Below are 111571 nucleotides of genomic sequence, written 5' to 3' on the forward strand. Positions count from 1 at the left end.
AAGGACTTCGGTAAAGGTGGCCAGGCCGCCCGTACCTGTGCCGCTTCCGACCGCACCGGTCACGCACTGCTGCACACCCTGTACCAGGGCAACCTGAAGGCCGGCACCACTTTCCTCAACGAGTACTACGCAGTTGACCTGGTGAAGAACCAGGATGGCGCGTTCGTTGGTGTGATCGCGATCTGCATCGAAACCGGCGAAACCCTGTACATCAAGTCCAAGGCCACCGTTCTGGCCACTGGCGGTGCGGGTCGTATCTACGCCTCGACCACCAATGCCCTGATCAACACCGGCGACGGCGTGGGCATGGCCCTGCGGGCCGGCGTTCCGGTGCAGGACATCGAGATGTGGCAGTTCCACCCGACCGGTATCGCCGGCGCAGGTGTTCTGGTTACCGAGGGTTGCCGCGGCGAAGGTGGCTACCTGATCAACAAGCACGGCGAGCGCTTCATGGAGCGTTATGCTCCGAACGCCAAGGACCTGGCTGGCCGCGACGTAGTGGCGCGCTCCATGGTCAAGGAAATCATCGCTGGCAACGGTTGTGGTCCTAACGGCGACCACGTGATGCTCAAGCTGGACCACCTGGGCGAGGAAGTGCTGCACAGCCGCCTGCCAGGTATCTGCGAGCTGTCCAAGACCTTCGCCCACGTCGACCCTGTAGTCGCTCCGGTTCCGGTCGTGCCTACCTGCCACTACATGATGGGCGGCGTTGCCACCAACATCCATGGCCAGGCCATCACTCAGAACGCCGCTGGCGAAGACACCATCATCCCTGGCCTGTTCGCAGTGGGTGAAGTGGCTTGCGTATCGGTACACGGTGCCAACCGCCTGGGCGGCAACTCGCTGCTGGACCTGGTGGTATTCGGTCGTGCGGCTGGCCTGCACCTGGAAAAAGCGCTGACCGACGGTATCGAATACCGCGATGCCAGCGATACCGATGTGGACGTTGCCCTGAGCCGCCTGGCCAAGCTCAACGAGCGTACCACCGGCGAAGACGTCGCCAGCCTGCGTCGCGAACTGCAGAGCTGCATGCAGAACTACTTCGGTGTATTCCGTACCGGCGAGTACATGCAGAAGGGTATTGCCCAACTGGCCGACCTGCGTGAGCGCATCGCCAACGTCAAGATCAACGACAAATCCATGGCGTTCAATACTGCCCGTATCGAAGCTCTGGAACTGCAAAACCTGCTGGAAGTGGCTGAAGCCACCGCCATCGCCGCTGAAGTGCGTAAAGAGTCCCGCGGAGCTCACGCCCGTGAAGACTACGAAGATCGCGACGATGAAAACTGGCTGTGCCACACCCTGTACTTCCCGGGTGAGAAGCGCGTTGCCAAGCGTGGTGTTAACTTCTCGCCGAAAACCGTACCGGCTTTCGAGCCTAAAGTCCGGACTTACTAAGGGTGGCAGTCATGTTGCAAGTCGAAGTTTATCGTTACAACCCTGACACCGACTCTGCCCCGAAAACCCAGGTTTTCCAGGTCGATACCGGTGGCAAGGACCTGATGGTGCTGGACGTGCTGGCGCTGATCAAGGAGCAGGACGAGGGTTTCTCCTACCGTCGCTCCTGCCGTGAAGGCGTTTGCGGTTCCGACGGCATGAACATCAACGGCAAGAACGGCCTGGCGTGCATCACGCCGCTGTCCGCCGTGGTCAAGAAGAACAAGCTGGTCATCCGTCCTCTGCCAGGCCTGCCAGTTATCCGTGACCTGGTCGTCGATATGAGCATCTTCTACAAGCAATACGAGAAGGTGAAGCCATTCCTGCAGAACGATACTCCGGCTCCGGCCATCGAGCGTCTGCAGTCGCCGGAAGAACGTGAGAAGCTCGACGGTCTGTACGAGTGCATCCTGTGCGCCTGCTGCTCGACCTCTTGCCCATCCTTCTGGTGGAACCCGGACAAGTTCCTGGGCCCAGCCGCTCTGCTGCAAGCCTATCGCTTCCTGGCAGACAGCCGCGACACCAAGACTTCCGAGCGCCTGGCTTCGCTGGATGACCCGTTCAGCGTATTCCGCTGCCGTGGCATCATGAACTGCGTCAACGTTTGTCCGAAAGGCCTGAACCCGACTAAGGCCATCGGTCACATTCGTAACATGCTGCTGCAGAGCGGCGTGTGATTCAGCTGTTGTACCCGTAGGACCGCTGTACCGTAAAAGCCGAGGCGCGGGCTTCAACCCGCGTCCTGGCTCTAACCTGAGCAGCAGCTCACGAAGTGGCTGCTCTATATTTTGAAGAAATGAGACAAGCAGGGGCATCCGGGCTGGTACCCGGACTATCAGCGTGATCCTAAGTGGCTTGTTTTGGTCGCTGCATTCGGACTTCTGCAAGCTTGCTCGGTGTCGTCGCCGGTGGTGTTCCCCTAACCGAGGGTGACCAAGCATGCAAGAAAGCGTGATGCAGCGCATGTGGAACAGCGCCTACCTATCCGGTAGCAACGCTGCATATGTGGAAGAGCTCTACGAGCTCTACCTGCACGACCCTAACGCTGTGCCAGAAGAGTGGCGCACTTACTTTGATAAGTTGCCTACCGACGGCAACACTGCCATCGATGTTTCGCACTCGACGATCCGCGATCATTTCGTCTTGCTGGCAAAGAACCAGCGCCGCGCCCAACCGGTTTCCGCCGGGAGCGTGAGCAGTGAGCACGAGAAGAAGCAAGTTGAAGTGCTGCGATTGATCCAGGCCTATCGGATGCGTGGCCACCAGGCATCCCAGCTGGACCCGCTGGGACTGTGGCAGCGTCCTGCACCTGCAGACCTGTCGATCAATCATTACGGCTTGACCAATGCCGATCTTGATACGACCTTCCGTGCCGGCGACCTGTTCATCGGCAAAGAGGAAGCGAGCCTACGCGAAATTCACGAAGCGTTGCAGCAGACATATTGCCGCACCATCGGCGCTGAATTTACGCACATCACCGATTCCGAGCAGCGCCACTGGTTCCAGCAACGTCTGGAAAGCGTACGTGGCCGCCCAGCCTATTCGGCTGATATCAAGAGCCACCTGCTCGAGCGCGTAACCGCGGCGGAAGGCCTGGAGAAGTACCTGGGCACCAAATACCCGGGCACCAAGCGCTTCGGCCTGGAAGGCGGCGAAAGCCTGATCCCGATGCTCGACGAGCTGATCCAGCGCTCCGGCTCCTACGGCACCAAGGAAGTCGTGATCGGCATGGCCCACCGTGGCCGCCTGAACGTGCTGGTCAACACCTTCGGCAAGAACCCGCGCGAGCTGTTCGACGAGTTCGAAGGCAAGAAGAAGGTCGAGTTGGGTTCCGGTGACGTGAAGTATCACCAGGGCTTCTCCTCCAACGTGATGACTTCCGGTGGCGAAGTGCACCTGGCCATGGCCTTCAACCCCTCCCACCTGGAAATCGTTTCCCCGGTGGTCGAGGGTTCGGTGCGTGCCCGTCAGGACCGCCGCAACGATTCGAGCGGCGACAAGGTCCTGCCGATCTCCATCCACGGTGACGCGGCATTCGCCGGTCAGGGCGTGGTCCTGGAAACTTTCCAGATGTCGCAGACCCGCGGTTTCAAGACCGGCGGTACCGTGCATATCGTGGTCAACAACCAGGTTGGCTTCACCATCAGCAACCCGCTGGATTCGCGTTCCACCGAGTACGCCACCGACGTTGCGAAGATGATCCAGGCGCCGATCCTCCATGTGAATGGCGATGATCCGGAAGCCGTGCTGTTTGTCACCCAGCTGGCCATCGACTACCGCATGCAGTTCAAGCGTGACGTGGTCATCGACCTGGTCTGCTACCGCCGCCGTGGCCACAACGAGGCCGACGAGCCAAGCGGCACCCAGCCGCTGATGTACCAGCAGATCACCAAGCAGCGCACCACTCGCGAGCTGTATGCCGAGCGCCTGACCCAGGGCGGCGTGCTCGATGCCGAGCGCGTCCAGGCCAAGGTCGACGAGTATCGCAATGCGCTGGACAACGGCCTGCATGTGGTCAAGAGCCTGGTCAAGGAACCGAACAAGGAATTGTTCGTCGACTGGCGTCCATACCTGGGCCACACCTGGACCGCGCGTCATGACACTCGCTTCGACCTGAAGACCCTGCAGGAACTGTCCGCCAAGCTGCTGGAAGTGCCTGATAGCTTCGTGGTCCAGCGTCAGGTCTCGAAGATCTACGAAGATCGCCAGAAGATGCAAGCCGGTGGCCTGCCGATCAACTGGGGTTACGCCGAGACCATGGCCTACGCCACCCTGTTGTTCGAAGGCCACCCGATCCGCATGACCGGCCAGGACATCGGCCGCGGTACGTTCTCGCACCGCCATGCGGTCCTGCACAACCAGAAAGATGCCAGCACCTACGTGCCGCTCAAGCATCTGTTCGAAGGTCAGCCGCGTTTCGACTTGTACGACTCGTTCCTGTCGGAAGAGGCCGTGCTGGCGTTCGAATACGGCTACTCGACCACCACGCCGAATGCGCTGGTGATCTGGGAGGCCCAGTTCGGCGACTTCGCCAACGGTGCCCAGGTGGTGATCGACCAGTTCATCACCAGTGGCGAGCACAAGTGGGGTCGCCTGTGCGGCCTGACCATGCTGCTGCCGCATGGCTATGAAGGGCAAGGTCCAGAGCACTCTTCGGCACGCCTCGAGCGTTACCTGCAGTTGTGCGCCGAGCACAACATCCAGGTGTGCATGCCGACCACGCCGGCACAGATCTACCATTTGCTGCGCCGTCAGGTGATCCGTCCGCTGCGCAAGCCGCTGGTGGTCCTGACTCCGAAGTCGCTGCTGCGCCACAAGCTGGCCATCTCGACCCTGGAAGATCTGGCTGAAGGTTCGTTCCAGACCGTTATCCCGGAAATCGATGCTCTGGATCCGAAGAAGGTCGAGCGCGTGGTTCTGTGCAGCGGCAAGGTCTACTACGACCTGCTGGAAAAACGCCGTGCCGAAGGCCGCGAAGATATCGCCATCGTGCGTATCGAGCAGCTGTACCCATTCCCTGAGGACGACTTGAAGGAAGTCCTGGCTCCTTACACCAATGCCAAAGCGGCCGTCTGGTGCCAGGAAGAGCCGATGAACCAGGGCGCCTGGTACTGCAGCCAGCACCACCTGCGTCGCAGCATCAGCAACCTCAACAAGTCTCTCGTACTCGAGTACGCGGGCCGTGAGGCTTCTGCTGCTCCAGCATGTGGTTACGCATCGATGCACGCCGAGCAGCAGGAAAAACTGCTGCAAGACGCGTTTACCGTTTAACGCCTTCGCGCACCTGAAACCGAATTTAAGGAACCACAGATAATGGCTATCGAGATCAAAGCCCCCACTTTCCCGGAATCGGTTGCCGATGGCACCGTTGCCACCTGGCACAAGCAACCGGGCGACGCCGTCAAGCGTGACGAGCTGATCGTCGACATCGAGACCGACAAAGTCGTACTGGAAGTGCTGGCTACCGCCGACGGCGTGCTGGGCGCTATCGTCAAGAACGAAGGCGACACCGTTCTGTCCGACGAAGTCCTGGGCTCCATCGTAGAGGGTAGTGCTGCTGCCGCAGCTCCAGCCGCCGCAGCTGCTCCGGCTGCCGCTGCCGCTGCCCCGGCTGCTGCCGAAGGCGAAGACGATCCAATCGCCGCACCTGCTGCACGCAAGCTGGCTGAAGAAAACGGCATCAACATCGCTTCCGTTGCCGGCACCGGCAAGGGCGGTCGTGTGACCAAGGAAGACGTAGTGGCTGCCATCGCCGCCAAGAAAGCCGCTCCGGCTGCCGCGCCTGCCAAGGCTCCGGCTCCGGCCGCTGCTGCTCCGGTCTTCGCTGCCGGCGATCGCGTCGAGAAGCGCGTGCCTATGACCCGCCTGCGTGCCAAGGTTGCCGAGCGTCTGGTCGAAGCCCAGTCGAACATGGCGATGCTGACCACCTTCAACGAAGTCGACATGACCGAAGTCATGGCCCTGCGTTCGAAGTACAAGGACCTGTTCGAGAAGACCCATAACGGCGTGCGCCTGGGCTTCATGTCCTTCTTCGTGAAAGCTGCCACCGAAGCCCTGAAACGCTTCCCGGCGGTCAACGCGTCGATCGACGGTGCGGACATCGTCTACCACGGTTACTCGGACATCGGCGTCGCCGTTTCCAGCGATCGTGGCCTGGTGGTACCGGTGCTGCGCAACGCCGAGCTGATGAGCCTGGCCGAGATCGAGAACGGCATCGCCACCTTCGGCAAGAAGGCTCGCGACGGCAAGCTGTCGATGGAAGAGATGACTGGCGGTACTTTCACCATCACCAACGGTGGTACCTTCGGTTCGATGATGTCGACCCCGATCGTCAACCCGCCGCAAGCGGCCATCCTGGGCATGCACAACATCATCCAGCGTCCTATGGCGATCAACGGCCAAGTGGTCATTCGTCCGATGATGTACCTGGCACTGTCCTACGATCACCGCCTGATCGACGGTAAAGAAGCCGTGTCGTTCCTGGTGACCATCAAGAACCTGCTGGAAGATCCGGCGCGTCTGCTCCTGGACATCTAAAAAGCAGTTGCAGGCTGCAAGCGCCAAGCCACTAGCCCCTGGGCGGTGGTTTGGAACTTGTGGCTTGCAGCTTCTAGCTTGCCGTTAAAAGGAACCTTTTATGACTCAGAAATTCGACGTGGTAGTGATTGGTGCGGGCCCAGGCGGTTATGTTGCCGCCATCAAGGCCGCACAGCTTGGTCTGACGACTGCCTGCATCGAGAAGTACACCGACAAGGAGGGCAAGCTGGCCCTCGGCGGTACTTGCCTGAACGTCGGTTGCATTCCTTCCAAGGCTCTGCTGGACAGTTCCTGGAAATTCCACGAAGCCCAGGACGGTTTTGCCATCCACGGTATCAGCCACTCCGGCGTGAGCATGGACGTACCGGCCATGGTCGGTCGCAAGGCCAACATCGTCAAAGGCTTGACCAGCGGTGTCGCCACCCTGTTCAAGGCCAACGGCGTCACTTCGATCCAGGGCCACGGCAAGCTGCTGGCCGGCAAGAAAGTCGAAGTCACCAAGCCTGACGGTTCGGTCGAAGTGATCGAAGCCGAAAACGTGATCCTGGCTCCAGGTTCGCGTCCGATCGACATTCCGCCGGCTCCGGTCGACCAGAACGTGATCGTGGACTCCACCGGCGCCCTGGAATTCCAGGCAGTGCCCAAGCGTCTGGGCGTGATCGGCGCTGGCGTCATCGGTCTGGAACTGGGTTCGGTCTGGTCGCGTCTGGGCGCGCAAGTGACCGTCCTGGAAGCCCTGGACACCTTCCTGATGGCCGCTGATACCGCGGTTTCCAAGGAAGCGCTGAAGACCCTGACCAAGCAAGGCCTGGACATCAAGCTGGGCGCTCGCGTGACCGGCTCCAAGGTCAATGGCGAAGAAGTCGCGGTGACCTACACCGACGCCAATGGTGAGCAGAACATCACCTTCGACAAGCTGATCGTTGCCGTTGGTCGTCGTCCGGTGACCACTGATCTGCTGGCTGCCGACTGCGGCGTGACCCTGGACGAGCGCGGTTTCGTGCACGTTGACGATCACTGCGCCACTACCGTACCGGGCGTGTACGCCATCGGTGACGTGGTTCGCGGCATGATGCTGGCGCACAAGGCCTCGGAAGAGGGCATCATGGTTGCCGAGCGCATCAAGGGCCACAAGGCTCAGATGAACTACGACCTGATCCCGTCGGTTATCTATACTCACCCGGAAATCGCGTGGGTCGGTAAAACCGAGCAGGCCTTGAAAGCTGAAGGCGTAGAAGTTAACGTCGGCACCTTCCCGTTTGCCGCCAGCGGCCGTGCCATGGCAGCCAACGACACCGGCGGTTTCGTCAAGGTCATCGCCGATGCCAAGACTGATCGCGTATTGGGCGTCCACGTGATTGGCCCAAGCGCTGCGGAACTGGTTCAGCAAGGTGCGATCGGCATGGAATTCGGCACCAGCGCCGAAGACCTGGGCATGATGGTTTTCTCCCATCCGACCCTGTCCGAAGCCCTGCACGAAGCAGCCCTGGCTGTGAATGGCACCGCCATCCACATTGCCAACCGCAAGAAACGCTAAGCAATAATAAGAAACCACGGCGGTTGGCCCGTCGTGAGCCTTGCGCGCAAGACTCACCGCGGAATATCCGCTGGACTCGACCTCTCAGGGTAGCGCCACACACTGGACCGGGGCCCAGGCTCCGGAACCCAGGTGTGGCGCTGGTTTGAGAGTAGCGGTCACAGGTGGTGCGGCACTCATCTGGAGTGCAGCGCCGAATGCGCAGTACCTAACGAAGACGGTAAAAAGCATGAATCTTCACGAGTATCAGGGTAAGCAGCTGTTCGCTGAATACGGCCTGCCAGTATCCAAAGGCTACGCGGTAGACACCCCGGAAGAAGCAGCAGAAGCTTGCGACAAGATTGGCGGCTCCGAGTGGGTTGTCAAAGCCCAGGTTCACGCCGGTGGTCGCGGTAAAGCGGGCGGCGTCAAGCTGGTTCGCAACAAGGAAGACGCCAAGGCATTCGCACAGCAATGGCTGGGCAAGCGTCTGGTGACCTATCAGACTGACGCCAATGGCCAGCCTGTCACCAAGATCCTGGTTGAATCGTGCACTGATATCGCTAAAGAGCTGTACCTGGGCGCTGTCGTTGACCGTTCCAGCCGTCGTATCGTGTTCATGGCTTCCACCGAAGGTGGCGTGGACATCGAGAAGATCGCTCACGACACCCCAGAAAAAATTCTCAAGGCCACTATCGATCCACTGGTTGGCGCTCAGCCATTCCAGGGTCGCGAGCTGGCATTCCAACTGGGTCTGGAAGGCAAGCAAGTTGCCCAGTTCGCCAAGATCTTCGTAGGTCTGGCCAAACTGTTCCAGGATCACGATCTGGCCCTGCTGGAAGTGAACCCACTGGTAATCAAGGCCGACGGCGATCTGCACTGCCTGGACGCGAAGATCAACATCGACGCCAACGCCATGTACCGCCAGCCTAAGCTGAAGACCTTCCACGATCCGTCCCAGGACGATCCGCGCGAAGCTCACGCTGCCAAGTTCGAACTGAACTACGTAGCCCTGGACGGCAACATCGGTTGCATGGTCAACGGTGCTGGCCTGGCCATGGGTACCATGGACATCGTCAACCTGCACGGCGGCAAGCCAGCCAACTTCCTCGACGTAGGTGGTGGTGCTACCAAAGAGCGCGTGACCGAAGCCTTCAAGATCATCCTGTCCGACGCCAACGTCGCTGCAGTACTGGTCAACATCTTCGGCGGCATCGTTCGCTGCGACATGATTGCCGAAGGCATCATCGGCGCCGTGAAAGAAGTCGGCGTGAAAATCCCGGTTGTTGTTCGCCTCGAAGGCAACAACGCTGAACTGGGCGCTAAAGTACTGGCAGAAAGCGGTCTGAACATCATCGCTGCTACCAGCCTGACCGACGCTGCTCAACAAGTTGTCAAAGCTGCGGAGGGCAAATAATGAGCGTCCTGATCAATAAAGACACCAAGGTTATCTGCCAAGGTATCACCGGTTCGCAGGGTAGCTTCCACACTCAGCAAGCCATCGAATACGGCACCCAGATGGTGGGTGGCGTAACTCCAGGCAAAGGCGGCACCGAGCACCTGGGCCTGCCAGTGTTCAACACCGTCAAAGACGCTGTAGCTGCCACTGGCGCCACCGCCAGCGTGATCTACGTTCCAGCTCCTTTCTGCAAGGACTCGATCCTGGAAGCGGCTTTCGGCGGCATCAAGCTGATCGTCTGCATCACCGAAGGCATTCCTACCCTGGACATGCTGGACGCTAAAGTTAAGTGCGACGAGCTGGGCGTGACCCTGATCGGCCCTAACTGCCCAGGCGTGATCACTCCGGGCGAATGCAAGATCGGCATCATGCCAGGTCACATTCACTTGCCAGGCAAAGTCGGTATCGTTTCCCGTTCCGGCACCCTGACCTATGAAGCCGTCAAGCAGACCACTGACGCCGGTTTCGGCCAGTCCACCTGCGTCGGCATCGGTGGTGACCCGATCCCAGGCTCCAACTTCATCGACATCCTGAAGCTGTTCCAGGAAGACCCGAAGACCGAGGCGATCGTGATGATCGGCGAGATCGGCGGTTCGGCTGAAGAAGAAGCAGCTGCCTACATCAAGGCCAACGTGACCAAGCCGGTTGTTTCCTACATCGCTGGTGTGACTGCTCCTCCGGGCAAGCGCATGGGCCACGCAGGTGCAATCATCTCCGGCGGCAAAGGTACTGCGGACGAGAAGTTCGCTGCCCTGCAAGACGCTGGCGTGAAAACCGTGCGTTCGCTGGCAGACATCGGCAAGGCCCTGGCCGAGCTGACTGGCTGGACTGTCAAGTAAGCCCCGCGCTTAGCTTGCAGCCCTGCTGACAAAGGCCACCTTCGGGTGGCCTTTGTCCTTTCTGCGAGCCGCAAGCAGCCCAGGGCCAGGGCTGGAGCGAGAAGGGGATTAATACCCGCGGAAATATAGTTTCAAAAAAGCGACATTTGACATGTCGCATATAAGAAAATTCGCACCGTGGCGGTGCGTTCGTCTTACAGATTCGTTACGCTAGCCGCCTCTTTGATGTGTCTGCTACCCACAAGGCTGCGGCACGCTAAACGGGTCAGTCTTATACGGATTGACAGCATTTCCCTCACCCCAAAGGGAAATCCCTCTCTAAATTCCGATTCAGTAGTGTGGTATTTCCTTAATGAAAGTGTTGAAAGGCCAGGACATCCTGGCGCTCGGATTCATGACCTTTGCCCTCTTCGTCGGGGCAGGCAACATCATCTTCCCGCCTATCGTCGGCTTGCAGTCCGGACCCCATGTCTGGATGGCGGCGCTGGGCTTTCTGATCACCGCGGTCGGCCTGCCAGTGATCACCGTGGTGGCCCTGGCCAAGGTCGGTGGCGCCATGGACTCCCTGAGCAGCCCCATCGGCAAGGTTGCCGGCGGCCTGTTGGCTGCAGTGAGCTACCTGGCAGTGGGCCCGCTGTTCGCCACCCCGCGCACGGCCACCGTATCCTTTGAAGTAGGCTTGGCCCCGCTGACTGGCGAAAGCCCGCTGGCGCTGGCGCTCTACAGCACCGCCTACTTCCTGCTGGTGTTCTTCATCTCCCTGTACCCTGGCCGCCTGCTGGATACCGTCGGGCGTTTCCTGGCTCCGCTGAAGATCATCGCCCTGGCGGTCCTGGGCATCGCAGCCTTCGCCCTGCCGGCTGGTGACATCGGCCAGGCCACTCCGGAATACGTGGCGGCGCCGTTCTCCCAAGGTTTCATCAATGGCTACCTGACCATGGATACCCTGGGCGCGCTGGTGTTCGGCATCGTCATCGTCAACGCCATCCGTTCCCGTGGGGTGGAGTCGCCGCAGTTGATCACCCGTTACGCGGTGATCGCCGGCCTGGTCGCCGGTGTCGGCCTGGCGCTGGTCTACGTCAGCCTGTTCCGCCTGGGCTCCGGTAGCCATGAAGTGGCTGTCGGTGCGACCAACGGCGCGGCAGTGCTGCATGCCTACGTGCAGCACACCTTCGGCTCCCTGGGCAGTGGTTTCCTCGCGGTACTGATCTCCCTGGCTTGCCTGGTGACCGCCGTAGGCCTGACCTGCGCCTGTGCGGAGTATTTCAGCCGGGTCTTGCCGCTGTCCTACAAGACCCTGGTAGTGATCCTCGCGGGCTTCTCGCTGGTGGTGTCGAACCTGGGCCTGACCAAGTTGATCGCGTTCTCGATCCCGGTACTGACCGCCATCTATCCACCATGCATCGTCCTGGTGGCCCTGAGCTTCTGCAAGGACTTCTGGCAGGATCAGCGCCGCATCGTTGGTCCGGTGATGCTGGTATCGTTCATCTTCGGCCTGATCGATGCGATCAAGGGCACCGCGTTTGCCGGTCTCATCCCCAGCCAGCTGTCCCACCTGCCACTCAGCGAGCAGGGCCTGGCCTGGCTGGTGCCTTCGGTGATCGTCCTGGCCCTGGCCGTGGTCTGCGATCGCCTGTTGGGCAAGCCCAGCGAAGCCCTGGCCTGATTTGACCTGTGTTCACCGGCCGTCACGAGCGGTCGGCCAGCGCTGTTGAAAATGCCCCGTATCCATCGATACGGGGCATTTTTTATGGGACTTGCGCGGTGTCTTTTTCTCTGGCGAGGCGTCGAAACATTGCTCCCAGCTTTCGCCAATGCCCACAGGAATTTGCATGTCGTTCATCCAAGCCAACCAGATCCACCTATTGGCCGCCCTCTGGTTCATCGTTTGTTGGGGCGGCTACACCCGCTATGCCACCTGGAAAGGCCGTGACACACCTTGCCTGGCCAGCGTCCTGCACCTGTATCGCGAAGACTGGATGCGCCGCATGCTGTTGCGGGACAACCGCATCGCCGATGCCAGTGTGATCGGTAACCTGGAGCGCAATGCTTCGTTCTTCGCCTCCAGTACCCTGATCATCCTGGCCGGCATCATCACTGTGCTGGGAGCATCGGAGCGCGCGGTCTCGCTGCTGGCCGACATCCCCATGGTCCAGCAGGCATCCCAGGGCATGTCGGAAATCAAGTTGCTGTGCCTGGCGCTGGTGTTCGTCTATGCCTTCTTCACCTTCAGTTGGTGCATGCGCCAATACAACTTCGCCGCGGTGCTGGTGGGTTCGGCGCCGATGATCGGTGAGCGGCATGTCTCCGAGCAGGAGCGCAAGGCCTTTGCCGCCCGCGCCGCGCGGGTGATTTCCATGGCGGCCAACCAGTTCAACTTTGGCCTGCGCTCGTATTACTTCGGCATGAGCATGCTGGCCTGGTTCGTCAGTCCCTGGTTGTTCATGTTGATGAGCAGTGGGGTGGTGCTGGTGCTCTATCGTCGCGAGTTCCATTCCGACGTTCTGGACGTCATGGTCTATACCCCTACAGAGGCGCCATTGCCCGAGGTGAACAAGGAGAGCAACTGATGACCATTCCGTTCTGGTGCGTGTTTATCAGTGCGTTGTTGATCTTCATTGCGCGGATGCCTGTGGCCAAGGCCATGAAGGAGCAGGGCGGCTACGACAACCATCTTCCGCGCCTGCAACAGGCCCGGTTGAGCGGGCGTGGTGCCCGAGCCCTGGCGGCGCACCAGAACAGTTTCGAAGCGTTCATCCTGTTCGCCGTGGGCGTGTTGATGGCACACACCACGCAGACCCAGGGTTGGTTGATCGATACGCTGGCGATCGTCTTCGTGGTTGCCCGTGTGCTTTACTTGGGGTGTTATCTGGCCGACCTGGCGTGGCAGCGGAGCCTGGCCTGGGGAGTTGGCCTGTCGTGTTCTTTGTTATTGATGCTTAGTCCAACTTTTCGTTGGTTGTTGGCATAGAAGTTACGCCGAAAAAATAAAGCCCGCACTTGGCGGGCTTTATTCTGTACTGCGCTAAAACCGACTTAGTTGGTTTTAGGTGCTGCTTCCTTAGCGGCTTCTTCGGCTGCAGCCTTGTTGGATTCAGCCTGATCTTTGGCAGCTTCGGCGTTTTCCTTGGCTGCGTCGTTCACCTTATCCTGAGCTTCGTTCATTTTCTGTTGGGCTTGCTCAGCATGTTGGTTGGCATCTTGAGCTTTGTCCTCGGATTTCTTGTCGCAGGCAGCCAGACCGAGGGAAGCGGTCAGCATCAGGGCAATAGCTAAAGTCTTACGCATGGGGTGTTTCTCCTGAGTGAAGATATCTACTGGCCTTTCGATCATGGCCTTGTGACTTAAGTTCCTTGGCTGCGCAGATATATTAAAGATTGATGTCACGGAACTTTTTTACTTTATCGAGCGCACATTCCAGACAATAACTAGAGGCATTCGCCATGGCGCAAGATCTAATCTTCGAACGAGCACAGCGCTTTATTTCCGCGCTGCGCCACTGCCAGGTGCTGGGTATCGGCGTCCATAGCGCCTCCCCGGAGGGGCTGACCCTGACCTTGCCCTATAGCCCGCAAATCGTGGGCGACCCCCAGAGCGGGGTCATCCATGGCGGGGCCCTGACCACGCTGATGGACACCGCCTGCGGCCTGGCCACCCTTTGTGTACTGCCGGAGTTCGAGGTGTGCCCGACCCTGGACCTACGCATAGACTATATGCACCCGGCGCAACCGCATCAGGCCGTGCACGGGTTTGCCCAGTGTTACAGGGTCACCACCGATGTGATTTTCACCCGAGGTTTTGCCTACCAGGACGATCCCGAGCATCCGGTGGCCCATGTGGTAGGAACCTTCATGCGCATGGGCAAGGGCTTGCCGGGCGCTTTCGCTGCCAGCAAGGGAGAGCGGGCATGAGCGAGAATCTCAAGACCCTGCTGGAGCAGGCCCACCGCCAGGGCGAGTACGCAGCCTTGCTGCAGGGGATTCCCTACGCCGCGTTGATCGGTATCGAGTGTTCGCGCCTGGGCGACGAGTTGCTGTTTCGCCTGCCGGCCAACAAGGACAACATCGGCAATCCCTTGTTGCCGGCGCTGCATGGCGGGGTGATCGCCGGCTTCATGGAATTGGCGGCAGCCCTGCACTTGTTGATCTTCACCGGTTCTCCCGAGGTGCCGAAGATCATCGACTTTTCCCTGGACTACCTGAGCGCCGGGCGCTTTCGCGACACCTTCGCCCGTTGCCAGGTATGCCGCCAGGGGCGGCGGGTGGCCAATGTCGCGATTACGGCGTGGCAGAGCACTGCCGACGAGCCGATCGCCACCGCTCGTGCACATTTCAAGATCCAGGATCGGACCGGCTCTTGAAATCTGCCGAGTGATCCCCACTTTCATGTCATCCCGCCGCTCACCGCTTCCGGAGTGCGGCCAATGCCATCTGATTGGAGTTTGATGACCATGAGTGTGGAAACTCAAAAGGAAACCCTGGGCTTCCAGACCGAGGTGAAGCAACTGCTGCACCTCATGATCCATTCGTTGTATTCCAACAAGGAAATCTTCCTGCGTGAGCTGATCTCGAACGCCTCCGACGCGGTCGACAAGTTGCGCTTCGAAGCCCTGTCCAAGCCCGAGTTGCTGGAAGGTGGCGCCGAGCTGAAAATCCGCGTGAGCTTCGACAAGGACGCCAAGACCGTCACTCTCGAAGACAACGGCATCGGCATGAGCCGTGAAGATGTGATCACCCACCTGGGGACCATCGCCAAGTCCGGCACCGCCGATTTCATGAAGAACCTCACCGGCGACCAGAAGAAGGATTCGCACCTGATCGGCCAGTTCGGCGTCGGGTTCTACTCCGCGTTCATCGTCGCCGACCAGGTCGAAGTGTTCAGCCGTCGTGCCGGCCTGGCCGCCAGCGAGGGCGTGCACTGGTCGTCCAAGGGTGAAGGCGAGTTCGAAGTCGCTACCATCGACAAGGCCGAGCGTGGCACCCGCATCGTCCTGCACCTGAAGTCCGGCGAAGACGAGTTCGCCGATGGCTGGCGCCTGCGCAACATCATCAAGAAGTACTCCGACCATATTGCCCTGCCGATCGAACTGCCCAAGGAAGCCGCGGCTGCCGAAGGCGAAGAGCAGCCGGCGCTGGAGTGGGAAACCGTCAACCGTGCCAGTGCCCTGTGGACCCGTCCGCGTACCGAGATCAAGGACGAGGAATACCAGGAGTTCTACAAGCACATCGCCCATGACTTCGAGAACCCGCTGAGCTGGAGCCACAACAAGGTCGAAGGCAAGCTGGAATACAGTTCGCTGCTGTACGTACCGGCCCGCGCGCCGTTCGACCTGTACCAGCGTGAAGCACCGAAGGGCCTCAAGCTCTACGTGCAGCGCGTGTTCGTCATGGACCAGGCCGAATCCTTCCTGCCGCTGTACCTGCGCTTCATCAAGGGCGTGGTGGATTCCAACGACCTGTCGCTGAACGTCTCCCGCGAGATCCTGCAGAAAGACCCGATCATCGATTCGATGAAGTCGGCGCTGACCAAACGCGTACTGGACATGCTGGAGAAGCTGGCCAAGAACGAGCCGGAGCAATACAAGGGCTTCTGGAAGAACTTCGGCCAGGTGATGAAGGAAGGCCCGGCCGAGGACTTCGCCAACAAGGAGAAGATCGCCGGCCTGCTGCGCTTCGCTTCTACCCAGGATGAAGACGGTGAGCAAAACGTTTCCCTGGCCGAATACCTGGCGCGTGCCAAGGAAGGCCAGGACAAGATCTACTTCCTCACTGGCGAATCCTACGCTCAGGTCAAGAACAGCCCGCACCTGGAAGTCTTCCGCAAGAAAGGCATCGAAGTGCTGCTGCTTACCGACCGGATCGACGAGTGGCTGATGAGCTACCTCAACGAGTTCGACGGCAAGAGCTTTGTCGACGTGGCACGTGGTGACCTGGACCTGGGCAACCTGGACTCCGAAGAGGACAAGAAGGCCGCCGAGGAAGTCGCCAAGAGCAAGGAAGGCCTGGTGGAGCGGATCAAGACCGCCCTGGGCGAGAACGTCAGCGAAGTGCGGGTTTCCCACCGCCTGACCGATTCGCCGGCGATCCTGGCCATCGGTGAACAGGACCTGGGCTTGCAGATGCGCCAGATCCTCGAAGCCAGCGGGCAGAAGGTGCCGGACTCCAAGCCGATCTTCGAGTTCAACCCGAGCCATCCGTTGATCGAGAAGCTCGACGGCGAGCAGAGCGAAGAGCGTTTTGGCGACCTGTCGCACATCCTCTTCGACCAGGCTGCCCTGGCGGCCGGTGATAGCTTGAAAGACCCAGCGGCTTATGTCCGCCGGTTGAACAAGCTCCTGGTCGAGCTGTCGGTTTAATCAAGTAGCAAGAAAAACCCGCCCTAACGGCGGGTTTTTTCATTCTGGTGTCCCTTTGCTGGAGGAGCTGAATCATGAGTCAAATCACCGTGCGTTCCGTGGTGTATCAGGTCGATGGACAACCCTATGAGGGCCGCCTGGCCTTCGATGCCGCCCACAAGGGGCCCCGCCCGGGCTTGCTGATGGCGCCGAACTGGATGGGGGTTACCGCCGGCGCGCAGAAGATCGCCGAGGATGTCGCTGCCAAGGGTTATGTGGTGCTGGTCGCCGACCTGTATGGCCAGGCGCTGAGGCCTCGTGACTTCAACGAAGCGGGGGCGGCGATGACTCCCTTGAAGGATGACCGCGCGCTGCTGCGCAAGCGTATGCAGGCCTCGTTCGCGGCCTTGCAGGCCCAAGGGGAGGCGCCAGTCGACACCTCGAAGCTGGCGACCTTCGGTTTCTGCTTTGGTGGCTGCTGTGCCCTGGAGCTGGCTCGCAGCGGCGCACCGGTGAAGGCGGCAGTGTCTTTCCACGGCACCCTGGATACTCCCGAGCCCGCCGATGCGCGCAATATCAAGGGCGCGGTGCTGGTACTGCATGGTGCGGCCGATCCGTTCGTGGCCAAGGAACAACTGCCGGCCTTCGAGGCGGAGATGGATGCCGCCGGGGTGGACTGGCAACTGGTGAGCTACGGTGGCGCGGTGCATTCCTTCACCGATACCCATGCCAATGTGCCGGGCAAGATGATGTACGACGCCAAGGTTTCCGGCCGGGCCTTCGCCACCATGCATCACCTGCTCGAGGAAGTGTTCCGGGGCTGACAACTGCTCCTGCGCCCGCCACGACCCATGCCACGGCCGTGGCGGGCGGGAGGGCTCAGCGTTTGCCCGCTGGCAGCTCTAGCCGCTCGCTTTCTCCCGGTACCTGCGGCCAGTCCCCGGCCGCCCAGCGCCGGCGGGCCTCGTCGATCAGGGCCGGATCGCTGGCGACGAAGTTCCAGTTGATCCGGCGTGGCCCGTCCAGGGGCGCGCCACCGATCAACACCGCATGGCAATCGCTTTCGGCGAACAGGGTCGCGGTTTCGCCTTCCGGCAGGATCACCAGCGTATTCAGCTCCACCGGCTGGCCATCCAGCTGGGCCTCGCCTGCCAGCACGTACAGTGCCCGTTCCTGATGCTCGGTAGGAATCAGCAGACTGGTGGCGGTTTGCAGCTGCAGTTCGGCGTACAGGGTCGGGGACAGCACCGGCACTGGCGACTCCAGGCAGAAGCCATGGCCGGCGATCATGCGGATGCTCACGCCGAGGTTGTCGTTCACCGGCAGGCTGGCAGCGGGGTGATGGCTGTAGTGCCCCGGTCCCTGTTCCTGGTCCCGGGGCGAAGCCAGCCATACCTGTAGACCATGCATGCGCCGCTCCCGGTCCAGTTGCGCCGATGGCGTGCGCTCGACGTGGGCGATGGCGCTGCCGGCGGTCATCCAGCTGACGTCCCCGGCCTCGACGACCTGGTCCGAACCCAGGCTGTCCTTGTGCTGGATCTGCCCGCTGAACAGGTAGGTCAGGGTGGACAGGCCGATATGCGGGTGTTGGCGGATGTTCATGCCCTTGCCCGCCGGATAGGTGGTTTCCAGCATGTGGTCGAAGAACACGAAAGGCCCGACGCTGCGACATTGCGCCGAGGGCAGGGGGCGGAGGATGGGCTGGCCTTCGACGTCCTCGGCACGGGGACGGATCACGAGGGGGGAATTCATGGCGGGCTCCAGGCTGGTCGGGTTATGCCTGGGAGCATAACCCGCTTGCCCAGGCCGCGCGCTACTGGCTGAAGGCGCCTTCGGAGAGGTGGGTCTCGATGCTCACTTCGCTGGTGGTCATCAGCTTGTGGATCGGGCAGCGATCGGCCACTCGATGCAGTTCTTCACGCTGGGCATCGGTGAGCACGCCCTTGAGGGTCAGCTTCACATGCAGGGCGTATTTGCCCTTGGTTTCCTCGCTGTTGTCATGCTTGATCTCCACCGTGACGCCGGTGAGCGGGATGTTCTTCTTCTGGGCATAGAGCTTGAGGGTCAGGGCCTTGCATGCCCCCAGCGCGGCGTCGAAGTAATCATGGGGCTCGGGAGCGGTACCTTCGCCACCTGCCGACTTGGGCAGGTCGGTGAAGAAGTGGTGGTCGTCCACCTGGATGCTGTGGCGGTAACCTTCGCTGGACTCGGTGTTGACGGTGATGGTCATGGCAAACCTCAGGCAGTGATTGATGGAATCAGGCATTAAAGGTGCTGAAGTTATAGAGCATCGCACGACTCGTGTGTTCCCCATTTTCTGAACCTGCGACCTGGCGCCACGGTCTATCCTGCTTCGATACTCGGGAGCCTGAGCGGTGCACTGGAGCCATTTTCACGCAAGCTGCCTGTCTTTGCTGCTGATGCTGCCCCTGGCGGCAGCCCAGGCACGGGACTACATCTACAGCGATGCACACCTGCACTATGTCGATTTTTTCCAGGAAACCCAGGGCATGCAGGCCTTGCTCAAGGCCATGGCCGACAACCGGGTCGAGCAGGCGATGATCTCCGGGATCCCGGTGGCCAAGAAATGGCACGAGGACGAACCCAAGCGTCCGCGCTACTACGCCGGGGACGATGCCGGTGCCTACTGGTACAGCGCCACCGATGTGTTGGTGGCCGCCGCGGTCAAGCAACTACCGGTCGAGCAACGCCGGCGCCTGCATCCGTTCCTTTCGGGGTTCAATCCCAACGACAAGAATTCCGCGGCCCATATCCAGCGCATGCTCGATCTCGATCCTGGGTTGTGGCAGGGCATCGGCGAGGTCTTCACTCGCCATGACGACCTCACCGCGTTGATCGACGGCGATACGCCACGGGCCAACAACGAGGCCATGGCCAAGGTCTATCGCCTGGCAGCGAAGCATGATCTGCCTGTGATGCTGCATTCGAATATCACCTCCAAGCGCGAGCGCAATCCCCTGTACCTGGCAGAGATAGAGGAGCCCTTGGGCCAGCATCCGCAGACCCGGTTCATCTGGGCCCACGCGGGTACCAGTGCCGAAATCCATCGTCACCAGGAGCGCCTGGAGTTCCTGCTGCCGACCCTGGAGCGGTTGCTGGAGCGCTACCCGAACCTCTACATAGACCTGTCCTGGAGCCTGCTCACTCCCTATCTGCTGGACGAGCAGGGCACCCCGCGCCGGGAATGGCTGCGCTTGGTGGAGCGCTATGCGGAGCGCTTCATGCTGGGCTCGGATGTGGTCGGGCGTTTCGACAAGCTGGGGCGGGAGTTGCACGGCTTCGATGGGTTCCTCGATGCCCTGCCGGCCGAGGTGGCCCGCAAGGTGGCCCATGACAATTTCCTGGCCGTGCTCCCGGCTTCTCGCTGAGCCGCTGTCCAGGCGGATTGTCATCAGCTTGTCACCCTTGGTTCATATGCTCGCGCCATCTCAATCAAGGAGCGCGATATGCATTTCACTCGTTCAAGCGTCCTGGCGGCGCTGATGATCGTCAGCGGCCTGGCCAGTGCCGAGGTCCGTGTCGAAGGCCCCGTGGAGTTCGGCGTGTTCGAAGGCCCCAAGGCCGAGCTGCAATCGGGGGAGCGGGTGCTGCGTCGCAGCAACGAGAAGATCCAGCAGACTGCCGTGGTACCGGCCCGATTGGGCACCAAGTTCGGCATGCGCTACCAACTGCTGGGCAAGGTCGCCGACGGACAGCCGCTGACCCTGTTGTACCTGACGCCGGGTATTCGCACTCCTGATGGCTTGCGCCATGACAAGCTGGAAGTGACCCAGAAGCTGGTGCCCAATGCCCCTCAGGATGTGATGGCCTACGAGTTCACCGAAAGCCACGAAGTGGTGCCGGGTGAATGGCACTTCATGGTGTTCCAGGGCGACCGTTTGTTGGCAGAACAGCGATTTTCGGTGCGCTGAATCGTTTTATGCCCAGGTATCGAAGTACTTGGGCGTTTTGATATCACTTTTTCGTCTTACGCAAATTCCATCTGGCCCGATACCGTCTAAGAGCACCCTGCTGCAAGTCTTGCAGCGCTCTAGGAAGGAGCCAAAGGAATGAGCCTCAGAAGTTTGAATATTGCGCCACGGGCAAGCCTGGGTTTTGGCTTGCTGGCGCTCATGATGTTTATCCTCGGGGCATTCGCCCTGATGCAAATGGCCAACATGCGCCAGCAATCCGATGAGGTAGAGAGCAATTGGTTGCCCAGCGTCATGTCCGTTGGTGACATGAGCCAGGACCTGCTGCGGGTCCGCGCCTTGACCTTGCGCCTGCTGATCAATCGCGATCCTCAGGCGATCGCCCAGAACGAAGCCAAGATCAACGACATAAAGAAGGGCCTGGGCATTGCCCAGGGACGTTATGAATCGCTGATCGTGCTGCCCCAGGAGCGTGTGCTGTTCGATCGCTTCAAGTCCATCGAGAAGCAGTACCTGGAGCGCCAGGCCCAGGTCATGCAGTACTCCAGCCAGAACCAGGTGGAGGCGGCGGCCAAGGTCGTCAACGGCGAGATGAACCAGTTGGCCGATGAAATGGCCGCCACCCTGCATGACCTGATCGACCTGAACAAGCAGAGCGCCACCCAGGCCACCGACCTGGCCCAGGAGGTGTTCAGCAAGTCGCGGATCTGGGTGGTGGTGATGATCGTGGCGGCGGCGCTGGTGACCGTTGGCCTGGCGTTGCTGCTGACCCGCAGCATCGTCCTGCCCCTGGCGCAATCGTTGAGCGTGGCCGAGGTGGTGGCCGGCGGCGACCTGACCGGCGATATCCGGGTGAGCGGCAAGGACGAGCCAGCGCGCTTGCTCCATGCGCTCAAGGCCATGCAGCACAGCCTGCGGGAAACCATCAAGCGGATCTCCGATTCTTCGAGCCAGCTGGCCTCGGCTTCTGAGGAGCTCAGTAGCGTCACCGAGGATGCGACCCGGGGCTTGTACCAGCAGAATCAGGAAATCGAACAGGCGGCCACGGCGGTGAACCAGATGACCGCGGCAGTGGAGGAGGTGGCCAGCAATGCCGTGGCCACGTCCCAGGCTTCCCGGGAGTCCGACCGGATCGCCAAGCACGGGCGCGAGCAGGTGCAGCAGACGGTGCTGTCCATCGAGTCGCTGGCGGAAGATGTGACGGCCAACGCCAACCAGGTGGAAGACCTGGCCCAGAAGGTCTACGGCATCAGCAAGGTGCTGGAGGTGATCCGCGCCATTGCCGAGCAGACCAACCTGCTGGCGCTGAATGCCGCCATCGAGGCGGCGCGGGCCGGGGATGCCGGGCGCGGTTTCGCGGTGGTGGCCGACGAGGTACGGGCCCTGGCCCATCGGACCCAGCAATCGACCCAGGAAATCGAACAGATGATCGGGGGCATCCAGCAAGGCACCGACCTGGCGGTCAACTCCATGCAGCAGAGCAACAGCCGCGCCCGCTCGACCCTGGAAGTGGCCAAGGCGGCCGGCCAGGCCCTGGAGGAAATCGCCTCGGCCTTCACCGAGATCAACGAGCGCAACACCGTCATCGCCAGCGCCTCCGAGCAGCAGGCAGCGGTGGCGCGGGAGGTGGATCGCAACCTGATGAATATCCGCGACCTGGCCCACCAGACTTCGGCGGGGGCCAACCAGACCAGCGCCGCCAGCCAGGAGCTGTCGCGCCTGGCGGTGGATCTCAACGCCATGGTGGCGCGTTTCTCGGTGTGAATCCCGGGCAAGAAAAAGCCCCGAACCAGTCGGGGCTTTTTTTCAGGCTACGGCGGGGCCTACTTGCCCTGCCAGCGCTTGAGGACCAGGGTGGCATTGGTGCCGCCGAAGCCGAAGCTGTTGCTCATCACGGTGTTGAAGGCAACGTCTTCGCGGGTCTTGGTCAGGATCGGCATATCGGCCACTTCCGGATCCAGCTCGTCGATGTTGGCCGAGCCGGCCATGAAGTTGCCTTCCATCATCAGCATGCAGTAGATCGCTTCGTGAACGCCGGCGGCGCCCAGGGAGTGACCCGACAGGCTCTTGGTGGAACTGATGGCCGGAGCCTTGGCGCCGAACACTTCACGCACGCCTTTCATTTCGGCGACGTCACCGACCGGAGTCGAAGTGCCGTGGGTGTTCAGGTAGTCGATCGGGGCGTCGACGGTGGACATGGCCATCTGCATGCAGCGGATGGCGCCTTCGCCGCTCGGAGCCACCATGTCGTAGCCATCGGAAGTGGCGCCGTAGCCGACGATTTCCGCGTAGATCTTGGCGCCACGGGCCAGGGCGTGTTCCAGCTCCTCGACCACCACCATGCCGCCACCGCCGGCGATGACGAAACCGTCACGCTGGGCGTCGTAGGCGCGGGAGGCTTTCTCCGGGGTTTCGTTGTACTGGGTGGACAGGGCGCCCATGGCGTCGAACAGGAACGACTGGGTCCAGTGCTCTTCTTCACCGCCGCCGGCGAACACGATGTCCTGCTTGCCCATCTGGATCTGCTCCATGGCGGTGCCGATGCAGTGGGCGCTGGTGGCGCAGGCCGAAGCGATGGAGTAGTTCAGGCCCTTGATCTTGAACGGCGTGGCCAGGCAGGCGGAAACGGTGCTGCTCATGGTCCGGGTGACGCGATACGGGCCAACGCGCTTGACGCCTTTTTCGCGCAGGATGTCCAGCGCTTCCATCTGGTTCAGGGTCGAGGCGCCGCCGGAGCCGGCGATCAGGCCGGTGCGCGGATTGGATACCTGCTCTTCGGTCAGGCCGGAGTCGGCAATGGCGTCCTTCATGGCCAGGTAGGCATAGGCCGCCGCGTGACCGACGAAACGGTAGATCTTGCGATCGATCAGTTCTTCGAGGTTCAGGTCAATGGAGCCGGAAACCTGGCTACGCAGACCCATTTCGGCATATTCCGGGTTGAAGCGGATGCCAGGGCGACTTGCACGCAGGTTAGCGGAGACGGTCTCTTTGTCATTGCCCAGGCACGAAACGATGCCCAGACCAGTGATAACGACGCGGCGCATGCGGATAACCCTTAAAAATTGTCAGTGGAGGTGAACACGCCGACCCGCAGGCCTTCGGCAGTGTAGATTTCCTTGCCGTCGACGCTGACCGAACCATCGGCGATGGCCAGGTTCAGCTTGCCCTTCAGGACGCGTTTGATATGGATGTTATAGGTGACCTTCTTGGCGCTTGGCAGCACCTGGCCGAAGAATTTGACTTCTCCCGAGCCCAGGGCGCGACCGCGGCCCGGGAGGCCTTGCCAGCCCAGGAAGAAACCCACCAGCTGCCACATGGCATCCAGGCCCAGGCAGCCTGGCATCACCGGGTCGCCTTCGAAATGGCAGGCGAAGAACCACAGGTCCGGAGTGATATCCAGCTCGGCGACCAACTCACCTTTGCCGTACTTGCCACCTTCGCCGCTGATGTGAGTGATGCGATCGATCATCAGCATGTTGCCGGCGGGCAGTTGCGCATTACCTGGGCCGAACAGCTCACCGCGACTGCAGCGCAGCAGATCTTCCCGAGTAAAGGCGTTTTGTTTGGTCATGCGAGCTCCTCAATAGTCCCGTGCGGCAGGGTTGGGCAAATCTTCCCGGCCGATCGAAGCGTTCATGCCTCGAGCCGGCAGCCTACTCATAGACTATTGCGTTGTAGTGAAAGTCACAGCGCAAAGGGCATGAATGTACACTTGTGCACTGAAATTTTTTTCGGAGGCCTTTTCAGGGCCCCATCGGGTGCCTAAGACTGCCGCACTTTCGCCCGCCACGCCAGTCGCAGATGTTTGAAAATAGCCCGCTATTGCACCCAACGTTGGAGAATTTGCTGTAGATCCGCCCGCTTGAAGGGCTTTGCCAGATAGTCGTTCATGCCGGCCGCGAGGCAGGCCTCACGGTCACCCTGGAGGGCATTGGCGGTCAGCGCGATGATGGGCAGATCGGCACAACCGGGCAGTTGCCGGATCTGCCGGGTGGCCTCGTAGCCGTCGACCAGCGGCAGCCGGCAATCCATCAGGATCGCCTCGAAAATCAGGCTTTCGGCACTGCGTACCGCCTGGGCGCCATCGGTGACGATGCTCACGCTGAAGCCCAGGCTGCGCAACATGGCCTGGATCACGGTCTGGTTCACCGGGTTGTCCTCCACCAGCAGCACGTTGCGGCCTGCGCCCTGGTCCGCCGCGGTGCTGGCCCGTGGGGCCGCTACCGGCAGTGTCTGCTGGAACAGCGCCAGGGGGATTTCCAGGGTGAACACCGAGCCCCGGCCTTCCTCGCTCTGGGCCCGCAGGGTGCCGCCCATGCGCTCGGCCAGGGTCCGGGCGATGGGCAGGCCCAGGCCGGTGCCGCCATAGCGCCGGGAGATCGAGCTGTCGGCCTGCTGGAAGGCGTCGAACATCGATTCCAGGCTGGCCGGGTTGATGCCGATGCCACTGTCGCGCACCGCACAGGTGAACCACAGGAGCTCGTGGTCCAGGGCCTGCCACTGGGCTTCGATGGTCACGCTGCCTTGTTCGGTGAACTTCAGCGCGTTGCCGACCAGGTTGACCAGGATCTGGCGGATCCGCGTCGGATCGCCCTTGACCTGCAACGCCTCCAGTCCCGGCGCCAGCCGCAACTTCAGGTCCAGGCCCCGTTGCAGGGCACTGTGCTGGAAGGCCTGGGCCGAACTGGCGATCAGTTCGGCCAGGTTGAACGGAATGTGTTCCAGCTCCAGGGCCGAGCGCTCGATACGCGAGAAGTCGAGAATGTCGTTGATCACCTTGAGCAAGTGCTCGGTGGATTCCGAGGCCAGTGCCGCGTACTCGCGTTGCTCGCGGGTCATTTCGGTGGTTTCAAGCAACTGCAGCATGCCCAGCACGCCATTCATCGGCGTGCGCAACTCATGGCTCATCATCGCCAGGAAGTCCGACTTGGCCCTGTTCGCCTGTTCCGCTTCTTCCCGGGTCTGGATCAACTGGGACATGGCCTGCTGCTGTTCGCGGCTGGCCAGTTCCAGGCCGGCCGCGAGGTTGTTGATGTGCCGCGCCAGGTTGCCCAGCTCGCCATCGTCGACGATCGGCAACGGGGTCTTGAAGTCGCCTTCCTGGATCGCCTTGACCGCGTTGCTCATGGCCCTGATCGGCTGGGCCAGGCCGGCGGCCAGGCGTCGGGCCAGCAGGAAGGTGAAGAGCAGGGCGAACAGGGCGAGGATCCCGGCCTTGAGGACGATTTCCTGTTGGCGCTGGCTGAAGGCGTCGTTGGACATGCCGACCAGCACGCGCCCCAGGTAGCCGTCGCCCTGGCTGGCCAGGCTGCCCGGATCCTCTTGCAGGAAGTCGTTGTGCACCTGGATCCGCTGCAGCCGCACGGGAGCCTGGAACACTTTGATCTGTTTCGCATGGTCATGGCTGGCCGAAGGCTGCTCGACATACACCAGGATGTTGTTGGCGCTGTCCTGGACCTCCAGGAATTGCACGTGGGGCGTGCTCAGGGTCGCTTGCAACAGGCTTTCCAGGCCCTCGTTGTTGCCGGAGATCACCCCGTACTCGGTGGCCGGGGCCAGTTGGTTGGCGATCAGCTGGCCGGTGTGGTCCAGCTCCTGGTGCAGGTCCTGGATGCGCACGAAAGTGAAGAAGCTGATCAGCAACAGTGTCAGGAGCAGCGCGGGGCCGAGGCTGATCAGCTGAGTACGGGCCTGGATATCCCAACGGCGACGCAATGTCATGGGCGTTTCTCTCCTTCGCTCAACTGGCGGGCGACGGCCTCAGGATCGATTTCCTCGATGCCCAGGGAGCGTGCCACCTGTGGGTTGCTCAATACCTTGAAGGCCGCCGGGTACTGCGAACGGGGCCATTGGGCTGGTGGCCGGTCCAGCAGCTGGTCCAGGGTTTGCAGCCAGTCCTGCTGGTCGCTGTAGGTGCTGGCCAGGCTGCCAGCCCTGACGAAACCGGCGTTGGGCCCGATCAGGGCCTGTTGTCGGGCATAGCTGCTGAGCAGCAGGTTCTTGACGGTCTTGGGGTTGTACAGGCTGGGGTCGTCCAGGCCCAGCAAGACTTCGCTGTTGCGCAGCACTTCCTGCAATGGACGACTGTCGCCGATGTCGTCCCAGGCCTCGGCGACGATCTCCAGCCCCTGGGCGCGCGCCGCCTGGCGCAGTTCCTCGAGCAGGAACCGGCTGTCCTGGCTGTACAGCACGCCCACCCGGCGGACCTGGGGCAGCACCTCGCGGATCAGGCGTAGCTGGCGGGCCCCGGGCGGGTCGCTCCACAGCAGGGTGAGCCTGGGCTGCGGCGTACCTGGCAGGCGTTGGGCGGCTTGTAGGCGACTGATGCGCAGCACCAGGGTCGCCGGGCCCTGCGCATCCTGCAGGCGCCAGTCGAGGCTTTGCGGGTCCAGCAGGATCAAGCGCGTGGCCGCCGGCAAGAGGCCCGGTGCGGGCAATTGCCCGAGCGGCTCGAAGCGCACCTGGTCCTGGGGGCGCAGCTCCGCCAGTTCCCGGGCGAAGCTGCGCACGCTGTCGCTGTCTTCACTGGCGGTCAGCAGCACTTCGGCGGCGCGCAACGGCGCGCACAGCAGCCAGCCCAGCAGCACCAGGCTCCAGCCGAGTCGAGGCAGGCCCTTGCGCGAGCGAGCCATACTAGAACTCCAGCTCCGCGCTGAAGTACAACGTGTGGCGGGAGTCGTAGCGGTTGTCGGCGAAGGTGACGGGCTGGTGGTCGAGCCGCTGTTGCAAGGTGCCGGCCAGTTCCAGGTCGGCCTTGCCCAGGGACAGGCGCTTGGCGACGCGGGTATCGACCCGCTGGAAACGGTAGCCGTTGAGGGCGCTGTCTCCATAATAGAAGAGCGCGCTGGACCAGCCCTGGCCCCAGTTGCGCAGCCAGCCGGCCGAGCCGCTGTTGCTGGCGCTCAAGCGCTGGTCCAGGCGGTTGCTGGCCTGGGCATGGACATAGGCGTAGGTCAGGCGCAGGCGGTCGGCGCGGCTCAGTTGCCAATCCAGCTGGCTTTCGCTGCCGGTGAAACGCGCCGAGTTGCTGTTGCTGGCGATGTACTGGTTGTTGCGCAGCGGCTCGCTGACCATCCTGCTGATTTCGTCGTAGAACAGCTTGATATCCAGGTTCAGCCGCTGGTCGACGAAATAGCCGTTGTAGCCCAGCTCCCGGGAGCGCATGCGTTCCTGGTCGAGGTCGCCGGGGCCGCGGGTCTTGACGAAGTACTGGGCGCTGTTCTGGCCGTAGACCGGAGCGCTCAGGCCGGTGACCCGATAGCTCCAGTTGACGTTGTTCTCGAACATGTCCGGGGAACGGATGGCTTCGGAGTACACCGCCCGCAACCCGTGGCGCGGGTTGATCAGGTAGTTGACGGCGATCCGCGGGGTCAGGGAGTTGCCGGTGAGCCGGGCGTCTTCGTACATGGCCCCGCCCTGGATCAGCCAGTGTTCGCTGGCCCGCCATTCCAACTGGCCGAACAGGCGCCAGGTGGTGTCATCCAGCACGCCGTTGAAATAGGTCTCGGAGTCGGCGCGGTCGTAGCGGTAGTTCATGCCGCTGACCAGCCGCAGGTCGTCGGCGAGGCTCAGGGTGTCCTGTATTTCCAGGTCGTAGCGGGTTTCCCGGGTGCTCTGGTCGATATTGCCGCAGACGGGGTTGCTCCCTCCCTCTTTGCTCCATTGATGAAGGACCTGACTGGCGAGTTCCTCTTCAGCCGCAGTGCCAGGCGGTACGGACGTAACGTTGACGATGTTGCGCGCCAGGCGCTCGGTGTAGTTCGGGTTGAGCTGCCACAGGCGCGCCAGTTCGGGACTGAAGGACAGGGCCGCATCGCAAGCCCTCCAGGTCTGCTGGCGATCCCAGTGCTGGGCCGAGCCCTGGACGTAGAGGCTGTGCCGTGGGTCCAGGTCCAGGTTCCAGCGCAGGGAGGTCGCATAGTCCTTGGCGATCACGTCGGAGTTGTAGCCTTTCTCGGCGTAGTCCCTGAACACCGGCTGATAGGTGTAAGGCCGCTGGTTGCTGCCTTCCTTGGCATTGAACTGCCAATCGATGCTCTGGCGTTCGTCGAGCATCTGGCCGAGCGCCAGGCTGATGCGGTTCAGGCGCCGGCTGTCGCGATAGTCCGACCCGTCCTGGCGCTTGTCGAAGCCATCGTCCTCCTGGCCCGAAAGCGACAGGCGCAGGTCGCCGCCGTCCCAGCCGGTACCCTGGCTGGCGTACCAGTCGGCCACGCCACGCTGGCCACGGGTCACCTTGATCCGCGTGCCATGGCTGTTGGCCGGCGAGCGGGTAATGATGTTGACCACCGCCATCAATGCGTTGGCGCCGTAGCTGACGGTATTGGGGCCGCGGAATACCTCGATGCGCTCGATATCCTCCATGGCCACCGGAATGTCGCTCCAGTCCACGGTGGCCAATCCGGCCCGATACACCGAGCGCCCGTCGATCAGGACCTGCATGCGCCGGGCTTCGCTGGCGCTGGTGCCGTGGTAGTTGACCGTGGCCTGGTTGCCGCTGATGGCGCCGACCATCATCCCCGGGACCAGGCGCAGCAGTTCGCTGATGTCCCGGGCGCCGCTGGCCTTGATCAATTCGTTGTCCAGCACGGTCATGCTGCCGGGCACTGCGGCGGGGGATTGTTTCAGGCGGGTGGCGGTCAATACCTGGGGCAGTGCGCCGTCGTCGACGAACAGATCTTCGGCCAGCGCCGGATGACCGGATAGCATGCCCAGCAGCAATGACAGGCGAAGGGGGGAGGGACCAGCGGGCACGGCGCAGCCTTGAAACGTGAAAGATGGCGCGCATGTTAACCGAGACGGTCGAGTTTTCCATTCGATGGGCCTGCATCCGCCGAGCGTCTGCGCGGGTTTCCGACAGATCGCCCGGACAGTTGACCGGGGCTGGTGGTCGGATGGCCGCCCCGTATAATGCCGCCATCGCCACTGCTATGGAAAAACGGATTGCATATGACACAACAGCGCCCTATTGCGGTCCTGGGAGGCGGAAGTTTCGGTACCGCCGTGGCCAACCTGCTGGCCGAGAACGGCCAGGCGGTGCGGCAGTGGATGCGTGATCCCGAGCAGGCCGAGGCCATTCGGCTCAATCGCGAGAATCCGCGTTATCTCAAGGGCATCAAGATCCACCCGGCGGTGGAGCCGGTCACCGACCTGCTGGCCACCCTCGAGGACAGCGACCTGTGTTTCGTCGCCTTGCCCTCCAGTGCCCTGCGCGCGGTGCTGGCGCCCCATGCACAGCGACTCAGCGGCAAGATGCTGGTTAGCCTGACCAAGGGCATCGAGGCCCAGACCTTCAAGCTGATGAGCCAGATCCTCGAGGACATCGCGCCCCAGGCGCGGATCGGCGTGCTCTCGGGCCCCAACCTGGCCCGCGAAGTGGCCGAGCATGCCCTGACCGCCACGGTGGTGGCCAGTGAGGACGAGCAACTGTGCCAAGAAGTCCAGGCGGTGCTGCATGGCCGTACCTTCAGGGTCTACGCCAGTGCCGACCGCTTCGGCGTCGAGCTGGGCGGCGCCTTGAAGAACGTCTACGCAATCATCGCCGGCATGGCGGTGGCCCTGGGCATGGGGGAAAACACCAAGAGCATGTTGATCACCCGGGCCCTGGCGGAAATGACCCGCTTCGCCGTGAGCCAGGGGGCCAACCCCATGACCTTCCTTGGCCTGGCCGGGGTCGGCGACCTGATCGTCACTTGTTCCTCGCCCAAGAGCCGCAACTACCAGGTGGGCTTCGCCCTGGGCCAGGGCCTGAGCCTGGACGAGGCGGTGAGCCGCCTGGGCGAAGTGGCGGAAGGGGTCAACACCCTCAAGGTGCTCAAGGCCAAGGCCCAGGAGCTGGGGGTCTACATGCCGCTGGTAGCCGGGTTGCACGCGATCCTGTTCGAAGGCCGGACGCTCGCCCAGGTGATCGAGCTGTTGATGCGCGGCGAACCGAAAACCGATGTCGACTTTATCTCCACCAGTGGATTCAACTGAGCAGTACAGGAGCGAGACATGAACGATACGAATTCCGAGGCCAAGTACGAATCCATTCTCCTGCGGGTGTTGTGGATGCTGGTGTTCGCCCTGGTGTGGCAGGTGGCGCAGTTCCTCCTGGGGGCGCTGGTGGTAGTGCAGCTCATCTACCGATTGGTCTACGGCGCTCCCAATGCCAGCCTGATGAACTTCGGCGACAGCCTGAGCCAGTTCCTGGCGCAGATCGGCCGCTTCGGCAGTTTCCACACCGAACAAAAGCCCTGGCCGTTCGCCGACTGGCCGGCGCCCCGGGCTCCGGAGGGCGAGGCGCCCCACAGCGTGCCTCCGGCGCCGCATCCGGTGCGTGACGAGGAGCCCAAGCTGTGAGGCTCTGGGTATTGCGCCATGGCCAGGCCGAAGCCCATGCGGCCACCGATGCCGAGCGCAACCTGACGGCCCATGGCCGGCAGCAGGTGCTGGCCAGCGCCGCGCAACTGATCGGCCTGCCCATCACCGGGATCCTTGCCAGTCCCTATGTCCGGGCCCAGCAAACCGCGCACCTGGTGCGCGAGGCCCTGGGCTTTGAGGGCGAGGTGCGTACCGTGTCCTGGCTCACCCCGGATACCAATCCACTGAGGGTGCTGGAGCAACTGGACAGCGCCGAGAACCTGTTGCTGGTCAGCCACCAACCCTTGGTGGGCAGCCTGATCGGCCTGTTGCAGCATGGCCACCTGCGTGACCCCCAAGCCATGGACACCGCCAGCCTGGCGGAGTTGGCGGGCGACTGGCCGCTGGCCGGGGCCATGACCCTGGTTCGCGTCGACCATCCCTGATGTCCTCGCCGCCGGGCCCATGGGCTCCGGTGGTGGGTGTCGGCAAGGCTGATGCCGGCTACATTTCTTAACTTGCAGCGCTCCCTGGTGCGTGGAATAGTCGGCCGAGCAAGTGCTTGGTTGGTTAGCGGCTGTTCCCGAACACAACAAGAACAAAGGAGCGCGTCATGTCTGCTGCTTTTCGTTTGCCGTTGCAAGTGTTCTACCAGCGTGAAGCAAGTCATCCCCAGCAACTTTTCCTGGTCCAGCCCAGCGCCGGTGGCCAGGTGCAGGAATTGAGCTGGGCCGAGGTCGCCCAGCAGGTCCGACGCGCCGCCCAGTGGCTGCGGGAGCGGCAACTGCCAGCGGGCAGCAATATCGCGATCATCGGCAAGAACTCCGCCCACTGGATCATCGCCGACCTGGCGATCTGGATGGCCGGGCATGTCTCGGTGCCGCTGTACCCCAACCTCACCGCCGAGTCGGTGGCCCAGGTGCTGGAGCATTCCGGGTCGGCCCTGGCGTTCATCGGCAAGCTCGATGCCTGGCCGGAAATGTCCCGGGGCATCAGGCCTGGTTTACCCACCATCAGCCTGCCATTGGCCCCGCAGGGCAGCTTCGATTTCAGCTGGGAGGCGCTGCAGCGTTGCCAGCCAATGACCGACAGCCCCTGCCCGGGGCCCGACCAACTGGCCACCATCATCTATACCTCCGGTACCACCGGATCGCCCAAGGGCGTGATGCACAGCTTCGGCAACCTCGGGTTCACCGCCAGCCATGGAGTCCAGATGTTCGGCCTGGGGCCCGGCGACCGGCTGCTGTCCTACCTGCCGTTGTGCCATGTGGCCGAGCGCGTATTCGTCGAGATGGGCGCGCTCTACACCGGACAGACGATATTTTTTGCCGAGAGCCTCGATACCTTCCTGGCCGACCTGCGGCGTGCCCGGCCCACGGCGATGTTCGGCGTGCCACGGATCTGGACCAAGTTCCAGATGGGGGTCTACGCCAAGATGCCGGCCAGGCGCCTGGACCTGCTCCTGGGGCTGCCGCTGATTGGCAAGTGGGTCGGGCACAAGGTCCTGGCGGGGCTGGGGCTGGATGCGCTGCGCGTGGCCCTGTCCGGAGCCGCGCCAGTGCCTCAGGCCCTGTTGCACTGGTACCAGCGCCTGGGCCTGGATGTGCTGGAGGTCTACGGCATGACCGAGAACTGTGGTTACTCCCATCTGGGCCGCTCGGGAGAATACATCCCGGGTTGGATCGGCCGGCCCTGTCCCGAGGTCCAGGTGCGCATCGCCGTGGACGGCGAAGTCCAGGTCCGCAGCCAGGCGGTGATGCAGGGTTACTACAAGGACCCGCAGAAGACCGCCGAGACCATCACCGAGGATGGTTTTTTACGCACCGGCGACAAGGGCGAGCAGGATGCTGCCGGCAACCTGCGCCTGACCGGTCGGCTCAAGGAAATCTTCAAGACCAGCAAGGGCAAGTACGTGGCGCCGGCGCCCATCGAGATCCGCCTGGCCGAGCATGCGCACATCGAGCAGGTATGCGTGGTCGGCGATGGCCTGAGCGCGCCCTTGGGTTTGTGCGTGTTGTCGGCGGCCGGCCAGCGCGAGGCCGATGGCAGCGCTCGCGAAGGCTTGCACAGCAGCCTGGAAAACCTCCTGGCCCAGGTCAATGGCGGCCTGGACAAGCACGAGCGCCTGCATCGGCTGGTGGTGGTCAAGGGTAGCTGGGCGGTGGAAAACGGTTTCCTGACCCCGACCCTGAAGATCAAGCGCAATGTGGTCGAGTCCGCTTATGGCGACAGCTTCCAGGCCTGGAGCGAGCGCGAGGAAGTCGTGCTGTGGCAGGATTGAGCGACCAACCTACAAGAAGGAAGTGGCGATGAGCCTGTGGCGTACCACCCCCAACCTCGAGCAACTGAACGCGCTCCAGAAGAACACCATCGGCGAAGTGCTGGATATCCGCTTCGAGGCTTTCGACGAGCAGTCCCTGACCGCCAGCATGGTCATCGACCATCGTACCCACCAGCCCTACGGGCTGCTGCATGGCGGGGCTTCGGTGGTGCTGGCCGAGACCGTCGGCTCCATGGCCAGCTACCTGTGCATCGATGCCAGCAAGTTCTATTGCGTGGGGCTGGAGATCAATGCCAACCACCTGCGGGGTTTGCGCAGCGGGCGGGTCACGGCGGTGGCCAGGGCCATCCATCTCGGTCGCACCACCCACGTCTGGGACATCCGCCTGAGCAGCGACGAAGGCAAGGCCAGCTGTGTATCGCGCCTGACCATGGCGGTGGTGCCGCTGGGGCAGAACCCGCCGGCCGCCTGAACCCGCGGCCATAGGCCGGGCCGGGGTGTCAGTATTCCTGGCGGTTACGGTCATTGCCCTGGCGGCGGAGCTTGCGGAAAATCGCCGTTGATTTGGTAAATGGATGAGTCGGTATGTCGCAACAGGTGTTTTTCGCTCACGCCAATGGGTTTCCCTCCGGCACCTACGGCAAGTTGTTCGCCGCCCTGGCGCCGGAATTCGAGGTGACTCATCTGCAACAGCATGCCCATGACCCGCGTTTTCCGGTGGACGATAACTGGCGCAGCCTGGTGGACGAATTGATCCACCACCTGCAACAGCAGTCCCAGCCGGTGTGGGGCGTCGGGCACTCGCTGGGCGGCGTGCTGCACCTGCATGCGGCCCTGCGCTGCCCGGAGCTGTACCGGGGCGTGGTGATGCTCGACTCACCGGTGCTGACCCGGGCCGACCAATGGGTGATCCGTGCGGCCAAACGCTTGGGTTTCATCGATCGACTGACCCCGGCCGGGCGCACCCTGGGGCGGCGCGAGGAGTTCAGCGATATCGAGTCGGCCCGCAGCTACTTTTCGCGCAAGACGCTGTTCCGCGCCTTCGACCCCGATTGCCTGGATGCCTACCTGGAGCATGGCCTGCAACAAGTGGGGGATCGCTTGCGGCTGCGCTTCGACCCGGCCACCGAGATCAGCATCTATCGTGGCGTGCCGCACACCAGCCCGGGCAGCGCCCATCAGCTCAAGGTGCCCCTGGCGGTGGTGCGAGGCCAGCAGAGCAGGGTGGTGATGCGCCATCACACCAGTGCCGTGGGACGCATGTCCCAGGGGGTGTCGCTGACCATGCCCGGCGGGCATATGTTCCCCCTTGAGCGACCCGAGGCCACTGCGCTCTTGCTCAAGGACCTGTTCAACCGCTGGCAGCACGGCCAGCAGCGGAGCCTTGCATGAGCCAGGGTGTGGAGGAAGTGCGCCTGAGCCTGCCGCATATCGAGCTGGCGGCGCATTTGTTCGGTCCAGAGGATGGCTTGCCGGTGATCGCCCTGCATGGCTGGCTGGACAACGCCAACAGCTTCGCGCGCCTGGCGCCCAAGTTGCGCGGCCTGCGCATCCTGGCCCTGGACCTGGCCGGCCACGGGCATTCCGGGCATCGCCCGGCGGGCGCGGGATACGCCCTGTGGGACTACGTGTACGACGTATTGCAAGTGGCCGAGCAGCTGGGCTGGCGGCGCTTCGCCCTCATGGGCCACTCCCTGGGGGCCATCGTGTCCCTGGTATTGGCGGCGGCCATGCCCGAGCGAGTCAGCCAGCTGGCGCTGATCGACGGCGTCATCCCGCCCACGGCCAGTGGCGAGGGCGCAGCCGAGCGCCTGGGCATGGCCCTGCAAGCGCAACTGGCCTTGCAGGACAAGCGCAAGCCGGTCTACAGCAGCCTGGAGCGCGCCGTCGAGGCGCGGATGAAAGGCCTGGTGGCCGTCAGCCGGGAAGCCGCCGAGCTGTTGGCCCAACGAGGCCTGATGCCGGTGGCCGGTGGCTATACCTGGCGCAGCGACAGCCGCCTGACCCTGGCTTCGCCCCTGCGCCTGACCGAGGAGCAGGCCATGTCCTTCGTCCAGCGGGTGGCCTGCCCGACGCAGCTGGTGGTGGCGGCCGATGGCATGCTGGCCCGGCACCAGGAGTTGCTGCAGCGTCTACCCTTCAACCTTGAACAGCTGCCGGGCGGGCACCATCTGCATTTGAACGATGAAACCGGTGCCACCTTTGTCGCAGACTGTTTCAATAGGTTTTTCGCCGTTCCTTGACTTGACCTGGTCAACTGTCGAGGCTTGGCGGGTTGAAATGGGAGACAACCATGATAGATCTGTACACCGCTGCGACCCCCAATGGCCACAAGGTTTCCATCCTGCTTGAAGAGCTCGGCTTGCCTTATACCGTGCACGCCTTGAGCTTCGACAAGAAGGAACAGAAGGCGCCGGCGTTCCTCAAGATCAATCCCAATGGGCGTATTCCTGCCATCGTCGATCGCGACAATGGCGATTTCCCGGTATTCGAGTCCGGGGCGATCCTTATCTACCTGGCCGAGCGTACCGGTCGCCTGCTGCCTGCCGATGCCAAGGGGCGTTCGCAGGTCATGCAGTGGCTGATGTTCCAGATGGGCGGCATCGGCCCCATGCAAGGCCAGGCCAATGTGTTCTTCCGCTATTTCCCGGAGAAGCTGCAGGGCGCCATCGACCGCTACCAGCATGAGACCCGACGTTTGTACGAGGTGCTCGACACGCGCCTGCAGCAGGTCGACTACCTGGCCGGCGACTACAGCATCGCCGACATCGCCACCTTCCCCTGGGTACGCGGCCATGACTGGTCGGGAGTTCCGGTCCAGGGGCTGGAAGCGCTACAGCGCTGGATGGCGGCCATGGAGGCGCGCCCCGCGGTCCAGCGCGGCTTGCAGGTTCCGCAACGCAGTGACGACGCCAGCGTCGTCAAGGGCGCCCAGGCCATGCTGATCCGATGAGGGCCCCGATGCGTTCACTCAGTTTCCTGGGCCTGTCCCTGGCCAGCGCACTGGCGGTTGCCGCCGACCTTCCCGGAAGCCAGGACCTGCCCCTGGTGCCCCGTCTGACCGATGCCCAGATCGTCGATTACCGCCCCGAGGTAGAACAGGAGCGGATCTACCCCATGGGCTCGATCCGCAAGATCAGCGGCCAGTTGCGTTTCGATGGCCAGGTCAATGCCCGGGGCAAGCTCACCGCCATCACCTACCAACTGCCGGCCGAGCGCAGTTCCAACGAAGCCTTCACCCTGGCCCGCGAGGCTTTGCAGAAACAGGGTGCCGAGCTGCTGTTCTGGTGCCAGGCCCGGGACTGCGGCGAAAGCAGCCTGTGGGCCAATGAGGTGTTCGGCAACGCCAAGCTGTACGGCGCCGACGAGCAGCAGGCCTACTTGTTGTTACGCCTGGCGGCCCCCCAGGACAATTCCCTGGTGGCCCTGTACAGCATCACCCGCGGCAATCGCCGGGCTTACCTGCATGTGGAGCAGTTCGCCGCCGGTGCTCCACTGGGCGAACTGCTGCCCACCTCCGCGACGTTGCTCCGGCAATTGAAAGACACTGGCCGGCTGGACCTGGCCAAGCTGGCCGAGCCGCAGCCAACCTGGCTCACCTTGCTGTCCCGGGGATTGAACCTGGACACCACGTTGCGGGTCAGTCTTTCCGGCCAGCACGCCGAAGCCTGGCGCCAGGCCCTGATCGGCCAGGGCGTGCGCGCTACGCGGTTGGAAACCGGCGATACCCAGGCCGCCGGCCTGCACTTCGAACTGCTGCGTTAAGCTTTGCAGGCGACCCGCCCTGGCGGGTTCGCCTACTCTTCACTGGTTACTCTTGCGCGAGACATTTCATGCCCAATAACGATCGCCTGCTGGTGCAGATCCTGCTCCTGGTGCTGTTCGGTGCCAGCTTCTGGGTGATGGCGCCCTTTTGGTCGGCCCTGTTCTGGGGGGCGGTGCTGGCCTTTGCCAGCTGGCCGCTGATGCGTTTGCTGACCCGCTGGCTGCATGGTCGCGAATCCCTGGCCGCAGGCCTGCTGACCCTGGGCTGGATGCTGCTGGTGGCGGCGCCGCTGGTCTGGCTGGGTCTCAACCTGGCGGACCATGTACGTGATGCCACCGCCTTCATCAAGGACGTCCAGGTCGATGGCCTGCCCGAGGCGCCAGCCTGGCTGGGCGGCTTGCCGTTGGTGGGCGAGCGCCTGGTGGGCGTCTGGAACAGCATCGACGAACAGGGCGCGGCGCTGATGGTGGCGGTCAAGCCGTACCTGGGGCAGGTGGGCAACTGGTTGCTGGCCCGTAGCGCCCAGGTGGGCGGGGGCATCCTGGAACTGACCCTGAGCCTGGTCTTCGTGTTCTTCTTCTACCGTGACGGCCCGCGCCTGGCGCTGTTCGTGCACAAGCTGCTGGAGCGGCTGATCGGCGATCGTGCTGGCTACTACATCGACCTGGTGGCCGGCACCGTGCAGCGCGTGGTCAACGGCGTGATAGGTACTGCGGCGGCCCAGGGCCTGCTGGCTTTGATCGGCTTCATCATCGCCGGGGTGCCCGGGGCGCTGGTACTGGGGATCGTCACCTTCCTGCTCAGCCTGATCCCCATGGGGCCACCGCTGGTGTGGATCCCAGCCACGGCCTGGCTGGCCTGGAAGGGCGAGTACGGCATGGCGGTGTTCCTGGGAATCTGGGGCACCTTCATCATCAGTGGGGTGGATAACGTGCTCAAGCCCTACCTGATCAGCCGTGGCGGCAACCTGCCACTGGTGATCGTCCTGCTCGGGGTGTTCGGTGGCTTGATCGCCTTCGGTTTCATCGGCTTGTTCATCGGCCCGACCCTGTTGGCGGTGGCCTACAGCCTGTTGCTGGACTGGAGTGCCAGCCAGGCCCGCAACCAGGAACCGCGCTGAGCTCAGGGGCGGGTCAGCCGCAGTACCGCAGTCAGGCCGCCGCCCGGGGTTTCCTCGAGCTGCAGGCTGGCGCCCATGCGCTCCGCGGCCTCGCGGGCGATGGTCATGCCCAGGCCGACCCCGCCGGAATTGCGGTTGCGTGAACCCTCCAGGCGGAAGAACGGCTCGAACACCGCTTCACGCTGGTCGGCGGCGATGCCCGGGCCGTGGTCGATGACCCGGATCAGCAACTGCTCGCGACTGTCCTCCAGGGCCAGGGTCGCTTGGCCGGCATAGCGCAGGGCATTGTCCAGCAGGTTGTTCAGGCATGACTGCAGCGCCATGGGTTGCACCAGCAGCGGTGCGCAATGCCCCTGGGTCTGGACATCGGCGCCCCGGTCCTGGGCGTTCTCGCACATCGACTCCACCAGCGCTTGCACGTCCATCAGTTGCCAGATCTCGCTGGTGCGTTGCTCGTGCAGGTAGCTGAGGGTGGCGTCGAGCATCTTGATCATGTCGTCCAGGTCCTGGCGCATCTGGCTTTGCAACTTGCTGTCCTCGATCTGCTCCAGGCGCAGCTTGAGGCGCGACAGCGGCGTGCGCAGGTCGTGGGAAACCGCGCCGAGCATGCGCCCACGCTGCTGGACTTGCTCGCGAATGCGCTTTTGCATCTGGTTGAAAGTGTTGGCTGCCTGTCGTGCTTCATGGGGGCCGAGTTCTTCCAGGGGTGGGCTGTCGAGGTTTTCGCTCAGGCGCTCGGCGGCGGCGCTGAGGCGTCGGATGGGCCGCGACAGCAGCTTGGCGCCGTACCAGGCGGCGATGATCAGCGAGATGAACTGGAACGTCAGCGGCACCAGCGGGCCGTTGAACCAGTGGCGTGGCCGCCGGGGAAAATGCGCTGGCGGGCTCGCCGGTCGGCCGTCGTCCATTGCCGTTGCGGTCGGCGGTGGGGGCGGCGGCGGGCGTGGAGGGCCGTAGTGTTGGAACCAGAAGAAGGCCAGCAGGTGGGCGAGTACGATCGCGATCAGCAAGACGCCGAACAGGCGGCCGAACAGCGTATCGAAGCGCCCACGCATCAGCCTATATCCCGGGCGTCGAACAGGTAGCCTTCGCCACGCACGGTCTTGATCAGTTGCGGTGATTTCGGATCGTCGCCGAGCTTCTGCCGCAGGCGCGACACCAGCAAGTCGATGCTGCGATCGAAGGCTTCGATGGAGCGCCCACGGGCGGCATCCAGCAATTGCTCGCGGCTCAGCACTCGGCGTGGGCGTTCGAGGAATACCCAGAGCAGGCGGAATTCGGCGTTGGACAGCGGCACCACCAGGCCATCGGCGGATATCAGCTGGCGCAGGACGCTGTTCAGGCGCCAGTTGTCGAAGCGGATGCTGCTCCGCTGCTCGCTGCGGTCGTCGCGTACCCGGCGCAGGATGGTCTGGATCCGCGCCACCAGTTCCCGGGGCTCGAAGGGCTTGGCCATGTAGTCGTCGGCCCCCAGTTCCAGGCCGATGATGCGGTCGGTGGGTTCGCAGCGAGCGGTGAGCATCAGGATCGGGATGTCCGATTCGTTACGTAGCCAGCGGCACAGGGACAGGCCGTCTTCACCCGGGAGCATGAGGTCGAGCACCACCACGTCGAAATGCTCGGTTTGCAAGGCCTGGCGCATTGCGGCGCCATCGGTGACGCCACTGGCGTGGATGTTGAAGCGTGCCAGGTAGCCGATCAGCAGTTCGCGGATCGGTACGTCGTCATCGACGATCAAGGCCCGGGTATTCCAGCGCTTGTCGTCGCCATTGAGCGGGGCTTTGCTGTCGTCGCTGAAGGGGGCTGGGGTGTTGTGCATGGGCGATCATCTGCCAGGTAGGCTGTCGTTGCCGGGCGGCGACGGCGAGGTTATGGCTTCAGCATAGGCGTCCGGCCCGGAGGCTGGAAGTGCTGTTCGAAGGTGTTGCGGCAGGCGAGGGTAGCGGCGGGGGATGTTGCCGACGTGTCGTCAGTGTATCGGGATTGATACACAGCCCGGCCTGATCGTCGGCCCGGCGCCTTGTCGCGGGCGAATTAGCGCACAGCGGGTCCCGGAGCGACGCGGCTTGCGCTACAATCCGCGCCGATTTCGACTTGCCTGAGAGCCTTTTCATGTCCGCCTGCCAGACACCTATCATCGTCGCCCTGGATTTCCCCACCCGTGACGCCGCACTGAAACTGGCCGATCAACTGGACCCGAAACTGTGCCGGGTCAAGGTCGGCAAGGAGCTGTTCACCAGCTGCGCCGCCGAGATTGTCGGCACCCTGCGCGACAAGGGTTTCGAAGTGTTCCTGGACCTGAAGTTCCACGACATCCCCAACACCACCGCGATGGCCGTCAAGGCTGCTGCGGAAATGGGCGTCTGGATGGTCAACGTCCACTGCTCCGGCGGCCTGCGCATGATGGCCGCCTGCCGTGAGGAGCTGGACAAGCGCAGTGGCCCGCAGCCGCTGCTGATCGGCGTCACCGTGCTCACCAGCATGGAGCGCGAGGACCTGGCTGGCATCGGCCTGGACATCGAGCCCCAGGAACAGGTGTTGCGCCTGGCCGCCCTGGCGCAGAAGGCCGGCATGGATGGCCTGGTGTGCTCGGCCCTGGAGGCCCAGGCGCTCAAGAGCGCCCACCCGTCCCTGCAACTGGTGACCCCGGGGATTCGCCCTGCGGGCAGCGCCCAGGACGACCAGCGGCGGATCCTCACTCCGCGCCAGGCCCTGGATGCCGGTTCCGATTACCTGGTCATCGGCCGCCCCATCAGCCAGGCAGCCGATCCGGCCAAGGCCCTGGCCGACGTCGTGGCCGAACTGGCCCTGTGACACCCACGGGAGCCGGCGTGCCGGCTCCCGCAGCTTGACCCTGGGCTCAGACCTTGAGCACCAGCTTGCCGAAGTTCTCGCCGCTGAACAGCTTCGCCAGGGTTTCCGGGAAGGTTTCCAGGCCCTCGACGATGTCCTCCTTGCTCTTGAGCTGCCCCTTGGCCATCCAGCCGGCCATCTCCTGCCCGGCGGCGGCGAACTGCGCCGCATGGTCCATCACCACGAAGCCTTCCATGCGCGCCCGGTTGACCAGCAGCGACAGGTAGTTGGCCGGCCCCTTGACCGCTTCCTTGTTGTTGTACTGGCTGATGGCGCCGCAGATCACCACCCGGGCCTTGAGGTTCAGGCGAGTGAGCACGGCATCGAGGATCTGGCCGCCGACATTGTCGAAATACACGTCGACCCCCTTGGGGCATTCGCGCTTGAGGCCGGCCTGGACGTCTTCGCTCTTGTAGTCGATGGCCCCGTCGAAGCCCAGTTCCTCGACGAGGAAGCGGCACTTGTCCTGGCCGCCGGCGATGCCTATCACCCGGCAGCCCTTGAGCTTGGCGATCTGCCCGGCAATGCTGCCCACCGCGCCGGCGGCCCCGGACAGCACCACGGTTTCCCCGGCCTTGGGCGCACCGACCTCCAGAAGGGCGAAGTAGGCGGTCATGCCGGTCATTCCCAGCACCGACAGGTAGCGTGGCAGTGGCGCCAGCCGTGGGTCGATCTTGTAGAAACCACGGGGCTCGCCAACGAAGTAGTCCTGTACCCCCAGGGCGCCATTGACGTAGTCGCCGACGGCGAAATCCGGGTGTTTGGAGGCGGTCACCTGGCCCACGCCGAGGGCCCGCATCACCTCGCCGATCCCCACTGGTGGGATGTAGGACTTGCCTTCGTTCATCCAGCCACGCATGGCCGGGTCCAGGGACAGGTACTGGTTCTGCACCTGGATCTGCCCGGCGCCGGGCTCGGTCACGGCCACTTGCTGGTAGGTGAAGGTATCGCGGCTGGCCGCGCCAACGGGACGCTTGGCGAGCAGGAACTGGCGGTTGGTCAGGCTGGTCATGGCAGGTCCTCGAGAACTGGATGAAACCCTAGTTGATAGACCCTCGGGCCGGCAGCCGCAAGGCGTGCCTGCCCGGCGAATGAGCCACGATCCAGGGGCGTGATAAATGGCCCGGGGCCTTCATCATCGGGATGCATGGAGTGGCAAACGGATGCCTGATAGTGCTGCCGCGGCGTCTGTGCTCTATGGCTAGATGGGCCAGGGTATTGGGCCCGTACTGGATTGAGGAGCTTTGCATGAGCATGACGTTTTCCGGCCAGGTGGCCCTGGTGACCGGCGCGGCCAACGGGATCGGCCGGGCCACCGCCCAGGCGTTCGCCGCCCAAGGGTTGAAGGTGGTGGTGGCGGACCTGGATGCGGCCGGCGGCGAAGGCACCGTGGCGCTGATCCGCGAGGCCGGTGGCGAAGCGCTGTTCGTGTCCTGCAACGTCACTCGCGAGGCCGATGTCCAGCAGCTCATGGCCCGCACCATCGAGGCCTACGGTCGCCTGGACTACGCCTTCAACAACGCCGGGATCGAGATCGAGAAGGGCCGTCTGGCCGAGGGCTCGCTGGACGAGTTCGACGCCATCATGGGGGTCAACGTCAAGGGTGTGTGGCTGTGCATGAAGTACCAGCTGCCGCTGCTGCTGGCCCAGGGCGGCGGGGCCATCGTCAACACCGCGTCGGTGGCGGGCCTGGGGGCGGCGCCGAAGATGAGCATCTACGCCGCTTCCAAGCATGCGGTGATCGGCCTGACCAAGTCGGCGGCCATCGAGTACGCCAAGAAGAAGATCCGGGTCAACGCGGTGTGCCCGGCGGTGATCGACACCGACATGTTCCGCCGGGCCTACGAGGCAGACCCGAAGAAGGCCGAGTTCGCCGCGGCCATGCACCCGGTGGGGCGCATTGGCAAGGTCGAGGAAATCGCCAGCGCCGTGCTCTACCTGTGCAGCGATGGCGCCGCCTTCACCACCGGCCATGCACTGGCTGTCGACGGTGGCGCCACGGCCATCTGATCGATATCGCCGCCCTGGCGACCAAGGCGCCGGGGCGATGATGGAATCGACCTCCAGCGTCCTGAAAACGACCTCTAGCCTGGTTTTTGCCACTATTGCGACACCAGAGGCTTGTGCGTCGGTGCACGCCGTTGCCACCCTTCGAAAAAAACCATGGCCTTACAGCCATTGGGGACTTGAGGGGAGTTCGCAGCATGACGACGGCCGCAAGTGGACGCTTTGCCAACCTGGGCATGGCCAGGAAGTTGGGGGTGGGCTTCGCCCTGGTGTTGCTGTTGACGGCCCTGGTGGCCGGCATCGGCCTCTGGTCCCTGCAAACCGTCAGCCAGCGCTTCGAGGGCCTCAAGCGCATGTCGCAGCTCAACAGTGGCGTGCTCAAGGTCCGGCTGCTGGAGCAGGGGTATGCGCTGCACGGTGACAACCAGAGCGTCGATAGCCTGCGCGAGAACCTGGATGCGCTGCTGGCCCTGGCCCGCCAACTCGAAGAGCCGGGCAACCCGGCGACCATGGGCCAGGTCGACGGGATGCTGGCGGACTATCGCCAGGCTTTCGATCGATTCGTCGAGCTGACCCAGGCCAAGGACCTGGCGCTGGAGATGGCCAGTTGGTCGGTATCCAGCGTGGCCAACAACCTCGACGTACTGCAAGCCGGCCTGGCGGACGACGGCGCCTATGGCTTGAAAGAGTCCCAGGGCAAGGAGGGCGCCGAGTTCATCGAGCAGGCCAATCAGATCAGCCAGGTCTCGCGCTTGATGCTGCAAGCCATGAACGAGGCCCGGGTGCGCCTGGACCAGAACCGCAAGGGCGGCGACCAGGAGGCGGCCGGGCAGGGCAAGATCGAACAGGCCGAGCAGGCCCTGGCCCTGGTGGAGCAGCTGAAGGCCAGCGTCAAGGATGCCGGTTACCAGACGGTCCTCAACGAGGTCTCGGGGCACATCGGCAATTTCAGCGAGAAACTCAACGAGTACACCGACCTGCTGGTTCAGGAACAACAGGTCTACCACCGGTTGCACGAGCGGGCCGCCCAGGTGATGCAGCAGGTCGACCAGGCCTATGCCGCCCAGGACCAGGCCATGCAGGAGGAGCTTACGAAGAACTCGTTGCTGATCCTCGGTTCCTCGGCCCTGGCGCTATTGGCCGGGTTGCTGGCGGCGCTGGGCATCACCCGGTTGATCGTCCGGCCGCTGCGCAGTGTGATGCAGGTGGCCCAGCAGATTGCCGCCGGTGATCTCAGCGCCACGGTGAGCGTGACCCGGCGCGACGAGATCGGCCAGTTGATGCAAGCCATGCAGCAGATGGGCGGCGGCTTGAGCGGTATCGTCAGCGGCCTGCAATCCGGGATCGAGCGCCTGGCCAACTCGGCACAATCGCTGTCGGCGGTGACTGAGCAGACCAACCTCGAAGTCAGCACCCAGAAAGAAGAGACCGAGCAGGTGGCCACTGCCATGAACCAGATGACCGCCACGGTTCACGATGTGGCGCGCAATGCCGAGGAGGCGGCCCTGGCGGCCCAGGCGGCGGACGACAAGGTCGAGAGCGGCCAGCAGGTGGTGCGCCAGAGCATGCAGCGGATCGAGCAACTGGCCGACTCCGCGAACCAGGCCAGCAGCGGCATCCAGAGCCTGAGCGCGGAAATCGACAACATCGGCAGCGTGCTGGATGTGATCAAGAGCGTGGCCGAGCAGACCAACCTGCTGGCCCTGAATGCCGCCATCGAAGCGGCCAGGGCCGGTGAGCAGGGGCGTGGGTTCGCGGTGGTGGCCGACGAAGTCCGGGCGCTGGCCAAGCGGACCCAGCAGTCCACTGAGGAAATCACCCGCCTGGTGGCGACCCTGCACGCCGCGGCCGATGCTTCGGTGCGACAGATCCAGGGCAGTGGGGAGTTGGTCAAGCAGGCGGTCAGCGATGCGTTGCAGACCGAGAGCGCCCTGGGCAGCATCGCCGCGGCGGTGTCCCTGATCCAGCAGATGAACCAGCAGATCGCCGCGGCCGCCGAGCAGCAGAGTTCGGTGGCCGAAGAGATCAACCGCAGCGTGACCAGCATTCGCGCCAGTGCCGATCAGTCTTCGCAGGCGATGCAGGGCAGTGCGGCCTCGAGCATCGAGCTGGCGCAATTGGGGAGCGAGTTGAAATCCATGGTGGGGCATTTCCGCCTGTAGCGGTGGGGAGGGCGGTGTCGCGCTGCGCAGGTGCCCGGCGCGGGGCCGGGCACCTGCGGTCGATCAGTCGTAGATGACCTTCTTCTTCCAGTCGGCGTCGGCTTCCACTTCCTTCAGGCCCTGGGTCAACTCGTTGACCTCATCCTCGGCTGGCTCCAGGGTCGACAACACCATGGCGTTGGCGCGGGCCAGGAGCTTGTCCAGGTACTCCAGCTGCTCGCTGTAGGCCTTGGGCTCCGGCTGCTTGCGCAGGTACTGCACGCCGCGTTCGAAGGCCAGGCGGGCCTGGCCGGGCTGGTTCTGCTGCAGTGCGTATTGCCCCAGGTTGTTGAAGAACTCGATGTGCAGCAGGACCAGGATATGGCGGATCTCCTTGATCCAGCGCTTGGCTTCGTTGGGCTGCAGGAAACCGTCGTGGGCGGCGCGGGTCACTTGGCCGTGCATGGCCTCCAGCAGAAAGCGCACGTCCTTGGCCTTGGCTTCGGTCTGGATCGGCGAGGGCGGATTGTTCACCGGAATCGATTCGCCCTGGCCCACCAGGGTATTGAGCTCGGCCAGGCGGGCCTTGAGCTTGGCGTCGGATTTGTCGAGGTTGAGCATGCGCTGCACGACGTTGAGTTCCAGGCGAGTCAGCAGCAGCTTGAGGCCTGGCGACATGAACTGGCCGGGGAAGGTTTCGGTGATTTCGCCGCAGCGGCGCAGGCGGTCATTGAGTTCGACCTTGGTGCGGGCCTTTTCCAGTTTGTTGTTTTCCACCACATGGTTCATGTAGCCAATGGCGATCAATAGTGCGATCCCGGCTATTACCAGCAGGGTGATCATGAGTGGTGTCACCGTTAAAACCTCGTTATAGGATTTCGCGTGCGAGTGTAGTGGCTTGGCATTTGGGCGCATAGCGCCGCTCGACGAGCCGGGATGGATTGTGCGTGCGCCTTCTACTTCTATCAGGCATAGCAGGGCAGGGTCGGAGGTGGCCACTGGGTTCAAATTGATATCACCGGCTGCGAGGACTATAACGCCTTGGCGGGTGACAGAATATAGGCGTCAAAGCCCGGACGGCATAAAAGCCTGTGGCGACCTGAAAACAGCCTCGAAGTCATTGATTTAAATAAAGTTATATCTGGGGGTTGACGACCTTCCAAAGCATCCATAGAATGCGCGCCACTTTCAGCGGAAAGCAAAACGCGAAACGCTGAAGGGAGTGAATGTTGTAGCGTGTCCCCTTCGTCTAGTGGCCTAGGACACCGCCCTTTCACGGCGGTAACAGGGGTTCGAGTCCCCTAGGGGACGCCAATGCGGGAATAGCTCAGTTGGTAGAGCACGACCTTGCCAAGGTCGGGGTCGCGAGTTCGAGTCTCGTTTCCCGCTCCAATTTTAAACGGTCTGGCCTTCGGGCGAGGCTGAGTGAAACCAGGATTCAAGTCTTCGGATGCGGTTCTGGAGTCCGAAACACACACCATGTGTTCCGGGTAGCGTGTCCCCTTCGTCTAGTGGCCTAGGACACCGCCCTTTCACGGCGGTAACAGGGGTTCGAGTCCCCTAGGGGACGCCATTTGCGGGAATAGCTCAGTTGGTAGAGCACGACCTTGCCAAGGTCGGGGTCGCGAGTTCGAGTCTCGTTTCCCGCTCCAATTTTAAACGGTCTGGCCTTCGGGCGAGGCTGAGTGAAACCAGAATTCAAGTCTTCGGATGCGGTTCTGGAGTCCGAAACACACACCATGTGTTCCGGGTAGCGTGTCCCCTTCGTCTAGTGGCCTAGGACACCGCCCTTTCACGGCGGTAACAGGGGTTCGAGTCCCCTAGGGGACGCCATTTGCGGGAATAGCTCAGTTGGTAGAGCACGACCTTGCCAAGGTCGGGGTCGCGAGTTCGAGTCTCGTTTCCCGCTCCAAATTTTGATCCGCAGACATTTTGGCAATGTCTGCAAATCATTGAAAACAGGGGCGAAAGCCCCTTTTTTCATTCCGGCAAGTGCCACTGGAATCCACTCACATCCGGGACTTTTTAGTCCAATTTTTAGTCCATCAATACGGTTGTGTGAGGCTCAGTATTCTTGCTGGGCGAAGGCGGCAGGCGAGACCAGGATCCAGTCCTAACTCACGTTAGGAGCTAGAACCATGGCACTTTCAGACATGGCCGCTCGCCAGGCCAAAGCAACCGGCAAGCCTTATACCCTCGGTGACATCGACGGCCTATCTTTTGCTGTGAGCGAACAAGGCGGTCGTTCTTGGCACTTTCGCTACGTTTGGGTCGGCAAGCAAAAAGCGCATGTTGCTAGTCACTTATCCTGAAGTCAGCCTTACGCCCATACCACGGCGGAGAAAGTGCGGGCATGGCTCAATCAGTTGTTTCGCTTCGCCATGATCAAGATCGATGACCTTGATATCAATCCGGCCTCCGATCTGAACGTGGTGGCCTTGCCTAAGCCACCAGTGCTGCATACCCCCTTCCTGCGCTTACCTGAACTGCTCGAATTGCTGCAAAAGGTTCGCCGCTATCGCGGTAAGCCCTCCACGCAACTTGGCATCCGCTTGCTGTTCCTGACTGGAGCCCGAACCGGGGAACTGCGTCTGGTCACGCCCGACCAGTTCGACCTAGATCGGGGCCTCTGGAGTATCCCCCCAGAAGTGGTCAAGCAACTCCAGAACGATATGCGCAAGAAGGGTAAGCGGCCACAAGACATTCCGCCGTACATCGCACCGCTGTCCGTTCAGGCAATGGAGATCGTGCGCTACCTACTAGGTTCTGTACGAAAAGCATTGTCGCAAACACCGCATGGCACAGGTCAATGAAACCATCGCCGCAAAACTTGTCGCGAGCTTGTCGAAACGCGTAGCGATGCGGCGGTTTTCCTTCAGCCAGCCGAACATGCGCTCGATGATATTGCGCTGCCGATATTTGGGCCGATCAAACAGCCTGGGCAGACCTGGTTTGGGCTTCGGGATCACCGGTCGCATCCGATAGCGATCACAGTAGCGACGCAGAGCTTCAGCATCGTATCCCTTGTCAGCCAGCAAGCATCGGCAGCGTTTGCGAGGGCGGCCGTGCTGGCTGGGGATATAAGCCTTGTCCAGCAGCGGTAGGGCATAGGCAGTATCGCTGGCTTGCCCGCCAGACAGCAGGAAACGCAGCGGCACACCATTGGCATTGCACAGCATGTGGATTCTGCTCGTCAGGCCGCCCCGGCTGCGCCCGAGCGCGTGATCTTGCGGTTCTTCAGGCCCCCTTTTTTCCCGGCGCCTGATGAGGCTTGGGTGGCACGAACGGCAGTGGAGTCGATCAGCCAGGTTTCCAGGTCGATCAAGCCTTGCTCGTTCAATCGGATATGAAGGCGCTTGAGCATCTGATCGAAAGCGCCGCAATTACGCCAATCGCGAAACCGCTGATACACCGTTGACCAAGGGCCAAAACGCTCCGGCATGTTTCGCCAAGCCGCGCCGGAACAGAGTACTCAAAGGACGCCGCTGAGCATCAGGCGATCATCGGCTCGTGGGCACCCGCTGCGGCGGATTTCAGTGAAGAGATCGGCAACCAAATCCCAGGCTGCACCGGGGAGCTCATGCCGTTTTGCCGTCATGGTGTCCTGGCGTTAATGGCGGCGGATTCTATCCAAATCGATATTTCAAAGGATTTCGTACAGAGCCTAGCTGCGTAGCTGAGGTTTTCAGAATCGTCTGATTAAAACCTGCGGCCCCGCTGGGTGTAATACGACTCGCAAGCACAGGCGCAACAACTCAAGAGTTGGGGCGACCCTTGCAAGATCAATCAATCCTCTGAGGCAATCATGAAAAAATCGATAAAAGCGGTGACGATTATTGCGATGTTGAGCGGCGCAAGTTCGGTCTACGCGACAGGCCAGATCCAGGGCGACCTGGACATCCAGCTTGCCATTGGCGACGGCTGCGAAATCAGCAACGGTACCTCCTCCGGCAGCAGCACCGGCAACTCGTTTGGCAAGATCGATTTCGGTACCCAGTCTTCGCTGGCGACCAGCGTGATCGACGCACAGTCCGTGGCGTCCACCGGCACCGGCACCATCCAGTTGAACTGCACCAAGGACGTGGCCTATACGATCAGCCTGGGCAACGGCCGCAACGCCACTAGCGGTCAGCGCAACATGAAGGCCTCCGGCACTGATCTGGTCGCCTACAACCTCTACCAGGATGCCGCCCGCAGCAAGGCCTGGGGCGACACTCCGAGCAATCAGCTCACCGGCAAGGGCACGGGCGCCCCAATCGACCTGACCGTGTACGGCCGCGTGCCCAAGGCCATGACGCCCCCCGCTGGCGTGTACACCGACTCTGTGCTGGTCACGGTGGCCTGGTAAATGCACCGCGCCTTCATGGGCGACGATCGCATTCGCCGCCCTGCCGCCACGCGAACTCTACTGATCCTCGTTCTCGCGTCGCTGCATGCCAGCGGCCCCGTGCAAGCCGCCAGCAAGAGCGCCACGATCGGCTTCAGGCTGACGGTGGCGCAGGCCTGCGAAGCCGGCGGCAAGGCGGGTGCCGCGGCGGTCAACTTCGGCACGCTGGACATGGGCACCGTGCCGTCCCTGCGCAACCAGATTGAAGCCGTCGGCACCCTGAGCAACGCGGGCGCGATACGGGTGAAATGCGCGCCGGGCATCGCCTACAAGGTATTCCTCGGCAAGGGTCGCAACGACACCGGCGCACAGCGCCGGATGATCGGACCTCAAGGCGGACTGATCGAGTACGGGCTGTACCAGGACAGCGGCCACAGCCGCCCCTGGGACAGGACGAATGGGGTCAGCGGCCAGGGCTCGGGCGCCGACGCGCTGTTGCCGGTCTATTCCGTGGTCAAGCCGCAGCGCACGCCCGTGGCGGGAGTCTATCGCGACACGGTCCAGGTTGTGGTGGAGTGGTGATGCGTATGTCCAGACTGCGCACGGTACTGCTTGCCCTGGCCATTGTCACCTCACCCCTGACCGGCACGGTCCATGCCGGTTCAAAGCAACTGACCTTGACGGTCGCCGCCGCCATCACGCCCGGGTGCCGGCTGGGAAGCGGCCAGGCCGATGTCAGCACTTACGGCGTTCTCGACCTTGGCACGGTCGCCAATCTCGAGCAAGCCATACTCGCTTCTTCCAGCGTCGGAGCGGGCACCATCGTCGTCAACTGTACGCCGGGCACCGATTACCGGATTTCTCTCAACGATGGATTGTGGTCCGACAGTGCTGGCGGCGCTGGAAGGCGCTTGAAAAGCAGCACGTCCAGCGGCAATGCATTCCTGCCCTACTACTTATTCCAGGACGCGGGCTACTCAAAGATCTGGGCGGACGGCACGTTCGCCAAGTCCGGCCTCGCCAAGGGCGGTCCGGAGGAATTTCCCGTTTACATCCTCGTGGAGGCGGCCAGCATCGCGATTCCGCCGGGCGTCTACACCGATACCGTACTTGTCACGGTCTCCTATTGAGTACCCACAACATGAGCTTTCTTGCCCGGACGCTGGGCGTCCTGATCCTCGGCATGGTCTTACCCGCGGCAACGCAGGCGCAATCGTCGCTGCTGGTCTGGCCCATCGATCCCACGATCGAGCACGACCAGAACGGCACCGCCCTCTGGCTGGAAAACAACAGCAAGATGCCGTCTCGGCTGCAGGTCCGTGTGTTGGGCTGGAACCAGGTCGCGGGAGAGGAAGACTACACGCCGCAGGACATCATCGTCGTCAGTCCGCCCGCGGCCGAAGTGCAGCCGGGACAGCGCCAGCTGCTGCGATTGATCCGCACCCAACCTGTTCCCGCCGGCACCGAGCGCGCCTTCCGCGTGCTGATCGACGAGATACCCGCTGCCCCATCTCCCGAGGCCGAAGGTCCGGCCGCGGCGCCCGGCAAGCGCTCCGTGGGGCTGGCCCTGCAGATGCGCTATTCGGTACCGCTGTTCGTCAGCGGCGAAGGCGTCTGGACGCGTCAGGACTATCAGAAACCCCGCGACATGACGAAAGCCACGCAACCACGGCTCAAGTTCCGCGTGGAATCCCGCGACGGCGGCCAGTGGCTGGCCGTGCGTAACGATGGGCAGGCGCATGCGCGGCTGTCGGCGGTGACGTATCAGCAAGGCGGCCGCCCGGCCTGGGAAGTGCCGGGCCTGCTGGGCTACGTGCTGGCGCATTCCGAAATGCGCTTCAAGCTCGCCGGCGTCGGCGCGGGCGGCGTATTGAAGGCCAAGGTCAACAGCAACCCGGACGCGCAAGCGATCCCCGCCTGCGGAACATGCCCGCCATGAAACGACGCCTTGTGCGATTCCGCAACGTGCCTTGCGCGCTGGCTTTCGCGCTGGTGATGGCCGCGAGCGCCCCCGCGCGGGCCAAGGACAAGCTCGGCGATTTCAAGCTGCCTGATTCCACGCTGTACCTGGAGCTGGTCGTCAACGGCAAGACGTCCGGCGAGATCCTGCCCGTGCCCTACCGCGACGGACACTACTATCTACCGACGGAAAAGCTGCGCGCCATGGGCGTCTCGGTGAGCGCCGAGCAGGAATCGCTGGTGGCGGTGGATCTGATCCAGGGCGTCAAGGCGATGCACGACAACGCCAGGCAGCAATTGCTGATCGAGCTGCCGCCCGACTGGCTGCCCGACCAGATGTTCGGTGGCGAGAGCCAGCGCTACATGCAGGCCCGCAGCAGCGTCGGCCTGCTGATGAACTACGACATCTACGCCAACTTCAACCGCACGCGCGGCCTGCGCAACAACAACCGGCTGTCCGCCTGGAGCGAACAGCGCCTGTTCAGCCCCTACGGCATCTTCTCGAACACCGGCGTCTGGTATGGCGGCACCAGCATGGGCGACGACAACGACCGCTCGCGGTACCAGCGGTATGACACCGGCTGGTCCTACAGCGACCCCTTGTCGATGCGCAAGTACGCGGCGGGCGACCTCGTCACGGATGCCCTGGCGCCCTCCAGCTCGGTGCGCATGGCCGGGTTTCAGATCGGCAGGAACTTCGCCACGCGCCCCGATCTGGTGACCTACCCCCTGCCCAGTTTCGCCGGCCAGACGGCGGTGCCCAGCACGGTGGATCTGTTCATCAACAGCTACAAGATGGACTCCTACCGGGTGGACCCGGGCCCGTTCACCTTGCAGACCATGCCGTACATCAATGGCGCGGGCAGCGCCACGGTGGTGACGCGCGACGCGCTCGGCCGGGAAGTCAGCAAGGAAGTGTCGTTCTACGTCTCCAACGACCTGCTCAAGCCCGGCCTGACCGACTACAGCCTGTCCGCCGGCCTGCTGCGTCAGGACTACGGGCTGGCGTCCGGCCGGTATGCACATCCCGCGGCCTCGGGCGTGTTCCGCCACGGCGTGACGCCGGGGTGGACCGTATTCGGCTGGGGAGAAGGCGCCAGCGGCCTGCACGATGGCGGGCTGGGCTCGAACGTGCAACTGGGCATGCTGGGCGTGCTGACCGGGTCCTGGGGCGCCAGCAAGACCGACCCGCGCGCCATCGGCCCGCAGCGCGCCTGGCGCAACTCGCGCTGGGACGACCGCTGGCCCTATCGCGACGAGGACATCGACCTGAAGCCCACGGAAGCCGACAGCGGCAGACAGCTTTCCTATGGCTACTCCTACAGCTCGTCGCAGTTCAGCCTGAACGCCAGGCGCACCCAGCGCAGCGCGCACTACGCCAATCTGGGCACGTACCGCAATACCGGCCGGCTGAGCCGGCGGGAAGATGTGGTCACCGCCAGCGTGGCGCTGGGCGACTACGGTACTGTGGGCGCCGGCTGGGTCGACACCCAGGACGCCACCGGACGACAGCTGCGCCTGATCAACCTGTCGCACAGCGTCAGCCTGTGGCGCAGCGCCTTCCTGTACACCAGCGTCAATCGCGAGGTGGGCGGCAACGACGTCAACGCGCAGGTCACCCTGTCCATCCCGCTGGGCGACCGTTCCACGACCAGCGTGTCGCTCATGCGCGGCAACGACGGCCGGCGTTCGGGACAGGTCAACTACAACCATTCCGCGCCGGCCAGCGGCGGCCTGGGCTACAGCCTGGGCGTGAGCGACGGCCAGGACATGGACCAGTACCGGCGCGCGGACGTGTCATGGCGCGGCACCCAGTATGAAGTGCGCGGCGGCACCTATGGCACGCGCTCGTCCCAGAACGGCTGGGCGCAGCTCAGCGGTTCGCTGATCGGGCTGGACGGCCAGCTCTACGCCGCCAACAAGGTCAACGATGCCTTCGCGCTGGTGTCCACCGCCGGCTATCCCGACGTTCCTGTGCGCTACGAAAACCAGTACCTGGGCAAGACCAACAACAATGGCTATTTCCTGATCCCGTCCATGACGTCCTGGTACCCGGCGCGCATCCAGATCGATCCGATCGACCTGCCCGTCGACGTGAAGACTCCGGACGTCGAGACCCAGGTGGCGGTGCGCGCGGGCAGCGGCTACGTGGTGGACTTCAAGCTGGAAAAGCTGCGCGCCGCGCTGCTGCAACTGCGCGACAGCAACGGCGAGGCCCTGCCGCGCGGCAGCCAGGTGACCGACATCAGCTCGGGCGCGACTGGCTGGGTGGGCTGGGAAGGCGAGGTCTACCTGGAGAACGTGCGCGACGCGCTGCGTTTGAACGTCGTGCGCGCCGACGATGGCAAGGCTTGCCAGGCTTCGGTCGCACTTCCGCCGATGGCTGGCATAACGCGTATCGGTCCTCAAACATGTCAATGATTAAAGTTTCCACCATGATCAGATTTTTTACTCATCGTTTCTCCTGGTTTTTGGCGCTGGCTTTGCCGCTACTGACGAATATCGTCCAGGCTCAACCGAGAGCGGGCGAAAACTGTTCGGGGGGGCAGGTCTATATGGTCGATTTCGGACCGACCGACTCGATTCAACTATCCAATCAGCGGATGGGACGACAGTTCGACTCGAGCTTCCGGTGCAGCAAGTTCACGCTGACTTTCATGACCCAATCCAAGCTCTGGATCAAGGCGAACAGCACGAACGGCTACAGCCTGAACAACTCTGGCTCGGGCAGTATTCCGTATCGCATATTTCTTGACGGCAATTGGTCGAACGAAATACTCAGTTCCATCGAAACTGAGATCTCGAGCAAGGTCAACATCATCCTCAACGGAGAGGCGTTGTCGGACAGAAAGCTCTATATCCAGACGCAACCTGCCAGCCCAGGGCTTGTCGCCGGGCGCTACACGGACACCTTGTCCATCACATACCGCTGGAAAATATGTACCGTTGGCGCCTTTTTCTGCCTCTGGTGGTACGAAGACTCGGCTACCGTGACGGTGAATCTGGCCCTCACTGTCGTCCCGACCTGCGAATTTCGCACCACGCAACCCCGCATCGACTTCGGCGCCCAACCGCTGGTATCCCAATTTGGCGATGCCCGCACCGATATCGACTTCGTATGCACCAACCAGTCCGTCTACAACGTCCATATCAGCAACGGCGACAACCCATCGGGCTCCTGGCGCCGTATGAAAGGAACAGGCGGCGCCTCGAGCAACAGCTACATCGAGTACCAGTTGTTCGAATCGGGTGGCAATTCACCGATCAGCGCCAGCAACCGCCAGCGCGGCCAGGGCACGGGCCAGATGCAACGGCTTTCGGTGACGGGCCGGGTAAACCTGAAACAAGCGGACGTCCCCGTCGGCAGCTACATCGACCGGCCAGTCGTCATAATCGAATATTGAACATGCCAGCGGTTGCCGGTTAGAACAGCAGCAGTGGCTGGCATGGTTGTTCATAGATGCTGGCCCGCGCCCGGCTTGAGCATCTGCACTGGCGTCTCGTCGGCATGTAGCACGGTTTTGCCCAGCACTTCGGCTTTGAGCGCATCGACCAGCGGTTGCAACCGCTGCCCGCACACGCCGACTCACTCGCCCAGCGTCGAGCGCGTCGGCGCCAGGCCGGAGCGCGTAAAGATGCCTTCCTGGCGGTATATCGGCAGGTGGTCGGCGAACTTGGCCACCAGCACCTGCGCCAGCAGTCCCGCCGTCGGGATACCCTTGTCGATGACCTGCGCGGGCACGGGCGCCTGCATGAGCGTCTCGCAGCGCTCACACACCCATTTTCCGCGGATGTGGCGCTCGACCGTAAAGACGCCCGGCAGGTAGTCCAGCTTCCCGCTGACGTCCTCGCCGATGCGCCTCAAGCCGCAGCGGCACGTCGTGGACGCCGGTTCGTGATGGATGTCGGTGCGTGGCAGTTCGACCGGCAGCCTCATGCGGCGCAGGCTTGGCGGATACCGCCTCGTGCAGCGCGTTGGCTTCCTCTTCGATAGCCGCCATGTCGGCATCCATCGTCTCCTCCAGAAGGCTTGCCTGCGCGGGGTTCAATCGCTCGCTGCGCTTGCCATAGCGCCAGCGCTTGTACAGCGACAGCTCCTGCATGAGCGGGTCGATGTGCGTCTGTTTGATGTGCAGTACCCGATCCCGATCGGCAATCACCGCATCGTGCGTTGCTATCTGGGCGTCACGCGTGACTGAGTAGACAACCTATTGGAACATCACTCTTAGAGGTATCAGGACAGGCTGTGAAAAAGACTTGCTGTGAGGCAAGAATTTGTCCGTAACACAGTCCTTCCTTACAGTAGGGATAAATAAAGTTCATTTATAAATCATATGCTTATGGACTTAATTCTAGCCTTGTTTCCCGCTCCAAATTCACAAAAGCGCCGCTCATTCGAGCGGCGTTTTTGTTTGCGTGTCATAAAAGTCTCTTCACTACGTTGGTTTATCGCGTGCCCTTGTCCGGGGGGCTCCAGCGGCCTGCAATCATGTCGGAAAATGATATTTTATTGATCGAATATGATATTGAATCCAATGGCGCCGGGACCTAGTTTCTCCATCGAAAGCAACTTGCCCCTACCTATAAGAATAAAGGTATGCGTCGATGACCCCCGGATCGCCTTCTGCCACCACCGTCGAAAGCCGTGGTGTCGACACTGTCCCGGTCGGTGAAAGAAACTACCGCCCTTGGCATGTGTTCACGGTCTTGTACGGCAGCAACCTGACCTACAGCGTCATCATCTTCGGATCCTTTCCCATCCTGTTCGGCCTGAGTTGGTGGGCTTCGGTCGCTTCCATCCTTTGCGGCTGCCTGATCGGTTCCCTGCTGCTGGCGCCCATGAGCCTGTTCGGCCCGCGCACCGGCACCAACAACGCGGTGTCCAGTGGCGCGCATTTTGGTGTCGCCGGACGTTTCATCGGCACCTGCCTGGCCTTGTTCTCGGCCCTGGGTTTCATCGCCATCACCATCTGGACCAGCGGCGATGCACTGGCGGCGGGTTTCGGCAGAATGATGGGGATCACTCCCGGGCCATTGCACCAGGCCGCCTGCTACGCCCTCATCGCGATCGTGGTGATAGTGGTGGCGGTACGCGGTTTTCATCTGTTGGTGCGTATCCAGGAGCGCCTGATGATGCCGTTGATGAGCGCGGTGCTGTTGCTCGGCTTGCTGGCATTCGGCGAGGGTTTCGATGCCGGTTACGCCGGCGGGGAATATGCCCTGGGCGATTTCTGGCGGACCTGGATCAGCAGCATGCTGATCAATGCCTCGGTGGTGCTGTCCTATGGCGTCTTCGTCGGCGACTGGACGCGCTATATCGATCCCCAGCGCCACTCCTGCCCGAGCATCATGGCCTACACCTTTTTCGGTGGCGTCCTGGGCATGGGCGGGCCCATGCTCTGGGGTGCCTTCGTCTGCATCAGCTTCGCCGGCGAGGCGGCCAACTTCATCCCGGCGCTGATCTCCCATTCACCCTCCTGGTATGTCGCCGGCCTGGTGCTGCTGGGCCTGGTCGCCGGCATCGCCCAGGCGACGGTCGGCCTCTACGGCACCGGGCTGGACACCTCGTCGTTGATCCCGCGCCTGAATCGCCAGCAAGCCACGCTGGGAATCGCGATGGTCGCCGTGGCGCTGGTCTACCTGGGGGTGTTCGCCTGGAGTGCGGTCAGCGTGGTCAATGCCTTCCTGGTCTTGCTGCTGGTGATCACCGCGCCCTGGATCCTGATCATGACCATCGGCTATGCCCAGCGGCGTGGCCACTACCACTGCGATGACCTGCAGGTCTTCACCCGGGCACAGACCGGCGGGCGCTACTGGTATGTCCGCGGCATCAATTGGCGGGCCACGGGTGCCTGGCTGGCCGCCGCGCTACTGGGCCTGGCCTTCTGCGCGGCACCGCCGCTGTATACCGGGCCCTGGGCCCACCTGGCTGGAGGCCTGGACCTGAGCTTCGTCGTGGCTTTCGTCTGCGGCGGCCTGCTGTTCTATCTGTCGCTGCTGCTCTATCCCGAGCCGGCCTATGTCTTCGGGCCTTCGGGCCCCGGGCTGGGCACCCGGGAGGCGGCGGGGGCGGCGCCCCGTGAAATCCACTTGCACTGACTTTCCTTCCTTCGTCTGTCCAGGAGTATCCCGACCATGGCTTCAGGTCCCGCTGTTTTCGCAGATAGTTGCGTCATCGTCACCGGAGGTGCCCAGGGCATGGGCGCGGAACACGCGGCCGAGTTACTGCGGCGTGGTGCCCGGGTGGCGATCTTCGATATCGATGAAACCGCGCTGGGGCAGGCTAGGGCGCAACTCGCCGGCCTCGGACCGTTGCTGGCGCTGAAGGTCGACATGAGCGATCGCCCAGCGGTGGAGGCGGCGGTGGCCCGTACCGCACAGCTGTTCGGCGGGATCGACGCCCTGGTCTCCAACGCTGGCACCGTGCACGCCCAGCAGGGCCTGCTCGACACCGACGATGCCGACTGGGACCGGACCATGGCGGTACATGTGGGTGGGGCCCGGAACCTGTGCCGGGCGGCGCTGCCCTGGTTGGAACAGAGCCGCCACCCACGGATCGTCATCATCTCCTCGATGTGGGCCCAGCGCGGTCCGGGCTTCGGCCATGCCTACTGCACAGCCAAGGGCGCGTTGCTGGGCTTGGCGCGCAACCTAGCAGTGGAACTGGGGCCCAAGGGCATCCTGGTCAATACCGTGGCCCCGGGGAGCGTGGCCACGCGGATGGCCGCCGACTACGGCCCCGAGGCGATCGCCGAGGATTGCAAGAGCATCCCCCTGGGACGCTGGGGCGATGCCTGGGAAATCACCCGGCTGGTGTGTTTCCTGGCATCCGCCGAAGCCGCCTACCTGACCGGCCAGACCATCGCCATCAACGGCGGCCAGATCATCGCGGGGTATTGACGCCATGGCTCCACAAGCATGCGGCACGACGGTGGCCACGGCCGTGGGGGCACGGCGGGTGCTGGGGCGCACGGGGCTGCGGGTATCGCCGGTGGCCCTGGGCACGATGCAGTTCGGCTGGACCGCCAGTGACGTGCAATCGATGCGCATCCTCGACGCCTACCGCGCAGCGGGCGGCAACCTGATCGATACCGCCAACATGTATGGCGGTGACCAGAGCACCGAGCAGTTCGCTGCCAACCGGGCCCATGTCGGCATGAGCGAAGACATCATCGGCCGCTGGTTGCAAACCCGGGGCGGGCGAGATGACCTGGTGCTGACCACCAAGGTGCGGGCGCGCATGTGGGAGGGGGCCGACGGCGAAGGGTTGACCCGGGCCCACATCATGCGTGCGGTGGAGGACAGCCTGCGGCGCCTGCGTACCGAGTGCATCGATGTGTTGTATGCCCATTGGCCCGATCCCCAGGCCCATCCCGAGGAGTGGCTGGAGGCCTTCGGCGACTTGATTCGCCAGGGCAAGGTCGGGGTGGCTGGCACCTCCAACTTCTGCGGTTTCGAGACGTTCGGCGACTTGCTCACACCGCTGCTGGAACTGGCCCGGCGCGGCAGCGGTTATCCGGCGATCCAGGTGGAGCAGCCACGTTTCAACCTGCTCAACCGTGGCGAGTACGAGCCGGCACTGCAACGCATCGCCCTGGACCATGGGCTGGGCATCGTCACCTACTCCAGCCTGGCCAGCGGTTTTCTGGCCGGAGCGGTGCCGCTGCGCCAGGCACCTTGCGGATCGCGGGCGCGCTTCCTGGCGCAGTACTGCGTGGAGGAGGGCTGGCAACTGCTCGAAGCCCTGCAGCAGATCGCCCGGGACCTGCAGGTCCCGATGGCCGCCGTGGCCCTGGCCTGGACCCAGGCGCAGCCGGGCGTCACCTCGACCCTCATCGGTCCGGACCGGCTCGAGCAACTGGCCGAGGCCTCCTGGTCGCCTGCCATCCGCCTGGACCAGGAGCAACTGGCCTGCCTGGACCGCCTGTCCTGGCGGTTGTCCCGGCCCGAATTCGTGCAGTGGTGAACGGCCGCCGGAGTACCGGCCCCGACACCCTGTCTCCATCGATATTTTCTTGAGGACCCTCATATGTCCGGATCACTCCCCGATCTGCCGCGCTTTCCCTGGCCCCATGGCAAGCAGGCCGCCGTGGCCTGGAGCTTCGACGTCGACGCCGAAGCCGCGATCCTGAGCAACGATCCCGTGGCCCGGTATCGCCTGGCGATGATGACCCACCAGATGTTCGGGCCCGAGGTCGGAGTGCCGCGGATTCTCGATGTCCTGCGGCGTTATGGCTTGCGCAGCACTTTCTTCATCCCCGGCTATACCGCCGAGCGTTATCCCGATATGGTGCGCGCCATCGTCGATGGCGGGCACGAGATCGGCCACCACGGCTACCTGCATGAGCCTTTGCGGGACATGAGCGCGCAACAGGAAGCGGATGTACTCGATCGCGGCCTGGAGGCCCTGGAGCGGGTCGCCGGGATGCGTCCCCGGGCTTTTCGCGCACCCTTGGGTGAAATGTCATTCCTCACGCCGCCATTGCTGGCCGATCGCGGTTTTCACTACGACAGCTCGCTGATGGACAGCGACGCTCCGTACCTGCTGGATGTCGGCGATGGCAGCGGGCGGACCCTGGTGGAATTGCCGTTCCACTGGTCCAGCGACGATTGGGAGCAATACAACTGGATTCCCGGTTTCGACGATGGCCGCCCCATCGAGACTCCGGGCAAGGTACACGAGCTGTGGTGGACGGAGATCGAGGCCCAGGTGCGTTATGGCGGCCTGTTCAACCTGGTCAACCATCCCTTCGTCAGCGGACGTGCGTCGCGCATCCACGCCATGGAGCAGATGATCGAGCGCCTGTTGGACGACGAGCGCATCTGGTTCGCTTCGCTGGGGGACATCGCCGAGCATGTCCACTCGCTGGAGCTGGCGCCACGGGTGCATACGCCTTACCACTGGCCTTATTGAATGACGCTTATGGGGCTAGCCTGCTGTGAGCACAGGTTGCCGGGAGGAGAGCAGGAACATGGTGCGCTTGATCGCCACGCAGGAAACCAATCGTATCGCCGCCAACTTCCTGCGGCATCTGCGTCGCTGCCTGCGGGACTTTGCCCCGCCGTTCGACTTGTCGGCGGCGCTGTACCAGGTGGGTGTCGACGCCAAGGCCGTGCTGGCCGGCGACGAACACGGCCTGAGTTTCCGGCAGTACTACCAGTTGCTCGAGCAAATCCCCGAAACCATGGCCGAGCAGGGCTTCTACCTGCGCCTGGGAGCGCTCTACGACATCACCGATATCGGCCTCTTGGGGTATGCCTGCCTGAGTGCGGAAAACCTGCGCAAGTCCTGGGACCTGACCTTCGGCAGCACGCCGTTGCTGCCCCATCCGCTGAACGGCACCAGGCAGGTGTGCGACGGGCGGGTCGAGGTGATCCTCGATTCGCCCCTGCACCCGAGCAATATCCGGGGCTTGCAGGAGGAATGGATGGCCTCCACCTGGCACTGGATCTGCCAGCGCCTGCCTGCAGTCAGCGGCAGTCGGGAGCTGCGCCTTGAACTGGATTACCCGGCGCCGGCCTACAAGGCGCTCTATGGCGAGATCTTTCCTGGGCGGATCGAGTTTTCCCGGCCCTGCACCCGATTGTCGTTTCCCGAAGCCTGGTACGAATTGCCGTTTCCGGCGGCCAACCCCTCTACGTCGCGCCTGTGTCATGAACAATGCCTGCTGGTCATGGCCCAGCTCGATGGCAACAAGAGCGATCTGATCGATGAGGTGCGGCGTCGCTTGCTGATGAATCCCCAGCGCGAGTTTCCCAGCCTCGAGGCCATGGCCGAACGGTTCAGGATGACCCCGGTGACTTTCTACCGGCACCTGGCCAGGGCCGGAGTCAATTACCGCACGGTGGTCCTCGAGGTGCGCATGGGGCTGGCCAGGGAGTACCTGGAGAAGACTCGTATTCCCTTGCAGGAAGTTAGTTACACCCTGGGTTATGACTATCCGCCGAACTTCTACCGAGCGTTCAAGAAGTGGTTCGGCATGACCGCCCAGGAGTGTCGTTTCGGCCTGGAACAAGTCGCTCGGTGATCAACTTGCCGGTTGCCGCCTAATGATATTCGAATGCCGGGAGATGATATTGAGGGCACGTTGGGGTTGATGGATCTTGTTCGCTAGATATCCCTGGCGAAGGTGTTCACATGAACAGCAACAAGAACAACAACTTCAAGTCGAGCCACACCGGGCATGGCACCGCAAAATCCGACACGGTATTCATCAACGGCAGCATCTACACCGTCGATGAACGACAACCCTGGGCCGAGGCGGTGGCGATAAAGGACGGGGTCTTCGTCGCGGTAGGCAGCAATGCCCAGATCCAGGCGCATGTCGATGAACATACCCGGGTGGTGGACCTGGAAGGTGCGTTCGCCATGCCGGGTATCTATGACATGCATACCCACCCCGACCTGGCCCTGGCGCCAGGCTACTCGGGCTACCTGGAGGTCGGCCTGGACAGCCCCACGCCGCAAGACATCGAGGCCAGCATCCTCAAGTACGCCAGCGAGCATCCGGGCGACGGCTGGATCTACGGGCAGTACTTCGTCCACTTCGAGTTTCGCAAGGCCGGGATCGAGCCTGGCCGTGCCTGGCTGGACCGGATCATCGCCGATCGCCCGGTGGCGATCCTCGACCGCTCCTGGGGTTCGATCATGGTCAACTCCAAGGCCCTGGAGCTGGCCGGCATCGATGCGCAGACCAAGGACCCGGCCAACGGCTACATCGTCCGCGACTCGGTGACCGGCGAGCCCAGCGGCATCCTGGTGGACGGTGGCTACGCCATGATCCATGCGGCGATGCCGCCCACTCCGATGCACGCCCTGGTCCGTGCCTATGGCGAAGGCGTGCAGTACCAGACCGGTCGCGGGGTGGTCGGGACCAAGTACGTGCACGTCTGCGAGCATCGCCTCAATGCCCTCAAGACCCTGGACGATGCCGGGGACCTGACGCTGCGGGTCGAGGCGGCGATCAGTTGGCAAGACGATATCTTCCCGGTCAGGCGGCGTTGGGAGTTGCTCGCCGGCGAGCGGCACTTCTATCGCAGTGCCCGCTTGAATGCCGGCGCGGTGAAGTTCCACTTCGACGGCACCCACGAGACCCAGTCCTCGTATTTCGCCACGCCCTACAGCGGCGCCGGGCAGTGGCGCGGCAGCCTGAACCTGACCCCGGAGCACATCACCGACCTGGTGGTGGACCTGGACCGCCAGGGCATCCGCGTGATCGCCCACTGCACCGGCGATGCGGCGTCGGATATTTTCCTCGACGCGGTGGCCGAGGCCCGGCGGCGCAATGGGCCCGACGGCGTACGCCATCACTGTGCGCATTCATCGGTACTGCTGAACGAGAACCTGCCGCGTTTCAAGGACCTGCAGGTCACCGCCGACTTCTCCCCGGTAGCCTGGTATCCCTATCCGTTCTCCATGGCCCGGGCCCAGGCCAATGGCGAGGAGCGCTCCCAGCGCCTGTTCAACTTCAAGGGCGTGCTCGAGGCCGGCGGGGTGGCGGTGATGGGCACCGACTGGCCGGTATCCAACATCAACCCGTGGATCGGCTTCGAGACCATGATCACCCGCCAGAACCCCTGGGATCAGAGCGACGAGCGTTACTACGGCAGCCCCATTTCCCTGGAGCAGGCGATCCGCGTGATGACCATCAACGGCGCCTGGTGCATGGAGCTTGAGCATCGTTGCGGCAGCATCGAGGTGGGCAAGTCGGCGGACCTGATCGTGCTCGACCGCAACCTGTTCGAGCTCGAGCCCCGGGGCAATATCCACAACACCCAGGTCGAGCTCACCGTCCTGGAGGGCCGCGTGGTCTGGGATCGGCACGATCGTTTCGGCGGCACGCCCTGGCAGGCGCGCTGGCGCAAGGACCTGCCGCAGTTCTACGACAAGATGTAGCTGGTTGCGGGTGTGCCAGTCATTCGCGCGCTGAGCGCTCTGAACTTTCAAGGGTGAGAAAACAATGTCATCGATACTTCCAACCATTCATGTGAGTGTCATCTCCGGCTTTCTCGGCTCCGGAAAAACCACTTTGTTGAACCGTATCCTCAATGGCGACCATGGATTGAAGATCGGCGTCATGGTCAATGATTTCGGTGAGATAAACATCGATGCCGGTTTGATCGTCAGTGCCACGCAAAATATCACCAGCCTGGCCAATGGCTGTATTTGCTGCACGGTGGAAAGCGATCTCATCGAGCAACTCGAGAAGTTGTGCAGCATGGTCGAGGGGCGGCCCGAGCATATCCTGATCGAGACCAGTGGCGTCTCCGATCCCGGGCGGGTTGTGCACACCTTGAGGTACCCGCAGTTTCGCCAGCGGCTGGCCCTGGACACCGTGGTGGTACTGCTCGATGCCGAACGCCAGGGCGAACTGCCGCAGGAAGTCAGGCCCCTGGCCCAGGAACAACTGGCTGCCGCCGACATCGTGGTGATCAACAAGGTCGACCTGGTGAGCCCCGAGCGCCTGCAGGCACTCAAGCACCAGTGGCTGTTTCCCCGGGCCAAGGTCCATGAGGCGGTGTTTGCCGACATCCCCCTGCCGTTCATTTTCGATATCCGTCCCCATCGCCTGGTGCCGCTTGCCCGCCATGACGGCCAGCCAGCCTCCCGCCGGCACGACCAGTTGTTCAGCAGCTTCAGCTGGCAGAGTACGGCGCCCTTGTCCCTGCAAGAGCTGCGCAAGGTCCTGGGGGAGTTTCCGGAGCATGTCTATCGCGCCAAGGGTTTTGTCCAGCTGGAGGACTATCCCGGGCAGCGCTTCATCCTGCACCTGGTGGGCTCGCGCCTGGATATCCAGCCCGCCGGGGCCTGGCCGGAGCAAGACGCGCCGGGCAGCCATTTGGTGGTGATCGGTTCCAGGCAGCTGGATGCCGATGCATTGCGCGCTTGCCTTGAGCGTTGCGTCGGCCGCCGGGCATTGGCGGCCGTCAGCTAGCACGGCGGTCCGGGCGGCTCAGAGCGAGAGCAGCAAGCGCCCGGCGAACAGCAGCAGGACCAGGCCCATGCCGCGTTCGAACCAGTGTCCCAGGCGCATGAACAGCGAGCGCACCCGGGCGCTGGAAAAGAACAGCGCGACGATGACGAACCACACTCCGTTCACCAGGCACATCCAGGCGCCATACAGCGCCTGGATAGCCAAGGGCGTGGTGGCGCTGACCAGGGTGGTGAAGATCGCCAGGAAGAACAGGGTCGCCTTGGGATTGGTGGCGTTGGTCAGGAAACCGGTGACGAAGGCCCGGGCCGCCGTCGGTTGCGGCTCCTGGTCGGGCGAGTCGCCGGGCAGGGCGGACTTGGCCTTGCTGCGCAGCAGGCTGATGCCCAGGTACAGGATGTAGGCGGCGCCCAGCAGCTTGGCGCCGCCCAGCAGCCAGGGCGTGGCGTGCATCAGGGCGCCGACCCCCAGCAAGGTATAGAGCACGTGGACCGAGATGCCGGCGCCGATCCCCAGGGCGGTGCAGGTGCCGACCAGCCGGCCGAAGCGCACGCTCTGGCGGATGGTGACGGCGAAGTCCGGCCCGGGAGCGAGCACGGCGAGAAAGTGAACCAGCGCCAGGGTGGCGAATTCACCCAGATAGGTGGACAACATGGAGACTCCGCAAAGCAGGTGGGCGAGCGAGGGCGGGTTCAGGCCAGGTCGTAGCTGACCGAGAGCACGCCCTTTTTTTCCGTTACCGATTCAATTCGTACCTGGCCCAGTTCTCGCAGCCGAGACACGTGGGTACCACCGCAACCGAAGGTGGGCAGCGGGCCGAAGCCGACCTGGCGCATGCCGTCCTGCAGCTCGATGCGGCGTTGCAAGTCCGCGCTTATCCATTGCTCGATGGCGTTGTGCACCAGGTCGGCATCGATGGCCTGTGCTGCCGGCCCCGGCTTGAACGACACCCGGCCTTCGCCCGGCCAGTGGTGGGCCTTGACCGGTATCCAGCCCTGGCTCTGGCCGAAGTGGCCGATCAGGTGCCCGGCCGAGTGCATGCGGCTGTTGAACAGGCGTTGGTCCGGGTCCACCCGGGCGATGAAAGAACCAGGCTCCAGGGGCTGGGACAGGTGGTGCAGGATCTGTTCACCCTCCTGCAGCACCCGCAATACCCGGGTCTCGCCAATCCGGCCGGTGTCGCTGGGTTGGCCGCCGCCCTGGGGGTGGAAGGGCGTGGCGTCGAGGGTGGCGATGAACGAGTCGTCCACCCTGGTGCAGTCCAGGACTTGCACCGGGACATTCAATTCATCGTCTTGGAAATACAGGCGCAGCGTCATGGTCGAGACCTTGCAAGTGAGTGTTTTTTTATTATGTGGCGGCCTCGATTGCGTGATAATCCGTTCGAAACTCAATGGACTATTGCGTCATGAGCATAAATCTACCCCTGCCTTTGCTGGCCGAAATGGCCATTTTCGTCCGCGTGGTGGAGACCGGCAGCTTCTCCGAGGCCGCGCGCCAGCTGGGCTCTTCGCCTTCGGCGGTGAGTCGCAGCGTTTCGCGTCTGGAGAAGGCCCTGGCCACCCGCTTGCTGCAACGCACCACCCGCAAGCTGCGCCTGAGCGACGGTGGCGAGGAAGTGTTCAAGCGTTGCTGCGAGATGGTCAGCGCGGCGCGTTCGGTGATGGAGATCAGCGGCCAGTTCACCCACGAGGCCCAGGGCGTGGTGCGGGTCAGCGTGCCCAAGGCGGTGGGGCGTTTTGTGGTGCACCCGCATATGCCCGAGTTCCTGCGGCGTTACCCGAAGGTGGATGTGGAGTTGCTGCACGAAGACCGGGACGTCGACCTGATCGACGATCATGTCGACCTGGCGATCCGCATCACCGACCGGCCGCCGCCAGGGTTGATCGGCCGCCAGTTGTTGCGCATCGACCATTTGCTGTGTGCCACGCCGCAGTACCTGGCGGAGCACGGTACGCCGGTCCATCCCCAGGACCTGCGCCAGCACAGTTGCATCTACTTGGGCGAGACGCCCAGCGACGCGCGCTGGAAGTTCACCCAGGGCAGCAAGGCGGTCACCGTGGCGGTGCGTGGGCGCTACGCCGCCAACCACACCGGCGTACGCCTGGATGCGGTGCTGCAGCACCTGGGGATCGGCAGCCTGCCGTACTTCACCGCGCGCCATGCCCTGGAGCAGGGCTTGATAGTGCAGGTGCTGCCGGAGTGGACCTTCCTGGCCTCCTACCATGGCGGCGCCTGGCTGCTGCACTCGCCGACCCGCTACCTGCCGCCCAAACTGCGGGTGTTCATCGATTACCTGGTGGAATGCCTGGCCAAGGAGCCGACCTTGGGCCGGCCGGGCAGGGCGCCCTAGTCGCCGGCAAACGGCGCCCATGAAAAAGGCCCGCCGGTGCAACCGTGCGGGCCTTGGTGACGCCAGGCGTATCGATCAGTGCTTGCTGTCCTGGTCGGAGAGCGCCAGCAGCTGTTTTTCCTGGTTCCAGTCGAAGGGCTCGTCGTTCTGCTCGGCCTCGTAGCGCCGCTCCTCGAGGGCCTGGAACAGGTCGATTTCCTCGTCGGGCATGTAGTGCAGGCAGTCGCCGGCGAAGTACCACAGCAGGTCGCGCGGCACCAGGTGGGCGATCTGTGGGTAGCGTTGCATGATCTGGCACAGCAGGTCCTGGCCCAGGTACTGGCTTTCGATCGGATCGATCGGCAGCGAGGCGCGCAGTTCATCGAAGCGCTCCAGGAACAGCGCGTGGCTTTCTTCGGGAACCTGTTCGGCTTCTCCCACGGCCACCAGGATGCTGCGCAGGTGGTCCAGCAGGACGAGATGATCGGCGACGGCGTTGGACATGACAGGGTCCTCAAGAGCAAAACGGGCGCGGGAGTATATAGCTCCCGCGCCCGGTTTCATAATCGACCAGCCCAAGGGCGGTCGCCTGGCAGGCCATCGAAAAACTACCTGCGTTGCCATCGCTGCGTTAAAGCCCGGTCAAAATGTTCATTGACCACTCGTAAACTGCGCTTTTTCGCCTGTTTTGCCTTGCGCTGGCTGTCTCGCTTACCTCTTTCAACGGCCTGCTAGCGGGTCTTGCCTTCGCTCAAGGTCAACTCTTCCTTGGCGAAGTCATCCACATCGATGACTTTGCGCCGCGCTGCTTCGGCCGCGTGCAGGCTTTGCGCCTCGGCTGCCTGCAGGACACCGGCCTCCAGCGCGGCGTCGATGACCGACTCGCCGGCAGCAGGCTTGAACTGGCCGCTTTTCAACGCCTCGTGCAGGCGCTTGTACTGCGGGTGCGCGGCGCTGAGCAGTTCGCTGGCATGCTGCAGGGCACCCACCGGATCGTCCGCCGCTTGTGGGCGGTAGCAACCGGCCAGCACCGCTTCCAGGGCAGGATCGCCCTTGGCCCGGCCGACGATCGCCGCCACTTCGGCGTCCAGTCGGTCCGAAGGGCCGGTATGGCGCCGGCCGAAGGGAAACACCAGGACCCGCAGCAGGCAGCCGAAGGTGCGGCTGGGGAAGTTGCGCAGCAGTTCGTCCAGGGCTCGTTCCGAGTGGCCAAGGCTTTCTTCCATGGCCCAGGCCAGCAGCGGTTGCAGGTACTCCGGCGAGTCCAGGTCGTGGTAGCGCTTGAGCGCCGCCGAACCCAGGTACAGGTGGCTCAGCACATCGCCCAGGCGTGCGGACAGGCGCTCGCGGCGCTTGAGTTCGCCACCCAGGAGCATCATCGACAGGTCGGCGAGCAGGGCGAAGGCCGCGGCCTGGCGGTTCAAGGCGCGGAAGTAGCCCTGGCTGAGGCTGTCCCCCGGGGCTTTTTCAAAGCGGCCCAGGCCCAGGTTCAGCACCAGGGTGCTGGCGGCGTTACTCACGGCGAAGCCGATGTGCTTGAGCAGCAGGGCATCGAACTCCTTCAGGGCCTGGTCATGGTCCTCGCGCCCGGCCAGGGCCATTTCCTTGAGCACGAAGGGATGGCAGCGGATCGCTCCCTGGCCGAAGATCATCAGGTTGCGCGACAGGATGTTGGCGCCTTCCACGGTGATGAAGATCGGCGCGCCCTGCCAGTTGCGGCCCAGGTAGTTGTTGGGCCCCATGATGATGCCCTTGCCGCCGTGCACGTCCATGGCGTGGCCGATGCATTCGCGGCCGCGCTCGGTGAGGTGGTACTTGAGGATCGCCGACAGCACCGAGGGTTTTTCCCCCAGGTCCACGGCATTGGCGGTGAGCATGCGCGCGCTGTCCATCAGCCAGGCATTGCCGCCGATGCGCGCCAGGGCTTCCTGGATGCCTTCGAAGGCCGCCAGCGGCACGTTGAACTGCTCACGTACCTGAGCGTACTGGCCGGTGACCAGGCTGGTGAACTTGGCGGCGCCGGTGCCCACTGCCGGTAGCGAGATGGAGCGTCCCACCGACAGGCAGTTCATCAGCATCATCCAGCCCTTGCCGAGCATCTCCTGGCCGCCGATGAGGAAGTCCAGGGGGATGAACACGTCTTTGCCGGAGTTGGGGCCATTCATGAATGCGGCGCCCAGGGGCAGGTGGCGGCGGCCGATTTCCACCCCGGGGGTGTCGGTGGGGATCAAGGCCAGGCTGATGCCCAGGTCCTCTTCGTCGCCCAGCAGGTGGTCCGGGTCATGGGCCTTGAAGGCCAGGCCCAGCAGGGTGGCGACCGGCCCCAGGGTGATGTAGCGCTTTTCCCAGTTCAGGCGCAGACCGAGGGTTTCCTGTCCTTGCCACTGGCCCTTGCAGATGATCCCGGTGTCCGGCATGGCGCCGGCGTCGGAGCCGGCCAGGGGGCCGGTCAGGGCGAAGCAGGGAATGTCGTCGCCCCGGGCCAGGCGTGGCAGGTAGTGGTTGCGCTGTTCGTCGGTGCCGTAGTGCAGCAGCAGTTCGGCCGGGCCCAGGGAGTTGGGGACCATGACCGTGGAGGCCAGGTCGCCGCTACGGGTCGCCAGCTTCATTGCCACCTGGGAGTGGGCGTAGGCCGAGAAGCCCTTGCCGCCGTACTCCTTGGGAATGATCAGGGCGAAGAAACCATGCTCCTTGATATGTGCCCAGGCCTCCGCAGGCAGGTCCATCTGCTGGCCGATCTGCCAGTCGCTGACCATGGCGCAGAGCTCTTCGGTGGGACCATCGATGAAGGCTTGTTCTTCCTCGGTGAGCTGGACCTTGGGGTAGGCCAGCAGGGTGTTCCAGTCAGGACGCCCGCTGAACAGCTCGCCATCCCACCACACGGTGCCGGCGTCGATGGCGTCGCGCTCGGTTTGCGACATCGGCGGCAGGACTTTCTGGAACCAGTTGAACAGCGGGGCGCTGAAATGCTTGCGCCGCAGGTCGGGTAGCAACAGGGGCGCGGCCACTGCCGCCAAGAGCACCCAGCACACCAGTAGCAACCAGCCGGGAGCGTGGCTGAAGATGCCCATGGCCAGCAGGTAGATGGCGACTGCGCCCAGGGCGGGCAACGGAGCGGTGCGGCGGTGTGCCAGGTAGGCGATGCCTGCCAACAGAACCAGTATCCACAACAACAGCATATTCAATCCTCCATGAGGCCAGGGACCCGAAGCACCTTCAGAGCTTAGCCGGCGTGCGGCCAAGCGGGTGCCCGGGGCGGTGCGGGGCAGGCTGGCCCTGGCCGGTGAACGTCGGCTGCACATTCCGTCCGGCTGGGTGAAGCAGGCCATGATCTTTGGCCGAAACGTCGTTATCTCTGTGCTGGATGCCTCTATAGACTCAGGGTTCACCTGGAGGTTATGCCCATGCACGAGTACCTGCGTCCCAGCCGCTTCATCGATAGTGACCACCCTGCGGTGGTGGAGTTCGCCGAATCTCATCGCGGTGTCGATCGTGATCCCCGGCAGCAGGCGATGAGCCTCTACTACGCGGTGCGCGAGGCCGTGCGCTACAACCCCTATACCTTCAGCCTCGATCCCGGAACCCTGCGCGGCAGCCATGCCCTGGCCACGGGGGAAAGCTATTGCGTGCCCAAGGCCACCTTGCTGGCCGGTTGTGCCCGGCACTGCGGGATTGCGGCACGCATCGGCCTGGCCGATGTGCGTAATCACTTGTCGCCCCCGCACCTGCTGGAGTTGTTGCGCAGCGACGTGTTCGCCATGCACGGCTACACCGAGTTGTACCTGGATGGGCGCTGGGTCAAGGCCACGCCGGCGTTCAACCAGGACCTGTGCGAGCTGTTCGATGTGGCACCGCTGGATTTCGACGGTGTGCAGGACAGCGTGTTCCAGCCCTTCAACCGCCAGGGCGAGCAGGCGATGGAGTACCTGGTGGACCATGGGCAGTTCGCCGATGTCCCGGAGCACTTCTTTTTCGACCACCTGAAAAAATGCTATCCGCATCTGATCGGCCAGCCGCAATTCACGGGACTTGGTGATATGCACAGCGATTTGAGTCGCGACTGATCAGGCGTAGACTGCCCCGGCATTCATTACCGAGGGATGGTCATGCTGAAGATCTGGGGCCGCAAGAATTCATCGAATGTCAGGAAGGCGCTGTGGTGCGCCGAAGAGCTGGGGCTGGCCTATGAGTCCCTGGATGCCGGCGGCGCCTTCGGCGTGGTGGACACCCCCGAGTACCGGGCGCTGAACCCCAACGGTCGGATCCCGATGATCGAGGACGAAGGTTTCGTGCTCTGGGAATCCAACACCATCGTACGCTACCTGTTGGCCCGGCATGCCGCCGGCACGCCCTGGTATCCGACCGACGTGCAGGCCCGGGCCAGCGCCGAGAAGTGGATGGACTGGACCACCTCGACCTTCGCTGATGTATTCCGTCCCCTGTTCTGGGGGGTACTGCGCACCCCTTCGGCCGAGCAGGACTGGGTGCGAATCGACGCCGCCAGGGACACCTGTGCCCAGTTGCTGGAGCGGGTCGACCAGGCCCTGGCGAACCAGCCTTACCTGTCCGGCCAGGAGATCGGCATGGGCGATATTCCCCTGGGCAGCTTCATCTACGCCTGGTTCGAGATGCCCATCGAGCGCCCGGCGCTACCCCACCTGCAGGCCTGGTACCAGCGGCTGGCAGCACGGCCGGCCTACCGTCGAGCGGTGATGACCGCTTTGACTTAATACCCACTATCGATACGCATGACTGTACTTGCAGGGCGCCGGCCCGCAACATGGCGGGCGTCCGGCAATGTTGCAATCGACCCGGCCTGCCCTTACCTATAAAACTTCCCCTTCTTGGTGCATGAATCCGATATGAGTTCCGCTCTGTCCATCCGGCAGCTAACCAAAACCTACGGCAACGGTTTCCAGGCCCTGAGTGGTATCGATCTGGACGTCGCCGAGGGTGATTTCTTTGCCTTGCTCGGTCCCAATGGGGCCGGTAAATCCACCACCATCGGCATTCTCTCGACCCTGGTGAACAAGACCAGCGGCACGGTGAATGTCTTCGGCCATGACCTGGACCGCCAGCCGGCCGCGCTCAAGCGCAGCATTGGCGTGGTGCCCCAGGAGTTCAACTTCAACCAGTTCGAGAAGACTTTCGACATCGTCGTGACCCAGGCCGGCTACTACGGCATCCCGGCGAAGATCGCCAAGGAGCGGGCCGAGCAGTACCTGACCCAGCTCGGCCTGTGGGACAAGCGCGATGTACCTTCGCGCTCGCTGTCCGGCGGCATGAAGCGCCGGTTGATGATCGCCCGGGCCCTGGTCCACGAGCCGCGCCTGCTGATCCTCGACGAGCCGACCGCCGGGGTCGACATCGAGCTGCGCCGTTCGATGTGGAGCTTCCTCACCGAGCTCAACCAGAAGGGCATCACCATCATCCTCACCACCCATTACCTGGAAGAGGCCGAGCAGCTGTGCCGCAACATCGGCATCATCGACCACGGCACCATCGTCGAGAACACCAGCATGCGCCAGCTGCTCAGCCAGCTGCATGTGGAAACCTTCCTGCTCGACCTCAAGCATGACTTGCACGTGGTTCCGCAACTGGCCGGCTATCCGACCCGCCTGGTGGATAGCCATACCCTGGAGGTCCAGGTGGACAAGGCCGTGGGCATCACGGCCCTGTTCAGCCAGCTGGCGCTGCAGAACATCGAGGTGCTGAGCCTGCGTAACAAGACCAACCGACTTGAGGAGCTGTTCGTGTCCCTGGTGGAGAAAAACCTGTCGAAGGTGGCGGTATGAGTTCGGAGTTCAAGCCCAACCTGGTAGCGCTCAACACCATCGTCTACCGCGAGGTCCGGCGCTTCACCCGGATCTGGCCGCAGACCCTGCTGCCGCCGGCCATCACCATGGTCCTGTACTTCGTCATCTTCGGTAACCTGATCGGCCGGCAGATCGGCGACATGGGTGGTTTCACCTACATGGAGTACATCGTGCCGGGGCTGATCATGATGTCGGTGATCACCAACTCCTACGGCAACGTGGTGTCGAGCTTCTTCGGCAGCAAGTTCCAGCGCTCCATCGAGGAATTGATGGTGTCGCCGGTCTCGCCCCACACCATCCTCATCGGCTATACCCTGGGCGGCGTGTTGCGCGGGCTGATGGTGGGGATCATCGTGACCTTGCTGTCGCTGTTCTTCACCAAGCTGCAGGTGCACCACCTGGGCGTCACTGTGCTGGTGGTGGTGCTGACGGCCACGATCTTCTCGTTGCTGGGCTTCATCAACGCGGTATTCGCGCGCAACTTCGACGATATCTCGATCATCCCGACCTTCGTGCTGACGCCGCTGACCTACCTGGGCGGAGTGTTCTACTCGATCAACCTGCTGCCGCCGTTCTGGCAGACCGTGTCCCTGGCCAACCCGGTGTTGCACATGGTCAACTCGTTCCGCTACGGCATCCTCGGGGTTTCGGATATCAGTATCGGCACGGCGATCACGTTCATGCTGGTGGCCACCGCGGTGCTCTACATAGGCTGTGCCAGGTTGCTGGTCAGCGGGCGCGGCATGCGCCAGTAGGCAACTGCCCCATCAACGACAACGGCCTCCCTCGGGAGGCCGTTGTCGTTTCTAGCGCCGCTGCAGCTTGCGGCGTTGCCATTGGCGGCCGACCCACCAGCGCCAGTAGAGCATGGTCAGGCAGTAGGCCAGGGCGCCCAGGGCCAGGCCAGCCACCACCGAACCGAGCAGGAAAGGTTGCCAGAGGGTGGCCAGCTGGCTGCTGATCCACTCCCAGGTGAGGCTGTCGGGCAGGGTGCGCGGCGGCACGTTCATTAGCCAGGCGCCTAGCTGATAGGTGCAGAAGAACACCGGGGGCATGGTGATGGGATTGGTCAGCCATACCAGGCTGACGCTGATGGGCATGTTGCCCCGCAACCAGATGGCCAGCACCGCGGCCAGCAACATCTGCATCGGGATCGGGATGAAGGCGGCGAACAGGCCCACGGCCATGGCGCGGGCCACGGAGTGCCGGTTGAGGTGCCAGAGGTTGGCGTCATGCAGCAAGGTGCCGAGAAAGCGTAAGGACTTGTGTTCCCGGATGCTGGTGGGATCTGGCATGTAACGTTTGAATAAGCGCCGGGGCATAAGGCTTCTCGGTCGGGTCAAGCGGTAATTATGACTGGATTGTAAACAGGGCAAATTCAGACATTGTGACAAATGATAAAGCCGTGTCCGGCCGTCCTCGGCTAAGCCAAGGGTAGGGCTCGTCATGGATGGATTGGCTGATGCGAACAGGGATGCTGGGCTTGGCCGCGGGGCTTCTGGCGCTGGGTTTTCTGCCGGCCTTGCCGCCGCTCTGGTGGTTGTTGCCGGTATTGGTGCTGGCCTTGCTGCTGTTGCCGTTTCGTACACATCCGGTGGCATTTTTCCTATTCGGCTTCAGTTGGGCCTGTGCCTGTGCGCAGTGGGCGCTCGACGATCGGTTGGCGTCGCGCCTGGACGGCCAGACTCGCTGGCTGGAAGGACGGATCACCGGTTTGCCGGAGGCTGGGGCGCAGGTGGTGCGGTTCGAGTTGCAAGATGCCCAGGCCCGACGCGAGCGCCTGCCACGGCGAATTCGCGTGAGCTGGCGTGACGGGCCGCCGGTCAAGAGCGGCGAGCGCTGGCGCCTGGCGGTGACACTGCGCCGCCCCGTGGGATTGCTCAACGTACAGGGGTTCGACTACGAGGCGTGGCTGCTGGCGCGGCGTATCGGCGCCGTCGGTACGGTCAAGGATGGCCAGTTGCTGGCGCCGGCCCAGGGCGCCTGGCGCGACCGCTTGCGCCAGCGCTTGCTGGCGGTGGAGGCCCATGGCCGGGGCGGAGGGCTGGCCGCATTGGTGATGGGGGATGGTTCCGGGCTGACGCGAGAGGACTGGCAGCTGTTGCAAGACACCGGCACCGTGCACCTGATGGTCATTTCCGGGCAGCACATCAGCCTCTTGGCGGGGGTGATCTATCTCGTCGTGGCGGGGCTGGCGCGGCTCGGCGCCTGGCCCGCGCGCTGGCCATGGCTGCCGTGGGCCTGTGTCCTGGGCTTTCTCGGGGCGTTGGGCTACGGGTTGCTCGCGGGGTTCGACGTGCCGGTGCAGCGCGCCTGCGTGATGGTGGCCCTGGTCCTGCTCTGGCGCTTGCGCTTTCGTCACCTGGGCACTTGGTGGCCGCTGCTGCTGGCGCTGGATGCGGTGCTGTTGCTCGAACCCCTGGCCAGCTTGCAACCGGGTTTCTGGCTGTCGTTCGCGGCGGTGGCGATCCTGATCTTCACCTTCGCCGGGCGGCTGGGGGCCTGGCGCTGGTGGCAGAGCTGGACCCGCGCCCAATGGCTGATAGCGATCGGCCTGCTGCCGCCGATGCTGGCCCTGGGCCTGCCCATCAGTCTCAGCGGTCCGCTGGCCAACCTGCTGGCGGTGCCTTGGGTCAGCCTGCTGGTGTTGCCGCCGGCTTTGCTGGGAAGCCTGTTGTTGCCCCTGCCAGTGGTGGGCGAAGGCTTGTTGTGGCTGGCCGGTGGGCTGCTGGAGGGACTGTTCCGTGTGCTGGGGCTGATCGCCGGATGGTGGCCGGCCTGGGTCGCGCCGCTGTTGCCCGGCTGGATCTGGAGCCTCGCCAGTCTGGGGGCGTTGTTGCTGTTGCTGCCGCCCGGCGTGCCGCTGCGGATTCTCGGCTGGCCGCTGTTGCTGTTGGTGGCCTGGCCGCCGCAGCCTCGAGTGCCCTTCGGCGAGGCCGAAGTCTGGCAGCTGGATGTGGGCCAGGGGCTGTCGTTCGTCCTGCGTACCCGTAACCACGCGATGCTGTACGACGCGGGCGCCCGTAGCGGCGATTTCGACCTCGGCGAGCGGGTAGTGGTGCCGACCCTGCAGCGCTTGGGCATCCACCAGCTGGACCTGATGTTGCTCAGCCATGCCGATAACGATCATGCCGGTGGCGCCCAGGCGGTGCAGCGGGCGTTGCCGGTTCGCCTGGTGCGTAGTGGCGAGCCCGAGGCATTGCCGGCCATCCTGCAAGCCATGCCGTGCGAGTCCGGGGCGAGCTGGCAATGGGATGGCGTGCGTTTCCGCCAGTGGCAATGGGCAGGGGCGCGCGATGGCAACCAGGCTTCCTGTGTGTTGCAGGTCGAGGCCCGGGGTGAGCGCCTGCTGCTCACTGGCGACATCGATATCCATGCGGAGCGGGCTTTGCTCCAGGGCCCGCTGGCGCAGCGGACCCATTGGTTGCAGGCGCCGCACCATGGCAGCCGGACCTCTTCGTCCATGGCCCTGCTACAACGGTTGGCGCCCGACGCGGTACTGGTTTCCCGGGGCCGGGGCAATGCCTTCGGTCACCCGCACCCGCAGGTGGTGGCGCGTTACCGGAGCCTGGGCGTGGCGCTTTATGACAGTGCCGAGCAGGGCGCGTTGAGGTTGCGCCTGGGGGCTTTTGCGCGGCCCTACAGCGTGCGCGAGCAACGGCGGTTCTGGCGTGAGCCGGTAACAATGCCTTAAATAACCGTGGGTTATTAAAGCCTGGAAACATGCGACATCACGGTCTTCGGTGCGTCCGGCCCCTATGTTAGAGTGGCGCACTTTTTCGAGGGGGCTGTCACTGTGTGGGAATTGGTCAAATCCGGCGGCTGGATGATGCTGCCGATCATCCTGAGTTCCATCGCGGCCGTGGGCATCATCGCCGAGCGCTTGTGGACCCTGCGGGCCAGCCGTGTGACCCCGCCCCACCTCCTGGGCCAGGTCTGGCGCTGGATCAAGGACAAGCAGCTGAACAAGGACAAGCTCAAGGAACTGCGTGCCGATTCGCCCCTGGGCGAGATCCTGGCCGCGGGCCTGGCCAACTCCAAGCATGGCCGCGAGATCATGAAGGAATGCATCGAGGAAGCGGCGGCCCGGGTCATCCACGAGCTGGAGCGCTACCTCAACGCCCTGGGCACCATCGCCGCCATGGCGCCGCTGCTGGGCCTATTGGGCACCGTGCTGGGCATGATCGATATCTTCAGCTCGTTCATGGGCTCGGGCATGACCACCAACGCCCATGTGCTGGCCGGAGGTATCTCCAAGGCCCTGATCACCACCGCTGCGGGCCTGATGGTGGGGATCCCCTCGGTGTTCTTCCACCGTTTCCTGCAACGCCGGGTCGATGAGCTGGTGGTGGGCATGGAGCAGGAGGCGATCAAGCTGGTGGAAGTGATCCAGGGCGACCGCGATGTCGACCTGGCCGAGGGCGCAGCGTGAAATTCCGTCGCAAACCCCGGGAAACCGTGGACATCAACCTCGCGTCGCTGATCGATGTGGTGTTCATCCTGCTGTTGTTCTTCGTGGTCACCACCACCTTCACCCGGGAAACCGAATTGCGTGTCGACCTGCCCGAAGCCGTCAGCGGCTCGCCGGCCGAGGACCAGCAGATCAAGCAGCTGGATATCGCCATCAGCGCCGACGGGGTGTTCTCGGTGAACAACCAGGTATTGCCCAAGAACGACCTGGCGACCCTGATCGAGGCCTTGCAGAAGGAATCCGCTGGCGATACCAACCTGCCGCTGTCCATCAGCGCCGACGGCAAGACCCAGCATCAAGCGGTGATCACTGCCATGGACGCGGCCGGCAAGCTCGGTTTCAGCCACCTGCGCATGACCACCGTCGAGGCGGCGCCGGCTCCCTGATGGCACTTTCCGATCGTTTGCTCGCCGCCTGGTACCAGGGCCATCGCGCACTGAAACTGCTGCAGCCACTGGAATGGCTGTACCGCCGTATCGTGGTGGGCAAGCGCCAGCGCTTCCTGGCCGGCGAGGGCGAGATCTACCAGCCGCCGGTGCCCCTGGTGGTGGTGGGCAACATCACGGTCGGTGGCACCGGCAAGACTCCGTTGATCCTGTGGTTGGTGGAGCATTGCCAGCGCCTCGGCCTGCGCGTCGGCGTGGTCAGCCGTGGTTATGGCGCCAAGCCAGCCCAGTTGCCCTGGCGGGTCACGGCCACGGACAGCGCCGAGGTGGCGGGCGACGAACCGCTGCTGATCGTCCAGCGCTGCGGCGTGCCATTGATGATCGATCCCGATCGCAGCCGCGCGGTGCAAGCCCTGCTCGCCGCCGAGCCGCTGGACCTGATCCTCTCCGACGATGGCCTGCAGCATTACCGCCTGGCTCGCGACCTGGAGCTGGTGCTGATCGACGCGGCCCGCGGCCTGGGCAATCGCCGTTGCCTGCCGGCCGGCCCGCTGCGCGAGCCGGTGGAGCGCCTGCACAGTGTGGATGCCGTGCTGTACAACGGTGCCGCCGCCGATCGCGACGATGGTTTCGCCTTTGAGCTCCAGCCTTCGGCGCTGATCAACCTGCAAAGCGGCGAGCGTCGTCCGCTGGCGCATTTCACCCTGGGGCAAGCGGTGCACGCGGTGGCCGGCATCGGCAACCCCCAGCGTTTCTTCAATACCCTTGAAACGCTACACTTGCGACCTGTCCCCCATGCATTTGCCGACCATGCCCAATACAGTGCGCAGGCCTTGGCCTTCACCCCGTCGTTGCCGCTGGTCATGACCGAGAAAGATGCGGTCAAGTGCCGCGAATTCGCGGCGGCCGACTGGTGGTACCTGGCGGTCGACGCGGTGCCATCGCCAGCCTTCGTCGCCTGGTTCGACACCCAGTTGATGCGCCTGCTGCCTGACCGTCTATTGCCTTAAACCGCTTCTATCCAGGGAAACCCTCATGGACACCAAACTGCTCGACATCCTGGCCTGCCCGATCTGCAAGGGCCCTCTCAAACTCAGCGCCGACAAGACCGAGCTGATCAGCAAGGGCGCCGGCCTGGCCTATCCGATCCGCGACGGCATCCCGGTGATGCTGGAAAGCGAGGCTCGCACCCTGACCACCGAGGAGCGCCTGGACAAATGACCAGCGCCTTCACCGTTGTCATCCCGGCGCGTTTCGCCTCCACCCGCTTGCCGGGCAAGCCGCTGCAGATGATCGCCGGCAAGCCGATGGTCCAGTGGGTCTGGGAGCAGGCCCGCAAGAGCCGCGCCGAGCGCGTGGTGGTGGCTACCGACGACCAGCGTATCGTCGATGCGTGCCAGGGCTTTGGCGCCGAAGCGCTGCTGACCCGTGAAGACCACAACTCCGGCACCGACCGCCTGGCCGAGGTCGCCACCCAGCTGGGGCTGGCGGCGGACGCTATCGTGGTCAACGTCCAGGGTGACGAGCCGCTGATCCCGCCGGCGGTGATCGACCAGGTGGCGGCCAACCTGGCGGCCCATCCCGAAGCGCGCATGGCCACCCTGGCCGAGCCGATCGAAGATGCACAGACCCTGTTCAACCCCAACGTGGTCAAGGTGGTCAGCGACCTCAACGGCCTGGCGCTGACCTTCAGCCGCTCGACCCTGCCTTGGGCCCGTGACGCCTTTGCCCGCAATCGTGACGAACTTCCCGCCGGCGTGCCTTACCGCCGCCATATCGGCATCTACGCCTACCGTGCCGGTTTCCTCCATGACTTCGTCAACTGGGGGCCTTGCTGGCTGGAGAACACCGAGTCCCTGGAGCAGCTGCGGGCCTTGTGGCACGGCGTGCGCATCCATGTGGCCGATGCCCTCGAAGCCCCGCCCACCGGCGTGGATACCGCCGAAGACCTCGAGCGCGTCCGACGCCTGCTGGAGGCCTGATGCAGGTCCTGTTCGTCTGCCTGGGCAACATCTGTCGCTCACCCACCGCCGAAGGCGTGTTGCGCCACAAACTGCGTGCAGCCGGTCTTGCCGAGCAGGTACAAGTGGCTTCCGCCGGCACCAGCGACTGGCACGTCGGCAAGGCGCCGGACTCCCGCAGCCAGCGGGCGGCGTTGCAGCGCGGCTACGACCTGTCGGCGCAACGGGCGCAGCAGGTCAGCAGCGCCGACTTCTCGCGCTATGACCTGATCTTCGCCATGGACCAGAGCAACCTGCGCAACCTCAAGGCCCTGCAACCGGCCAATGGCAAGGCCGAGCTGGACCTGTTCCTGCGCCGCTACGAGGCGGTGCGCGACGAGGTGCCGGACCCGTACTACGACGGTGAAAAGGGTTTCGAGCAAGTGCTGGACCTGATTGAAGCGGCCTGTGATCGCCTGGTGATCGAATTGAAGGGGCGCCTATGAGCCTGGTCATCCAGTCCGATGTGTCGCTCAAGCCGTTCAACAGCTTCGGGGTCGAGGTCAAGGCCCGGCTGTTCGCTCAGGCCCATGATGACGCCGAAGTCCGTGAGGCCCTGGACTACAGTCGCGAGCACCAGTTGCCATTGCTGGTGATCGGTGGCGGCAGCAACCTGCTGCTGGCCGGGGATATCCAGGCCCTGGTGCTGCGCATGGCCAGCCGCGGTACCCGCCTGCTCGAGGACGATGGGCAGCGGGTGGTGGTGGAAGCCGAAGCCGGGGAGCCCTGGCACCCCTTCGTCCAGTGGACCCTGGGGCAGGGCTTGTCCGGGTTGGAGAACCTCAGCCTGATTCCCGGCACCGTCGGTGCCGCGCCGATGCAGAACATCGGTGCCTATGGTGTCGAGATCAAGGACGTGTTCGCCGGTCTCACCGCCCTCGATCGGCAGACCGGCGAGTTGCGCGAGTTCGACCTGGAGCAGTGCCGGTTCGCCTACCGCGACAGCCTGTTCAAGCAGGAGGTTGGTCGTTGGCTGATCCTGCGGGTGCGTTTTGACCTGAGCCGGGCCGAGCATCTGCACCTTGAGTACGGTCCGGTACGCCAGCGCCTGGCGGAGCAGGGCATCGAGCGGCCCACTGCCGGCGATGTCAGCCAGGCGATTTGCAGCATTCGCAGCGAGAAGCTCCCGGACCCGGCGGTGCTGGGCAATGCCGGCAGCTTCTTCAAGAACCCGGTGGTGCCGGCGGCGCTGGCGGAGCGCATTCGCCAGGCGCACCCAGGCCTGGTGGCCTACCCCCAGGCGGATGGGCAGATGAAGCTGGCGGCCGGCTGGCTGATCGAGCAGGCAGGCTGGAAGGGCTTTCGCGAGGCCGATGCCGGGGTCCATCGCTTGCAGTCGCTGGTGCTGGTCAACTACGGCAACGCCAGCGGACGGCAGTTGTTGGCGTTGGCCCAGAGGATCCAGCGCGACATCGCCGAGCGTTTCGGCGTCGAGCTGGAGATGGAGCCCAACCTCTACGGAGCATGACCGTTCGCCGCCCCTGGCTCGCAAAAAAGCCTTGCCCGAATGACGTTCGGACAAGGCTTTTTGCTTAATTAGGGCTTAACTTAGCAGGCTAAGAATGTGCTTCTTACTGTTCCCAAGGGCCCGGTGAAGCTCGAGCTTCACAAGAGAGCCCGATTAGCCTGAGCCGATCTGCGTGCCCCGCAGTCGCGGTACCGCGCGACAGATGGTTCGACCCCATCCCTCCATAGAATGCGGGCGTGCCCATGATTACCCTGAAACTCAACGGACAAGACCACCCACTGGACGTCAGCGAGGATATGCCCCTGTTGTGGGCGATCCGCGACGTGATCGGCTACAACGGCACCAAGTTCGGCTGCGGCATGGGCTTGTGTGGTGCCTGCACCATCCATATCGACGGCGATCCTGCCCGCAGTTGCATCACCCCGGTTGGCTCGGTGCTGGGCAAGAACGTCAGCACCATCGACAACCTGCACAACGATCCGGTGGGCCAACTGGTGCAGCAGGCCTGGCTGGACACCGCGGTAGCCCAGTGCGGCTATTGCCAGGGCGGGCAGATCATGTCCGCCACGGCGCTGCTCAAGATCCACCCCAACCCCAGTGACGAACAGATCGAGGAGGCGATGCTCGGCAATATCTGCCGCTGCGGCACCTACAACCGGATCAAGACCGCGATCCGTCGCGCCTCCGGCCAATTGCAGGAGGCCAAGGCATGAGTCCTCTACCCACTGATTTCACCCTGGCCAACCTGAGTCGCCGGGGCTTTCTCAAGGGCGTGGGCGCCACCGGCGCCCTGGTGCTGGCCGCCAGTTGGGGTTGGCAGGACGCCTTTGCCGAGGACAAGAAGTTCGGCGCCGACGGCATGCCCCACGGCTGGGTCGACGATCCCAAGGTCTATGTCAGCATCGATGCCGACGGCAGCGTAACGGTCACCTGCAACCGCTCGGAAATGGGCCAGGGCGTGCGTACCAGCCTGAGCATGGTGGTGGCCGACGAGCTGGAAGCCGACTGGGCCCTGGTCAAGGTCAGGCAGGCGCCGGGTGACGAGGCGCGTTATGGCAACCAGGACACCGATGGCTCGCGCAGCATGCGCCATTGGTACGAGCCCATGCGCCGTTGCGGCGCGGCAGCGCGGACCATGCTCGAGCAAGCGGCCGCCGCCCAGTGGCAGGTGCCACTGGCGGAATGCCGGGCGCAGTTGCACAAGGTGGTCCACCAGCCCAGCGGGCGGGAGCTGGGCTATGGCGACCTGGCTGTGGCTGCCGGGGCCCTGGCGGTGCCGGCGCGGGACAGCTTGCGCCTGAAGCCAGCTTCGCAGTTCCGCTACATCGGCAAGGAAGCGACCCGGGCGATCGACGGCCAGGACATCGTCAATGGTCGTGCGGTGTACGGAGCCGACGTGCATTTCGAAGGCATGCTGTTCGCCGTGGTGGCCCGGCCCCGGGTCTATGGTGGCAAGCTCAAGTCCGTCGATGACAGCGCCGCGCTGAAGGTGCCCGGGGTGATCAAGGTGATCCCGATCGAAAGCCGTCCCTTGCCCTCGGAGTTCCAGCCCCTGGGCGGGGTCGCGGTGGTGGCGAGCAATACCTGGGCGGCGATCAAGGGCCGCGAGGCGTTGAGGCTCGACTGGGAGGATGGGGTCAACGCCGGCTACAACTCCATCGACTACCGCAAGGAGCTGGAGGCGGCCGCGCACCAGCCAGGCAAGGTAGTGCGCAGCACCGGCAACCTCGAGCAGGCCCTGGGGAGCGCCGACGGCAGCCTGGAGGCCACCTACTACTTGCCGCACCTGGCCCAGGCGCCGATGGAGCCGATGGTGGCCGTGGCCCGCTTCCAGGACGGTCGCTGCGAAGCCTGGGCGCCGAGCCAGGCGCCCCAGGTGACTCGCGAGCGCATCGCCGAGCGGCTGGGGATTGGTTTCGACCAGGTCACGGTGAACGTCACCCTGCTGGGCGGCGGCTTCGGTCGCAAGTCCAAGCCCGATTTCATCATCGAGGCGGCGATCCTGGCCAAGGCCTTTCCCGGCAAGGCGGTGCGGGTGCAGTGGACCCGCGAGGACGATATCCACAACTCGTATTTCCACACCGTGTCGGCCGAATACCTCAAGGCCGGGTTGAACAAGGACGGCATGCCTGCGGCGTGGCTGCACCGCACCGTGGCGCCGAGCATCACGGCCTTGTTCGCTCCGGGCATGAACCATGAAGCGGCTTTCGAGCTGGGCATGGGTTTTACCAACATGGCCTATGCCATTCCCAACGTGCGCCTGGAGAACCCCGAGGCGGCTGCCCACACCCGGGTCGGCTGGTATCGCTCGGTGTCCAACATTCCCCATGGCTTCGCGATCCAGAGCTTTGTCGACGAGCTGGCCCACAAGGCCGGTGAAGATCCGTTGCGCTACCAGTTGCGCCTGCTGGGGCCTGATCGGCAGATCGATCCGCGGACCTTGAGCGAGGAGTGGAACTATGGCGAATCCCCCGAGCGCTATCCCATCGACACCGGTCGCCTGCGCACGGTGCTGGAAACCGCCGCCAAGGCCGCCGGTTGGGGACGGGAGCTGCCCAAGGGTCGCGGCCTGGGGCTGGCGGTGCACTACAGCTTCGTGACCTACGTCGCAGCGGTGATCGAGGTGGAGGTCAAGGGCGATGGCACCCTGATCGTGCACAAGGCCGATATCGCCGTGGATTGTGGTCCGCAGATCAACCCCGAGCGTATCCGTTCGCAGTTCGAGGGGGCTTGTGTCATGGGCCTGGGCAACGCGGTGCTGGGGGAAATCAGCTTCAAGGACGGCAAGGTCCAGCAGGACAACTTCCACATGTACGAAGTGGCGCGCATGTCCCTGGCGCCCAAGGAGGTGCAGGTGCACCTGGTGACGCCGCCCGGGGAGGTGCCGCTGGGTGGTGTCGGCGAGCCCGGAGTACCGCCGATTGCGCCGGCCTTGTGCAATGCGATCTTCGCCGCTACCGGCAAGCGCATCCGCAACTTGCCGGTACGCTACCAGCTGCAGGGCTGGCAGCAGGCGAGCGCCTGATGGACAGCGTCGACCTGAATGTCCTGCGCAGTGTCCTGGAGTGGCGGCGCGCCGGTCGGGCGGTGGTGCTGTACAGCGTGGTCCAGACCTGGGGCAGTGCACCGCGACCGCCAGGCGCCATGCTGGCGCTGCGCGATGACGGGATGGTGATCGGCTCGGTGTCCGGTGGCTGCATCGAAGATGACCTGATCGCGCGTCTGGCAGATGGGCGCCTGGCGATGCAGGGGCCGCCGGTCCAGTTGGTGACCTATGGCGTGACCCTGGAGGAGGCGGCGCGTTTCGGCTTGCCGTGTGGCGGCACCCTGCGCCTGACCGAAGAGCGGGTCGGCGATCCGGCCTGGGTCGCCGAACTGCTCGAGCGGTGCCAGGCGCACCAGATCGTGGTCCGGGAACTGAACCTGGCCACCGGCGCGGTGCGGCTCGAGCCGGCGCGCAAGAGCGATGAGCTGGCGTTCGACGGAGCCATCTTGCGGGCGATCTACGGGCCGCGCTGGCGCTTGCTGTTGATCGGCGCCGGGCAGCTGTCCCGATACGTGGCGCAAATGGCCCGCCTGCTGGACTTCGAGGTGCTGGTCTGCGATCCACGGCGGGAGTTCGTGCATGGCTGGGACGCGGAGGACGGACGGTTTGTCGCCGGCATGCCCGACGATGCGGTTTCGAGTATCGAGCCCGATGAGCGTACTGCCGTGGTGGCCCTGACCCATGATCCGCGCTTGGACGACATGGCCTTGCTCACGGCGCTCGACTCCCGGGCCTTCTACGTCGGTGCGTTGGGCTCCCGGGTCAACAGTCGCAAGCGCCGGGACAACCTGGCACTGCTGGGGCTGTCGGCCCAGGCTATCGGGCGTCTGCACGGGCCGGTGGGCCTGCATATCGGCAGCCATACCCCGGCGGAGATCGCCTTGTCGCTGATGGCCGAGATCGTGGCACTGAAGAACGGCGTCGAAACCGTGCAGAAAAAGCCCGCATCCCACGCCAGTCAGGTGGCCGTATGAGCCTGCTGCCCTGTGCGCTGATCCTGGCGGCGGGGCAGGGCAGGCGTTATCAGGATGTGGCGGGGCATGGCCAGGACAAGCTGCTGGCGCCCTGCCTGGGGCGTGACGGGGTGTTGCGGCCGGTCCTGGAGCAGGCGTTGGTGAATCTGCCGGGGGAGATTGTGCATCGAGTCCTGGTGACCACTGCGCACCGGCCGCAGGTCCTGGCATTGGGCCGGGCCCATGGCTGTGAAGTGCTGCAGTTGGAGTCCGCCGGCATGGGCCATAGCCTGGCAGCAGCGGTGAGCGCCGCGGCAGAGGCCAAGGGTTGGCTGGTGGTGTTGGGGGATATGCCCTTCATTCAGGCCGACACTATCCGGCAAGTGGTCGAGGCCATGCAGCCAGGGCGGATTTGCGTGCCAAGGCAGGGGGGCGAGCTGGGACATCCGGTGGGTTTTGGCCGGGCTTATGGCCAAGCGTTGCTCGGGTTGGCCGGTGATCGCGGGGGCAGGTCGCTGTTTGCTTCCGGGGCGGTGGTCGAGGTACCGGTGAGTGATCCGGGTGTCCTGTGGGATGTGGATGTGCCGCAGGCGCTGGACTATCGGCAGGGCTGAAACACGGGTATGAAAAAAGCCCCGCCCGGAGGTCCGGAGCAGGGCTTTTTATCAGCCGATGGAATCAGACGAGAGGTTTGGTCTCGTGCTCTTTCTCTTCGGCGTGGGCTACGTGCTCAGGGCTGTGCTCGACAGCGCGTGGCGCTTCTTCGACCACTGGGGCAGGTTGCTGCGCCTCAGGCTCGGCAACTGGCGCAGGAGCTGCGGCAGGTGCTTCGACAGGTGCAGGAGCTGCCTCGACGATCGCAGGGGCTTCAACTACCGGTGCAGCTTCGACAGCGACCACGGCTTCGGCCGGAGCAGCAGCGGCAGCCAGTTCGGCTTCCTTCTGCAGGCGCTCGGCTTCACGCTTGCGGCGACGCACTTCGCGCGGGTCGTTGGGTGCGCGGCCGTTGCTGGTCAGGGCGCTGGCTGGAGCCGTTTCGGCTACCGGAGCTGGAGCCTCGACCGCTACTGGAGCGACAACCGGAGCAGGCTCCACTACCGGGGCTGGCTGCTCGGCAACCACTGGCTGCTCGATCACCGGTTCAGCTACTGGAGCGGCTACCGGGGCTGGCTCGGCGGCTGGTTCTTCGAACGCTGGAGCTGGGGCTACAGGTTCTACGACAGGCTGCTCGGCAACCACCGGCTGGGTCTCGACGACCACGGCGGGTTCGGCAGCGATCTCGACCGGCTGTTCAGCGGCTGGTGCGACTTCGGCTGCTGGAGCCATTTCCACAGCTGGCGCGGCTGGAGCCTCTACCGCAGTGGTGGCCTCGACCACCGGTGCTTCAGGGGTCGGTTCGGCAACGGCGGCGGTAGCGCGTTCGGCTTGCTGATGAGCCTCGGCTTCGGCATTGGCGCTGATCACGGTGCTGGCAACGGCAGCGGTGACTGCCAGGCCGGCGGCCAGGTCGTCGCTGCTTGGCTCTTCGGTGTTTTCTTCCGAGCCTTCGATCAGGTTGCCGTTGGCGTCACGTTGACGCTCGCGACGGTTGCTGCGACGACGCTGGCCGCGGGAGCGACGACGTGGACGCTCGCCTTCGGCGTTGTCCTGGCCTTCTTCCAGCAGTTGCTCTTCGTTAGGCAGCGCTTCTTCTTCGCTGACGGCTGCGGCCTGGGCCTGTTCGGCACGTGGTTGGCGCTCTTCACGTGGCGGACGTGGCTGGCGCTCTTCGCGTGGCTGGCGAGCCGGACGCTCTTCGGCCACGGCTGCAGTAGCGGCGGCAGCGGCTACCGCTGGAGCGGCATCCAGGGGTTCGCGCAGTTCGCGTACGCGCTCTTCACGCTCGCCGCGAGGCTTGCGATCTTCGCGCGGGGCGCGTGGCTGGCGTTCTTCACGCGGTGCACGCGGCTGGCGCTCTTCGCGAGCAGTGGCCTGGCCTTCATCACGAGCTTCGCGCAGTTCACGCGGCTGACGCTCTTCCCGTGGTGCGCGTTCCTCACGCGGAGCACGTTCTTCGCGCGGCTTGCGATCTTCGTCACGACGACCGTTGCGGCTACGGCTCTGCTGGCGACCGTTGCGACGTTCTTCGTTACGGGCAGGACGCTCGGGAGCCGGCTTCTCGGCAACCACTGGTGCGGCAGGCTCCTCCTTGCTGGCGAACAGGCTGACCAGGGACTTGACCAGGCCCTTGAACAGGCTTGGCTCGGCCACCGGAGTCGGTGCCGGAGCAGGCGCCGGGGCGGCGGCTTCGGTAGGAACCGGAGCGTTGGCACGCGCTGGAGCTGTCTTCACCGCGGCTTCCTGGCGAACCAGGGTGCGAGTGCCGGCGGCCGGTTGTGGCTCTTCGGCCTCGGCTGCGGCAGCGGCGATTTCGTAGCTGGACTGGTTGTTGTTGGCGTCCGGGTTGTCATCACGCAGGCGCTGGACTTCGAAGTGCGGCGTCTCCAGGTGATCGTTCGGCAGGATGATGATACGGGCGCGGGTACGCAGTTCGATCTTGGTGATCGAGTTGCGTTTTTCGTTGAGCAGGAACGCGGCGACCGGGATCGGTACCTGGGCACGGACTTCGGCGGTGCGGTCCTTCAGGGCTTCTTCTTCGATCAGGCGCAGGATGGCCAGGGACAGCGACTCGACGTCACGGATGATGCCGGTGCCGCTGCAGCGTGGGCAGACGATCCCGCTGCTCTCGCCCAGGGATGGACGCAGGCGCTGGCGGGACATTTCCAGCAGGCCGAAGCGCGAAATGCGGCCGATCTGCACGCGGGCGCGGTCGGCTTCCAGGCATTCGCGGACTTTTTCTTCCACGGCACGCTGGTTCTTGGCAGGGGTCATGTCGATGAAGTCGATGACGATCAGGCCGCCGATATCACGCAGGCGCAGTTGGCGGGCGATTTCTTCCGCCGCTTCCAGGTTGGTCTGCAGGGCGGTTTCTTCGATGTCGCTGCCTTTGGTGGCGCGAGCCGAGTTGATGTCGATGGACACCAGGGCTTCGGTCGGGTCGATGACGATGGAGCCGCCGGAAGGCAGTTCGACCACGCGCTGGAAGGCGGTCTCGATCTGGCTTTCGATCTGGAAGCGGTTGAACAGCGGCACGCTGTCTTCGTACAGCTTGATCTTGCTGGCGTACTGCGGCATCACCTGGCGGATGAAGGTCAGGGCTTCGTCCTGGGCTTCGACGCTGTCGATCAGCACTTCGCCGATATCCTGGCGCAGGTAGTCGCGGATCGCGCGGATGATGACGTTGCTTTCCTGGTAGATCAGGAATGGCGCGGAACGGTCCTGGGACGCTTCCTTGATGGCGGTCCAGAGTTGCAGCAGGTAGTCCAGGTCCCACTGCATTTCTTCGCTGCTGCGGCCCAGGCCGGCAGTGCGGACGATCAGGCCCATGTCGGCAGGTGCCACCAGGCCGTTCAGCGCTTCGCGCAGTTCGTTGCGCTCTTCGCCTTCGATACGGCGCGAGATGCCACCGGCGCGAGGGTTGTTCGGCATCAGGACCAGGTAGCGACCGGCCAGGCTGATGAAAGTGGTCAGGGCTGCGCCCTTGTTGCCACGTTCTTCTTTCTCGACCTGGACGATGACTTCCTGGCCTTCGCTCAGGACGTCCTTGATGTTGACGCGGCCTTCAGGGGCTTTCTTGAAGTATTCGCGGGAGATTTCTTTGAGAGGCAGGAAGCCGTGGCGCTCAGAGCCGAAATCGACAAAGGCAGCCTCGAGGCTAGGTTCGATACGAGTGATGCGGCCTTTATAGATGTTGGCCTTTTTCTGCTCGCGTGCACCGGACTCGATGTCCAGGTCGTAGAGGCGCTGGCCGTCTACCAGGGCAACACGCAACTCTTCGGGTTGAGTTGCGTTAATCAGCATTCTTTTCATGTAGTACCGTCGGTTTCCGGGCTGCCGGAAACGGCGTTCGGCACACACGACTTCTCACGGTCGGTGTCAGGTGCGTCAGGAGTGGTTGACCACTCGAGTGTCTAGCGAGGTTCGTCCCTGTCAACCGGGAACGAAGTCGCGACTCACGCGTCCTGCTTGCTGTGGTGACTAAAGCACCGCTTAAGCAAAAGTCTGTCAGGAGGAGGAATCAACCGGCGACTGTGGACGAGATGAAGCGTCTTGATAAAGCCTAATGCTACACAGTCCGACGGTTGTGCATCTCCACCCTACACGTATCCCTGATAATTCGGGTGCTGCCGCGCGCAGAATCCGCAGCGGGTTGGCATTTACCGTGAACTCCGAAAGGGGAGGTCACGCATCATGGCTAAGGCGTTGTTTCCACAACTTCCGCCTGGGTGTCGTCAGTCGCTGACTGCACTTTGTGAACTGGCCGTTAATCGCTGCGTAAGAGGCGAGTGGAACTCTGCTTCCTACGGGTTTCAGGCCTCATGTCACCTGCGCTTGTTACAGCGTCCAACTCGTCCGTTATGTGGCGAGAGTTGCGTAGGACGGCCTTGCGTCCTCATGAATTGCGTTGGTCAGGGCCGGCTGTTGGCCGCTGTTCCTCTGTCCAGCCGCTTTTGGCGGCGTTCGCGACTATAGCAGTAATCATTAAGTGCTTCAAATCCATAAAAATTGTTATTATCCGCGACATGACGACTACTGCCCCCTCGACTCCAGGCGTTCAACTGCTTGAGGTCACGCCGGAATATGCCGGCCAACGTATTGATAATTTCCTTCTCGCTCGACTCAAAGGCGTGCCCAAGACCTTGATTTATCGCATTTTGCGCAAAGGCGAAGTGCGGGTGAACAAGGGGCGGATCAAGCCCGAGTACAAGTTGCAGGAGGGCGATGTTGTGCGCGTGCCTCCGGTGCGCGTGCCCGAGCGCGATGAGCCTGTGCCTCTGGCCCAGGGGTTGCTGCAGCGTCTGGAGTCTTCCATCGTCTTCGAAGACAAGGCGCTGATCGTGATCAACAAGCCGGCCGGCATTGCCGTGCATGGCGGCAGCGGCCTGAATTTCGGCGTGATCGAAGCCTTTCGTCAGTTGCGGCCGGATGCCAAGGAACTGGAGTTGGTGCATCGCCTCGATCGCGACACTTCCGGTCTCCTGATGATCGCCAAGAAGCGCAGCATGTTGCGTCATTTGCATGCTGCATTGCGTGGCGACGGTGTGGATAAACGCTACATGGCGTTGGTGCGTGGCCATTGGGCGACTGCCTTGAAGCAAGTGCGGGCCCCGTTGCTCAAGAGCAACCTGCGCTCTGGGGAGCGCATGGTGGAGGTCAACGAAGAGGGCAAGGAGGCCTTGACGGTGTTCAAGGTTCTGCGTCGCTTCGGTGATTTTGCCACCATGGTCGAAGCCAAGCCGGTGACCGGACGTACGCATCAGATTCGGGTGCACACCCTGCATGCCGGGCATTGCATCGCCGGTGACAGCAAGTACGGCGACGATGATTTCACTCGGGAAATCCGCGATCTGGGCGGTAAACGCTTGTTCCTGCACGCCTACATGTTGACGGTGCCGCTGCCCGATGGTGGCGAGCTGAAATTGCAGGCCCCGGTGGACGAGATGTGGGCCAAGACCGTGGAGCGCCTGAGTGCACCCTGATTACAAGCTGCTGATCTTCGATTGGGATGGCACCCTGGCGGATTCCATTGGTCGGATTGTCGAATCGATGCATGTGTCCGCCGACCGTTCCGGCTTTTCCCGGTGCGATGACTCCGCCGTCAAGGGCATCATCGGCCTGGGCCTGCCGGAGGCGATCCGGACCCTGTATCCGGAAATCGATGATGAGCAGTTGGTGACGTTTCGTCAGCACTACGCGGATCACTACATCGCGCTCGATGCCGAGCCCTCGCCGCTATTTGACGGGGTGGTGCAGTCGCTCGAGAGCTTTCGGGTCGAGGGGTATCGGTTGGCAGTCGCGACCGGCAAGGCGCGGCGTGGCCTTGATCGGGTGCTGAAGGCTCATGGTTGGGGGGAGTACTTCGATATCACCCGGGCCGCGGATGAGACTGCCAGCAAACCGCACCCCTTGATGCTGGAAGAAATCCTTGCGCATTGTAGGGTTGGAGCCAGGCAGGCGCTGATGGTTGGGGATTCTTCCTTCGACCTGTTGATGGCGCGCAATGCGGGCATGGATTCGGTCGCCGTAAGCTACGGTGCCCAGCCTATCGAGGCGTTGCAAATGCTGGAGCCGCGCTTGTCCATCGATCATTTTCCTCAATTGCATGCCTGGCTCAATCGGGCTGCGAGTTAATTTTTGGCTGAGGTAGTAGGCATGACCGACGAATGGAAGGCACCACGCGCATCGGGCGCGTCAGGCCCTGACGACAGAAGCTGGAAACTCTTGGAAAAGACCCTGTTGGCCGGTGTCCAGGAACAGCGGCGGTCGCGGCGTTGGGGGATCTTCTTCAAGTTGCTGACCTTTGTGTATCTGTTCGTGGCATTGCTCGTGTTCACTCCGTTGATGAGCATCGAGAAGAGCGCCACCCGTGGTGGCAGCTACACCGCGGTAATCGATGTGGCCGGGGTGATCGCGGACAAGGAATCTGCCAGTGCGGACAATATCGTCGGCAGTCTGCGCACCGCTTTCGACGATCCGAAGGTCAAGGGCATCGTGCTGCGAATCAACAGTCCGGGTGGCAGCCCGGTGCAGTCCGGGTATGTCTATGACGAGATCCGCCGTCTGCGGGCCTTGCACAAGGACACCAAGGTCTATGCGGTGATTTCCGATCTTGGAGCTTCGGGCGCTTACTACATCGCCAGTGCTGCTGATCAGATTTATGCCGACAAGGCCAGCCTCGTGGGGTCCATCGGCGTCACTGCAGCTGGATATGGCTTTGTCGGGACCATGGAGAAGCTGGGGGTCGAGCGTCGTACCTATACCTCTGGTGAGCACAAGTCGTTCCTTGACCCCTTCCAGCCGCAAAAGCCCGAGGAGACGCAGTTCTGGCAGGGTGTGCTGGACACCACTCATCGCCAGTTCATCGCCAGCGTCAAGCAGGGGCGTGGCGAGCGGTTGAAGGACAAGGAGCACCCCGAGCTGTTTTCCGGCCTGGTGTGGTCCGGCGAGCAGGCGTTGCAGTTGGGATTGATTGACGGGCTGGGCAATACCAGTTCGGTTGCGCGTGACGTGATCGGAGAGAAGGAAGTGGTGGACTTCACCGTCCAGGAGTCGCCCTTCGATCGCTTCTCGAAGAAGCTTGGCGCCAGCGTCGCCGAGCAGATCGCCATGTGGATGGGCTTCCAGGGGCCGACCTTGCGTTGAGCCTCTGGCGTCCAATGAAAGCCGGCCTTATGGCCGGCTTTTTCGTGGCCTCAAGGTATGTCCACGCCTTCGACCAGCAGCATGTCCACCAGGCGGATAAGTGGCAGCCCGACCAGGCTAGTGGCGTCGCTGCCGTCAGTGCTTTTGAACAGGCTGACCCCGAGGCCCTCGGCCTTGAAGCTGCCGGCGCAATCGAAGGGGCGCTCGGCATTCAGATAGCGCTCGATGCGCTGGTCGTCCAGGGTGCGCATGTGCACTGTGAAGGGAATGCAGTCGACCTGGCATTGGCCGGTCTGGTTGTTGAGCAGGGCCAGGCCGGTGAGGAAGGTCACGCTGGCGCCGCTGGCGTCCAGCAGTTGCTGGCGGGCCTTGTCGAAGGTGTGGGGCTTGCCGATGATTCGTTCGCCCAATACTGCGACTTGATCCGAGCCGATGATCAGGTGGCCTGGGTGGCTGGGGGCGAGGGCGCGAGCCTTTTCCTCGGCCAGGCGTTTGACCAGTTCCACGGCGCTTTCGCCTGGGCGATGGCTTTCGTCTATGTCGGGGGAGCTGCAGGTGAATGGCAGTTGCAGGCGGGACAGTAATTCCCGGCGGTAGGTCGAGCTTGAGGCGAGTAGTAAAGGCAGCATGCGCATCTCCTGGGCGGGCCGGGAATTCTAGCGGGGCGGGCAAGTGACGGACAGGGCTGAATTTCCTTTGACATGGCCGGGGGCATCCCTATAATGCTGCGCCTATGTTGAATGACCCGATTCCACCTCACGTTGACCCGCGCAAATTGGCTGACCGTGGTACCACCCTCCAGGGGGAAGTGCTGCTGGCCGATTTGGAGAGACTCTGCGACCCGCTTGCCGACGATGTCGGTACGGTGCAGGCTAAATTCGTTTTCGAGCGTGACGAGCGTAAAGCTGTAGTTATCCACAGCTCCATCGACGTCGAAGTCAAAATGGTTTGCCAGCGTTGTCTTGAGCTGGTCACCCTGCCGATCCACAGCGAATGCAGTTACGCGGTGGTGAAGGAGGGTGCGAATACCCAGTCGTTGCCGAAAGGTTATGACGTGCTGGAACTGGGCGAAGATCCTTTGGATCTGCAGGCGTTGATCGAGGATGAGCTGTTGCTCGCCTTGCCCATCGTGCCTGCTCATCATCCGGAAGAATGCCAGCAGCCGGCGGGGCTCGATGAGCCCGAACCGAGCGAGGACGAGGTAACGCGGTCCAACCCGTTCAGTGTATTGGCGCAGTTAAAGCGTGACCCAAACGTTTAGGAGTTAATCAATTATGGCTGTTCAGCAGAACAAAAAATCCCGCTCTGCCCGTGACATGCGTCGTTCCCACGATGCTCTCGAGGCTAGCACCCTGTCCGTAGAAAAGACCACCGGTGAAGTTCACCTGCGTCACCACGTATCGCCAGAAGGCGTATACCGTGGTCGTAAAGTGATCGACAAGGGCGCTGACGAGTAATCCTTGTCCGCTCAAGTCATCGCGATTGACGCAATGGGCGGGGACTTCGGTCCCCGCAGCATTGTTCAGGCCAGTATTGCGTGCCTGTCTGCTACCCCCTCGCTGCACCTGACCCTGGTGGGTCAACCCTCCCTCCTTGAAGAACTGATTTCCAGCCATTCGGCCGTGGATCGCGCGCGCCTGTCGATCGCCCCTGCGAGCGAGGTGATCACCATGGACGAAAAGCCTTCCCAGGCCTTGCGCGGCAAGCCTGATTCTTCGATGCGGGTGGCGCTTGAGCTGTTGCGCGAGGAAAAGGTCCAGGCTTGTGTCAGTGCCGGTAATACCGGGGCGCTCATGGCGCTGTCGCGTTACGTACTCAAGACCTTGCCCGGTATTGATCGCCCGGCGATGGTGGCTGCCATTCCCACCCAGCGCGGCTACTGCCAGTTGCTCGACCTGGGGGCCAACGTCGATTGCAGTGCCGAGCATTTGCTGCAGTTCGCCATCATGGGTTCGGTTGCGGCGGAGAGCCTGGGCATCGCTCGTCCCCGGGTGGCCTTGCTGAACATCGGCACCGAGGACATCAAGGGCAATCAGCAGGTCAAGCTGGCGGCGAATCTCCTGCAGCAGGCCCGGGGCTTGAACTATATCGGCTTTGTCGAGGGAGACGGTCTGTATCGTGGCGAGGCGGACGTGGTGGTGTGCGACGGCTTCGTCGGCAATATCCTGCTCAAGTCCAGTGAAGGCCTGGCGACCATGATCGCATCCCGCATCGAGGCGCTGTTCAAGCAGGGCATGCTTTCTCGGGTGGTAGGGGCCTTGGCCTTGCCTTTGATGCGGCGACTGCAGGCGGACCTGGCGCCGGCCCGGCACAATGGCGCGAGCTTCCTGGGTTTGCAGGGGATCGTGGTCAAGAGCCATGGCTCGGCGGGAGTTCAGGGCTTCCAGAGTGCGATTCAGCGCGCGCTGATCGAGATCCAGGAAGATCTGCCGCGACGCTTGCACGGGCGCCTCGAAGACCTGCTGCCTTAGGCATTTTCCCGGCGGGATGCTTAAATGTGACCGCTCGGTACGATTGGCCATCCAACTGTCAGTTTCTTGCGTCCACTACGGTGTGACGTCAATTCTCCGACGACAAGATCATTAGGGGCTCGTTACATGTCTGCATCCCTCGCATTCGTCTTTCCAGGACAGGGCTCGCAGTCCCTCGGCATGTTGGCCGAGCTGGGCGCGCAGTACCCGTTGATCCTCGATACTTTCAAGGAAGCCTCCGATGCCCTGGGCTACGATCTCTGGGCTCTGACCCAGGAAGGTCCGGCGGAGCTGCTGAATCAGACCGACAAGACTCAACCCGCGATTCTCACCGCGTCCATCGCTCTGTGGCGCCTGTGGTTGGCCGAGGGCGGTGCGCGCCCGGCATTCGTTGCCGGCCACAGCTTGGGCGAGTACAGCGCCCTGGTCGCTGCCGGCAGCCTGACCCTGGCCGAGGCGGTCAAGCTGGTGGAGCGTCGTGGCCAGCTGATGCAGGAAGCGGTGCCGGCAGGGCAGGGCGCCATGGCGGCGGTCCTTGGCCTGGACGATGCCGACGTGGTGGCTGCGTGTGAAGAAGCGGCGCAAGGTGAAGTGGTCAGCGCGGTGAACTATAACTCCCCGGGCCAGGTGGTGATCGCCGGTGCCAAGGCTGCCGTGGACCGTGCCATCGAAGGTTGCAAGGCCCGTGGCGCCAAGCGTGCCATGCCGTTGCCGGTCAGCGTGCCATCCCACTGCGAGCTGATGCGCCCTGCGGCCGAGCGTTTTGCCGAGTCGATCGCCGCGATCGACTGGCAGGCTCCGCAGATCCCTCTGGTGCAGAACGTCAGCGCTGCGGTGGCGGTTGACCTGGATAGTCTCAAGCGCGATCTGCTGGAGCAGTTGTACAAGCCTGTACGTTGGGTCGAATCGGTGCAAACCCTGGCCGCCAGCGGTGCTACCGAGCTGGTTGAGTGCGGCCCGGGCAAGGTCCTGGCTGGCCTCAACAAGCGCTGCGCCGAAGGCGTTTCGACCTCTAACCTGAATACCCCGGATGCTTTCGCTGCCGCCCGCGCAGTGTTGGCCTGAACTAGGAGAAGCTTGCATGAGTCTGCAAGGTAAAGTTGCACTGGTGACCGGCGCCAGCCGTGGGATCGGCCAGGCCATCGCCCTCGAGCTGGGGCGCATGGGTGCCATCGTGGTGGGTACCGCCACTTCCGCCTCGGGTGCCGAGCGTATCGCTGCCACCCTCAAGGAAAACGGCGTTCAAGGCACTGGCCTGGAACTCAATGTCACCAGCGACGAGTCCGTGGCTGCGGTCCTGGCCAGCATCACCGAGCAGTTCGGTGCGCCGGCGATCCTGGTGAACAACGCCGGTATCACCCGCGACAACCTGATGATGCGCATGAAAGATGACGAGTGGTACGACGTGGTCGATACCAACCTCAATAGCCTGTATCGCCTGTCCAAGGGCGTCCTGCGCGGCATGACCAAGGCTCGTTGGGGTCGAATTATCAATATTGGCTCGGTTGTGGGTGCCATGGGCAACGCAGGCCAAGTAAACTACGCCGCCGCCAAGGCCGGCCTCGAAGGTTTCAGCCGTGCCCTGGCGCGGGAAGTAGGTTCGCGGTCGATCACTGTGAACTCGGTCGCTCCTGGTTTCATCGATACCGATATGACCCGCGAGCTGCCGGAAGCACAGCGTGAAGCCCTGCAGGCACAGATTCCGCTGGGCCGTCTGGGTCAGGCCCAAGAGATCGCGCAAGTGGTCGCTTTCCTGGCATCCGACGGTGCGGCATACGTTACTGGGGCTACAATCCCGGTCAACGGCGGGATGTACATGTGAGGCAAATGTGACGGATTGCTTCAAAAAAGTGTCATACGAGCTGTCTAAAATCCGTTATAAAGCTGCAATCTATTTATAGGCAGATGGCCAAAGGGTTGAGTGGTAAAGCTTTCGGTTGAAAAGCTGAAAAGCCTTTCTATACACTTACCCACTGGCCAGCTGCCTGAATTTGTCCATTAGGAGTGAAAACAAGGTATGAGCACCATCGAAGAGCGCGTCAAGAAAATCGTTGCTGAGCAACTGGGCGTTAAAGAAGAAGAAGTTGTTAACACCGCTTCCTTCGTTGAAGACCTGGGTGCCGACTCCCTTGACACCGTTGAGCTGGTGATGGCTCTGGAAGAGGAATTCGAGACCGAAATCCCTGACGAAGAAGCTGAGAAGATCACTACCGTTCAAGCAGCTATCGACTACGTTAACAGCCACCAGGCTTAATCGTTTGTAGTCGTATTTTGCTGTCATGGAAAAAACCGCACTGCCGTCACGGCGTGCGGTTTTTTCTTTAGGCCTGATGCAAAGAGTGTCGTCATTAGAAAAAGGAGAGTGCTGTGTCGCGTAGACGCGTCGTAGTCACCGGTATGGGTATGTTGTCGCCGCTGGGTACGGATGTACCGACTAGCTGGCAGGGCATTCTGGCTGGCCAAAGTGGCATCGGTCTGATCGAGCACACCGACCTTTCTGCCTATTCCACCCGTTTTGGCGGCTCGGTAAAGGGCTTCAATGTCGAGGAATATCTGTCGGCCAAAGAGGCCCGCAAGCTCGACCTGTTCATTCAATACGGCCTGGCGGCCGGTTTCCAGGCAGTACGCAATGCCGGCCTGGAAGTCACCGATGCCAACCGTGATCGCATCGGCGTGGCCATGGGTTCGGGTATTGGCGGTCTGACCAATATCGAAGAAACCAGCCGCACCCTGCACGACTCCGGCCCGCGACGGATTTCTCCGTTCTTCGTGCCCGGTTCGATCATCAACATGATTTCCGGTTTCCTGTCCATTCACCTTGGGCTCCAGGGACCGAACTACGCCATTTCCACGGCGTGCACCACGGGCACCCACTGCATCGGCATGGCTGCGCGCAACATTGCCTACGGCGAAGCCGACGTGATGATTGCCGGTGGCGCCGAGATGGCCGCTTGCGGCCTGGGCATGGGTGGTTTTGGCGCCTCCCGTGCGCTGTCGACCCGCAACGACGAACCGACCCGCGCCAGCCGGCCGTGGGACAAGGGGCGTGATGGCTTCGTGCTGTCCGATGGTTCCGGCGCCCTGGTCCTGGAAGAGCTGGAGCATGCCAAGGCGCGTGGTGCCACCATCTATGCCGAGCTGATCGGTTTTGGCATGAGTGGTGACGCCTACCACATGACTTCGCCACCCGCCGATGGCGCCGGTGCTGCCCGTTGCATCGCCAATGCCTTGCGCGACGCGAAGATCAATGCCGACCAAGTGCAGTACATCAATGCCCATGGCACTTCGACGCCTGCTGGCGACCTGGCGGAAGCCGAAGCGATCAAGAGTGTGTTCGGCGACCACGCCTACAAGCTCGCGGTCAGCTCCACCAAGTCCATGACTGGCCACCTGTTGGGTGCCGCCGGGGCGATCGAGGCGATCTTCAGCGTGCTGGCGATCAACAGCCAGGTCGCGCCGCCCACCATCAACCTGGATGAGCCCGATGAAGGCTGCGACCTGGATTTCGTGCCGCACACTGCGCGCAGCATGGATATCGATGTCGTGCTGTCCAACTCCTTCGGTTTTGGCGGTACCAACGGCTCCCTGGTATTCCGTCGGTTTTCCGAGTGATGCACGGCTGGGTCGACGGTCGTCCGGCTGACGCTCTGTCGCTCAAGGACCGTGGCCTGGCCTACGGCGATGGTCTGTTCGAGACCATCGCCGTCAGATCCGGCAAGCCGCTGCTGCTCGAGCGGCACTTGCAGCGCCTGGTCGAAGGCTGCCGGCGCCTGGCCCTGGTGACGGATCCGGAGCTGGTGCGCAGCGAAGTGCTGGCCTACGCCCAAGCCCTGGATGAAGGGGTACTCAAGCTGATCCTGACCCGGGGCGATAGCCTGCGCGGCTACGCGGCCGATCCTGCGGCGCCGGCGCGGCGGATCCTCCAGGGCGGCGCCTTGCCGGCCTACCCGGCGGCCCATGCCGCACAAGGGATTCAGCTGTTTCCTTGTGCCACGCGCCTGTCCGAGCAGCCCTTGCTGGCTGGCCTCAAGCACCTCAACCGCCTGGAGCAGGTCCTGGCCCGTGCCGAATGGCGCGATAGCGAGCATGCCGAAGGCTTGATGCTCGATGGCGCCGGGCGCGTGATCGAGGGGGTGTTCAGCAATCTGTTCCTGGTCGCTGGAGGACAGCTGCTGACGGCGGACCTGAGCCGGTGTGGCGTGGCCGGGGTGATGCGCGGCGAAATCCTCGCCCAGGCCCAGCTGCAAGGCATTCCCGTGGCGATCACCGATATCAGTCTCGAGCAGTTGCGGCAGGCTGATGAAGTCTTCGTGTGCAACAGCGTCTATGGCATCTGGCCGGTACTGTGCTGCGCCGGGATGCGCTGGTCGGCGGGACCGCTCACCCGTAAACTGCAGGGCATTACCCGCGCACTACTGGATGCTTGATTCGTGAGACGTAAATTACTGCTCCTGCTGGAAACCGGACTGGTCCTGGCAGGGCTGCTGCTGGGTGTCAGTGCCTGGAAACTGAACTCGGCCCTGGAACAACCGTTGAACCTGAGCCAGGAACAACTGCTCGATGTTCCCGCCGGCTCCACCCCCACCGGAACCTTCAATCGCCTGCAAGCCGACGGTGTGATCCAGGATGCTTTCTGGTTGCGCCTGTATTGGCGTTTCAATCTGCCGGGCCAGCCCCTGCACAGTGGTGAGTACCGCATGACCCCGGGCATGACGGCCCAGGGCCTGATCGGTGTCTGGCAGCGCGGCGAGGTGGTGCAATACAGCCTGACCCTGGTGGAGGGCTGGAACTTCCGCCAGGTCCGCAATGCCCTGGCCAAGAGCGACAAGTTGCAACAAACCCTGGCCGGTCTCAGCGACGCCCAGGTGATGGAAAAACTCGGCCACGGCGGGGTGTTTCCCGAGGGGCGGTTCTTTCCCGATACCTATCGCTTCGTCCGGGGCATGAGCGATGCCGAGCTCCTGGCCAAGGCCTACGACCGCCTGGACAGCGTGCTGGCCAAGGAGTGGGACAAGCGCGCCGAGGATGCTCCCTATGCCGATCCCTACCAGGCGCTGATCATGGCCTCCCTGGTGGAGAAGGAAACCGGAGTGCCCCAGGAGCGTGGGCAGATTGCCGGTGTGTTCGTGCGCCGGATGCAGATCGGCATGCTGCTGCAGACCGATCCCACAGTGATCTACGGCCTGGGTGAGCGCTACACCGGCAAGTTGACCCGGGCTCACCTGAAGGAGGCGACGCCCTACAACACCTATGTGAACGCCGGCCTGCCACCGACGCCGATTGCCATGGTGGGGCGCGAGGCGATCCACGCCGCGCTCAACCCGGTGCCGGGCAAGAGCCTGTACTTCGTCGCTCGCGGAGATGGCAGCCATGTGTTCTCCGATGACCTGGACGCCCACAACAGCGCCGTGCGCGAGTTCCAAATCAAGCGCCGTGCCGACTATCGTTCCAGCCCGGCTCCGACCGCCAGCCCGGCGGCTCCCGAGGCGCCGAGTCCGAGCGCCGCGCCGGAGCAGGCACCGGCCGAGGTTGAGCCGACTCCAACGGCGCCAGCGGCCGTTCCTGCCGAGCCTGGGCAAACGCCGAAAAGCCCGCAATGAATTTGATCAAGGACTGCCCGTGACTGGTTTGTTTATTACCCTGGAAGGCCCGGAAGGCGCCGGCAAGAGCACCAACCGCGAGTACCTCGCCGAGCGCCTGCGCGCAGCGGGCATCGAGGTGGTGTTGACCCGCGAGCCGGGTGGCACGCCCCTGGCCGAGCGGATTCGCGAGGTGCTGTTGACTCCGGCCGACGAGATCATGAATGCCGACACCGAGCTGTTGCTGGTATTCGCTGCCCGGGCCCAGCACCTGGCAACGGTGATCCGCCCGGCGCTGGAGCGCGGTGCAGTGGTGCTCTGCGATCGCTTCACCGATTCGACCTATGCCTACCAGGGCGCCGGTCGCGGCTTGAGCCTGGCACGGATCGAGGCCCTGGAAGATTTCGTCCAGGGCCCGCTGCGCCCGGACTTGACCCTGGTCTTCGACCTGCCGGTGGAAGTCGGCCTGGCGCGTGCCAGTGCCCGCGGTCGACTGGATCGTTTCGAGCAGGAAGGCCGGGAGTTCTTCCAGAAGGTTCGCCAAGCCTTCCTCAAGCGTGCCCAAGCCGCTCCCGAGCGTTATTTTCTGGTGGATGCGTCCCAGCCCCTGGCCGAGGTCCAGCGCTCCCTGGATGGCTTGCTGCCGCAGTTGCTGGAGCGCGCCCGTGGCTGACGTCTTCCCCTGGCAGGATGGCCTTTGGCAGCAACTGGCGGGGCGTACCCAGCATGCCCATGCCTACCTCCTGCATGGTCCGGCGGGTATCGGCAAGCGGGCCCTGGCCGAGCGCCTGATGGCCCGGCTGCTGTGCCAGCGCCCGGAGGGCCTGGAGGCCTGTGGCCAGTGCAAGTCTTGCCTGCTGTTGCAGGCCGGCAGCCATCCGGACAACTACATCCTGGAGCCCGAGGAAGCCGACAAGCCGATCAAGGTCGATCAGGTTCGCGACCTGGTGAGCTTCGTGGTCCAGACCGCGCAGTTGGGCGGGCGCAAGGTGGTGCTGATCGAGCCGGTGGAGGCGATGAACATCAATGCCGCCAACGCCCTCTTGAAGAGCCTCGAAGAACCTTCCGGGGACACCGTGCTGTTGCTGGTCAGCCACCAGCCCAGCCGATTGCTGCCGACCATCAAGAGCCGCTGCGTGCAGCAGGCGTGCCCGTTGCCCAGCGAGGCCATGAGCATGCACTGGCTGGCCGCTGCCTTGCCCGAATGCAGCGACGAGGAGCGGGTAGAGTTGCTGACCCTGGCCGCCGGTTCGCCCCTGGCCGCCGTCAGCCTGCACACCCAGGGCGCGCGCGAGCAGCGGGCGCAGGTGGTGGAAGGGGTGAAGAAGCTGCTCAAACAGCAGCAATCGCCGACCCAACTGGCCGAGTCCTGGAACGCCGTGCCGTTGTTGTTGCTGTTCGACTGGTTCTGCGACTGGTCGAACCTGATCCTGCGCTACCAACTGACCCAGGATGAGCAAGGCCTGGGGCTGGCGGACATGCGCAAGGTGGTGCAGTACCTGGCGCAGAAGTCCGCCCAGGCCAAGGTGCTGGCCATGCAGGACTGGATCCTGGCCCAGCGGCAGAAGGTGCTGAACAAGGCCAACCTCAACCGGGTGCTGCTGCTCGAGGCGCTGCTGGTGCAATGGGCGGCGTTGCCTACCCAGAACTGACGCCCGGCGCCTAGAATCAGTTCTTTCCCTGGTCGGATGCAGTTATCCGGCCTTTTCATTTATCGGATGCAAGTTGTCGCGCCTATGCTCGTAGATTCCCATTGCCACCTTGATCGCCTCGACCTGGCCGCCCATGACGGCTCCCTGGATGCCGCGCTGGCGGCGGCCCGCGAGCGCGGCGTCGGACACTTCCTGTGCATCGGTGTCAGCGCCGACAATGCCGCGGACGTGAGGGCCCTGGCCGATCGTTATGACGATGTCGACTGTTCGGTGGGGGTGCATCCTTTGGATGTGCAGCCTGGGGCCGCGCCGGCGCTGGACTGGCTGCTGGACGAACTGAACCATCCACGGGTGGTGGCCATCGGCGAGACCGGCCTGGACTATCACTACGAGCCCGAGGCGGCCGAGCTGCAGCAGGCGTCCTTCCGCCTGCATCTGCAGGCGGCCCGGCAGACCGGCAAGCCGGTGGTGGTGCATACCCGTGGCGCGCGGGCCGATACCCTGGCCTTGCTGCGTGAAGCAGCGCTGCCCAATGCCGGGGTCTTGCACTGCTTCACCGAGGACTGGGACATGGCCAAGGCGGCCCTGGACCTGGGGTTCTATATTTCCCTGTCGGGGATCGTCACCTTCCGCAATGCCGACGCCTTGCGTGATGTGGCCCGGCAAGTACCGGCCGATCGGCTGCTGGTGGAAACCGATTCCCCCTACCTGGCGCCGATTCCCTATCGCGGCAAACCCAACCTGCCGCAGTACGTGCGTGAAGTGGCGGAGTTCCTGGCGATGTTGCGCGGCGAGTCCTACGAGGCCTTTGCCGCACAGACCACGGCGAACTTCAAGCGGCTGTTCCCCCTGGCGCGGGTCAAGGAGCAGGCCTGATCCTGCCCTGGCCTGGAGGAATTCCAGGCAAAAAAAACCCGGGTTCTGGGGGGTGAATCCGGGTTAAGACCATTAGGAGTAAAACTTAGGCGCGCGGTCCTTCGGCACCTAGATCGGCGTTTCACTTGGGGGAGATGTCCCGCCGACAGTTCAAGTATTGATCAGGATCGGGTTCAGTCCAGTTTGCCTTGTCCGTTTCTTAAACAAATTTGGAATACGGGCGCTTCGCTTGAGTTCTCACTTTCGGCGCAAGCCGGATCTTGCTCGATAATTTGCCGAAATTGCCTGGATATCCCTCGGTTTTCCACGAAATAATCACTCCTCGCCTTTTGTCTTGAGCGTCACTGGGCATAGGCTGTTCCCCTGGTGGGCATCGATGCTGTTGATGTAATCGGCTTGTGGCCAGGGCAGAGCATGCTGTCGTGGCTGATTGAGAACGCGACTCGTTGCCTGGTTTTCGTCAAGGACCAGCCCTGGCCAGGGGTAGCGGTTCCCGTTGCGGGGGAACGAAGACTTCGTGGTCTGTTCCGGGGCTTGGAGTTGCCTGGTGTTTTTTCCTGGAACCGGTTGCCGACCCCGTATTCATGGCCTATACCGGCTTTTCCAGGCCTTCCGGGGCGCTGGCGGTGAGTTGGGTTTTATGCCTGAAGCAGCAGCAACGATGGATGATCCGTGCATTTTGGCGCAAGTTAGGCATAATACGCGGCTTCGATTTTGACCCCGAACAGATCTTTTCTTATGCAGAAAGAACCTCGTAAGGTCCGTGAGTTTCGCCGCCGCGAGCAAGAAATTCTCGATACCGCGCTCAAGCTGTTCCTCGATCAAGGTGAAGACAGCGTCACTGTCGAGATGATTGCGGATGCCGTGGGTATCGGCAAAGGGACCATCTACAAGCATTTCAAGTCCAAGGCGGAGATCTACCTGCGCCTGATGCTCGACTACGAGCGCGACCTGAACGAGTTGCTGCACTCTGCCGATGTCGACAAGGACAAGGAAGCCCTGTCCCGGGCCTACTTCGAGTTCCGCATGCGTGACCCGCAGCGCTATCGGCTGTTCGACCGCCTGGAAGAAAAGGTGGTCAAGGGCAACCAGGTACCGGAGATGGTCGAGGAGCTGCACAAGATCCGTGCTTCCAACTTCGAACGCCTGACCCTGCTGATCAAGGGCCGCATCAGCGAAGGCAAGCTGGAAGACGTACCGCCGTACTTCCACTACTGCGCTTCCTGGGCATTGGTGCATGGCGCGGTGGCGCTGTATCACTCGCCGTTCTGGAGCAATGTCCTGGAAGATCAGGAAGGCTTCTTCCAGTTCCTGATGGACATCGGCGTGCGCATGGGCAACAAGCGCAAGCGCGACCCCGACACCTCCGGCAGCTGAGCCCGCCCGCCTTGGGATTGCGCCATCAGGATCTGTATGGCGCAGTGCCCGAGGAATATACTCAGGCATGGGACTTGTCAAAACCTGATTTTTGAGTCAGGTTTTGCGCGCCTTTCCCTTCCTTCGCCGGAGTCATCCATGATCGTTGACCGTCAAGGCAGGCGCTTTCGCAATCTGCGGATCAGCCTGACGTCAGCCTGCAATTACGCCTGTACCTACTGCGTGCCCAACGGCAAGCGGCTGGTGGCCGCCCAGGACGAGTTGTCGGCCGAGGCGATGGCACGCGGCGTGGCCTACCTGATCGAGGCGGCGGGCATCGAGCGCCTGCGTATCACCGGTGGCGAACCCCTGGTCAGTCCCAAGCTGGAAGCCTTCATGGGCGCGGTGGGGCGCATGGGCCTGGAAGACATCAGCCTGACCACCAATGGCCAGCTACTGGCCCGCAAGCTGCCGCTGCTGGTGGATGCCGGTATCCGCCGCATCAACGTTTCCCTCGACACCCTGGACGCCGCGGCCTTTCGCGGTATCGCCCGTGGCGGCGACCTGGCCACGGTGCTCGACGGCCTGGGGCAGGCGCGGGCCGCGGGATTGAAGATCAAGGTCAACATGGTGCCGTTGCGCGGGCAGAACCTGGACCAGGTCATGCCGTTGCTCGATTACTGCCTCGAGCAGGGGTATGAGCTGCGCTTCATCGAGTTGATGCGCATGGGCCACCTGGCCAGCGACAACAACGCCTTCCTGCAGCAATTCGTCAGCCTGCGGCAATTGCTGGACCTGATCGGCCAGCGCTACGAGTACCTTCAGGCTGACGCGCCGGTGGATGCCACGGCCGTGCGCTACCAGATTCCCGGCCTTGGCCACTTCGGCGTGATCGCCAACGAAAGCGTGCCGTTCTGTCGGACCTGCTCGCGCCTGCGGCTGTCGTCCACCGGCTGGTTGCACGGTTGCCTGTCGTCGAGCAATCGCCACTATGTCGGCGACCTGCTGGACAAGCCACGGCACCAGGCCTTGCCAGCCTTGCAACGGCTGCTGGTCAAGGCCCTGGGCGACAAGCAGGATGTGGCCTTCTCAGGTGGTGCCACGGTGATGAAGATCATCGGTGGTTGATCCTCTTGCGCAAACGCTGCCCTGCAAGTGCGGAGCTGGCGCGGAAGCTGCATCTCGTGGCCATTCGCCGGTTTTCCGTCACCGGATCTTGGAGGGGTAGGATGCGTAGCCTGGTTTTGCTGCTGGCCTTTTTGGCGCTCGGCGGCTGCATGAATGTCAGTGATATGGGTGAGGGGGTGCGCTACCACCTGAGCGACGCGGGTGTGCTCGATCACAGCGATACCCGTCGCACCAGCTCGTTCCGCATTCAGCCTGATTCGTACATTTTCATCGCCCAGGGGCATTTCGTGCCGCCTGGCAATGCCTATCCACGGCCCAACGTAGTGGCCGAAGAGGCCTTCAACGGTTTCGTCGAGTATTTCCCCATGGTTCGCCGGGCCCGCGCTCCGGAAGGTCTCAACGAGGCCATGGCCGAGGCCCGCAGCCAGGGTGCGCACTACCTGCTCTATGCGCGTTTCGCCAAGGCCGACGATCGCATCGGCAACTCCGATGAGTGGCTGGACCAGGAAGCGGTGGACCGTCTTGGCATCGACACCAGCACCATCCAGATCATGTTGATCGAAACCAGCACCCAGTATCTGATCGATTCGGCACGGATTCGCAGTCGCGGCGGTTTACTGACGTTCCACGATAACAAGCCACAAGACTTGCTCGGCCCGCCCTTGCAGCAATACGCTCGTAGCCTGTTGGGTCTGAGCGACTGATTGACGAGGAGGGTGGCATGAGTGGTCCAGGCAAAGCCAATGATCTGCTGGCGCAGATTCCCAAGGCCGAAAAAGGCCTGCCACCGGTCCATTCATGGAACCCCGATTTCTGCGGCGATATCGACATGCGTATCGCCCGCGACGGCACCTGGTACTACCTGGGCACTCCCATCGGCCGCAAGCCCATGGTCAAGTTGTTCTCCACCATCATCCGCCGCGATGGCGACGACTATTTCCTCGTCACTCCGGTGGAGAAGGTGGGGATCAAGGTCGACGATGCGCCCTTCGTCGCCGTGACCCTCGAGGTGCAAGGGCAGGGTGAAGACCAGGTGCTGCGCTTTGCCACCAATGTCGATGAACAGGTGTGTGCCGGCAACCAGCACCCGCTGCGGGTGGCCATCGATCCCCGGACCCAGGAGCCGGCGCCATATATCCTGGTTCGACACAATCTGGAGGCGCTGATCCACCGCAACGTCTTCTATCAGTTGGTGGACCTGGCGCAGACCCGCATCCTCGATGGCCAGAGCTGGCTCGGGGTGTGGAGCGACGGAGTGTTCTTCCCCATCGGCCAGGAGCCCTAGCCCTCCGGGATCCGTTCCAGGCTGCCAGCCGTCGCAGGCTCGCCGGGAAATGAACGGGCGCAAGCCGCCCGGTCGCCTCGGGGACGTTTCGAACTGTTGTAAGAAGATATTTCTTGCTCTTCCTCGGATGTTTCATGTATCAAGCCGGACATGATCAAACATGTCCGATTCGATAAGAAAAAAAGGGTGGTCGACGAACTGATCCGGCGCATTGAAAGCGGTCTGATGGAAGACGGCTCTCAACTGCCGGGCGAGCATCGCCTGGCCGAGGAATTCGGTGTCAGTCGCGGCACCTTGCGCGAGGCCCTGGCCGAGCTCAAGCGTCGCAACTACATCGCCACGCAAAGCGGGGTCGGTTCCATCGTCACCTTCGACGGTGTCGCCCTGGACCAGAACCACGGTTGGGCCCAGGCGCTGGCCGACAGCGGGGCACTGATCAATACCGAGGTGCTGCGCCTGGAGGCGATCTGCCGCCCGGATCTCAAGCATCGCCTGGGTACCGATCAGTTCATCGCCCTGGATCGGCGCCGGCGCAGCACCGATGGCCGGGTGTTGTCCCTGGAGCGCTCGCTGATCCCCGCATCCGGTGGGCTGGAAGGCCTGCCCCGGGTCGGCCTGATCGATGATTCCCTGACCATAACCCTGGCTGCCTACGGCTATATCGGCGAGCGTGGCGACCAGTGGATCGGCGCCGAGCCGCTGAGCGTCGAAGATGCCGAACTGCTGGGGCGCGCCACAGGAGAGGTGTTCCTCAAGGCCCTGCGCACGACTTACGACCGCCAGGGGCGTTTCATGGAGCAGGTCGAGAGCCTGCTGGATCCGCAGCATTTCCGCATGCACCTGCAATTTGGAGAGTCCCAGTGAGCCCGCTGCAGCGGGCACTTGGCGCTTTTTATGGACTGGCCCTGGGCGACGCCCTGGGCATGCCCACCCAATCCCTGAGTCGTGAGCAGATCCTGCAGCGCTTCGGGACCATCCATACCCTGGAGGACGCCGGCCCGGACCAGCCGATCGCCGCCAACATGCCCAGGGGTTCGATCACCGACGACACCGAGCAAGCCATCCTGGTGGGCCAGTTGCTGGTCCGCGGCCACGGGCGGATCGCGCCCCAGGAGCTGGCCCAGAGCCTGATCGACTGGGAAGCGGCGATGCAGGCCAGAGGCTCCCAGGACCTGCTCGGCCCTTCCACCAAGCACGCTATCGAAATGATCCTCGCCGGCCACTCGGTGGAGGAGGCGGGGCGCTACGGCACCACCAACGGCGCGGCCATGCGGATCACCCCGGTGGGCATCGCCAGCGACGTGGCGGCGCCCGAGACATTCATCCGGGCGGTGGTCCAGGCCTGCCAGGTGACCCACAACACCAGCCTGGGCATCGCCAGTGCCGCCGCTGTCGCGGCAGTGGTCTCCGCTGGTATCAATGGTGCGTCCCTGGGCGACGCCCTGGCCCTGGGCCGGCAGATCGCCAACCAGGCCGAGGTGCAGGGGCACTGGGTGGCCGGTGCGAGCATGGCGGCCCGGCTGCAATGGGCCGCGACCCTGGGTGTGGCTGGCGACAAGGCCGGATTCGCCCAGACCCTGTATGAACTGGTCGGTACCTCGGTGGCTTCCCAGGAGTCGGTGGTGGCCAGCTTCGCCCTGGCCGGGCAAGTGGCGCAGGGCCGGTTGGAGCCGTTCGAGGCCCTGTGCATGGCGGCCAGCCTGGGCGGCGATACCGATACCATCGCGGCGATCCTCGGCGCCATGCTCGGTGCCTGCCAGGGCTTGCAGTGCTGGCCTGGCGAGCTGATCGCCCTGTTGCGGCAAGTCAATGGGCTGGACCTGCAGCCTCTGGTAGAACAACTGCTGGCCCTGCGCTGAGTCGCCGGGCTTGTTGCTGCATCGTCGGCAAGCTGCCGATCGTCAGGGAAAGCCCGGTGCCTGCCAGACCACGCAGGCGCCGGATATGGCCGGGAATGCCGGGACGTTCAACGACTTCCGAAATTGCCTGACACCACAACAATGGCAAGGAGCGTCAAACATGAGTTCATCGACAGGCGGGCAGGGTGCCGGGCAACTGGAGACCCGGGGGATCGAGCCGGTTCCCGAGGCGGAGTGCAACGGTCATCCGCTGCAACTGTTCTGGGTCTGGTTCGCGGCCAACATCAGCATCCTGGGCTTGCCCCTCGGGGCGACGCTGGTGGCTTTTCGTGGGTTGTCGATCTGGCAGGTGCTGTTGGTGGCGATCCTCGGGTCGGTGGGGTCGTTCGCGGTGGTCGGCCTGATCTCCGTGGCTGGCCGACGGGGACGGGCGCCAAGCCTGACCCTGTCCCGGGCCATCTTCGGTGTGCGTGGCAACATCGGCCCGACCCTGGTGTCGATGCTGTCCCGGGTGGGCTGGGAAACGGTCAATACCACCACTGCGGCCTTCGTCCTGCTGTCCCTGAGCTCGATCCTCTTCCAGACCCCGGCCTCGGCCAAGGACGCACCGCTGCTGACCTTGCTGTTCATCGCCATCTTCGTCCTGCTGACCCTGAGCGTGTCCGGCCTGGGCCATGCCACCTTGCTGCTGATCCAGAAGTGGGCGACCTACGGCTTCGGTGCGTTGAACGTGCTGGTGGGCGGTTTTCTCTGTGCCACCATCGACTGGACGGCGGTGTTCAACGCGTCGCCGGCGCCCATGAGCGCGATGATCATAGGCATTGGCACCATGGCCGCCGGCACCGGGATCGGCTGGGCCAGCTCCGGCGCGGACATGTCGCGCTACCAGCAGCGCTCGGTCACTGCCGGCCGCCTGGTGGCCTCGGCGGCCTTTGGCGCCGGCATCCCGTTGGTGCTGCTGATCACCCTGGGCGGGCTGCTATCGGTGGGCAATGACCACCTGGCGTCGGCGGTGGATCCGATCATCGCCATCCGTGACATGCTGCCGACCTGGATGGCGGTGCCATACCTGGTTGCCGCCTTTGGCGGGTTGCTGCTATCGAACAACCTGTCGGTGTATTCCGCCGGGCTCACCGCCCTGACCCTGGGCCTCAAGGTCAAGCGCGTCTATGCGGTGCTGGTGGACATCGTGGCGATCTTCATCGGCTCGATCTACTTCATGCTGATCGCCGACAGCTTCTATGGCCCCTTCATCAGTTTCATTTCCCTGCTGGCGGTACCCATCACCGCCTGGGTGGGGATCTTCGTGATGGATCTGGTCCACCGTCACCACTACAGCGCCGCCGACTTGCTGGATGTCAGCCCCACCAGTGCCTACTGGTACCAGGGCGGCATCGAGTGGCGGGCGTTTGGCGCCTGGGTGCTGGCCATCGTCCTGGGGTTCTGCTTCACCAGCATCGGTACCACCGCCGAGGATGTCTGGTTCACCGGGCCGCTGGCTGATTCCTGGCTGGGCCAGAACGGCCTGGGCTGGGTCATCACCTTCCTGGTAGCCGGTGGCGGTTATGGGCTCCTGGGCGGGGCTCGCGATCGACGCGCCGCTTTCATCGAGCAGGCCAATGCCTAGGTTGCTGCACAGCGGCCAGGTCATCGTCGACCTGGTCATGGACGTGCCCGGCCTGCCGTCACCAGGCGGCGATGTGCTGGCCCGGTCGGCGAACTTCGAGGCCGGTGGCGGTTTCAATGTCATGGCGGCGGCGGCGCGCAGCGGTATGCCGGTGGTCTATCTCGGCCGTCATGGCCAGGGTCGCTTCGGCGACCTGGTACGCGCGGCGATGCAGGCCGAAGGCATTCGCCTGAGCCTGGCTTGCAGCCCCGGTGCCGACACTGGTGTGTGCGTGGCGCTGACCGATGACAGTGCCGAGCGCACCTTCATCTCCCATATCGGCGCCGAGGGCGAGTTGTCGGCCGAGGACCTGGCCCAGGTAACGGTGACAGCCACAGACTACTTGTACGTCAGTGGCTACAGCCTGTTGCAGGCGCACAAAGCCCAGGCCCTGCTCGACTGGTTGCTGGAGCTACCGGCCACGCTGCCGCTGATGTTCGACCCGGGGCCGCTACTGGCTTTGGTGGAACCGGCGCTGCTGGCGGCCTTGCTGCCCCGGGTGGATATCTGGAGCAGCAATCGCGCCGAGGCCCTGCAGTTCACCGCTAGCCAGGACATCGCCGAGGCCATGCTGCGGCTGGCCCCGCAACTGGCCCGCGAGGCATTGATGGTGCTGCGCGACGGTGCCCAGGGTTGCTGGCTCAACCAGCAGGGCGAGGCGGTGCGGGTACCTGGATTTGCAGTCGAGGCGGTGGACAGCAACGGTGCCGGTGATGCCCACGCCGGGGTGTTCATCGCCGCGCTGGCCGCTGGCCTCGCACCCCTGGCCGCCGCGCGCCGGGCCAATGCGGCGGCGGCCCTGGCGGTGACGCGCCGGGGGCCGGCCACCGCTCCTCGCAGCGCCGAGGTGGATGTGCTGCTGCGGACCGGTTGAAGGCTTCAGCCGGCCTTGCGCAGGGCCTCGATCAACTCCTGCTTGCGCATCCGCGAGCGTCCCGCAATGTTCTTCACCCGCGCTTCCTGGAGCAGGCTGTCCTTGCTCTGGGTGGCCAGCGACGCCTTGCTGTTACGCGGGTGGCCCTCGCGGCTCGCGGCTGCGCGCCGGGCTGAGTCGCTGCGGGCCCGGGCCTTGTCCGCCGGGTGCTTGTCCCTGCCGGAGCCTCCGGCCCGCTCGCCACCGCCGGACTGCTTGTTGACCGTGGCCCAGGCCCTGGCTTCGGCCTCTTCCGGGGGCAGGCCGCGTTCTTCATAGCTGGCCTCGATGGCCGCCGCCTTGCGGCGCTGGGCCAGGGTGTACTTGGCTTTGCTTCCTCGAGTCATGGCATCTTTCCTCTTGGATCCTGGCAATCAGGACTGGCTGGATGACAGCGCGAATGGCCCGTTACTGACTGCTGCCTTCGGAGCCCGAGCCGCCGGTGGTGGTCTTGGAGCCGGTACCGCTCTTGCCGTTGTCCGGCGTCCCGGAGTCCAGGGTGCCGGCGCCGCCCTGGCGGCCGTTGTCGTTGCCCTGGATCCGTGGATCGGTGCCGGTGGCTGGTGGCAACGAGCCCTCGTCCATGGTCGGCGGGTTGATGTTGATCTTCGGTGAGCCTTGGGTGGCCGGGGACTTGGGGCCTTCCACGGGGTTGGTGGGGCCGGTGGAGCCGGCCACGGCCGCGCTGGACAACAGCCCGGCCAGGACCAGGGCAGAGAGTTGGACCTTGATCATGATGTCGCCTCCATTCGTTAGAGTCGCTACCTGATATTGGTCCGCCCGGACGGGGC

Annotated in this window: 105 protein-coding genes, 6 tRNA genes and 4 pseudogenes (1 of these 115 cut by a window edge); 91 read left to right on the plus strand and 24 right to left on the minus strand. The window is 63.5% G+C overall.

Translation table 11 applies throughout. The features are described from left to right. From sdhA to brnQ, 8 genes are all read left to right on the plus strand, one after another. Positions 1-1398, plus strand: the 3' portion of a protein-coding gene (sdhA, locus tag C4K40_RS08685) for a succinate dehydrogenase flavoprotein subunit (protein WP_022643103.1). The gene continues 375 nt to the left of window position 1, outside the view; only the last 1398 of its 1773 coding nucleotides appear in the window; the start codon falls outside the window, past its left edge; the stop codon is at positions 1396-1398. Between the two features lie 11 nt (positions 1399-1409). Next, entirely contained in the window at positions 1410-2114 is a 705-nt protein-coding gene (locus C4K40_RS08690; protein ID WP_022643104.1) for a succinate dehydrogenase iron-sulfur subunit, read from the plus strand. A 262-nt stretch (positions 2115-2376) separates the two neighbouring features. Beyond that, positions 2377-5208: a 2-oxoglutarate dehydrogenase E1 component gene (locus tag C4K40_RS08695; protein ID WP_031321213.1), complete on the plus strand. Its 2832-nt coding sequence runs from the start codon at positions 2377-2379 to the stop codon at positions 5206-5208. Positions 5209-5250: 42 nt separating this feature from the next. Further along, positions 5251-6474 carry a 2-oxoglutarate dehydrogenase complex dihydrolipoyllysine-residue succinyltransferase gene (gene odhB / locus C4K40_RS08700; protein ID WP_022643106.1) on the plus strand — a complete coding sequence of 408 codons (1224 nt, stop codon included), beginning with the start codon at positions 5251-5253 and terminating at the stop codon, positions 6472-6474. A gap of 100 nt (positions 6475-6574) precedes the next feature. Then, the gene (gene lpdA / locus C4K40_RS08705) at positions 6575-8011 is read left to right on the plus strand and encodes a dihydrolipoyl dehydrogenase (protein ID WP_053135009.1); all 1437 of its coding nucleotides are present in this window, start codon (positions 6575-6577) and stop codon (positions 8009-8011) included. Between the two features lie 229 nt (positions 8012-8240). After that, the gene (gene sucC / locus C4K40_RS08710; RefSeq protein WP_022643107.1) at positions 8241-9407 is read left to right on the plus strand and encodes an ADP-forming succinate--CoA ligase subunit beta; all 1167 of its coding nucleotides are present in this window, start codon (positions 8241-8243) and stop codon (positions 9405-9407) included. Beyond that, the gene (sucD, locus tag C4K40_RS08715; protein WP_022643108.1) at positions 9407-10288 is read left to right on the plus strand and encodes a succinate--CoA ligase subunit alpha; all 882 of its coding nucleotides are present in this window, start codon (positions 9407-9409) and stop codon (positions 10286-10288) included. Before sucC ends, sucD begins: the two co-directional genes overlap by 1 nt. 352 nt (positions 10289-10640) lie before the next feature. Beyond that, the gene (gene brnQ / locus C4K40_RS08720; RefSeq protein WP_031321214.1) at positions 10641-11954 is read left to right on the plus strand and encodes a branched-chain amino acid transport system II carrier protein; all 1314 of its coding nucleotides are present in this window, start codon (positions 10641-10643) and stop codon (positions 11952-11954) included. Between the two features lie 12 nt (positions 11955-11966). Here brnQ and C4K40_RS31520 read toward each other — a convergent pair whose 3' ends face one another. Then, complete coding sequence (locus tag C4K40_RS31520; protein ID WP_157064366.1) at positions 11967-12131, minus strand: hypothetical protein; 165 nt, start codon at positions 12129-12131, stop codon at positions 11967-11969. Here C4K40_RS31520 and C4K40_RS08725 point away from each other — a divergent pair. After that, positions 12121-12858, plus strand: coding sequence for a DUF599 domain-containing protein (locus C4K40_RS08725; RefSeq protein ID WP_053135006.1), 738 nt, complete (start codon positions 12121-12123; stop codon positions 12856-12858). The two genes, C4K40_RS31520 and C4K40_RS08725, sit on opposite strands and share 11 nt — an antisense overlap. Beyond that, positions 12858-13259 (plus strand): MAPEG family protein, encoded by a 402-nt coding sequence (locus C4K40_RS08730; RefSeq protein WP_053135004.1) that lies wholly within the window; start codon positions 12858-12860, stop codon positions 13257-13259. The genes C4K40_RS08725 and C4K40_RS08730 overlap by 1 nt, the downstream gene beginning before the upstream one ends. Before the next feature lie 65 nt (positions 13260-13324). On the opposite strand, the gene C4K40_RS08735 is transcribed toward C4K40_RS08730, so the two are convergent. Continuing rightward, positions 13325-13576 (minus strand): hypothetical protein, encoded by a 252-nt coding sequence (locus tag C4K40_RS08735; protein ID WP_031321215.1) that lies wholly within the window; start codon positions 13574-13576, stop codon positions 13325-13327. A gap of 155 nt (positions 13577-13731) precedes the next feature. Here C4K40_RS08735 and C4K40_RS08740 point away from each other — a divergent pair, with 155 nt between their 5' ends. The 4 genes from C4K40_RS08740 (at position 13732) to C4K40_RS08755 (ending at position 17446) form a co-directional block, all read left to right on the plus strand. Continuing rightward, positions 13732-14199 carry a PaaI family thioesterase gene (locus C4K40_RS08740; RefSeq protein ID WP_022643112.1) on the plus strand — a complete coding sequence of 156 codons (468 nt, stop codon included), beginning with the start codon at positions 13732-13734 and terminating at the stop codon, positions 14197-14199. Beyond that, positions 14196-14648 (plus strand): PaaI family thioesterase, encoded by a 453-nt coding sequence (locus C4K40_RS08745; protein WP_022643113.1) that lies wholly within the window; start codon positions 14196-14198, stop codon positions 14646-14648. The genes C4K40_RS08740 and C4K40_RS08745 overlap by 4 nt, the downstream gene beginning before the upstream one ends. Before the next feature lie 90 nt (positions 14649-14738). Continuing rightward, entirely contained in the window at positions 14739-16643 is a 1905-nt protein-coding gene (htpG, locus tag C4K40_RS08750) for a molecular chaperone HtpG (RefSeq protein ID WP_053135700.1), read from the plus strand. A 74-nt stretch (positions 16644-16717) separates the two neighbouring features. Then, entirely contained in the window at positions 16718-17446 is a 729-nt protein-coding gene (locus C4K40_RS08755; RefSeq protein ID WP_022643115.1) for a dienelactone hydrolase family protein, read from the plus strand. A 55-nt stretch (positions 17447-17501) separates the two neighbouring features. Here C4K40_RS08755 and C4K40_RS08760 read toward each other — a convergent pair whose 3' ends face one another. Further along, complete coding sequence (locus tag C4K40_RS08760) at positions 17502-18374, minus strand: pirin family protein (protein ID WP_022643116.1); 873 nt, start codon at positions 18372-18374, stop codon at positions 17502-17504. Between the two features lie 61 nt (positions 18375-18435). Further along, the gene (locus C4K40_RS08765; protein WP_053135001.1) at positions 18436-18852 is read right to left on the minus strand and encodes an OsmC family protein; all 417 of its coding nucleotides are present in this window, start codon (positions 18850-18852) and stop codon (positions 18436-18438) included. Between the two features lie 190 nt (positions 18853-19042). Here C4K40_RS08765 and C4K40_RS08770 point away from each other — a divergent pair, with 190 nt between their 5' ends. The 3 genes from C4K40_RS08770 to C4K40_RS08780 all read left to right on the plus strand — a co-directional run bounded on the left by C4K40_RS08770 (position 19043) and on the right by C4K40_RS08780 (position 22318). Then, on the plus strand, positions 19043-20011 hold the full coding sequence (locus C4K40_RS08770; protein WP_053135697.1) for an amidohydrolase family protein: 969 nt from the start codon (positions 19043-19045) through the stop codon (positions 20009-20011). A 78-nt stretch (positions 20012-20089) separates the two neighbouring features. Beyond that, positions 20090-20554, plus strand: coding sequence for a DUF3859 domain-containing protein (locus tag C4K40_RS08775; RefSeq protein ID WP_053134999.1), 465 nt, complete (start codon positions 20090-20092; stop codon positions 20552-20554). Between the two features lie 138 nt (positions 20555-20692). After that, complete coding sequence (locus C4K40_RS08780) at positions 20693-22318, plus strand: methyl-accepting chemotaxis protein (RefSeq protein WP_053134994.1); 1626 nt, start codon at positions 20693-20695, stop codon at positions 22316-22318. A gap of 59 nt (positions 22319-22377) precedes the next feature. On the opposite strand, the gene fabB is transcribed toward C4K40_RS08780, so the two are convergent. From fabB to C4K40_RS08805, 5 genes are all read right to left on the minus strand, one after another. Then, entirely contained in the window at positions 22378-23598 is a 1221-nt protein-coding gene (gene fabB, locus C4K40_RS08785; RefSeq protein ID WP_022643121.1) for a beta-ketoacyl-ACP synthase I, read from the minus strand. A gap of 11 nt (positions 23599-23609) precedes the next feature. Beyond that, entirely contained in the window at positions 23610-24125 is a 516-nt protein-coding gene (fabA, locus tag C4K40_RS08790) for a 3-hydroxyacyl-[acyl-carrier-protein] dehydratase FabA (RefSeq protein WP_022643122.1), read from the minus strand. A gap of 248 nt (positions 24126-24373) precedes the next feature. Continuing rightward, a complete protein-coding gene (locus C4K40_RS08795; protein ID WP_022643123.1) occupies positions 24374-26275 on the minus strand; it encodes an ATP-binding protein in 1902 nt (633 codons plus the stop codon). After that, the gene (locus C4K40_RS08800; RefSeq protein WP_053134991.1) at positions 26272-27186 is read right to left on the minus strand and encodes an ABC transporter substrate-binding protein; all 915 of its coding nucleotides are present in this window, start codon (positions 27184-27186) and stop codon (positions 26272-26274) included. The genes C4K40_RS08795 and C4K40_RS08800 overlap by 4 nt, the downstream gene beginning before the upstream one ends. A 1-nt stretch (position 27187) precedes the next feature. After that, the gene (locus C4K40_RS08805) at positions 27188-29263 is read right to left on the minus strand and encodes a TonB-dependent siderophore receptor (protein ID WP_053134988.1); all 2076 of its coding nucleotides are present in this window, start codon (positions 29261-29263) and stop codon (positions 27188-27190) included. 240 nt (positions 29264-29503) lie between these two features. On the opposite strand from C4K40_RS08805, the gene C4K40_RS08810 reads away from it, so the two are divergent. The 10 genes from C4K40_RS08810 (at position 29504) to C4K40_RS08855 (ending at position 38062) form a co-directional block, all read left to right on the plus strand. After that, a complete protein-coding gene (locus C4K40_RS08810) occupies positions 29504-30529 on the plus strand; it encodes an NAD(P)H-dependent glycerol-3-phosphate dehydrogenase (protein ID WP_053134985.1) in 1026 nt (341 codons plus the stop codon). Between the two features lie 18 nt (positions 30530-30547). Further along, positions 30548-30895, plus strand: coding sequence for a DUF4389 domain-containing protein (locus C4K40_RS08815; protein ID WP_022643127.1), 348 nt, complete (start codon positions 30548-30550; stop codon positions 30893-30895). Further along, a complete protein-coding gene (gene sixA, locus C4K40_RS08820; protein ID WP_053134982.1) occupies positions 30892-31341 on the plus strand; it encodes a phosphohistidine phosphatase SixA in 450 nt (149 codons plus the stop codon). The genes C4K40_RS08815 and sixA overlap by 4 nt, the downstream gene beginning before the upstream one ends. A 167-nt stretch (positions 31342-31508) precedes the next feature. Then, entirely contained in the window at positions 31509-33176 is a 1668-nt protein-coding gene (locus tag C4K40_RS08825; RefSeq protein ID WP_053134979.1) for an AMP-binding protein, read from the plus strand. A 28-nt stretch (positions 33177-33204) separates the two neighbouring features. Continuing rightward, entirely contained in the window at positions 33205-33648 is a 444-nt protein-coding gene (locus C4K40_RS08830) for a hotdog fold thioesterase (protein ID WP_022643130.1), read from the plus strand. Positions 33649-33761: 113 nt separating this feature from the next. Continuing rightward, a complete protein-coding gene (locus C4K40_RS08835; RefSeq protein ID WP_053134976.1) occupies positions 33762-34568 on the plus strand; it encodes an alpha/beta fold hydrolase in 807 nt (268 codons plus the stop codon). Then, positions 34565-35419 (plus strand): alpha/beta hydrolase, encoded by an 855-nt coding sequence (locus tag C4K40_RS08840; protein WP_022643132.1) that lies wholly within the window; start codon positions 34565-34567, stop codon positions 35417-35419. The genes C4K40_RS08835 and C4K40_RS08840 overlap by 4 nt, the downstream gene beginning before the upstream one ends. A gap of 50 nt (positions 35420-35469) precedes the next feature. Continuing rightward, positions 35470-36129: a glutathione S-transferase family protein gene (locus C4K40_RS08845; protein WP_022643133.1), complete on the plus strand. Its 660-nt coding sequence runs from the start codon at positions 35470-35472 to the stop codon at positions 36127-36129. A gap of 8 nt (positions 36130-36137) precedes the next feature. Continuing rightward, the gene (locus C4K40_RS08850) at positions 36138-36941 is read left to right on the plus strand and encodes a DUF4892 domain-containing protein (protein ID WP_022643134.1); all 804 of its coding nucleotides are present in this window, start codon (positions 36138-36140) and stop codon (positions 36939-36941) included. Positions 36942-37009: 68 nt separating this feature from the next. After that, complete coding sequence (locus tag C4K40_RS08855) at positions 37010-38062, plus strand: AI-2E family transporter (protein ID WP_022643135.1); 1053 nt, start codon at positions 37010-37012, stop codon at positions 38060-38062. A gap of 2 nt (positions 38063-38064) precedes the next feature. On the opposite strand, the gene C4K40_RS08860 is transcribed toward C4K40_RS08855, so the two are convergent. Both C4K40_RS08860 and C4K40_RS08865 read right to left on the minus strand, forming a co-directional pair. Then, positions 38065-39117 (minus strand): HAMP domain-containing sensor histidine kinase, encoded by a 1053-nt coding sequence (locus C4K40_RS08860; RefSeq protein WP_053134972.1) that lies wholly within the window; start codon positions 39115-39117, stop codon positions 38065-38067. Then, a complete protein-coding gene (locus tag C4K40_RS08865) occupies positions 39117-39881 on the minus strand; it encodes a response regulator (protein ID WP_022643137.1) in 765 nt (254 codons plus the stop codon). Before C4K40_RS08865 ends, C4K40_RS08860 begins: the two co-directional genes overlap by 1 nt. 293 nt (positions 39882-40174) lie before the next feature. Here C4K40_RS08865 and pyrF point away from each other — a divergent pair, with 293 nt between their 5' ends. Next, complete coding sequence (pyrF, locus tag C4K40_RS08870) at positions 40175-40876, plus strand: orotidine-5'-phosphate decarboxylase (RefSeq protein WP_022643138.1); 702 nt, start codon at positions 40175-40177, stop codon at positions 40874-40876. Positions 40877-40922: 46 nt separating this feature from the next. Here the strand turns inward: pyrF and C4K40_RS08875 are convergent, their stop codons facing one another. After that, positions 40923-41927: an NADP-dependent oxidoreductase gene (locus C4K40_RS08875; protein WP_022643139.1), complete on the minus strand. Its 1005-nt coding sequence runs from the start codon at positions 41925-41927 to the stop codon at positions 40923-40925. A 236-nt stretch (positions 41928-42163) separates the two neighbouring features. Here C4K40_RS08875 and C4K40_RS08880 point away from each other — a divergent pair, with 236 nt between their 5' ends. The 3 genes and pseudogenes from C4K40_RS08880 (at position 42164) to C4K40_RS32195 (ending at position 45084) form a co-directional block, all read left to right on the plus strand. Then, positions 42164-42925, plus strand: a complete 762-nt coding sequence (locus tag C4K40_RS08880; protein ID WP_053134969.1) for an SDR family oxidoreductase — start codon at positions 42164-42166, stop codon at positions 42923-42925. A 1073-nt stretch (positions 42926-43998) separates the two neighbouring features. Beyond that, a pseudogene (locus tag C4K40_RS32190) lies at positions 43999-44223 on the plus strand (HAMP domain-containing protein); the annotation flags it as partial. Next, positions 44221-45084: a methyl-accepting chemotaxis protein gene (locus C4K40_RS32195; protein WP_372238139.1), complete on the plus strand. Its 864-nt coding sequence runs from the start codon at positions 44221-44223 to the stop codon at positions 45082-45084. The pseudogene C4K40_RS32190 and the gene C4K40_RS32195, both read left to right, overlap by 3 nt. 63 nt (positions 45085-45147) lie before the next feature. On the opposite strand, the gene C4K40_RS08890 is transcribed toward C4K40_RS32195, so the two are convergent. Then, positions 45148-45906: a hypothetical protein gene (locus tag C4K40_RS08890; protein ID WP_022643141.1), complete on the minus strand. Its 759-nt coding sequence runs from the start codon at positions 45904-45906 to the stop codon at positions 45148-45150. A gap of 395 nt (positions 45907-46301) precedes the next feature. Here C4K40_RS08890 and C4K40_RS08895 point away from each other — a divergent pair. The 7 genes and pseudogenes from C4K40_RS08895 to C4K40_RS08925 all read left to right on the plus strand — a co-directional run. Beyond that, positions 46302-46377, plus strand: a tRNA-Glu gene (locus C4K40_RS08895). A gap of 2 nt (positions 46378-46379) precedes the next feature. Next, a tRNA-Gly gene (locus C4K40_RS08900) sits at positions 46380-46455 on the plus strand. A 105-nt stretch (positions 46456-46560) separates the two neighbouring features. Further along, positions 46561-46636: transfer RNA gene (locus C4K40_RS08905), tRNA-Glu, on the plus strand. Positions 46637-46639: 3 nt separating this feature from the next. Beyond that, positions 46640-46715, plus strand: a tRNA-Gly gene (locus tag C4K40_RS08910). Positions 46716-46820: 105 nt separating this feature from the next. Beyond that, positions 46821-46896: transfer RNA gene (locus C4K40_RS08915), tRNA-Glu, on the plus strand. Between the two features lie 3 nt (positions 46897-46899). Beyond that, positions 46900-46975 (plus strand) — tRNA-Gly (locus tag C4K40_RS08920). A 226-nt stretch (positions 46976-47201) separates the two neighbouring features. Then, a pseudogene (locus tag C4K40_RS08925) lies at positions 47202-47843 on the plus strand (tyrosine-type recombinase/integrase); the annotation flags it as partial. Here the strand turns inward: C4K40_RS08925 and C4K40_RS08930 are convergent. Further along, positions 47823-48661: pseudogene (locus tag C4K40_RS08930) on the minus strand (IS5 family transposase). The pseudogenes C4K40_RS08925 and C4K40_RS08930 overlap by 21 nt on opposite strands. A 207-nt stretch (positions 48662-48868) precedes the next feature. Between C4K40_RS08930 and C4K40_RS08935 the strand changes: the two are divergent. The 6 genes from C4K40_RS08935 to C4K40_RS08960 are packed head-to-tail and all read left to right on the plus strand — an operon-like array spanning position 48869 to position 54753. Beyond that, positions 48869-49411, plus strand: a complete 543-nt coding sequence (locus tag C4K40_RS08935) for a spore coat U domain-containing protein (RefSeq protein WP_053135724.1) — start codon at positions 48869-48871, stop codon at positions 49409-49411. Next, positions 49412-49972: a spore coat U domain-containing protein gene (locus C4K40_RS08940; protein WP_053135727.1), complete on the plus strand. Its 561-nt coding sequence runs from the start codon at positions 49412-49414 to the stop codon at positions 49970-49972. 5 nt (positions 49973-49977) lie between these two features. Beyond that, on the plus strand, positions 49978-50520 hold the full coding sequence (locus tag C4K40_RS08945) for a spore coat U domain-containing protein (RefSeq protein ID WP_164485013.1): 543 nt from the start codon (positions 49978-49980) through the stop codon (positions 50518-50520). An 11-nt stretch (positions 50521-50531) separates the two neighbouring features. Further along, entirely contained in the window at positions 50532-51329 is a 798-nt protein-coding gene (locus C4K40_RS08950) for a molecular chaperone (protein WP_083456959.1), read from the plus strand. Then, complete coding sequence (locus C4K40_RS08955; RefSeq protein WP_164485014.1) at positions 51326-53770, plus strand: fimbria/pilus outer membrane usher protein; 2445 nt, start codon at positions 51326-51328, stop codon at positions 53768-53770. Before C4K40_RS08950 ends, C4K40_RS08955 begins: the two co-directional genes overlap by 4 nt. 14 nt (positions 53771-53784) lie before the next feature. Further along, entirely contained in the window at positions 53785-54753 is a 969-nt protein-coding gene (locus C4K40_RS08960) for a spore coat U domain-containing protein (protein WP_053135737.1), read from the plus strand. A gap of 68 nt (positions 54754-54821) precedes the next feature. Here the strand turns inward: C4K40_RS08960 and C4K40_RS31875 are convergent. Continuing rightward, positions 54822-55527 (minus strand): annotated as a pseudogene (locus tag C4K40_RS31875) (transposase); the annotation flags it as partial. A gap of 427 nt (positions 55528-55954) precedes the next feature. On the opposite strand from C4K40_RS31875, the gene C4K40_RS08970 reads away from it, so the two are divergent. From C4K40_RS08970 to C4K40_RS09000, 7 genes are all read left to right on the plus strand, one after another. Further along, on the plus strand, positions 55955-57448 hold the full coding sequence (locus C4K40_RS08970) for a cytosine permease (protein WP_083456962.1): 1494 nt from the start codon (positions 55955-55957) through the stop codon (positions 57446-57448). A gap of 36 nt (positions 57449-57484) precedes the next feature. Further along, positions 57485-58249, plus strand: a complete 765-nt coding sequence (locus C4K40_RS08975; RefSeq protein WP_053135743.1) for an SDR family NAD(P)-dependent oxidoreductase — start codon at positions 57485-57487, stop codon at positions 58247-58249. A 4-nt stretch (positions 58250-58253) separates the two neighbouring features. After that, positions 58254-59315 (plus strand): aldo/keto reductase, encoded by a 1062-nt coding sequence (locus C4K40_RS08980; RefSeq protein ID WP_083456963.1) that lies wholly within the window; start codon positions 58254-58256, stop codon positions 59313-59315. Positions 59316-59378: 63 nt separating this feature from the next. Further along, on the plus strand, positions 59379-60263 hold the full coding sequence (locus tag C4K40_RS08985) for a polysaccharide deacetylase (RefSeq protein WP_053135749.1): 885 nt from the start codon (positions 59379-59381) through the stop codon (positions 60261-60263). Between the two features lie 58 nt (positions 60264-60321). Beyond that, the gene (locus C4K40_RS08990; protein ID WP_053135752.1) at positions 60322-61377 is read left to right on the plus strand and encodes an AraC family transcriptional regulator; all 1056 of its coding nucleotides are present in this window, start codon (positions 60322-60324) and stop codon (positions 61375-61377) included. Between the two features lie 110 nt (positions 61378-61487). Next, entirely contained in the window at positions 61488-63245 is a 1758-nt protein-coding gene (locus tag C4K40_RS08995) for an amidohydrolase (protein WP_053135755.1), read from the plus strand. Between the two features lie 64 nt (positions 63246-63309). Further along, complete coding sequence (locus C4K40_RS09000; protein WP_053135758.1) at positions 63310-64284, plus strand: GTP-binding protein; 975 nt, start codon at positions 63310-63312, stop codon at positions 64282-64284. A gap of 18 nt (positions 64285-64302) precedes the next feature. Here C4K40_RS09000 and C4K40_RS09005 read toward each other — a convergent pair whose 3' ends face one another. Together C4K40_RS09005 and C4K40_RS09010 are read right to left on the minus strand one after the other, a co-directional pair. Further along, positions 64303-64935, minus strand: coding sequence for a LysE family translocator (locus C4K40_RS09005; RefSeq protein ID WP_053135761.1), 633 nt, complete (start codon positions 64933-64935; stop codon positions 64303-64305). 38 nt (positions 64936-64973) lie between these two features. Beyond that, entirely contained in the window at positions 64974-65600 is a 627-nt protein-coding gene (locus tag C4K40_RS09010) for an alanyl-tRNA synthetase (RefSeq protein ID WP_053135764.1), read from the minus strand. An 89-nt stretch (positions 65601-65689) separates the two neighbouring features. On the opposite strand from C4K40_RS09010, the gene C4K40_RS09015 reads away from it, so the two are divergent. Continuing rightward, a complete protein-coding gene (locus C4K40_RS09015) occupies positions 65690-66634 on the plus strand; it encodes a LysR family transcriptional regulator (protein ID WP_031321230.1) in 945 nt (314 codons plus the stop codon). Between the two features lie 75 nt (positions 66635-66709). On the opposite strand, the gene C4K40_RS09020 is transcribed toward C4K40_RS09015, so the two are convergent. Together C4K40_RS09020 and C4K40_RS09025 are read right to left on the minus strand one after the other, a co-directional pair. Continuing rightward, positions 66710-67117 (minus strand): PA2817 family protein, encoded by a 408-nt coding sequence (locus tag C4K40_RS09020; RefSeq protein WP_053135767.1) that lies wholly within the window; start codon positions 67115-67117, stop codon positions 66710-66712. Positions 67118-67344: 227 nt separating this feature from the next. Beyond that, complete coding sequence (locus C4K40_RS09025) at positions 67345-69792, minus strand: acyl-CoA dehydrogenase (RefSeq protein WP_053135770.1); 2448 nt, start codon at positions 69790-69792, stop codon at positions 67345-67347. Between the two features lie 225 nt (positions 69793-70017). Between C4K40_RS09025 and C4K40_RS09030 the strand changes: the two genes are divergently transcribed. From C4K40_RS09030 to C4K40_RS09045, 4 genes are all read left to right on the plus strand, one after another. Next, on the plus strand, positions 70018-70677 hold the full coding sequence (locus tag C4K40_RS09030) for a transglutaminase family protein (protein ID WP_053135772.1): 660 nt from the start codon (positions 70018-70020) through the stop codon (positions 70675-70677). A 42-nt stretch (positions 70678-70719) separates the two neighbouring features. After that, positions 70720-71343 (plus strand): glutathione S-transferase family protein, encoded by a 624-nt coding sequence (locus C4K40_RS09035; protein WP_031321232.1) that lies wholly within the window; start codon positions 70720-70722, stop codon positions 71341-71343. A gap of 132 nt (positions 71344-71475) precedes the next feature. Further along, the gene (locus tag C4K40_RS09040; RefSeq protein WP_022643151.1) at positions 71476-72408 is read left to right on the plus strand and encodes an ABC transporter ATP-binding protein; all 933 of its coding nucleotides are present in this window, start codon (positions 71476-71478) and stop codon (positions 72406-72408) included. After that, the gene (locus C4K40_RS09045) at positions 72405-73184 is read left to right on the plus strand and encodes an ABC transporter permease (RefSeq protein ID WP_022643152.1); all 780 of its coding nucleotides are present in this window, start codon (positions 72405-72407) and stop codon (positions 73182-73184) included. Before C4K40_RS09040 ends, C4K40_RS09045 begins: the two co-directional genes overlap by 4 nt. Positions 73185-73235: 51 nt before the next feature. Here C4K40_RS09045 and C4K40_RS09050 read toward each other — a convergent pair whose 3' ends face one another. Then, complete coding sequence (locus C4K40_RS09050) at positions 73236-73751, minus strand: DUF2062 domain-containing protein (RefSeq protein ID WP_031321234.1); 516 nt, start codon at positions 73749-73751, stop codon at positions 73236-73238. A gap of 140 nt (positions 73752-73891) precedes the next feature. Here C4K40_RS09050 and C4K40_RS09055 point away from each other — a divergent pair, with 140 nt between their 5' ends. The 12 genes from C4K40_RS09055 to C4K40_RS09110 all read left to right on the plus strand — a co-directional run bounded on the left by C4K40_RS09055 (position 73892) and on the right by C4K40_RS09110 (position 85367). Beyond that, positions 73892-76123, plus strand: a complete 2232-nt coding sequence (locus C4K40_RS09055; RefSeq protein ID WP_053135774.1) for a DNA internalization-related competence protein ComEC/Rec2 — start codon at positions 73892-73894, stop codon at positions 76121-76123. A gap of 102 nt (positions 76124-76225) precedes the next feature. After that, positions 76226-76861, plus strand: a complete 636-nt coding sequence (locus tag C4K40_RS09060; protein WP_022643155.1) for a MotA/TolQ/ExbB proton channel family protein — start codon at positions 76226-76228, stop codon at positions 76859-76861. Further along, positions 76858-77286 carry a biopolymer transporter ExbD gene (locus C4K40_RS09065; protein WP_022643156.1) on the plus strand — a complete coding sequence of 143 codons (429 nt, stop codon included), beginning with the start codon at positions 76858-76860 and terminating at the stop codon, positions 77284-77286. The genes C4K40_RS09060 and C4K40_RS09065 overlap by 4 nt, the downstream gene beginning before the upstream one ends. Next, positions 77286-78296, plus strand: a complete 1011-nt coding sequence (lpxK, locus tag C4K40_RS09070) for a tetraacyldisaccharide 4'-kinase (protein WP_053135777.1) — start codon at positions 77286-77288, stop codon at positions 78294-78296. The genes C4K40_RS09065 and lpxK overlap by 1 nt, the downstream gene beginning before the upstream one ends. 25 nt (positions 78297-78321) lie before the next feature. Then, positions 78322-78507 carry a Trm112 family protein gene (locus C4K40_RS09075; protein WP_011060103.1) on the plus strand — a complete coding sequence of 62 codons (186 nt, stop codon included), beginning with the start codon at positions 78322-78324 and terminating at the stop codon, positions 78505-78507. Then, positions 78504-79268, plus strand: a complete 765-nt coding sequence (gene kdsB, locus C4K40_RS09080) for a 3-deoxy-manno-octulosonate cytidylyltransferase (protein ID WP_053135780.1) — start codon at positions 78504-78506, stop codon at positions 79266-79268. Before C4K40_RS09075 ends, kdsB begins: the two co-directional genes overlap by 4 nt. Next, on the plus strand, positions 79268-79732 hold the full coding sequence (locus C4K40_RS09085) for a low molecular weight protein-tyrosine-phosphatase (protein WP_022643158.1): 465 nt from the start codon (positions 79268-79270) through the stop codon (positions 79730-79732). Before kdsB ends, C4K40_RS09085 begins: the two co-directional genes overlap by 1 nt. Further along, positions 79729-80754 (plus strand): UDP-N-acetylmuramate dehydrogenase, encoded by a 1026-nt coding sequence (gene murB / locus C4K40_RS09090; protein ID WP_022643159.1) that lies wholly within the window; start codon positions 79729-79731, stop codon positions 80752-80754. The genes C4K40_RS09085 and murB overlap by 4 nt, the downstream gene beginning before the upstream one ends. Positions 80755-80996: 242 nt before the next feature. Then, positions 80997-81467 (plus strand): (2Fe-2S)-binding protein, encoded by a 471-nt coding sequence (locus C4K40_RS09095; RefSeq protein ID WP_022643160.1) that lies wholly within the window; start codon positions 80997-80999, stop codon positions 81465-81467. Beyond that, on the plus strand, positions 81464-83779 hold the full coding sequence (locus tag C4K40_RS09100) for a xanthine dehydrogenase family protein molybdopterin-binding subunit (RefSeq protein WP_053135783.1): 2316 nt from the start codon (positions 81464-81466) through the stop codon (positions 83777-83779). Before C4K40_RS09095 ends, C4K40_RS09100 begins: the two co-directional genes overlap by 4 nt. Then, on the plus strand, positions 83779-84774 hold the full coding sequence (locus C4K40_RS09105; protein WP_053135786.1) for an XdhC family protein: 996 nt from the start codon (positions 83779-83781) through the stop codon (positions 84772-84774). The genes C4K40_RS09100 and C4K40_RS09105 overlap by 1 nt, the downstream gene beginning before the upstream one ends. After that, entirely contained in the window at positions 84771-85367 is a 597-nt protein-coding gene (locus tag C4K40_RS09110) for a nucleotidyltransferase family protein (protein WP_053135789.1), read from the plus strand. The genes C4K40_RS09105 and C4K40_RS09110 overlap by 4 nt, the downstream gene beginning before the upstream one ends. 64 nt (positions 85368-85431) lie before the next feature. Here C4K40_RS09110 and rne read toward each other — a convergent pair whose 3' ends face one another. Then, positions 85432-88662, minus strand: coding sequence for a ribonuclease E (gene rne, locus C4K40_RS09115; protein WP_053135792.1), 3231 nt, complete (start codon positions 88660-88662; stop codon positions 85432-85434). Positions 88663-89375: 713 nt separating this feature from the next. Here rne and rluC point away from each other — a divergent pair. From rluC to sppA, 3 genes are read left to right on the plus strand one after another with little or no spacing between them, the layout of a single operon-like run. Continuing rightward, positions 89376-90332: a 23S rRNA pseudouridine(955/2504/2580) synthase RluC gene (rluC, locus tag C4K40_RS09120; protein WP_031321241.1), complete on the plus strand. Its 957-nt coding sequence runs from the start codon at positions 89376-89378 to the stop codon at positions 90330-90332. After that, positions 90322-90984: an HAD-IA family hydrolase gene (locus C4K40_RS09125; RefSeq protein WP_053135795.1), complete on the plus strand. Its 663-nt coding sequence runs from the start codon at positions 90322-90324 to the stop codon at positions 90982-90984. Before rluC ends, C4K40_RS09125 begins: the two co-directional genes overlap by 11 nt. Positions 90985-91005: 21 nt before the next feature. Further along, complete coding sequence (sppA, locus tag C4K40_RS09130) at positions 91006-91995, plus strand: signal peptide peptidase SppA (RefSeq protein WP_053135798.1); 990 nt, start codon at positions 91006-91008, stop codon at positions 91993-91995. 50 nt (positions 91996-92045) lie between these two features. On the opposite strand, the gene C4K40_RS09135 is transcribed toward sppA, so the two are convergent. Further along, complete coding sequence (locus C4K40_RS09135; protein ID WP_022643168.1) at positions 92046-92624, minus strand: nucleoside triphosphate pyrophosphatase; 579 nt, start codon at positions 92622-92624, stop codon at positions 92046-92048. Between the two features lie 104 nt (positions 92625-92728). On the opposite strand from C4K40_RS09135, the gene C4K40_RS09140 reads away from it, so the two are divergent. The 20 genes from C4K40_RS09140 (at position 92729) to C4K40_RS09235 (ending at position 110741) form a co-directional block, all read left to right on the plus strand. Then, complete coding sequence (locus C4K40_RS09140) at positions 92729-93256, plus strand: YceD family protein (protein WP_053135801.1); 528 nt, start codon at positions 92729-92731, stop codon at positions 93254-93256. 13 nt (positions 93257-93269) lie between these two features. Continuing rightward, the gene (gene rpmF, locus C4K40_RS09145; protein ID WP_003179396.1) at positions 93270-93452 is read left to right on the plus strand and encodes a 50S ribosomal protein L32; all 183 of its coding nucleotides are present in this window, start codon (positions 93270-93272) and stop codon (positions 93450-93452) included. Positions 93453-93455: 3 nt separating this feature from the next. Next, entirely contained in the window at positions 93456-94466 is a 1011-nt protein-coding gene (plsX, locus tag C4K40_RS09150) for a phosphate acyltransferase PlsX (protein ID WP_083456965.1), read from the plus strand. 126 nt (positions 94467-94592) lie between these two features. Next, positions 94593-95531 carry an ACP S-malonyltransferase gene (gene fabD / locus C4K40_RS09155; protein ID WP_053135808.1) on the plus strand — a complete coding sequence of 313 codons (939 nt, stop codon included), beginning with the start codon at positions 94593-94595 and terminating at the stop codon, positions 95529-95531. A gap of 16 nt (positions 95532-95547) precedes the next feature. After that, entirely contained in the window at positions 95548-96288 is a 741-nt protein-coding gene (gene fabG / locus C4K40_RS09160) for a 3-oxoacyl-ACP reductase FabG (RefSeq protein ID WP_022643173.1), read from the plus strand. A gap of 195 nt (positions 96289-96483) precedes the next feature. Further along, positions 96484-96720: an acyl carrier protein gene (gene acpP / locus C4K40_RS09165; RefSeq protein ID WP_004884578.1), complete on the plus strand. Its 237-nt coding sequence runs from the start codon at positions 96484-96486 to the stop codon at positions 96718-96720. 113 nt (positions 96721-96833) lie between these two features. Next, positions 96834-98078 (plus strand): beta-ketoacyl-ACP synthase II, encoded by a 1245-nt coding sequence (gene fabF, locus C4K40_RS09170; RefSeq protein WP_031321260.1) that lies wholly within the window; start codon positions 96834-96836, stop codon positions 98076-98078. Next, positions 98078-98893, plus strand: a complete 816-nt coding sequence (pabC, locus tag C4K40_RS09175; protein WP_053135810.1) for an aminodeoxychorismate lyase — start codon at positions 98078-98080, stop codon at positions 98891-98893. The genes fabF and pabC overlap by 1 nt, the downstream gene beginning before the upstream one ends. 3 nt (positions 98894-98896) lie before the next feature. Beyond that, complete coding sequence (mltG, locus tag C4K40_RS09180) at positions 98897-100066, plus strand: endolytic transglycosylase MltG (protein WP_022643176.1); 1170 nt, start codon at positions 98897-98899, stop codon at positions 100064-100066. A 19-nt stretch (positions 100067-100085) separates the two neighbouring features. After that, positions 100086-100718, plus strand: coding sequence for a dTMP kinase (gene tmk / locus C4K40_RS09185; RefSeq protein WP_053135813.1), 633 nt, complete (start codon positions 100086-100088; stop codon positions 100716-100718). Beyond that, positions 100711-101697 (plus strand): DNA polymerase III subunit delta', encoded by a 987-nt coding sequence (locus C4K40_RS09190; protein ID WP_053135817.1) that lies wholly within the window; start codon positions 100711-100713, stop codon positions 101695-101697. Before tmk ends, C4K40_RS09190 begins: the two co-directional genes overlap by 8 nt. Before the next feature lie 84 nt (positions 101698-101781). Next, the gene (locus tag C4K40_RS09195; RefSeq protein WP_053135820.1) at positions 101782-102573 is read left to right on the plus strand and encodes a TatD family hydrolase; all 792 of its coding nucleotides are present in this window, start codon (positions 101782-101784) and stop codon (positions 102571-102573) included. 738 nt (positions 102574-103311) lie between these two features. After that, the gene (locus C4K40_RS09200; protein ID WP_022643179.1) at positions 103312-103950 is read left to right on the plus strand and encodes a TetR/AcrR family transcriptional regulator; all 639 of its coding nucleotides are present in this window, start codon (positions 103312-103314) and stop codon (positions 103948-103950) included. Positions 103951-104088: 138 nt separating this feature from the next. Continuing rightward, positions 104089-105057: a GTP 3',8-cyclase MoaA gene (locus tag C4K40_RS09205; protein ID WP_022643180.1), complete on the plus strand. Its 969-nt coding sequence runs from the start codon at positions 104089-104091 to the stop codon at positions 105055-105057. A 101-nt stretch (positions 105058-105158) separates the two neighbouring features. Continuing rightward, positions 105159-105761, plus strand: coding sequence for a DUF4823 domain-containing protein (locus C4K40_RS09210; protein WP_022643181.1), 603 nt, complete (start codon positions 105159-105161; stop codon positions 105759-105761). A 17-nt stretch (positions 105762-105778) separates the two neighbouring features. Next, positions 105779-106342: a DUF1285 domain-containing protein gene (locus C4K40_RS09215; RefSeq protein WP_022643182.1), complete on the plus strand. Its 564-nt coding sequence runs from the start codon at positions 105779-105781 to the stop codon at positions 106340-106342. Positions 106343-106492: 150 nt separating this feature from the next. Next, complete coding sequence (locus C4K40_RS09220; RefSeq protein WP_031321263.1) at positions 106493-107206, plus strand: GntR family transcriptional regulator; 714 nt, start codon at positions 106493-106495, stop codon at positions 107204-107206. Continuing rightward, positions 107203-108201: an ADP-ribosylglycohydrolase family protein gene (locus tag C4K40_RS09225; protein ID WP_022643184.1), complete on the plus strand. Its 999-nt coding sequence runs from the start codon at positions 107203-107205 to the stop codon at positions 108199-108201. Before C4K40_RS09220 ends, C4K40_RS09225 begins: the two co-directional genes overlap by 4 nt. Before the next feature lie 160 nt (positions 108202-108361). Further along, positions 108362-109828 carry a cytosine permease gene (locus tag C4K40_RS09230; RefSeq protein WP_022643185.1) on the plus strand — a complete coding sequence of 489 codons (1467 nt, stop codon included), beginning with the start codon at positions 108362-108364 and terminating at the stop codon, positions 109826-109828. Continuing rightward, entirely contained in the window at positions 109821-110741 is a 921-nt protein-coding gene (locus C4K40_RS09235; RefSeq protein ID WP_053135823.1) for a PfkB family carbohydrate kinase, read from the plus strand. Before C4K40_RS09230 ends, C4K40_RS09235 begins: the two co-directional genes overlap by 8 nt. Before the next feature lie 5 nt (positions 110742-110746). Here C4K40_RS09235 and C4K40_RS09240 read toward each other — a convergent pair whose 3' ends face one another. Together C4K40_RS09240 and C4K40_RS09245 are read right to left on the minus strand one after the other, a co-directional pair. Continuing rightward, complete coding sequence (locus C4K40_RS09240) at positions 110747-111127, minus strand: Rho termination factor N-terminal domain-containing protein (protein ID WP_022643187.1); 381 nt, start codon at positions 111125-111127, stop codon at positions 110747-110749. 61 nt (positions 111128-111188) lie between these two features. Next, positions 111189-111515, minus strand: coding sequence for a hypothetical protein (locus C4K40_RS09245; RefSeq protein WP_053135826.1), 327 nt, complete (start codon positions 111513-111515; stop codon positions 111189-111191). Between the last annotated feature and the right edge of the window lie 56 nt (positions 111516-111571).

It is taken from the genome of Pseudomonas sp. CMR5c (assembly GCF_003850545.1).
GTDB lineage: Bacteria > Pseudomonadota > Gammaproteobacteria > Pseudomonadales > Pseudomonadaceae > Aquipseudomonas > Aquipseudomonas piscis.

Excerpts from the sequence above, each read along its gene's own strand:
- C4K40_RS08690 (WP_022643104.1), top strand. The coding sequence starts at position 1,410 with ATGTTGCAAGTCGAAGTTTATCGTTACAACCCTGACACCGACTCTGCC.
- C4K40_RS08695 (WP_031321213.1), top strand. The coding sequence starts at position 2,377 with ATGCAAGAAAGCGTGATGCAGCGCATGTGGAACAGCGCCTACCTATCC.
- odhB (WP_022643106.1), top strand. The coding sequence starts at position 5,251 with ATGGCTATCGAGATCAAAGCCCCCACTTTCCCGGAATCGGTTGCCGAT.
- lpdA (WP_053135009.1), top strand. The coding sequence starts at position 6,575 with ATGACTCAGAAATTCGACGTGGTAGTGATTGGTGCGGGCCCAGGCGGT.
- sucC (WP_022643107.1), top strand. The coding sequence starts at position 8,241 with ATGAATCTTCACGAGTATCAGGGTAAGCAGCTGTTCGCTGAATACGGC.
- sucD (WP_022643108.1), top strand. The coding sequence starts at position 9,407 with ATGAGCGTCCTGATCAATAAAGACACCAAGGTTATCTGCCAAGGTATC.
- brnQ (WP_031321214.1), top strand. The coding sequence starts at position 10,641 with ATGAAAGTGTTGAAAGGCCAGGACATCCTGGCGCTCGGATTCATGACC.
- C4K40_RS08725 (WP_053135006.1), top strand. The coding sequence starts at position 12,121 with ATGTCGTTCATCCAAGCCAACCAGATCCACCTATTGGCCGCCCTCTGG.
- C4K40_RS31520 (WP_157064366.1), bottom strand. The coding sequence starts at position 12,131 with ATGAACGACATGCAAATTCCTGTGGGCATTGGCGAAAGCTGGGAGCAA.
- C4K40_RS08730 (WP_053135004.1), top strand. The coding sequence starts at position 12,858 with ATGACCATTCCGTTCTGGTGCGTGTTTATCAGTGCGTTGTTGATCTTC.
- C4K40_RS08735 (WP_031321215.1), bottom strand. The coding sequence starts at position 13,576 with ATGCGTAAGACTTTAGCTATTGCCCTGATGCTGACCGCTTCCCTCGGT.
- C4K40_RS08740 (WP_022643112.1), top strand. The coding sequence starts at position 13,732 with ATGGCGCAAGATCTAATCTTCGAACGAGCACAGCGCTTTATTTCCGCG.
- C4K40_RS08745 (WP_022643113.1), top strand. The coding sequence starts at position 14,196 with ATGAGCGAGAATCTCAAGACCCTGCTGGAGCAGGCCCACCGCCAGGGC.
- htpG (WP_053135700.1), top strand. The coding sequence starts at position 14,739 with ATGAGTGTGGAAACTCAAAAGGAAACCCTGGGCTTCCAGACCGAGGTG.
- C4K40_RS08755 (WP_022643115.1), top strand. The coding sequence starts at position 16,718 with ATGAGTCAAATCACCGTGCGTTCCGTGGTGTATCAGGTCGATGGACAA.
- C4K40_RS08760 (WP_022643116.1), bottom strand. The coding sequence starts at position 18,374 with ATGAATTCCCCCCTCGTGATCCGTCCCCGTGCCGAGGACGTCGAAGGC.
- C4K40_RS08765 (WP_053135001.1), bottom strand. The coding sequence starts at position 18,852 with ATGACCATCACCGTCAACACCGAGTCCAGCGAAGGTTACCGCCACAGC.
- C4K40_RS08770 (WP_053135697.1), top strand. The coding sequence starts at position 19,043 with ATGCTGCCCCTGGCGGCAGCCCAGGCACGGGACTACATCTACAGCGAT.
- C4K40_RS08775 (WP_053134999.1), top strand. The coding sequence starts at position 20,090 with ATGCATTTCACTCGTTCAAGCGTCCTGGCGGCGCTGATGATCGTCAGC.
- C4K40_RS08780 (WP_053134994.1), top strand. The coding sequence starts at position 20,693 with ATGAGCCTCAGAAGTTTGAATATTGCGCCACGGGCAAGCCTGGGTTTT.
- fabB (WP_022643121.1), bottom strand. The coding sequence starts at position 23,598 with ATGCGCCGCGTCGTTATCACTGGTCTGGGCATCGTTTCGTGCCTGGGC.
- fabA (WP_022643122.1), bottom strand. The coding sequence starts at position 24,125 with ATGACCAAACAAAACGCCTTTACTCGGGAAGATCTGCTGCGCTGCAGT.
- C4K40_RS08795 (WP_022643123.1), bottom strand. The coding sequence starts at position 26,275 with ATGACATTGCGTCGCCGTTGGGATATCCAGGCCCGTACTCAGCTGATC.
- C4K40_RS08800 (WP_053134991.1), bottom strand. The coding sequence starts at position 27,186 with ATGGCTCGCTCGCGCAAGGGCCTGCCTCGACTCGGCTGGAGCCTGGTG.
- C4K40_RS08805 (WP_053134988.1), bottom strand. The coding sequence starts at position 29,263 with ATGCTATCCGGTCATCCGGCGCTGGCCGAAGATCTGTTCGTCGACGAC.
- C4K40_RS08810 (WP_053134985.1), top strand. The coding sequence starts at position 29,504 with ATGACACAACAGCGCCCTATTGCGGTCCTGGGAGGCGGAAGTTTCGGT.
- C4K40_RS08815 (WP_022643127.1), top strand. The coding sequence starts at position 30,548 with ATGAACGATACGAATTCCGAGGCCAAGTACGAATCCATTCTCCTGCGG.
- C4K40_RS08825 (WP_053134979.1), top strand. The coding sequence starts at position 31,509 with ATGTCTGCTGCTTTTCGTTTGCCGTTGCAAGTGTTCTACCAGCGTGAA.
- C4K40_RS08830 (WP_022643130.1), top strand. The coding sequence starts at position 33,205 with ATGAGCCTGTGGCGTACCACCCCCAACCTCGAGCAACTGAACGCGCTC.
- C4K40_RS08835 (WP_053134976.1), top strand. The coding sequence starts at position 33,762 with ATGTCGCAACAGGTGTTTTTCGCTCACGCCAATGGGTTTCCCTCCGGC.
- C4K40_RS08840 (WP_022643132.1), top strand. The coding sequence starts at position 34,565 with ATGAGCCAGGGTGTGGAGGAAGTGCGCCTGAGCCTGCCGCATATCGAG.
- C4K40_RS08845 (WP_022643133.1), top strand. The coding sequence starts at position 35,470 with ATGATAGATCTGTACACCGCTGCGACCCCCAATGGCCACAAGGTTTCC.
- C4K40_RS08850 (WP_022643134.1), top strand. The coding sequence starts at position 36,138 with ATGCGTTCACTCAGTTTCCTGGGCCTGTCCCTGGCCAGCGCACTGGCG.
- C4K40_RS08855 (WP_022643135.1), top strand. The coding sequence starts at position 37,010 with ATGCCCAATAACGATCGCCTGCTGGTGCAGATCCTGCTCCTGGTGCTG.
- C4K40_RS08860 (WP_053134972.1), bottom strand. The coding sequence starts at position 39,117 with ATGCGTGGGCGCTTCGATACGCTGTTCGGCCGCCTGTTCGGCGTCTTG.
- C4K40_RS08865 (WP_022643137.1), bottom strand. The coding sequence starts at position 39,881 with ATGCACAACACCCCAGCCCCCTTCAGCGACGACAGCAAAGCCCCGCTC.
- pyrF (WP_022643138.1), top strand. The coding sequence starts at position 40,175 with ATGTCCGCCTGCCAGACACCTATCATCGTCGCCCTGGATTTCCCCACC.
- C4K40_RS08875 (WP_022643139.1), bottom strand. The coding sequence starts at position 41,927 with ATGACCAGCCTGACCAACCGCCAGTTCCTGCTCGCCAAGCGTCCCGTT.
- C4K40_RS08880 (WP_053134969.1), top strand. The coding sequence starts at position 42,164 with ATGAGCATGACGTTTTCCGGCCAGGTGGCCCTGGTGACCGGCGCGGCC.
- C4K40_RS32195 (WP_372238139.1), top strand. The coding sequence starts at position 44,221 with ATGGGCGGCGGCTTGAGCGGTATCGTCAGCGGCCTGCAATCCGGGATC.
- C4K40_RS08890 (WP_022643141.1), bottom strand. The coding sequence starts at position 45,906 with ATGATCACCCTGCTGGTAATAGCCGGGATCGCACTATTGATCGCCATT.
- C4K40_RS08935 (WP_053135724.1), top strand. The coding sequence starts at position 48,869 with ATGAAAAAATCGATAAAAGCGGTGACGATTATTGCGATGTTGAGCGGC.
- C4K40_RS08940 (WP_053135727.1), top strand. The coding sequence starts at position 49,412 with ATGCACCGCGCCTTCATGGGCGACGATCGCATTCGCCGCCCTGCCGCC.
- C4K40_RS08945 (WP_164485013.1), top strand. The coding sequence starts at position 49,978 with ATGTCCAGACTGCGCACGGTACTGCTTGCCCTGGCCATTGTCACCTCA.
- C4K40_RS08950 (WP_083456959.1), top strand. The coding sequence starts at position 50,532 with ATGAGCTTTCTTGCCCGGACGCTGGGCGTCCTGATCCTCGGCATGGTC.
- C4K40_RS08955 (WP_164485014.1), top strand. The coding sequence starts at position 51,326 with ATGAAACGACGCCTTGTGCGATTCCGCAACGTGCCTTGCGCGCTGGCT.
- C4K40_RS08960 (WP_053135737.1), top strand. The coding sequence starts at position 53,785 with ATGATCAGATTTTTTACTCATCGTTTCTCCTGGTTTTTGGCGCTGGCT.
- C4K40_RS08970 (WP_083456962.1), top strand. The coding sequence starts at position 55,955 with ATGACCCCCGGATCGCCTTCTGCCACCACCGTCGAAAGCCGTGGTGTC.
- C4K40_RS08975 (WP_053135743.1), top strand. The coding sequence starts at position 57,485 with ATGGCTTCAGGTCCCGCTGTTTTCGCAGATAGTTGCGTCATCGTCACC.
- C4K40_RS08980 (WP_083456963.1), top strand. The coding sequence starts at position 58,254 with ATGGCTCCACAAGCATGCGGCACGACGGTGGCCACGGCCGTGGGGGCA.
- C4K40_RS08985 (WP_053135749.1), top strand. The coding sequence starts at position 59,379 with ATGTCCGGATCACTCCCCGATCTGCCGCGCTTTCCCTGGCCCCATGGC.
- C4K40_RS08990 (WP_053135752.1), top strand. The coding sequence starts at position 60,322 with ATGGTGCGCTTGATCGCCACGCAGGAAACCAATCGTATCGCCGCCAAC.
- C4K40_RS08995 (WP_053135755.1), top strand. The coding sequence starts at position 61,488 with ATGAACAGCAACAAGAACAACAACTTCAAGTCGAGCCACACCGGGCAT.
- C4K40_RS09000 (WP_053135758.1), top strand. The coding sequence starts at position 63,310 with ATGTCATCGATACTTCCAACCATTCATGTGAGTGTCATCTCCGGCTTT.
- C4K40_RS09005 (WP_053135761.1), bottom strand. The coding sequence starts at position 64,935 with ATGTTGTCCACCTATCTGGGTGAATTCGCCACCCTGGCGCTGGTTCAC.
- C4K40_RS09010 (WP_053135764.1), bottom strand. The coding sequence starts at position 65,600 with ATGACGCTGCGCCTGTATTTCCAAGACGATGAATTGAATGTCCCGGTG.
- C4K40_RS09015 (WP_031321230.1), top strand. The coding sequence starts at position 65,690 with ATGAGCATAAATCTACCCCTGCCTTTGCTGGCCGAAATGGCCATTTTC.
- C4K40_RS09020 (WP_053135767.1), bottom strand. The coding sequence starts at position 67,117 with ATGTCCAACGCCGTCGCCGATCATCTCGTCCTGCTGGACCACCTGCGC.
- C4K40_RS09025 (WP_053135770.1), bottom strand. The coding sequence starts at position 69,792 with ATGCTGTTGTTGTGGATACTGGTTCTGTTGGCAGGCATCGCCTACCTG.
- C4K40_RS09030 (WP_053135772.1), top strand. The coding sequence starts at position 70,018 with ATGCACGAGTACCTGCGTCCCAGCCGCTTCATCGATAGTGACCACCCT.
- C4K40_RS09035 (WP_031321232.1), top strand. The coding sequence starts at position 70,720 with ATGCTGAAGATCTGGGGCCGCAAGAATTCATCGAATGTCAGGAAGGCG.
- C4K40_RS09040 (WP_022643151.1), top strand. The coding sequence starts at position 71,476 with ATGAGTTCCGCTCTGTCCATCCGGCAGCTAACCAAAACCTACGGCAAC.
- C4K40_RS09045 (WP_022643152.1), top strand. The coding sequence starts at position 72,405 with ATGAGTTCGGAGTTCAAGCCCAACCTGGTAGCGCTCAACACCATCGTC.
- C4K40_RS09050 (WP_031321234.1), bottom strand. The coding sequence starts at position 73,751 with ATGCCCCGGCGCTTATTCAAACGTTACATGCCAGATCCCACCAGCATC.
- C4K40_RS09055 (WP_053135774.1), top strand. The coding sequence starts at position 73,892 with ATGCGAACAGGGATGCTGGGCTTGGCCGCGGGGCTTCTGGCGCTGGGT.
- lpxK (WP_053135777.1), top strand. The coding sequence starts at position 77,286 with ATGGCACTTTCCGATCGTTTGCTCGCCGCCTGGTACCAGGGCCATCGC.
- C4K40_RS09075 (WP_011060103.1), top strand. The coding sequence starts at position 78,322 with ATGGACACCAAACTGCTCGACATCCTGGCCTGCCCGATCTGCAAGGGC.
- kdsB (WP_053135780.1), top strand. The coding sequence starts at position 78,504 with ATGACCAGCGCCTTCACCGTTGTCATCCCGGCGCGTTTCGCCTCCACC.
- C4K40_RS09085 (WP_022643158.1), top strand. The coding sequence starts at position 79,268 with ATGCAGGTCCTGTTCGTCTGCCTGGGCAACATCTGTCGCTCACCCACC.
- murB (WP_022643159.1), top strand. The coding sequence starts at position 79,729 with ATGAGCCTGGTCATCCAGTCCGATGTGTCGCTCAAGCCGTTCAACAGC.
- C4K40_RS09095 (WP_022643160.1), top strand. The coding sequence starts at position 80,997 with ATGATTACCCTGAAACTCAACGGACAAGACCACCCACTGGACGTCAGC.
- C4K40_RS09100 (WP_053135783.1), top strand. The coding sequence starts at position 81,464 with ATGAGTCCTCTACCCACTGATTTCACCCTGGCCAACCTGAGTCGCCGG.
- C4K40_RS09105 (WP_053135786.1), top strand. The coding sequence starts at position 83,779 with ATGGACAGCGTCGACCTGAATGTCCTGCGCAGTGTCCTGGAGTGGCGG.
- C4K40_RS09110 (WP_053135789.1), top strand. The coding sequence starts at position 84,771 with ATGAGCCTGCTGCCCTGTGCGCTGATCCTGGCGGCGGGGCAGGGCAGG.
- rne (WP_053135792.1), bottom strand. The coding sequence starts at position 88,662 with ATGAAAAGAATGCTGATTAACGCAACTCAACCCGAAGAGTTGCGTGTT.
- rluC (WP_031321241.1), top strand. The coding sequence starts at position 89,376 with ATGACGACTACTGCCCCCTCGACTCCAGGCGTTCAACTGCTTGAGGTC.
- sppA (WP_053135798.1), top strand. The coding sequence starts at position 91,006 with ATGACCGACGAATGGAAGGCACCACGCGCATCGGGCGCGTCAGGCCCT.
- C4K40_RS09135 (WP_022643168.1), bottom strand. The coding sequence starts at position 92,624 with ATGCTGCCTTTACTACTCGCCTCAAGCTCGACCTACCGCCGGGAATTA.
- C4K40_RS09140 (WP_053135801.1), top strand. The coding sequence starts at position 92,729 with ATGTTGAATGACCCGATTCCACCTCACGTTGACCCGCGCAAATTGGCT.
- rpmF (WP_003179396.1), top strand. The coding sequence starts at position 93,270 with ATGGCTGTTCAGCAGAACAAAAAATCCCGCTCTGCCCGTGACATGCGT.
- fabD (WP_053135808.1), top strand. The coding sequence starts at position 94,593 with ATGTCTGCATCCCTCGCATTCGTCTTTCCAGGACAGGGCTCGCAGTCC.
- fabG (WP_022643173.1), top strand. The coding sequence starts at position 95,548 with ATGAGTCTGCAAGGTAAAGTTGCACTGGTGACCGGCGCCAGCCGTGGG.
- acpP (WP_004884578.1), top strand. The coding sequence starts at position 96,484 with ATGAGCACCATCGAAGAGCGCGTCAAGAAAATCGTTGCTGAGCAACTG.
- pabC (WP_053135810.1), top strand. The coding sequence starts at position 98,078 with ATGCACGGCTGGGTCGACGGTCGTCCGGCTGACGCTCTGTCGCTCAAG.
- C4K40_RS09195 (WP_053135820.1), top strand. The coding sequence starts at position 101,782 with ATGCTCGTAGATTCCCATTGCCACCTTGATCGCCTCGACCTGGCCGCC.
- C4K40_RS09200 (WP_022643179.1), top strand. The coding sequence starts at position 103,312 with ATGCAGAAAGAACCTCGTAAGGTCCGTGAGTTTCGCCGCCGCGAGCAA.
- C4K40_RS09205 (WP_022643180.1), top strand. The coding sequence starts at position 104,089 with ATGATCGTTGACCGTCAAGGCAGGCGCTTTCGCAATCTGCGGATCAGC.
- C4K40_RS09210 (WP_022643181.1), top strand. The coding sequence starts at position 105,159 with ATGCGTAGCCTGGTTTTGCTGCTGGCCTTTTTGGCGCTCGGCGGCTGC.
- C4K40_RS09215 (WP_022643182.1), top strand. The coding sequence starts at position 105,779 with ATGAGTGGTCCAGGCAAAGCCAATGATCTGCTGGCGCAGATTCCCAAG.
- C4K40_RS09220 (WP_031321263.1), top strand. The coding sequence starts at position 106,493 with ATGATCAAACATGTCCGATTCGATAAGAAAAAAAGGGTGGTCGACGAA.
- C4K40_RS09230 (WP_022643185.1), top strand. The coding sequence starts at position 108,362 with ATGAGTTCATCGACAGGCGGGCAGGGTGCCGGGCAACTGGAGACCCGG.
- C4K40_RS09235 (WP_053135823.1), top strand. The coding sequence starts at position 109,821 with ATGCCTAGGTTGCTGCACAGCGGCCAGGTCATCGTCGACCTGGTCATG.
- C4K40_RS09240 (WP_022643187.1), bottom strand. The coding sequence starts at position 111,127 with ATGACTCGAGGAAGCAAAGCCAAGTACACCCTGGCCCAGCGCCGCAAG.
- C4K40_RS09245 (WP_053135826.1), bottom strand. The coding sequence starts at position 111,515 with ATGATCAAGGTCCAACTCTCTGCCCTGGTCCTGGCCGGGCTGTTGTCC.